The sequence below is a fragment of the Shewanella subflava genome (assembly GCF_025971955.1).
GTDB lineage: Bacteria > Pseudomonadota > Gammaproteobacteria > Enterobacterales > Shewanellaceae > Shewanella > Shewanella subflava.
The window spans coordinates 1-92,817 of sequence record NZ_JAPDMX010000018.1; the positions used below are offsets into that span (position 1 = coordinate 1).

Below are 92,817 nucleotides of genomic sequence, written 5' to 3' on the forward strand. Positions count from 1 at the left end.
TGTCTGATTTACTGCCGTGGAATGTTGATCTAGGTAAAGCAGAATAAGCTTCACCGGTTAATTGACCGCTTACCTTTTGTTAATAGGGCAGCTATGTGGCAACACTTGAATCAAATTTCAGAAGCAACGCACTCAGATAGATATGCTCTTGTGATTATGGATGGCGCAGCGTGGCATACGGATGATATAGCCAAAGACTTTAATAATTTATCAGTCCTCAAATTGCCACCTTATTCTCCAGAGCTAAACCCTATAGAGCAAGTATGGCAATGGTTAAGACAGCACTGTTTGGCAAATCGGTGTTTTGAAGGCTATAACGATATCGTTGAGCAGTGTTGTAAAGCCTGGAATATATTTATTCAGTGCAAGGATAGGGTAAAAAGTTTGTGTACACGAGACTGGGCTAATATGGGCAAAGTCTAATGCGGATTGGTATCACGTGTTGGGTGTGAAAAACAATAATTACTACAGCTATCAAAAGCGAAAGTCTCTGGCACCGGTTGATACAGAGCATCAAGAGATGTTGCAGTGGGTGAACAATATTGCCGAGTTTAGCGATAACACCTATGGACAAAGGCGGGTTCAAAAGGCATTGAATTTACTTGATTACCCTGTTGGGCGTAGAAAAACAGCGCAATTGATGAAAGAAGCAAACGTTTGGGTGCGCTATTTCAAGAAGATAAGCAGAAGATGTATGATGAAGATGGCGCCAGTATTCTGGCTATTTTAAGGCGTTGGGCATTAAATCTAGTTAAGTTACATCCCGCTAAAACAAGCCAGAATCAGAAATTCAATAGGGCTTGTTGGAGTGATAACTTCAGGGAAGAGATTATTTTTGGCGCTGGTCAAAAAGTGTAATCAGCACCCTGGTGTTTTACAAACTAACATTGGTACTTGATAAGCATCCAACAGAATACTCGTTTTAGATTCGTAGCCATCACCTGAACTAGGTTTTAATGAACTTAACAAATTAAAATTTTTGCAGAATGTTTCAAGTTCCCGATCAAGCTTTATGAGTTTGATATCAATTCTACTCAGCTCAACATCGACAAGTAAATTCTCAAATCTCTTGCAAGGAGTTTTTCATTATTCTGCATTAATAACTCACCATTCAAAGCTGAACCACTGCTAAATTAACAATTAGCGAATGTGCCTAAATTTACTTTACATCATGATTTGTACCAATTTATAAGAAATTTAGCTACATAAAAAGGTAAAATATCAATATAAATTCCCTAAGGTAGTGGTCATGGATTTTTGGCAGAGAAGTTGTTCGTGCCAACAAGTCAGGCACCAAATGGGCACACAACCGAAATATCAAGCTGTTGAAGTAAAGTTATACCTTAAAAGAATTAATCTGCGGACGATGAAATTTTGAAAAGAAATAAAAACATTTTAGGGTATAATTACGATTTGGCACCATAATTTATCTTTACGGCACAGAAAGATATTTTAGAAGATTGAAATTTTTAATGGTAAGTAATTGAGTTTTAACAAGAAATGGTACACCCGAGTGGACTCGAACCACCGACCCCTACCATGTCAAGGTAGTGCTCTAACCAGCTGAGCTACGGGTGTATTTTGGGATGCTTAAGGAAAGAAAGTTGGTACACCCGAGTGGACTCGAACCACCGACCCCTACCATGTCAAGGTAGTGCTCTAACCAACTGAGCTACGGGTGTACTGATATTGCTTTCCTAACAAAGCGGTCGCTATAGTAAGTGTGATAACCACGGCATGCAAGTAAAAATTAACTTGAAATGCTTAAATGGCGATTTGCTGTGCAACTTGTCAAATTAACACTAAAAAGTCTAAGTCGTTGCAGCATAACGACCCAGACTTTTGAAGATTGTGCTTATGACCACACTTAAAAACAGACTAAGCCTGACCTTTTAATAACTCGAAGAATCTTTAATACTGGTCAAGCAATTGAGCTAATTCTTTTTTAAAGACTTCACCCAGTTTGGGATCGTGCAAGCCATATTCAACAAATGCTTTCATATAACCTAATTTGTCACCACAATCGTGTGACTTACCTGTCATATTAAATGCTTCAACGGTATTGGATGCTATCAACATATCAATTGCATCCGTTAATTGGATTTCATCGCCTGCACCAGGTGGCGTTTTAGCAAGTAAAGCCCAAATTTTTTCTGATAATACATATCGCCCAATGACGGCCAGATTAGAAGGGGCTTCAGATTGATTAGGTTTTTCAACCATTCTGGCTATCTTAGCTGAATGCCCTGGGATAATTTTCTCACCATTACAATCCGCGATACCGTACTTATGCACATCCTTTTCGGGAACGGGTGCAACCATAATCTGACTTGCTTTCGTTTCTTTGAATCTTGCGATCATAGAAGCTAAATTTTCAGTACGTTGATCCGCTGAATAGTTGTCCAGAATAACATCTGGTAACACCACAGCAAATGGCTCATCACCTATACAAGGCTTAGCACACAACACTGCATGGCCCAAGCCTTTTGCCTCACCTTGACGTACATGCATTATGGTCACGTTTTTGGGGCAAATAGACTGTACTTCATGTAACAACTGGCGTTTAACACGCTTTTCAAGAGTCGATTCCAGCTCATAAGATTTATCGAAGTGGTTTTCGATAGCATTTTTACTGGCATGGGTCACTAATACAATTTCTGTAATACCTGCACTGACACACTCATCGACGATATATTGAATTAATGGCTTATCCACTAAAGGTAACATCTCTTTAGGTATAGCCTTAGTAGCAGGTAACATGCGAGTGCCGAGTCCTGCAACAGGAATGACTACTTTCATTTATTTTCCTTAAAGTATTCTATTAAGTTGTTACTTAATGCAGCATAGGTTGAGATAATAATCTTATGTGATGCTCAATATGTCTGTGCAAACGTTGTATCACATTGATATAAATACTTTTCAAATATAGCACATCTTCAGATAAACGGCTTTTATCGCTTCACGATAATCCCAATTTTTTTGATCATTTTTAGAGGCTATTATGAATTGAATCGATAGGTTTCATGTTATTTTTATATCTTATTTCATTATGTTGGTAAAAAAATGACAAAATTGCTTTATCCGCTATTGCAAACAAAGTCATAAGCGGTTAAGTTTTAAAGCACAAGAAGTTCACCAGCATTTTTAGTCGAACTTAATACGAATTTTAAAAACAGCTTGTTGCTGTTTTAACTAAGAGAAACAAAACATGAACATCCAAATGACTACCATTCATCATCACCACCATATGCGGTAGCCTTCGGATGCTTACTGCCGAGGGTTTATTTCCCTTCCGGCGGTGAAACTATCACAAACCCCTGGAAGGAATTTCAGGGGTTTTTTGTTTTCTAATTTTATCACTTTTTATTTTAACTAATTGTTTTTAAATTTTAATTTTACTTATAGGTGTTTACTCATGACTCAATCAAACCGTTTAAGAATTGCCATTCAAAAATCTGGTCGTTTATCTAAAGAATCACAGCAGCTATTAAAAAGCTGTGGTGTTAAATTCAATGTAAACGAACAGCGTCTTATTGCCCACGCCGATAATATGCCAATCGATTTACTTAGAGTACGTGATGATGACATCCCAGGCTTAGTGATGGATGGTGTTGTTGACTTAGGAATTATTGGTGAGAATGTTCTAGAAGAAGAACAACTAGAGCGTCAACTGGTCAATAAACCCGCTGATTGTACTAAATTACGTGAGCTTGATTTTGGTTCATGTCGTTTATCATTAGCGGTACCTAATGAGTTTAGTTATAACGATGCGCAATCATTAGAAGGGCTTCGTATTGCCACTTCTTACCCAAACATTTTACGTCGATTCATGCAAGAAAAAGGCATTAACTATCGTGATTGTATGCTTAAAGGATCGGTTGAAGTTGCTCCTCGAGCAGGACTTGCTGATGGAATTTGTGATTTAGTATCAACAGGCGCCACCCTAGAAGCAAATGGCTTATATGAAACCGAAGTCATTTACCGCTCGATGGCGTGTATCATTCAGTCTAACCAGCCACAAACGCCATCAAAACAAGCGTTAATTGATAAAATATTATCTCGTATTAATGGCGTCATCCGCGCCCGTGAAAGTAAGTACATTCTATTACACGCCCCTACTGAAACCCTTGATCAAATCGTTGCATTACTTCCTGGCGCAGAAAACCCAACGGTTTTACCGCTAAATGATGATACTAACCGTGTTGCCATTCACGCAGTGAGCTCAGAAGATTTATTTTGGGACACAATGGAGCAATTAACCGCGCTAGGTGCTACATCCATATTAGTGATGCCAATTGAAAAAATGATGGGGTAATGTCGATGCCAATGACACACACATCACAACTCACTACACCGATGCAAATTCTTGACTGGGAAAGCTTAACCGCTTCTGAGCAAGTTGCAGCATTACAACGCTCACCTTTAATTGGCGACAACAGCGTTGAACAAAAAGTAAAAAGCATTATTGAACAAGTCGTATTAGACGGTGATGCCGCCATTACTAAGTTTAATCAACAGTTTGATGGCATATTAGTTGATAATTTACTGTTATCCACAGAAGAAATCGACTCCGCATGCGCTAGAGTATCAACCAAGGTGAAACAAGCAATTGCCCTCGCGACGGCCAATATTGAGAAGTTTCATCAAGCTCAGGCTTTTCAACCCATCGATATTGAAACTCAAATCGGTGTTCGCTGTGAGTTACGTTCAGAAGCGGTTGAAAAAGTTGGCTTATATATTCCTGGCGGCACTGCACCACTAATATCAACCGTCATGATGCTGGCTTTACCGGCTAGAATTGCGGGCTGTGAAAAGCGGGTATTAGTGAGTCCACCACCGATCAATGATGCCATCATATACGCAGCACATGTGTGTGGTATCACTGACATTTACCAAGTCGGTGGTGCGCAAGCTATCGCCGCTTTGGCGTTTGGCACCGAGTCTATCCCCAAAGTAGATAAAATATTTGGCCCGGGTAATCGTTACGTAACCGAAGCTAAGCGTTTGGTCTCACAAGATAATCGCGTCAGTGTCACCATTGATATGCCCGCGGGTCCTTCTGAGGTATTAGTCATTGCCGATGCCAAGGCTAACCCTGCATTTATCGCAGCAGATTTACTGTCGCAAGCCGAACATGGCGTTGATTCACAAGTCATGCTCGTAACTGATAGCATGGTTCAAGCACAAGCTGTGAATCAGCAACTGTCTGTCCAGCTAGCTCAGTTACCCAGACAGGATATTGCTGCACAGGCATTAAAATGTAGCCGCACTTTGGTGGTTAAGGATATTGTTCAAGCTGTACAGGTTTCGAACCAATATGGACCTGAACATTTAATTGTACAAACAGACTCCCCCCGTGAACTACTGAGCACAATACGTGCCGCGGGTTCAGTGTTTTTAGGCGCTTATACGCCTGAATCTGTGGGTGATTATGCTAGCGGAACAAATCATGTACTGCCTACCTATGGTTATAGCCGTGCAGTTTCAAGTTTGTCTTTAGCCGATTTTAGCCGTCGTTTTACCGTGCAAGAACTCAGCGCCGATGGGTTACAAAATCTTGGCCAAGCGGTGATGACATTGGCGGAGAACGAACTATTGGATGCTCACAAAAATGCAGTGGCTATTCGTTTAGCTAGCCTAGAAAAGTAGCGGTAATAACAATGAATATATTCGACGCAAAACAACTCGCAAGACCTGAGTTACTTGAATTAACACCATATCAAAGTGCAAGACGTATTGGTGGCCGAGGTGATATCTGGATTAATGCTAATGAATCTCCATTTAATAACAGTGATTTAGACAAAATCAATCGTTACCCTGACTGTCAACCACCTGCATTAATGACTGCTTATGCTGCATACGCTGGCGTGAAAACGAGTCAATTAATTGCCAGTCGCGGCGCAGACGAAGCTATCGAATTACTTATTCGCACCTTTTGTGTGCCAGGTAAAGACAGCATTGCAATTTTTGGCCCGACCTATGGCATGTATGCCATCAGCGCCGCAACCTTCAATGTGGCCGTAACGGCATTAAGTTTAACAAGTGATTATCAATTACCCCAAAGCTGGCCAACACAAATAGGTAATGCCAAGTTGGTGTTTATTTGTAATCCCAATAACCCAACAGGAACCGTCATTAGTAAGGCAGATATAGAGCAAGCCATTATCAGTGCGCCGCAAGCAATTGTGGTAATTGATGAAGCTTATATCGAATTTTGCCCAGAATACTCAGTTGCGGATTTACTTGAAAAGTATCCTAATCTTGTGGTTTTGCGTACCTTATCTAAGGCGTTTGCATTAGCCGGTGCTAGATGCGGTTTTATGCTGGCCAATGAAGCCATTATTGATTTAGTCATGTTGGTGATAGCGCCTTACCCTGTGCCCTTGCCTGTTTCAGAGTTAGCCACAAATGCACTGAGTTCAGAGGGTATAGTGTTAATGCAGCAACAAGTGACCAGCCTTAATAAACAGGGTGAACGACTTATTCAGGTATTAACTCAAATTGGCGCAAATGTCCTCAATGCAAATGGCAATTTTGTCTTAGCTCAGTTTGAAGATGTCAGTAAAATCGCCAAGTTATTAACGGATAATGGCATTGTTGCCCGAGCCTACAAAGACCCAAGATTGGCCAATGCGATACGCTTTAGTTTTGCTTCTATCGCCCAAACAAACAAATTAGTTGACGTGCTATTAAGCAGCAAAAACTAAATAATATACCTACACATTTAAGGTTAGCAGCATGAAACAGAAAATCCTCTTTATCGACCGCGATGGCACATTAGTCGAAGAGCCTGCAATTGACAAACAACTCGACAGTCTAGCTAAACTGGTATTCGAACCACAGGTTATACCCGCATTGTTAAAACTGCAAAAAGCCGGTTTTAGACTAGTTATGATAAGTAACCAAGATGGTTTAGGCACACCGTCCTTTCCAAAGGATGACTTTGACGCCCCGCATAACATGATGATGCAAATTTTTGCAAGCCAAGGGGTAACCTTTGATGATGTCGTCATTTGTCCGCATTTTAACGATGAAAACTGTAGCTGTCGCAAACCCAAACTTGGCCTAGTTAAGCGTTATTTAACTGAAGGTAGAGTTGATTTTACAGAGTCGGCAGTGATTGGCGATCGCATTACAGATGTTGAACTCGCTAATGCTATGGGCATTAAAAGTTTTCAATATGATCGCAAAAACCTAGATTGGAACACCATTTGTGAGGCGCTATTAAGTAAAGGCCGCCAAGCGACTGTTGTGCGAACCACAAAAGAGACTGACATTAAAGTCACTATTGATTTAGACAATCAATCTAAAGGAAACATTGAAACAGGTATTGGATTTTTTGATCACATGCTTGATCAAATTCAAACCCATGGCAACTTTAAAATGGACGTGCACGTTGATGGAGACCTTGAAATTGATGATCACCACAGTGTAGAAGATACCGCTTTAGCTATTGGCGATGCGATTCGTCAAGCTTTAGGCGACAAACGTGGCATTGCCCGTTTTGGATTTAGTTTGCCAATGGATGAAGCCAATGGTGAATGCTTAATGGATATTTCTGGACGTCCGTTTATCAAATTTAACGCTGATTTTGAACGAGAAATGGTTGGCGAAATGGCCACAGAAATGGTGCCGCATTTTTTCCGCTCATTTGCCGATGGACTGCGCTGCACCTTACACATTAGCTCACAAGGCGATAACGACCATCATAAAGTTGAAGCCTTATTTAAAGTATTAGGCCGTACACTGCGTCAAGCAGTCAAAGTAGAAGGCGACATTTTACCTTCCAGTAAAGGTGTGTTGTAAGGAGTTAACGTGACAGATTTAGCGGTTTCCTCAAAAAACAACGGTGACGATCTTACCGTCATTATTGATACCGGATGTGCCAATTTAAACTCGGTGCGTTTTGCCTTTGAACGCCTCAATGCCAACATCAAAGTCACCGATGACTTTGATGTTATCCGCAGCGCTGCCAGAGTGGTTCTGCCAGGTGTTGGCACTGCTGGCGCTGCAATGGCAGGCTTACAACAAAAAGGCTTAGTCGATTTAATAAGCCGTTTAACCCAACCCGTCATGGGGGTATGCCTTGGTATGCAAATGTTAGCCTCTGTGTCTAACGAACATGGCGGCCGTGATAACAAAGCCATCAATTGTTTAGGGTTAGTTCCCACAGACATTGGTGATTTAGACAGCAAAGGACTGCCTCTACCGCATATGGGCTGGAACCAGATTAGTGTGACCGACCATCCTTTATTTGCGGGTATTGAAGACGGCAGCTACGTCTATTTTGTGCATGGTTACCGCGCACCAATTAGTGAATATACCTTAGCCAGTTGTACCTATGGTGAAAACTTCAGTGCAGCTATCGGTAAAGATAACTTTTTTGGGGTGCAATTCCACCCAGAAAAAAGTGCTGTGGTCGGTGCAAAAATTTTACAAAACTTTTTGAATATGGGGAAAGCACAATGATCATTCCAGCAATTGATTTAATTGATGGTCAAGTGGTGCGTTTATACCAAGGCGATTATCAACAAAAAACCACATTCGATTTAAGTCCCCTCGCCCAGTTGCAGTCATACCAAGCGCAAGGCGCAAAATTGCTGCATATAGTTGACCTAACAGGAGCTAAGGACCCCGCAAAACGCCAGATAAGCTTAATTGGTGAGTTGGTAGCAGGGTTAAACACTGATATTCAAGTGGGTGGCGGCATTCGCAGCGAAGAACAGGTAAAAGAGCTGTTAGCATTAGGTGTAAAACGAGTAGTGATTGGTTCTTTAGCGGTAAAAGAGCCTGAACTGGTTAAAAGTTGGTTTGTTAAATATGGCAGTGATGCGATTTGTTTAGCATTGGATGTCAACATTAATGACGCTGGTGAAAAAATTGTTGCGGTGTCGGGATGGCAAACTGGCGGTGGTAAGTCGTTAGAGTCATTAGTTGCTGAATATCAAACGGTTGGGTTGCAACATGCCCTAGTGACCGATATTAGCCGCGACGGGACTTTACAAGGCGCTAATACTGATTTATATCAGGAACTAAGCAGTAAATACCCCAACATTAGTTGGCAAGCCTCAGGCGGCATTGCCAGCCTAGATGATGTGGCGGCGGTGCGTGATAGTAAAGCCAATGGCATCATTATTGGCAAAGCGTTATTGATTAACAACTTTACCGTCAAGGAGGCTATCTCATGCTGGCCAAACGCATAGTTCCGTGTCTTGATGTTCGTGAAGGTAAAGTGGTAAAAGGCGTCCAATTTCGTGACCATGAAATTGTCGGTGACATCGTCCCGCTTGCTGCACGTTATGCTGCTGAAGGTGCCGATGAGCTAGTCTTTTACGATATCACCGCCAGCGCCCATGACAGAGTCATCGACAAATCTTGGGTCAGCCGCGTAGCTGAGCAAATTGATATTCCATTTTGCGTTGCCGGTGGGATTAAAACCATTGAACAAGCCCGTGAAAAGCTTGCATTCGGTGCCGACAAGATTTCAATCAATTCACCTGCATTGTCAGATCCAAGTCTTATTTCGCGTTTACAGGATGAGTTTGGCCGCCAATGTATTGTGATAGGTATCGACTCTTTCTATGATGCCGCTTCACACAGCTACAAAGTCAAACAATTTACGGGGGATGAAGCTGCCACCAAAGACACCCAATGGTTTACCCAAGATTGGGTTGAAGAAGTCCAAAAGCGCGGCTGTGGAGAAATAGTATTAAATGTGATGAATCAAGATGGCGTGCGCGGCGGCTATGATATCAAGCAATTAAGCATGGTTCGTGCGATATGTGATGTGCCTTTGATTGCATCCGGTGGTGCTGGCACCATGGCACACTTTAAAGAGGTATTTGAACTCGCTCAGGTCGATGCAGCGTTAGCTGCAAGTGTTTTTCATAAAGGCATTATCGATATTGGTGAATTAAAGCAGTATCTTCGCATCCAAAATATTGCAATTCGACTGTAATAAGCCTCAAACATAAGAGAGTCAAGATGACACAAATAACATTTGATAGTGCAAGCTTAGCTTGGGACAAACAGGACGGATTAATCCCCGCAGTTGTGCAAAACCACTTAACTGGCAAAGTGCTCATGCTAGGTTATATGGATAAAGCCGCGCTTGAAAAAACCTTAACCAGTCAAAATGTGACGTTTTTCAGTCGTTCTAAACAACGTTTATGGACTAAAGGCGAAACTTCAGGCAATACATTGCAGCTCATTGCTATTGATAAAGACTGCGACAATGACAGCTTGTTGGTTCAAGTTATCCCTAACGGCCCGACATGTCATACAGGTACAGAAAGTTGCTGGCCTGATGGCAATGCTCATTCTTTTATCGATAATCTCACCAAGGTGATTGTTTCGCGCAAAGGTCAAAGTGCCGATTCAAGCTATACGGCGTCCTTGTTTGAGCGTGGGACTAAACGTATTGCGCAAAAAGTGGGTGAAGAAGGTTTAGAAACAGCCCTAGCCGCGGCAACGAACGATAAAGAAGAACTGATTAACGAGGCCTCTGATCTGATGTATCACTTAATCGTGTTACTGGAAGATCAAGGGTTGTCGATGGCAGATATTAATCAAAATCTACTGGATAGACATACAAAAGCCAAAAAGTAACCACAATTCAAATACAGTAACTTAAAAGTAAAGAATCCACCTTCTGAAGAAGGTGGCTTTGATATCACTGCCTAAAAGGGCGCTTTCCTACCGTGCGTTACAAGACGCTATCCCTATAGGCTCTACTAAATCATCCCTGATTTAGAAGCTTGTATCACACTATTAGCAAAGCTCACGTACCACTTGAGTTAATCAGCTATTGAACGTACTTCAGGCAGAGCCTAATTGATGATAAGGGCCTAATGAAGTAGGTGGTTTAGGGATGAAAACAAAAACATTCCAGACGTTAAGTTCGGCTGGAATGTTTTTTTATGTAAATCGAAGAACAGCCTGTTATAAATTCAGTTAACACATACGTTATCAAGTCGATGCTAAGGATTTATTAACTTAATTTAAGCACATTTGTAATGACTTAACGACGCTACCATTTCAATTTATATATTTTTATCACCATGATTGATCGTCAAATTACCATCAAGGTGAATATCTCTTTGCGGGTATGCAATACAAATATCATTTTGATTAAATAACTCATAAATTCTAAAACGAATTTCACTGCGTCGACGGCGAATGTCGGTTTCAGATACCGCATTTACCCAAAATACCATGTCAAAAATGAGGGCGTTATCACCAAAATCTTCAAATAAAACAATAGGTTTAGGGCTCGGCAAAATATCATCTCGCTCTTCTAAAACCTGAAATAACAATGATTGCACCTTTAGCACATCGGAGCCATACGATACACCAACACGCACAAAAGTACGGGCATTTTTATCAATCAGTGTCCAGTTAGTCACGGTATTTTCCAGCAACTGGCTGTTGGGCACTAACATGTGAACACCGTCATTACGTCGGATCAAAGTGGAGCGAGTATTGATACACTCAACCACACCGCGGGCATCACCTACTTCTAAGAAGTCACCTATGCGAATTGGACGCTCCCACATTAAAATCCAACCCGAAATAAAGTTGTTAATAATGTTCTGCGCACCAAAACCAACACCAATGGCTATCGCACCGGAAACAAACGCAAAAGCCGTTAAAGGGATATTGAGAATATCCATGCTCGTAATGGTTAAAATTGCAATCATCAATACCAAATACATGCGTGAAAATAAATGTATTGCATCCGCACTAACATTGCGTTTTTTCAGGGCTTGAACGATGATTTTGCCAACACGAGTGACAATAAACCAAGTTAAGAAAATATAAATAGGGACTTGGATTATCTGTAATAACGTTATCGGACGATTATCATAGGTAAATACAACAAAGGATAATACTGACAATAAATCATTAAATTCCATTAAAGTGATCTCTTAGTGTAATGATGATCATATAAGAATAAGTTTAGTAGAATTGAGCCTCTCCGGGAGGACGGGTTTTTAATATCTTCAAAAACCACATGTATTGTTCCGGATAGGCTTTTATGACTTGCTCTACGATTTGGTTTAATACTAGTGCCTCATTCTCTTTAGTGTCCATAGTAGCGGTTTCAACTTCAGGCAGTACCGTTAAATTAAACACTTTATCAATTTGATCGTATCCAATCGTCACAGGCATCACTTTTGCGTTACCAGCCTTAGCCAAACGGCCAACAACAGGTAACGTTGCTTTGGTTGTACCTAAAAATGGCGAAAAAACACTTTGCTCTGGTCCCAAATCTTCATCTGGCAGATAGAAAAAACTGTGATCATTTTTTAATTCAGAGAGCAAAGCGCGAATGCCTGCTTCTCGCATATAAATTCTGCCCCCCATACGGCTGCGTAAACGGTTACTAAACCAATTAAATAAGTTGTTACGGTGAGCTTTAGCCATAGATACCATGGGTATTTCAAGATTTAACCTTAATCCTGCATAATCAATTGGCCAAACATGGGGCATGATAAAAATAATGGGGCGACCTTCTGCCCTTACTTTTTCAACATGTTCAAATCCATGTAATTTAACACGTCTTTTAATATGGGCTTTAGAGCGGCAAAGTAATTCAGCCTGAGATAACAGACAAAGTACAAATGCATCGACATTCTGTTTAATCAGCTGATTAACTTCATTGTCGTGCATTTCAGGAAAGCAGTGGCGAATATTAATACGCGCAATATCAATTGGCTTACGAGCGATTCGCATAACCAGCTTGGCCAACACATTTGTAATTGGATCACGGATGACTGCTGGCAAAATACCAAATAGAAACAATATAAAAATTGCCAGCCACGTAGCCCAATTGCGTGGGTGTAATAATGCTAAAGTAAAGCGGGTATCAAAATACTTTTGTTGTCGAGCCAAAAGATAAACCTCATCAAAAAATTGCGACCGAATAATAGCATGCTAATTTAGATCAGCAAATTTCAAAAAAAAAGCCACTCTACCTGAGTGGCTCTTTCATTGTTTTACATAAAGCAGATAAGCTTAATTCAACTTGTGAATTTATTTCTTGCCAGCGTTAGCGGCTTCTACTCGTGCTTTTAACTTTTGTCCAGGACGGAAAGTCACAACACGGCGCGCAGAAATTGGAATATCTTCACCAGTTTTCGGGTTCCTTCCCGGTCTTTGATTCTTATCCCTAAGGTCGAAGTTGCCAAAACCAGATAACTTGACCTGCTCACCATTTTCGAGTGCTTCACGAATTTCTTCAAAGAAAGACTCCACCATCTCTTTAGCCACACGCTTATTAATACCAAGTGTTTCAAATAGATGTTCTGCCATTTCGGCTTTGGTAAGTGCCATACTTTAATCCCTCAACGATGCGTTGAACTCGGTCTTCAGAGCAGATATTACAGCGTCCATGGTCGCAGTAATGTCTTTTTCTTCAAGCGTACGAGTAGTGTCTTGTAACGTAAGTGCGATTGCCAAGCTCTTTTTGCCGGGCTCTACACCTTTACCTAGGTATACATCGAACAAGTTTAAGCCAACCAACTGATTTTCGCCAACTTTTCTTATCAAATTAATAACATCAATTGCAGATACTTGATCATCTACAACTACGGCGATATCACGTCGATTAGCTGGAAACTTAGATACAGCTTGGGCTAGCGGCAAACTGGCATGTAATAAAGCATCCAGTTCTAACTCAAAAACGATTGTTTTGCCATTAAGTCCAAAAGGTTTCTCCAAATTCGGGTGGATAGCACCGATATGACCAATGACTCGATTATTTCTTAATATTTCAGCACATTGTCCTGGATGCAGCGCAGGATGTGTTGCTGCTTTAAAACTAAATTCAGAAGCGGCAACTGTCAAGCCGATTATTGCTTCTAAATCACCTTTTAAATCAAAGAAGTCGACAGTTTTCGATTCCATCGACCAATGTTCGTCGTTTTGAACACCTGAAATCACTGCACCTATCATGGCTTGCTGACGAACGCCTGCATCTGCATTTTCGTCAGGAACAAAGCGTAAACCTGTCTCAAATAAGCGAACACGGCCTTGCTGGCGACTTTGGTTGTAACCGACAGCGGTCAATAAACCGGTAAACATAGACAAACGCATTGACGACATCTCTGTCGAAATTGGATTTGGCAAAATCATGGTTTGTTGTTCCGGATGAACAAGGGCTTGCATTTTAGGGTCAACAAAACTGTAAGTAATTGCTTCTTGGAACCCTCGAGCCACGAGCATGTTACGAACACGCTTAAGTGGAATGTTGGATTCTTTATGATCTGACATATTTAATGCAGCTTGCGGCGCTGTATTAGGAATATTGTCATAACCATAAATTCGAGCCACTTCTTCAATCAAATCTTCTTCGATTGCCATATCAAAACGATATGTTGCCGTTGTCACAAGCCAATCATGATTTTCTGTTACAACGCTAAACCCTAAACATGTCAGAATTTCTACAACATCAGAGTCAGGAATAACATGACCTAATGTTTTATCTAATTTGCTGCGACGTAATAAGATTTTTGCAGGTTGAGGCAAATGTTCGCTAGCTAGCGCTTCAATGACTTGCCCCGCTTCACCACCGCAAATATCTAATACAAGACGGGTAGCGCGATCCATTACCTTATGTTGCAGCTGTGGGTCAACGCCACGCTCAAAACGGTGTGAAGCATCGGTATGTAAGCCTAAGCGACGAGATTTACCCATAATCGCTAAAGGAGCGAAGAAAGCACATTCTAAAAGAATATCTTTTGTTGTGTCACTCACTCCCGTTGCTTCGCCGCCAAAAACCCCCGCTAATGCGATAGCTTGTTTGTCATCCGCAATCACTAAGGTGTCACTTGGAACCGTAATTTCATTACCATCAAGCAACGTGAGTTTTTCAACACCGTCAGCTAGGCGCACATTGATGCCGCCATTGAGGGTATTTAAGTCAAACGCATGCATTGGTTGACCAAATTCAATTAACACAAAATTGGTGATATCGACGATTGGATCAATTGAGCGAATACCACTACGGCGCAATTTCTCCTGCATCCATAATGGCGTTGGCGCGTTAACATTGATATTTTTAACCACACGACCTAAATAACGAGGACATGCAGCTTTAGCTTCAACATGAATGGCAATCGGAGCATCAATACTTGCTTCAACAGCTTGCCAAGATGGTTCAACAACCGCTTGACGATTTAATACACCCACTTCACGCGCAAGACCTGCCATGCCTAAACAATCTGCACGGTTTGCGGTTAGATCGACATCAATGACGGCATCATCTAAATCTAAAAACTCACGAACACTTTGGCCAATTGGCGCATCAAGTGGTAATTCAATAATACCGTCACTTTCGATATCGATGCCCAGTTCAGAGTATGAACACAGCATTCCGAAAGACGGCTGACCACGTAACTTGGCTTTTTTGATTTTAAAGTCGCCAGGTAATACTGCGCCAACCATAGCAACAGCCACTTTTAAACCTAAACGACAATTGGGTGCTCCGCAGACAATATCAATCAGTTCTGCTTCGCCAACATTGATTTTTGTGACCCGTAATTTGTCTGCATCTGGATGCTGACCACACTCAACCACCTCACCCACAATCACGCCACTAAAATCAGCAGCAACAGGGTCAACACCGTCGACTTCAAGACCTGCCATGGTAATTTGGTGTGATAATTCGTCACGGCTTACGGTTGGGTTAACCCACTCACGAAGCCAAGATTCACTGAATTTCATCTAATATTGCTCCGTTATTTGAATTGCTTGAGGAAACGTAAATCGTTTTCAAAGAAGGCACGTAAATCATTTACGCCGTAGCGCAACATGGTCAAACGTTCAACGCCCATACCAAAAGCAAATCCAGAGTACTTCTCAGGATCAATACCTACGCTGCGAAGCACATTAGGATGCACCATACCGCAACCTAATACTTCTAACCATTTGCCGTTTTTACCCATCACATCAACTTCTGCTGAGGGTTCGGTGAATGGGAAATACGATGGGCGAAAGCGAACTTGTAGGTCTTCTTCGAAAAAGTTACGTAAGAAGTCATGTAAAATACCTTTTAATTCAGCAAAGTTTACATTCTCAGCAACCATTAACCCTTCTACTTGATGGAACATAGGTGTGTGGGTTTGATCGTAGTCATTACGATAAACACGACCGGGTGAAATTATGCGCAATGGCGGCTGTTCATGCTCCATGGTTCGAATTTGAACACCCGATGTTTGAGTACGCAGCATAACTTTTGGATTAAAGTAAAACGTATCATGATCTGCCCGAGCCGGATGATGTTCTGAAATGTTTAATGCATCAAAGTTATGGAAATCATCTTCAATTTCAGGACCATCTTTAACCGTAAAACCAAGCTCACCAAAAAAGGTTTCGATACGCTCGATAGTACGGGTGACAGGATGTAATCCGCCATTATCTATAGTGCGGCCAGGTAAAGTAACATCGATTTGCTCGGCTGCTAATTTAGCTTCAAGCTCAGATGCTTTTAAGCCATCTATACGGTCAGATAACTTCTGCTGTACAGCCTGCTTGGCTTGGTTGACGGCTTGTCCAAAGGCAGGTTTTTCTTCTGCACTTAATTGGCCCATCATTTTCATCATGTCAGTGATTTTACCTTTTTTACCTAGGTAATCGACACGGATATCATCCAATGCCTTTAGATCACTGGCCTGCTCTATCACCGCTAAGGCTTGTTCTACGATCTCTGTTAACTGCTGCATTTATTCATCCACTGCATCTGGGCATTACTTATGCGATATTTACCATCATGTTTGACGGTAAGATGTCAAAATATCCCTTAAGCTGACTTAAATGATATTTTTCGATCAATTAAAATAAAAGAGACAAATTTTACGTTAGCAGCCAACAGATTACTAGACCTTTTTAGCCACTTATGTGCTGTTTTAGTTCACTCGCACCAATAATCATTAGGCTATTTTTGAATTACAAAATAAATTACCTCGATTGAGATTTAAATTCGGTGGAGCAAGCTCATCACTGCGAGTACACTTGCTTTATGGCGCATTCGTTATTTGCATCGCCTTTATTTGGTTTATAAATTAATCAACCAACCTTAACCCTGAGTTTTAAACTAAAGTTAACCAAACCAATACCGATAGATGTTTATCGTATTTGGCTAAATACCAAGCCCATGACAACAAGAGGCACTAATGAAAGAAGTAAAATTTAGATGGATAGACCAATATCTTATCCACATGACTTTAAAAACCAAATTTAGCATTTTAGCCATCGTTCCCATGTTGATGATTATTGGTTTAACCGTATTCCTCAATCATCAACATGCTAATAATTTAATGTCTAATACCATTAATAATCAGCTGCAGTTCATTACACAAGCCAATAATTATTTAGATGATGCTTATAACTTAATCGATGAAACTAAGCATAATGACTTGAATAGCCAACTATCTAACACTAGCCAATTAATAGCAGTGGATAACCTAGATAGCCAACTACGAAATTTGGCTCAACAAGGCGGCGGTGTTGATATACAAGGCAATAGAATTCGTGTTGTCAGTAGCGTGAACAGTCATGACCGGGTCATTGTCAGTGAGCTGTCAGCCAATCAGTTAATAAAAGACGATACTAATACAAATGCGGCTTACGGTGTTATGGTGGTGTTATTAATCGTACTTTTTGCCTTTGCTTATTATATTTCTACCTTTGTCGGTGGCGCGCTATACACCACAGTTATGGCATTAAAACGTGCTGCTAACGGCGACTTAACCGGCCGATTAAACTTTTTCGAAGTCAAAGATGAGTTTAGTATTTTAGCAATCAGCATTGATGCGTTAGTTGAGCGGCAGCACACATTAGTTAAGCAAATAACTCACGCAACCGATCAAATTCGTACTGTTGTTTCAGGTTTTAGAACAACCGCTCAACAAGGCCAATCGATGGCGGTTAATCAGCGCCAGCATTTGGATTCACTCGCCACTGCAATGGAAGAAATGACCGCTGCGGTAAAAGAGGTTGCACGCAATGCTGAGCAATCATCCAGTGAAACAGAAGAAACCAACAGCCAGGTTTCTGCTGGTTCAAAAGACATTGAAACAACCGTGCACGCCATTGACGTATTATCTAATGAGATTGAACAGGCATCGAACGCCGTTGGCATATTGAATGATAATGCCAGTAAAATTGATGCCGTTGTCACAACCATTAATGCAATTTCGGAACAAACTAACCTATTAGCATTGAACGCAGCGATTGAAGCGGCTCGTGCTGGTGAACAAGGTCGTGGTTTTGCTGTTGTTGCTGATGAAGTTCGTACGCTTGCTGGCAGAACACAATCTGCTACAGTTGAAATAAAAACCATGATTGAAGCATTACAATCAGGGACGCGCAATCTGACCCAGTTAATGTCGCGTACGGTTGAACAAGCTTCTGAAGGCAAAAAACATGTGCTACAAACGGGTGAAGACTTAGTCAATATTGCCCATCATAGTCATCGGGTATTGGAGATGAGTGTACTAATTGCGACCTCTGCTGATGAACAATCTGCCGTGGCGAATGAGATTGCGACCAATTTGATGGAAATTCGTAATCAATCTCATCATGTCGAGCAATCGGCAAATCAATCGGTATCCGGCTGTGATGAGTTACACGCAACAGCTGAGCAATTAGACCAGTTATTGGTTGGCTTAAAGCTTTAATTATTTTGGTGTAGTGCGCATTAAAAAAGGTGCTTCGGCACCTTTTTTAGTGTTTAAAATAAGCCTTGTGATCCTGCATGCTCCTTCGCTATTTCTGATTGCATATTAACTTCAACTAGGGTTTATCGATGGGCTCATTAAGCTCAATTAAACAGGTTGAGCTTTTATTGTCACAAACTTGTCATTTGTTTTCGAAGCAAGGCGCATTAACATGTCGAAGCAGGCCTATTGCACGTTAATGAAACGCAGTTATCAAGAAAAATGGCTGTTTAGCAAGCGTTTATCCGCCCGATCTGAGGTGTAGTAACCGTGATAAGTACCATGTTGTGTCACCACTTAGCAACACATGCATTATCGACTGCCAAGATAGATTGCTAAGGTATGTATTTCACATTCAGAAATTAAAAAGCCTTAACGTTTCCATTAAGGCTTCAACAATCTTATTGATTAATCATTATTTTTTTGAAACATCAACCATGTAATGGCCTTGTAACCAGTTACGCCCGATTAATAATTTATGGCTCATTTTGCTGCGATCTTTCAAATTAACATCAACCAGAAACTCTTGGCCAGGTTCTCCAACACTTAAGCGAACCATATAACGAATTTCAGTCCCTTGCGCATTTCGAATAAGTGAAGTACCACGAATTTTAGTGCGAATATCCACTTTTTTACCTTTATCATTTTCAGTGGTAAAGGTGATCATTTTACCGATATTATTTTCCATATCGGTTTTGTCTTCTTTTTCAATTCGAAGATTGACAGCATGCAATGAGTTTTCAACCGCGCCTGTATCAATACGTGTGTTGTAGATCAGGTTTGCTTGTTTGATATTTAATTTAGCAATTGGGCCGATTGTCTTCTTTTCAGACACATCGACAATGTAGTCTTTTTTCAGAAAGTTTCTACCAATTAATAATTTAAAATCCATATGACTGCGGTCACGTAAGTTAACGTGTATTTTCTTTAACGCATCTGGAAAGCCGACTTCTAAATTCACCATGTAACGGGTTTCAGTACCCTGTGAATTTTTAACCGTTGAAGTACTGACAATTTCAGCACTCATGCGTTTTTTTTCACCTTTTTCATTTTCGGTTGTAAATTCAACTGTTTTACCAATATTCTGTTTCATCTTCTTTGCTGCGCCGCCAATGATCGTTAAATCAACTGCGTGCAATGAGGAGTTAACAGCCCCAGTATCCATACGAGCATGAAACATCAAACCAGACTTTTCGACTGTCATCATTTCAGTTTGCTTTAAAATCTGCTTATCTGCGGCATGAGCAACCGTTAAACTTAAACACAAAACAATGGATAAAATAATGCTTTTCAACATGTTTGTTCCTAAAAATGGATATTGAGGGTAAAAATAACTAACGCAATAAATGATCAATTTCTTGATCAAATAAATTTTTGATTAAACCAGAAAACTCAGCAATAAAAATACTTTGTTCTGGGGTAGCTTTATGGTTAGCGACTTGAGCTAGAATTTCTTCTAAGTCATAGACAATCGCGTCAATTTCACGGATAACCATATTGCGCTGTGCAAATGATAATTGTGGGTTTTGACCACACACCATAATAATTTGGGCGGATAATTGCTCTTCAAACAATTCTAAAACGGTTTCTGACACTAAAGCATCATTTGAAGGCGTTTCAAATAAGCCTAAATGTTCAGTTAAGTACTGAATCAAATGCATATAACCGTCTTTATCTGTAACCATTTTAACTCCAAGGATTAAGTTGATAATGTCATTTTATGCACGGAGATTCTTATTATGTTTAATCCCCAAACATAAATTGACATTACCGATACAATACGCCTGCTCTATTGCGATAAGGTTATCACAAATGACACAGGAACAGCTAAGCTGATACTGGTCAATCCGGCAATATCACGTAACTTTTCAACACCTCTAGCAAGGTCAAAATCCCCCGCTTGAACAACCACGGGAGTTAAGCTGGTCACAACCATCTTCTTTGCTGATAATTTAGCCACTAATACATTAAAGGATTTTATTTGCTTCTTACCATGCAGCGCAATTTCTCCATCAACCTGTAAAGTCATTACCTCACCGATATGTAAATCAGCAAGTAATTTAGGGTTTACTGCAGCATTAAGGGTTAATTTAGGAAACTGAGCCACTTCAAACAGTAGGCCTTGCATTCTTTCATCCCTAATGGCGATGCCGGTATCTACACTCGTTAAATCAATTGCTAATGAAAAATTGCCTGCTTCGGTCAAGGTTCCTTCTACCTGCTTAAAACGATGAACTTCAGCAATATCACTTTTCTTAATAGAAATAAAACTGACTGTAGATTGATTATTATTCACCGACCAATCGCCAGCAAGAGCAACATTGGATAACAATCCGAGGGCAATAACTGATAACCATTTTTTCATCTTAAAATCCTTTTGCAAGTATAAAAGTGTTTTGATTATAGATCAGCGATGTTTAACTAACCATTTATCTAATGATTGTGCAAAGGCATGTTTGTCCGCTTGGGAAAAACTATTTGGCCCTTGAGTATGAACACCACTGCTACGCATTTCTTCCATAAAGTCACGCATTGTTAATGTTTGTTTAATATTTTCAGGTGTATATACCGTACCACGGGGATTAATAGCCAGCGCCCCCTTCTCAATGGCATCTGACGCTAAAGGGATATCGGCGGTAATGACTAAATCACCTTGTGTAAGTTGCTCAACGATATAATTATCTGCTTCATCAAAACCTGAGTTAACGCGGATCATGTTAATAAAAGGCGATAAAGGAACTTTTATCATCTGATTTGCCACGAAGACGATATTGATTGATTTACGCTCTGCCGCACGAAACAACATCTCTTTAACCGGATTAGGACAGGCATCTGCATCAACCCAAATTTTAGCTTGCATCATTACCCCTTAATTATGGCGCCAATCGATCAATTTGCCACGCTGCATCTGGCGATTTGCTATACAGAAATCTGTCATGCAAACGGTGTTCACCACCTTGCCAAAATTCGATACTGTGCGGACGTATTAGATATCCGCCCCAAAACTTAGGTAATGGCACATCACCCTGTGCAAATTTTGCTTTCATTTCCGCAAACTTGCCTTCTAAAGCCTGGCGAGCAGAAATTTTACTCGACTGTTTTGATACCCAAGCCGCAATTTGGCTATCCTTGGGTCTGCTCATAAAATATTTTGCCACTTCAATCATAGACAAGGGCTCTGCTTCACCTAACACAGACACTTGGCGGTCTAGAGGATGCCAAGGAAAATGTAAACTCACCTTGTTATTCGTTTCGATATGACACGCTTTGCGACTTTCTAGGTTGGTAAAAAAAACGAAACCATTATCATCAAACTTTTTAAGTAACACTATGCGTTGAAATGGTTGACCATCTTTATCAACCGTAGCAACACACATTGCCGTCGGGTCTGATAAATTCGCATCTTTGGCTTGCACTAACCAAGTTTCAAATAAGTCCATTGGATTACTGGGTAAATCTGCTCTTCGTAATCCACCTTGGGTATATTCGCGGCGGATATCACTTAAATCGCTCATATATTTCCTTTAGTTAGCTAAGTAACCTCAACTGGGGATAATAAACGCTTACCAAACAGCGCTTTGTCTTGCTAACTGCGTTTCATTAACGTGCAATAGGCCAACTATTGCAGTGCTAATGCAACTTAGTTTCAAAACAAATAACAAGTTTGCTACAAAATAAGCTAAATCGTTTTATTTCAGCTTATTGAGCCAATCTATTAACCCAAATGAGGTTAATTAGCTTGGTGACAAACAGTATTAAAATTACTGAGTTTATTGTAAACACTTATCACGTTTATGCATTACAAATACTCAGGGATTAGCACTTCAGGGCAAAGCTGCTGATAGTGACTAAAGTGTATATTATAACCTTGCTTAACGGGGTATGAGCAATGGCCTAAACATATATTTTCAGGAGTGTTTGGCGATGATATCTGTATATTAAAGCCGATAAAATCCCAACTTCGAGGTTGTAAAATGGCTAATAACTTTGCAGCAATATCGATTGGATAATGATTAAGATCCACATTGGTTTCAATACTGACATATGAGCTTTTTTCTTGTGGCGTAATATGAATGGTGTAATAAAAATTATCTTTAATTCCATTAATAGAGAAGCCTAAAGGCGTAAATAAATGTGCGTCATATGTAAACCCAGCAAATAATTCATCTAATTGTAAAAGAGAATATATCTTAGCGATAGATTGCTGTTGGGTGCGTAAATAGTCAGCAACGATACCGCTGATGTGGTACATCAATACTTCACAGGTTTTGTCTTGGGGGGCTATCTGATTAAAGGCGCCACTGGTAAAAATAAAATGATGATGATGATCTAAATGCCCCACTCGGCAAGCAGAACCTGCAAGTCGCTGCCTTAACATGGCAATATCTTCTATAAAAGTCGACGATTGTAGATGCGCTACATATTCATTTTTGCGTTGATAAGTTAACAATTTGATATTGTTAACGCCTATGGCATCAATAAAACCATTAATACAATCAATTAATGTCGATAAACCACAAGTAAGAATGACAATTTTATGATCCCAAACGAATAAGCTCGATTCACTCAATAAATAGGCATCACATTTATCATTACCCATCTGTGACAAAATATCAGCTTTGGCTAAGCTGACTATCTGTTTCCAAAAAGAGTAAGGCAAAGCTCGAAGTGAACCCGATGTGGGTTCAATCCATATTTCTGCTTTTTTTTCAGAACCTTCAAAAAACATATAATGACTAAATGACTCAACAGATTAAAATAAATAAAGGCTTAGTCATTATTCATAACTAAGCCTTACTATCAATGAATTATTCAAATATTAAATCTGTAATATTTAAAAGTCTTCGAGGTATGTATAGCCGTCCAGACCCGCTTGTAACTCTTCTAAGATACTTGCTCTTTCATCTTCAGTAATATGTTGCTCAACTAATTCTTCAAATGTACGCATAAATGCATTGGCATCTAAATTCACATACTTAAGCACATCAGCAACGGTATCACCTTGTAATACTGAATCAATATTGGTTAAACCATCTTCATCAATACGCACCACTGCAGAGTTAGTGTCACCAAATAGGTTATGCATATCACCAAGAATTTCTTGATAAGCACCCACCATGAAGAAACCAATTAAGTACGGACTTTCAGCACTCCACGCAGGAACAGGCAATGTGGTTTCAATACCTTGTCCATCAACGTACTGATCAACAATACCGTCAGAATCGCAGGTAATATCAAGCATCACCGCACGACGCTCTGGCGCTTTATCTAAGCCAGACAAAGGCAACACAGGGAATACTTGATCAATACCCCAAGCATCGGGTAAAGACTGGAATAAAGAGAAATTAACAAAGAATTTATCAGCTAATTTTTCGTTTAACTCATCGATGATCGGACGGTGGTAACGGTTATTATTGCTTAATAAACCTTTCACTTCGTGACAAACACGTAAATGTGTTTGTTCAGCCCAAGCTCTGTGAGCCAAGGTAAATTGACCTACGGCAAATAACGAATGCGCTTCTGCGATATCACTTTGGGTATCGTGATAAATTTCAATCATCGCGCGCTGATCTTGCCCGCCGCTGATCTCTAACCAAGATTGCCACATGTTGTGCAATAATTGTGGCGCATCGTCTGATGGCGCTTCAATCACTTCAGGCATGTAGGCCTCTGTACCGATAACGTCAGTGATCAATACCGCATGATGCGCTGTTAAATGACGACCAGACTCAGAAATAATACGTGGCATAGGTTGCTCGTATTCATTACATAAATCAGTTAGCACATTAACGATGTTATTAGCATACTCATTTAACCCGTAGTTCATTGAGTTGTTACTTTGGCTTCTGGTGCCATCGTAATCAACGGCTAAACCACCGCCCACATCGAAACATTCAATTTTGGCACCAAGTTCACGTAACTCACAATAGAAACGTCCTGCTTCACCTACACCTTGACGGATATCTCGAATATTAGCGATTTGCGAACCTAAGTGGAAATGCAGCAACTGCAGAGAATCAAGCATATTAGTGTCTTTTAATTCTTGTAACACTTTTAATACTTGCGCTGCAGATAAACCAAACTTTGATTTTTCACCACCACTGGCCTGCCATTTACCCTTGCCTTGGAACGCTAAACGCACGCGTAAACCAAGACGAGGAGTCACACCTAACTCTTTAGCTTGTTCTAATACCATTTTAAGTTCAGACATCTTTTCAAGCACGATGTAAACTTTATGGCCTAATTTTTCACCAATTAGTGCTAGGCGAATGTATTCTTTATCTTTGTAACCATTACAAACAATGACAGAGCTGGCTTTTTGCGCCATGGCTAATACCGCCATTAACTCTGGCTTACTCCCCGCTTCTAAACCTAATTGCGGTACCTCTTTAGAAGTTTGACTAGCAAGAATTTCTTCAACAACTGTTTGCTGCTGGTTAACCTTGATAGGATAAACCAATAAATAATCATTTTTGTATTCGTACTTTTGAATGGCATCATTAAATGCTTCACATAAACTTTCTACACGATGATGTAAAATTTGTGGAAAACGAACTAAAACAGGGAGTGATACACCCGCATTAACCATATCTTTCGCCAATGCGTTCAGTGCGATTTTATGATTTGGTTGATATGGATTAGGTGACACTGTCACTTCACCATCTTCGCGAATACCATAAAAACCCTGACTCCAATGAGTAACGTTATAACCCGCACGAGCATCTTCAATAGACCAATCAGACATAATTCTTTTCCGTATTTACCTTATCAAATCGTGTTGTTAAAAATTCAACAAGGCTTGTGAATAAAATCAACATAACGCTGTCGCATTATGCGATGTATAGTAGATGAAAAATGGCAATTTTTCTCACCAGATTGCGATAATTAAATCTAGTCGATTTTTCATCTATACGTACTTTATTTGCGACTCCGGCCACTAGGTTTTTAACAATTATAGCGGGACATTGCAAATGGTTGTCTAAGTTTGCTTACTGCATAAATGAATACTTATAAATCATTTGTGCATAAATACTTAGGTTGATTTTTTGAGGTCATAAAGACTCATTCGTCAGTGTGTTAAACCTTAAAAGTCGACCGTAAAAAACGGCGCAATTAAACCGCGCATTGTGTTTCATTGCAAGTAGAATTCCCCCTCAGCCAAAGATAAAAAAGCTAATACGGCAAGTTTAGGTTCTCTGCTCACAATTATGGTAAATTCTCTCATCAATTGAAAAAGCGTGTATACTAAGCAGCAGAAAATTTTAGCCCAATTCCCAGTAAACGTTTGCATTTTAGATGCAGCTAAAGATAGAGATACACATGATACAAATCGGTAAAAGCTATTCACTCGAAATCGTTAAAGAAGTCAGTTTTGGTATTTATGTTAATGCCCATGAACTTGGTCAAGTGTTAGTCCCGAAAAAGTTTGTACCTAAACAATATGAAGTGGGACAAGCTATTGACGTATTTCTATACCTTGATTCAGATGATAAAGTCATTGCAACCACTCAAAAACCGTTTGCTCAAGTAGGTGAGTTCGCCTATTTAAAGGTCGCGGCGATAAGTGAATATGGTGCCTTTTTAGATTGGGGTCTTGATAAGGATTTGTTTTTACCGTTTGGTGAACAACATAAAACTATTGAAGATGGCAGATCTTACTTGGTGTATATCCATGCTAATAAAGCAGATGAGCGCATTGTTGCATCTTCAAAGGTCGATAAGTTTTTAGATAAAACGCCCGCTGACTATGAAGTTGGCCAACAGGTAAACTTGATTATTGGTGGCACTACGGATTTAGGTTATAAAGCCATTATCAATAATCAGCATTGGGGCGTAATTTATGAAAACGAAGTGTTTCAACCATTACGTTTCGGCCAAAAACTCACAGGCTTTATTAAAACCTTACGTAGCGATGGAAAAATTGACCTGGTACTACAACAAGGCTCTAAACAAGAACTCGATAAACAAGCCATGTTTATCATGAATAAACTAACCAAAGCTAATGGCTTTTTACCATTACATGACAAAACAGATGCTGACATTATTTATGCCCAACTTGGGATGAGCAAAAAAGCCTTTAAAAAATCTATTGGAGGTTTGTTTAAAGGGGGGCAAATTAAAATCGACAAGGACGGTATTAGACTCGTTTAGCCATTCAACAAGCGCATTTTGCTCACGAGATAACCGATTACATTGATATCATTGTTAAAACTAGCATGAGGATGATATAACATCTTCATGCTTTTTTATTTGAGGATCATCGTCAATGGAATTAAATGCATTGGAAGCCAGAGTGATTGGCTGTTTGATGGAAAAAGAAATCACTACACCTGAACAATACCCGCTCTCGCTCAATTCCCTTACCTTAGCTTGTAATCAAAAAAGTAGCCGTGATCCCGTGATGTCACTCAGTGAATCTGAAGTGCAAATCATTATTGATGGTTTAGCGAAGAAAAGGTTAATCAGCGAGCAATCGGGATTTGGCAGTAGAGTCATCAAATATAAACACCGTTTTTGTAATACCGAGTTCAGTGATTTAACCCTCACAGCCGCTCAATATGCTCTTTGCTGCGTATTATTACTTAGAGGCGCGCAAACCCCAGGGGAATTAAAAACCCGTACAACCCGTTTATTTGAATTTTCAGATGTCACTCAAGTTGAAACGTTATTACTCGAGCTAGCTAAGCAGGATAAGCCTTTTGTTGCGCAACTCGCTAGAGAGGCTGGCAAGCGCGATTGTCGTTATATTGAGTTATTTAGTCGTTCAATTGAGGACCATCAAGCTAACTCTGTAAGTAACTTAGATGTGTCGGTGCAATCGCAACAATCATTAGCGGCCAATGAAAAAGTGACCGCGTTAGAGCACCGAATAGAATCGCTTGAGCAAAGGTTAGCCACACTTGAGGCGTTAATATCTTAAGACGTTAATCTTTTTACGGCTTAATCACAAAAGGGAATGTTATGAATAGCCTTACAGCTTCATCGCCATCTGGACTTAGCCATATTTGGCAATTGGCTAAATTTGAATTGAGTAAAAGATTCAGTAGCCGCAGCGGTATTATTGCGTTGATTGCTTTTATTTTAGTCTGGAGTGTCATTTTAATTTACCCCATTAAAGAAGCCGCAAATATCATCATGGAGCCAAGCTTCAAAGAGTTTATCGCCGCCGTATTTGGCCCAACCACCTTAGATAAACTGTTTAATTGGCAAGTTTCTGAATTTGCAATGTTTTGGGTTGCTGCGCTGTATTTATTCCCCATGTTCAGTATTTTCATTTCTGCCGACCAATTTAGTTCAGACAAGCAACGTGGCACGCTCCGTTTTATCAGCTTACGTGTAAGCCGCAATAGTTTATTTTTCGGCCGATTTGTCGGGCAGATCTTTATCCAAGGATGTTTAATATTAATCACCTTAATTGCGACGACATTGTTAGTAATGAACAGAGACACCGGATTATTGATGCCAGCAGTCAACACAGCGTTAATCATTTTTGCAAACTTGCTGATTGTTGTACTCCCTTATATTGCGACAATGGCACTGTTATCACTGATAGCAAATAGTGCTCGTCAAGCCAGTATTTTCGCCATTATTCTATGGATTATCGTTTCAATTATTATCACTCTGGTAAATGTTAAGTTTTCAGGGTTTGAGATACTAAGATACCTATTACCAGGGTCGCAATTATCAAGCATGGTTAACACTCAGGGGTTAGCAGCCTTCGCTTACGCCCCCATTCCATTAATACAAACCGCTGTGATATTAATTATTGGCCGCATAGTTATGCAAAGGAGTGCATTATGAGTTTAATTCAATGTCAGCAATTGAGTAAAAGTTATAGCGGTAAAGCGGTGTTATCTAAAATCGACTTTACTATGGAATCTGGCGCGCCAATTGCTGTAGTGGGTCCTAACGGTGCGGGTAAAACAACACTGTTCAGTATTTTATGTGGCTATATAAAGCCAAGTAGCGGTAATGTGACAATAATGGGTGAGCCTGTTGGCAGCGACAAATTACATGGCGTTTTATCCGCGTTACCGCAGGATGCACAGCTTGACCCTGATAGCAGTATACTCAGTCAACTTCGCCTATTTGCTGAGCTTCAAGGTATAAAAGGCAAAGCAGCTAAAATCGAAGCCATGCGAGTATTGGCGCTAGTTGATTTAACGAAGGAAGCAAAAGCCAAACCTAAAAGTTTAAGTCATGGAATGAGCAAACGGGTATCTATCGCGCAAGCACTTATTGGCTCGCCTAAATTAGTGTTATTAGATGAACCAACGGCAGGCTTAGACCCCGCCAATGCAAGACGAATTAGACAAATTGTCAGTGAACTGTCTGAGCATACTACCTTTGTGATTAGCTCCCACAATCTTAATGAGCTTGAAAAATTATGCGATCAAGTAATTTATCTTGAAGAAGGAAAGCTAAAACAATCGCTTTCAATTCAATCAGCACAGGAGATTGATTATTTAACCTTGGTAATGAAAAAAGTTGATATGGCCGCTGTGCATCAAGCATTGCTTGGTTTACCTAATGTAACCAAAGTCACTCAAAGCACAGATCATCAATTTATCATTGAATATCCTAGCCAAGTAGACTTTTCATTAGAGCTGCAAATTTTCAATTTGCTGGCTGAAAACCAATGGCATTATAAGTCGATTTTAAAAGGTAGAACCCTAGAAGACACCCTTTTCTTATCTTAACTCACGAGGGCGTGTTTATCTTTGCTGATAAATTATGCAGTAGGCTTTTTTTTCTGTCAGGCAATCGCAAATGAACGCCGTTTAGCCCGCTAAACAAGTGAATTTGTGAGTAGAATGAATAAAAAATAGCCACCACCTGCGGGTTGAGGCTAAAATGACTTTATACTGCATTGGATAATCTTGACGTAGGTCAACTATGCCCGCACTTATCCGCCTTGCCTAAAGTCATTTTATCTCTCAACATAAAAATAAACAAAGATAAACACGCCCTAGACATTCATTAGATTAATACTACGCATAAACACATATTATTCATTAGCAATGTGGGTAACAGCTTTTACTGTTGCCTAATTGGGTGAATTTATCTCACTATTATCGTAGCCACCACAATAAAAACGCACTTAGAAATGGTGTAAGGCAAGCCGCCGAAAAAAACAAAATTCACCATAAGCCGCTGTTCTACCATCGAAAAATCTAAAAAAGTTATCGAGTATTTTAACAAGCTAGAATGAACAGTGAAGTATTGCAATTGGTATAACAAAATAAAAAGCCGCCAAACAAAAAGTGTGGCAGCTTTAAAAATTTGCAGTAAATTGAATGACACTTTACAGAATGTACTGAAAAAAAGACAAAAAAAAACTGCGGCAAATGCCACAGCTTTAAGTCCATTTCACCGAAGTGAAACAATAGCTTAAACGATAGTTACGTTTTCAGCTTGTGGACCTTTTTGACCTTGAGTCACGGTGAAAGAAACTTTTTGACCTTCGTCTAAAGTTTTGAAACCGTCAGAGTTGATAGCACGGAAGTGAACGAATACGTCTGGACCAGACTCTTGCTCGATAAATCCGAAACCTTTGTCAGAGTTGAACCACTTAACAACACCAGTAACTTGAGACATGATATAAATCCTGTAAATATAAAATAAAGCCTAAACGGCGGTAAAGCTGGAAAATGCCGGTATTACTTATGTTCACAGGACGAAACTGATCGTATTGAAACACAAAAAATAAGCCCAACCTTCAAGCTATAAAGACTATAAACCATTCTCAGAATAAGTCAACAAACATCATATCAAGGTTCATAATTAATTCATATTTGAACGGCGTGTTTATCTAAACTCATCAATACCTTATTGGTGTAAATACTCAAATTTTGCTTCAGCCATGACGTCTATGTATTTCAATTTTAAAATCTAATTCGCAATTTAATCCTTCATCGGCCATTTTTTGCTTTTGCGACTGAGTTAACTTCCATGCATATGGCGTCATATTAAGCAGATGTTCAATATCATTCACATCAGCTAGTTCAAGATGATATTCAAGACTATGCTGTTTTACGTATTCAAATCCCTCAAGCGTTAGCGGCTCATGGGGGTGCAGACGCGGCTCTGCATAAATCACCTGTTTGATAGCGAAATGGTGTTTAGGACCAGGTGAAACAGTAATTAGCACACCACCAGGTTTTATAACCCGTTGGAGTTCTTCTACTTTTGAAGGTGCATAAATGCGAATAGCCAAATCAAAACTGTTATCAGCAAACGGCATTTCAAATACACTTGCCACACAAAAATGCATTTGAGGATATTTTTTAGCAGCATATTTGATTGCTGTTTTAGAGATATCTAATCCCCACAGCTGACAATCAATTTGAGTTTTTTTTATTTGCTCAATCAATCTGTTACTGTAATAACCTTCACCACAGCCTATGTCTAAAATATGTTTAGCATGCGGCTGGTGAAAGGCCGCCAGTTGATTGACTTGATCACTTAATGGCTGATAATAGCCTTTATTCAAGAACTCTCGTCTGGCTAACATCATCTCTTTATTGTCGCCGGGATCTTTTGATTTCTTCTTTTGAACGGGCAATAAATTAACATAGCCTTCTTTGGCTGTATCAAATTGATGATTGTTGGCACAGGACCATGTCTTAGTGAGACTTTGATTAAGATCAAGCTGGCAAATTGGACAAATATAGGACATCAAAAATTCTTTATAAGTAGATTAGTTATCATCATCTGAAAGCTGATTAACCAGTTCAGTGACATCTGAAGGCGCGAGTAGATTGTAACATTCAAGTTTTTGCTGCAGCTTTTCAACATCAAGAGTGGCTTGATTAGAGGCTCTAGACAAACTAGGGCGCTCTAACGATTGATGATAAGTTCGCATTAACCATTGACGCTTATTTTGCAATAAATGATCAAGTTTTAACAGTTCCGTGGACACCCCTGGATGTATTTTACCTGACTCACCTCGCATGTAATCAGCAATATCCCGTCTGACTTGTTCAACCTCGCTAATATGGACTGCTAATGCAGCAGAAGACTCACTATGTAAAGGCTTCTGCCCTAAAATAGTTTTTGCGCTGACTAACACTTGCGGTTCACACAATAATCTCAAATCTTGCTCTAGCGGGATTAATTCAAAGGGCATATTTTCATAAACAGTAAAATAGACCTCACCATCCGCTTGTATATTGATGTCGATACCTTGTTTTAATTGTTCAATACAAATCCTTGGTGCGACAGCCATTCTTGAATACAGCCGAACTCCTTGGCCCACCAATCGAGTCACATCATACCTATCAGCTATGTGCTGTACTTTTTCAAAATCAATGCTGACAAATGCTTGCTGACGAGAGATCAATGTTGCAGCTACTCCATCAACTTGACTAACAATCATTTCAAACAATGGGTTACTCAGTGAAGCAAGCACAAGTAAATCATCAATATCATTCAGTAAGCGCACCTTTACCAATGTAGGATGGCTTATTTGAATTACAGTTGGATGGCTAAAAATGTGCTGGTGCATGCAAAAATCCTTTTACAACTAATTGAAAATTATATATCGCATAAATTATAAGTATGATGATAAATCATTTTGCGATGTTAGTTTTTATCATTATCAATGTCTAACATCCCCCTCATGAAAGCGGATTGATAATTTCTAGATATTAAGTTTTATTTATTGTTATACATGGCTGCAATTGATGGCTGATAATTGCAGCATTATTGCTACTTAGCATAGAAATCAGCCTCTGCAGCCAAATACGAAGGTCTTATCGGCTCATTTAAGCATATCTGCACATTAAACTAGCAATCATTATATGAGAAATACACAAGGACTTAATCCTGCAGTAATTAATGCTAAGATAATACAATCATTAAAAGAGAATCTTCATTATGGCAGATGCAACCCAACCCACACTTTTCTGGCACGATTATGAAACATTCGGCGCCAATCCCGCTAAAGATCGTCCTTGCCAATTTGCGGGTATTCGAACCGATCTTGACCTTAACTTCATAGGCGAACCAGAAACGTTTTATTGTCAATTGGCTCCAGACTACCTGCCTTCCCCTGAAGCAATATTAATCACAGGAATAACACCTCAATTAGCGAATACTAAAGGCATGCCTGAAGCTGAATTTATGAAACGAATTAATGATTTATTCAGTCAGCCAAATACCTGTGTGGTAGGTTATAACTCATTACGCTTTGACGATGAAGTCAGTCGCTATGGTTTTTATCGTAACTTTATTGACCCGTATGCAAGAGAATGGCAGCAGGGTAACTCACGTTGGGATTTAATTGATTTAGTGCGTGCTTGCTATGCATTTAGACCAGAGGGCATCATATGGCCGCTAAAAGAAGACGGCACTCCTAGCTTTAAACTAGAACAACTATCGGCTGCAAATGGTTTAAGTCATGAAAAAGCACATGACGCGATGTCGGATGTGTATGCCACTATCGCAATGGCCAAGCTTATCAAAGAAAAACAACCTAAGTTATATGAATACTATTTCAAACTTAGACGAAAACAAGCGGCAAACGACCAAATTGATGTGCTCAAAATGCAACCTTTAGTGCATGTAAGCTCAAAAATCAGTGCGTTAAATGGCTGTACAACTTTAATCGCGCCAGTGGCTTATCACCCCACCAACAAAAATGCCGTTATTTGTGTTAATTTAGCAATGGATATCTCACCATTACTCACCTTAAGTGCGGCTGAGATTTCTGCGCGTATGTATACTTCTCGGGCTAATTTAGCCCCAGATGAACTGCCTATTCCGATTAAACAAATCCATATTAATAAATGCCCATTTATCGGCTCGGCCAAATTACTCGACGACGAGGTTGCTTCTCGATTACAAATTGATAAAGATTTTGCAAGAGAGCAGTATAAACGACTGAAAAATACGCCTGATATTAGAGAAAAATTAAATGCGGTTTTCGAAATCGAATCCGATATGCCAGACATTACCGACCCGGATTTAATGCTATACAGTGGCGGTTTCTTCAGTCATGCTGACAAGGCTAAAATCGATATCGTTCGCAATACTCAAGCCCAAAATTTAGCCGCTTTGGAATTACAATTCGATGATCCACGCATCAATAGCATGTTGTTTCGCTATCGCGCACGCAATTATCCACATACATTAAGCCACCAAGAAAGCCTGCAATGGCGAGAGTTTTGTCAACAACGCCTAATGGATGCAGATTATGTGATACGTCTCGAAAACTTGGTTGAAGAAACCAGCGACAATGAACACAAACAAAAGCTATTAAAAGCCCTATACCAATATTTACAATCACTCTAGTATATTGATATTAGCCATACACTTAAGTTCAATTATGAAGAGTTTCATCTAAGGACAAGGGAAATGCAAAACAGATTTATAGACTGTATTAGCCAACTTTCAAAACCGTTATCATCAGCATTAGTTCCATTGTTACATGATGATTTTTGTGGTCATATCGATGCAAATCAATTATCAGAACTTATGGATAAAACGAAACTGACTGAACAGGAGTTATTACTTGCTTTGTTGCCAATTGCCGCAGCATTAGCCAGCCCGAGCCTTAGTCAGTTTTTTGTAGGCGCGATAGCTAAAGGTGGCAGTGGCGATATTTATATGGGAGCCAATCTCGAGCTACCTGGCGAAGCTTTATTTCATACCGTTCATGCCGAACAAAGCGCTATTAGCCATGCATGGTTAAGCGGTGAAACACACATTGTCGATATCGTGGTCAATTTCAGTCCTTGTGGACATTGTCGTCAATTTATTAATGAGCTTGTTGATGGTAGTAAAGTCAACATCCATCTACCAGGGCAAGCTACAGCGCCATTAAGTCATTATTTACCCTATGCATTTGGACCAACTGACTTAAACGTAACGCGTCCATTACTCTCAAAAAGCAATATCGAATTCAATTTAGAATCTAGCGACCCACTGATTATTGAAGCATTAGATCAAGCTGGATTGAGTTATGCTCCTTACACTCATTGCCATGCTGCAGTAGTACTTGAAACACATGATGGCGCAACATATTGTGGCAGATATGCTGAAAATGCAGCCTTCAATCCATCAATGCAACCTATGCAAATGGCATTATCGAATTTAATTAGACATAACCGCGATTATAGTGACATTAAACGCGCTGTATTAATTGAGTCGTCTAAAGGTCAAATTAGCCTTGTGGGTGCGGCTATGGATGCTTTACACACTATTGCTGCGGTAGAGTTAGAACATATTGTAGTTGACCCAACTTAAAGCTAACTTATCACCTAAACAGAATTTTGGATAAGAGATTAGCAAATACCGTGCGTTAACAAGACGCCGTAAATATATCCTATAGGCCCTACTAAATCATCCCTGATTTAGAAGCTTGTACTGCATCATTAGCAAAGCTCACGTATCACTTGAGTTAATCAGCTATTGAACATACTTCAGGCAAAGCCTAATTGATGATAACCACCTACTGAAGTAGGTGCTTTAAGGCTGAAAATCAAAAGGGACTGCATTGCAGTCCCTTTAATAACATGTCATCAAATCTAGCGGTTTTTCTCTAAACGCGCCAATAAACTTGAAGTATCCCATCGATTGCCTTTCATCGCTTGAACATCAGCATAAAATTGATCAACTAATGAGGTGACAGGTAAAGTCGAACCATTTCGACGAGCTTCGTCTAAAGCAATACCTAAATCTTTACGCATCCAATCAATTGCAAAACCAAAGTTATATTCACCTTGCCACATGGTGTTATATCGATTTTCCATTTGCCAGCTTTGGGCTGCACCTTTGCTAATTACCTCGATAACCTTCAAACCATCAAGACCTGCACTTTTGGCAAAGTGTAACCCTTCGGCCAAACCTTGAACGACACCCGCGATACAGATTTGATTTACCATTTTGGTTAATTGGCCTGAGCCAACTGGCCCAAGTAGCTCTGCACATCGACTATAAGCGGCAATAATCGGTTTAACTCTATCAAACGAAGCTTGATCACCGCCCATCATCACAGTAAGAACCCCATTAACAGCGCCAGCTTGACCACCAGAAATTGGCGCATCCAAAAAGGCAATATTCTTGGCAGCTAACACAGCATATACTTCACGGGCAACATCGGCAGAAGCAGTAGTATGGTCAACCAAAATACTGCCTGGTTGCATGCCATGAATTGCACCATCATCACCTAATACCACTTGTCGTAAATCATCATCGTTGCCCACACATGTGAACACAATATCTTGACCAATAGCGGCTTCTTTAGGTGTTAGCGCCGTCTTACCTTGATACTCCTTAGCCCACAAATCTGCCTTAGCTTGAGTACGGTTATACACTGTCACTTCATGGCCTTTGCTGACTAGATGCCCCGCCATTGGAAAGCCCATCACCCCTAAACCCAAAAATGCTACCTTAGCCATAACGCCCCCATAAAAATTGGTTATTATTGATTATTCTACAATCGGTTTTACGTGTGCTTCCATTTCTGCGCCAATGCGTTTACGCATGTCCATTAGGCGTAATGCAGAATCACGCAAACGAATATCATCTTCTGTTTGCGGTATCCATTCAGGCACGCTGGTAGGTTTACCCTCATCATCCACCGCCACCATGATTACAATACAGTGAGTCGTTAAATGACGTTCAGAGTATTTGGGATCGCCCGCTTTCACATCAATAGCAACATGCATAGACGAAGTGCCTGTGTAAATAATTTTACCTGTCACTTCAACAATACTGCCAACATGAATAGGCTTAACAAAACGGATCCCGCCGGCATATACCGTAATACAATATTTACCACTCCAGCCAGCAGCTGAGGCATAAGCGGCTAAATCAATCCATTTCATTACTGCACCACCGTGCACCTTACCACCAAAATTGACATCAGCAGGCTCAGCTAAAAACCTGAGAGTAAGTTGTCTGTCTACACCAGCCATAATGTTTATCCTCGAAAATATATTAGTCGCAGTTTACGCCAAATAGGCGATGCTGCGAAATGTTAAGTTGTGCTAAATAGTTTTCGGCCTATAAAAAAGGGAAGATAATGATCTTCCCTTAATTCATCAAAGACACTCACGAATGCTTAGATTTTTTTGAACAATAATGAACCATTCGTGCCACCAAATCCGAATGAATTACATAAGGCATAATCAAAAGTATGCTTACGTGAAGTGTGTGCTACAAAGTCTAAATCACAGCCTTCATCTGGGTTATCTAAATTGATGGTCGGAGGAATATGTTGGTCTTGCAGTGCAAGCAAAGTAATAATGGCTTCAACTGAACCTGCAGCGCCCAATAAATGACCTGTCATTGATTTAGTTGAACTCACTAATAAATTATAAGCATGCGAACCAAAAACCGATTTAACCGCGGCGGCTTCGGCTTTATCTCCAGCGGGAGTAGATGTGCCATGGGCATTGATATAACCAACAGCTTCTCTGGTAATGCCAGCATCGTTGATAGCATTCACCATTGCAGCGGCAGCGCCGGCGCCATCAGCTGGCGGCGAAGTCATGTGGAATGCATCCCCACTCATACCAAAACCAACGAGCTCACCGTAAATTTTGGCGCCACGGGCAACTGCGTGCTCGTATTCTTCCATCACTAATACACCGGCACCATCGCCGATAACAAAACCATCACGGTCTTTATCCCAAGGGCGGCTTGCTTTAATAGGATCATCATTTCGCGTCGATAAGGCTTTTGCAGAGCCAAAACCAGCAATGGCTAAAGGACAAGTGACGTCCTCTGCGCCTCCAGCAATCATGACATCTGCATCACCGTATGCAATTGTTCTGGCTGCAAAACCAATATTGTGTACACCTGTAGTACAAGCGGTTGTCACCGCAAAATTTGGACCGGTCATGCCATACATGATAGACAAATGGCCTGAGATCATATTAATGATGGTACTTGGTACGAAAAATGGCGACACTTTACGAGGCCCACCATTCATTAATGCACTATGATTTTGCTCGATTAACGGCATACCGCCCATGCCCGCCCCCACTGCAGTTCCGACACGATCAGGGCGCTCCTGAGCCATATCTAATCCAGCATCTTTAATCGCTTGAATACCGGCAGCGACGCCATACTGGATAAACAAATCCATTTTTCGAGCATCTTTTTTTGTTAAATACTGTTCTATATCAAAATTTTTAACAGAACCACTGAAGCGAGTGCCATATTCAGCAGCATCAAATTTCGTAATGGGGGCTATACCGCTTTGGCCAGCAAGTAATGCTTTCCAAGATGATTCGACATCATTACCCACTGGTGTCACCAATCCAAGACCAGTAATAACAACACGACGTTTAGACATGATTTTCACCTTTTAAATACACTATGCCAAATAGTCTAGCAACGGCGATTAACCGAAAGGAGAAAGCGAAGACAGGTTAACCTACTAGAACAGGCGTTTTTATGATTTGTTAATGACGATTAAAATAAAAATGACAAAGCTAGAAACAAAAACAGGCGACAATAAATGCCGCCTGTCTCTGTGAATTCTGGATTACTGATTCTTAGAAACGTAATCGATCGCTGCTTGAACAGTAGTGATCTTTTCAGCTTCTTCATCAGGGATCTCGGTATCAAACTCTTCTTCTAGAGCCATAACCAATTCAACGGTGTCCAGAGAATCGGCACCTAAATCGTCCACGAAAGAAGCAGCTGGTTTAACGTCTTCTTCTTTAACGCCTAGTTGCTCAATGATGATTTTCTTTACACGTTCTTCGATGTTGCTCATTAGTTCTCTTTCCTATTCAAATTACGCACTTGCGTAAGATTGCGAGTAGTTTATTCGATTTAGATAACATTGCAAGCTTAGATTTTGTGGTCTAACCACAAAGATTTAAATCTACACTGTTTCTAACTCTGACTCAAATGAAGGTAGTTTCCTACCAATCGCTTTAAACCATGTACATTCCGCCATTCACATGCAATGTTTCGCCTGTGATGTAAGCGGCTGAATCTGAGGCCAAAAACAATACTGCATTGGCAATTTCTTGCGCCTGCCCTAAACGTTCCATCGGAACTTGCGACATAATAGCTTGTTGTTGCTCTGGTGTCAGCTCATCAGTCATATCTGTTTGGATAAAACCGGGAGCAATAGCATTCACTGTTATTTGACGAGATGCAACCTCTCTTGCAAGAGATTTAGTAAAACCTATTAAACCCGCTTTAGCAGCTGAATAATTTACTTGACCTGCATTTCCCATCGTGCCTACGACTGAACCGATACTGATGATACGTCCAAAACGCTTTTTCATCATAGATCGCATTACTGGCTTAGACAATTTAAATAATGAAGTCAGGTTAGTGTCAATAATATCTTGCCACTCATCATCTTTCATTCGCATTAATAAATTATCACGTGTGATACCTGCATTATTCACGAGAATATCAACATCGCCAGCTTTTTCTTTGATCTGGCTATATAAATTGGCAACTGATTCGCTATCTGTGACGTTCAGCACAAGTCCGAAACCTTTATCACCTAGGTAATCCTGAATCGCTGCAGCACCTTTTTCACTGGTTGCTGTACCTACAACAACCGCACCGGCTTGGACTAAAGTTTCCGCAATTGCGCGGCCAATGCCACGGCTAGCGCCGGTAACAAGGGCAACTTTGCCCTCTAAATTAAAACTAATGCTCATTATTCTTCCTTACTCAGTTAATGCTGCCAATGACGCAACATCATTGACGGCTTGGGCTGAAACGGCTTTATTGATACGTTTTGTTAAACCAGTTAACACTTTTCCTGGTCCCATCTCAACGAGTTGGTTAATTCCCTGTTCAGCCATAAACGAGACCGTTTCACTCCAGCGAACAGGACAATACAACTGGCGCACTAGCGCATCTTTAATTTCTTGACTATCGGTTGGCATAGCCACATCAACGTTATTTATGACCTTGATTACAGGCGCTGAAAAGGTGATATTGGCTAATGCTTGGGCGAGTTTATCTGCAGCAGGTTTCATTAACGCACAATGCGAAGGGACACTAACAGGTAAGGCTACTGCCATTTTGGCACCCGCAGCTTTACACGCCGCAGCTGCACGTTCAACAGCATTTTTCTCGCCGGCTATGACCACTTGTCCAGGGCTATTGTAGTTAACTGGACTGACAACATCGCCCTGAGCAGATTCTTCACATGCTTTAGCAATACCGTCATTGTCTAAACCAATAATGGCATACATAGCACCAGTGCCTGCTGGCACAGCTTGTTGCATTAATTGACCTCTAAGTTCAACTAATTTAACCGCATCTTTAAAATCAATAACACCTGCGCACACAAGTGCTGAATACTCACCCAAGCTATGGCCTGCTAACAACGCTGGTGCAGGCTTACCACTAGCTTGATATGCGCGCCAAATAGCGACACTAGCAGATAATAAAGCGGGTTGGGTTTTATCTGTTTCATTTAACGATTCAACTGGCCCATCTTGTATAAGGGTCCATAAATCATAGCCAAGCACTTCTGAGGCTTCGGCGAACGTTTGTGAAACCACAGTATGCTCTTGTGCTAAATCAGCTAACATGCCAATCGCTTGAGAACCTTGACCGGGAAAAACAAAAGCCACATTTTCCATGTTTAATTACCTGTTATTAAATAAAATGAATTAGAAACGCACTAACGCACTGCCCCAAGCAAATCCTGCTCCGAAGGCTTCTAAAAGTAACAATTGACCACGCTGAATTCGGCCATCACGAACCGCCTCATCTAAAGCAATTGGAACAGAGGCTGCTGAAGTATTGCCGTGTCTTGCTAAAGTTAATACCACCTTATCTAAACTCATATCGAGCTTTTTAGCCGTGGCATTTATAATTCTATAGTTGGCTTGATGCGGCACTAACCAATCAATTTCAGATTTATCAACATTATTGATTCTAAGCGTTTCTGTAACGACGTTCGATAATTGCGTCACCGCAACCTTAAATACATCATTGCCTTTCATGGTCATATAACCCACAGCTTCTGAAGATTCATTAGCCCTTGGTGGAAATGAACATTTTAGTAAATCACCTTGGCTACCGTCCGCATAGATGTGGGTGTTAATAATGCCAGGTGTTTCACTTTCGCCGATCACCACTGCACCTGCACCGTCACCAAATAGAATCACTGTAGAACGATCATCAGGTTCACAAAGTCGAGATAACACATCGGCGCCGACAACCAATACTTTTTTGGCTGCACCTGTTTTAACAAATTGATCCGCTACCGATAACGCATAAACAAAACCTGAACATGCTGCTGCAATATCAAAAGCAGGTATTTGTTTAATGCCTAACATGGCTTGAATTTCACATGCCGCAGCAGGAAAAGCATTCGGTGCACTGGTGGTACCACACACAATCATATCCAATTCAGAGGGGTCAATGCCGGCCATTTCGATAGCTTTCAACGCGGCTTGATAGCCCATGGTGGATACTGATTCATCTGTGGCGGCAATGCGACGCTCTGAAATACCAGTACGGTCTTTAATCCATTGGTCAGTGGTTTCGACCATTTTTTCTAAATCTTGATTGCTGCGCACTTGCACAGGCAGATAACTGCCTGTTCCGAGAATTTTTGTATGCATATAATGAGATCAGCTATTGATGTCTAAAAGAATCGACTCTAAACGATCATTGATCATTTCAGGGAGACGACGTTTCGCTTCAGTTGCTGCTAAATTAATGGCTTGTAAATAGGCAGCTTCATCAGCGTTTCCATGACTCTTTACTACTATTCCGCGCAATCCTATCAGACTTGCACCGTTATAGTGGTCGGGGTTCATCTTACTGAGTACAGCTTGAATGCGTGGCGCGATGAGTTTGGACATTAAACGGACGAATAGGCCACTATTTAAACCCCGTTTCAATTGGTGAACCAAAAGCTTAGCAATGCCTTCTGAGGTTTTTAAGGTAATATTACCCACAAAACCATCACATACGATGACATCTAAATTACCCGTGTAGATTTCGTCACCTTCAACAAAACCGACATAATTAACCTGCTCGGTGTGCTGCAAGATTTGACCCGCTTGCTGCACTTGATCATTGCCTTTTATTTCTTCAATACCTACATTGAGCAATGCTACTTTTGGACGGGCTTTTTTATGTACGGCTTCACATAACACTGAACCCATAACCGCAAATTGGAATAAGGTTTCCGAATCGCAAGCCACGTTAGCACCCAAATCTAATAAATAAACAGGTTTTCCCGTAACCGTCGGTAAACACGTGACTAATGCAGGACGGTCAATACCCGGTAAGGTTTTGAGCAACACCTTAGCCATGGCCATTAACGCACCTGTATTGCCAGCACTGATACACGCAGCGGCTTTTCCATCTCGAACTTGTTCTAACGCAATACGCATTGAACTATTTTTTCGCGTACGCAAAGCATGCACAGGCCTATCGCCCATGGTCACCACTTCAGTGGTATGGATCCGCTCAATGCGTTTTAAAATGGAAGGTTCAGCTAATGAAAGTAAAGGTTCAATATCAGCTTGGTTGCCAATAAGGATTATTTGAATTGAAGGATTAGACTTCAGTGCCTGCAAGGCTGCAGGCACTGTGACGTGGGGACCATGATCACCCCCCATCGCATCTAACGCAAGCGTCAGATTCGTCATCAGGTTGTCAACAAATTACTTGTTGATAACCTTTTTACCGCGGTAGAAACCATCAGCAGTCACGTTGTGACGTAGATGTAATTCACCGCTAGTAGCGTCTACTGATAATTGAGCAGTGCTCAAAGAATCATGTGAACGGCGCATTCCGCGCTTTGAACGAGATTTTTTATTCTGTTGTACAGCCATTTGACTTGTCTCCTACGATTACTTGCTCTTCAGTTTTTCTAACACTGCAAACGGATTTGGACGCTCCTCATGAGCGGGGTCGATCTCGCCTACAACTATGTCTTTTGATCCCGAACTGCAATCAGTATCTTCATGCATAGGGATAATCGGCATAGCGACTATCAATTCATCTTCAATCAATTGATGCAGACGTACTTCACCAATTTCATTACACTCAATTGGATCATACGCATCCGGGAGCTCATCGATTTCTGTTTCATTCTTACAAGGACTGAAACAAAAGTCGACCGTAACCTCAGTAGCATATTGTGTCATGCAACGTTGACATAGCAGAGTGAGCTCCGTCACAGCCTTCCCGCGAAGGTAGACTATCCCCTGTAAGTCGACACCACATTCCAACGACACAACTACGTCGGAACAGTCGCCGGCACATAACTCATTTAATCGCTTATTGTTACTGCTAGGAACAATGCCTTCATAACGAAGGCCGCTACTCGCAGCACGAAAAGGATCAATTGAAACCGGTATCTTTACTGTTTGCATAAGGCGCGCATATTATAGTTTGAAAACGCTGGAGTCAAAGAAAATTTCTGCAAAAAGCAGTTAAACCAACCCGAAGGTACGTTTAAGTTCTCAATTACTGCCAACATTGAATTTGAATGATGGCAAATTTTACCGAACAGTCCCAATAGACACAAGCATTTACAGTGCTAATTTCGCCCATTTAAACGATTAATGTTAAACTTTGCGCCACCAAAGACTTGTTAGATAAGAATTCATGTCAAAATCCTTAGTACTTGCCTCAACATCTATCTATCGCCAACAATTATTAGCAAAATTAAACCGCCCTTTTATATCGGTTAATCCCAATATAGATGAATCGCCGATACAGGGCGAAACAGCAATACAACTTGTTGAACGCCTTGCCCAGCTAAAGGCATTAGCGGGAAGTCAGTTAATTGAAGACAATAGCGATAAAGAAAGCCAATGTGTTGTTATTGGCTCCGATCAAGTTGCCATGATTAACGGTGAAATTATTGGCAAACCCCATACAGAGGCTAATGCCATTAAGCAATTGCAGTTAGCCTCGGGACAGGCTATCACCTTTTACACAGGCCTTGCTGTTTATTGTCCAACAACAAAATCGATGCACAGTTGTGTCGAACCTTTTACAGTGCATTTTAGGCAGTTAACTGACAAACAAATTCATTACTACGTCAAAACAGAACAACCGCTTTACTGCGCAGGAAGTTTTAAAAGTGAAGGTTTAGGTATTGCGTTATTTGACAAACTTGAAGGCGATGACCCCAATACACTGATTGGCCTGCCATTGATTAAGTTGATTAATCTGTTGGCTTTGCATCAGGTAGAGGTATTAGCGCAAGAGTAGTTTATTAGCTATTGCATGCGCCTTGATATGAAGGCGCAATTTAAAGATGAAAAGCGAGTTTATTAACATTATCAACAATAGCTAATGGATTCGCGGTTTGTAACTGCTCAACTAAATTCGCACCGTAGCTCACTCCGATGGCGGCTACACCTGCATTATTAGCCATATTTAAATCGTGTACTGAATCACCAATCATCACCGCGCGATGTGCCGGTACATTAAACTCAGATAACAAAGAATGAATCATTAAAGGATCGGGTTTACTTCTTGTTTCATCAGCGCAACGGCTTGCCGCAAAATAATGCCCAACACCGCTTTCTACTAGCACTCGGTCTAACCCTTGACGTCCTTTACCTGTGGCTATCGCTAACATGTAGCCGCTATTTGAAAGCTGCTGCAAAAGTGACTCGCTACCATCAAATAAAGGACTCTTCGACTTTGACGACAAAAAGTGCTGCCGATACCGCTCAACAATCTCATCGTGGCGATGGGAAATATCGCCAAACAAAAGATGCAAAATGTTGGGCAATGACAAACCAATCAAATCTCTGATCGCACGTTCACTTGGAATATTAATTGCCAAATCATCCGCAGCGGCCTGCATGCAACTGACAATGGCACCAATGGAATCCATTAAAGTACCATCCCAATCAAAAATGACTAAATCATATTTGTTTTGTAATGCCATAGGGTGACTTAAAAATGACCAGTTCAATTATTGTGAAAACCATTACACTTTTTTAAGTCTATTTAAAGTGTTAACAAGCACATCATCAAGTGGTGCAGTAACTTGCATCGTGGTGTTTGTTTCTGGATGAGTAAACTTCAACTCAGCTGCATGCAAAAATAAACGGTCTAAACCAATTGCGCGCATACTGTCATCAAACTTTTGTTCACTGTATTTATCATCACAGGCAATAGCATGCCCTGCAAATTGACAGTGAACACGGATTTGATGAGTACGGCCTGTCACGGGGCTCGCTTTCACTAAAGTCGCACCGTCAAAACGCTGTATAATCTTGTAACGAGTTTCTGACTCTTTGCCTTCCGCGTTAACTCTAACAATACGCTCACCCGATTTTAAGGTGATTTTTAATAACGGTGCTTTGATGACTTTATCTTTAGCCTGCCAATCGCCTCTGACTAACGCCATATAATCTTTTTGCATTGTTTTACTGCGGAGCTGCTCATGCAAATGTTTCAAGGCACTTCTTTTTTTAGCTACGAGTAACACACCAGAGGTATCTTTATCTAGGCGATGAACTAACTCTAAAAACTTCTGTTGTGGCCGTAAGGATCTGAGCCCTTCAATCACCCCATAATCGACACCACTACCGCCATGTACCGCAATACCAGCAGGCTTATTTAAGACAATAAGATGCTTGTCTTCGTGGATAATGCGGTCCTCTAACTGCGACACCCGCGATAAATTTGCAGAAGGTGCTGTGCGATAATCCTTTTCTGCCACTCTGACAGGAGGAATGCGAACAACGTCATCAATTTGCAGCTTATATTCTGGCTTGATGCGTTTTTTATTCACTCGAACCTCTCCTTTGCGCACAATTCTATAAATCATGCTTTTAGGAACGCCTTTGAGTTTAGTTAATAAAAAATTATCGATACGTTGTTCAACATTATCTTCGTCAATAGTAACGAGTTGAACTTGGGGAGTAGTTTCAGTATTCATGATGCGCCAATTTGTGAGAACGTGGCTATTGTAACTTATTTCAATAAAAATTGGCTATTAAAGCTGTCATTGAAAAAAGCAATTTTTGCCGGCGTTGTTCTAAGATCAAAAACAACCCCAATTTAAAAGATTAATGGCTTTTTATTGCTGAACTTAGCTAATGTTGCTATATTTGCGCATTGGATGAGGACAAACAGTGGATAAAGTGTTCACAACCTCATGCATTAATGAAATTCTGCGCAATTTACACATGAACTTTATCGGTAGCAAATCATTGATTTGCAAATTATAAACTTTTGAAAACGTCAAAAGCACGTGTTTATAATTAAACCGTAAGTTTCATCTTAAAAAAATGTAAAAACTGCCTGATTTCATCGCCAAATTCGAACAATATTTTAGCTTGTTATCAAACAACCGATTCGATAAGGCATTACTGGAAAAAGACTGATATTTATGGGGTTGGTTGCTCTGCAACGGATTCCTTGTTTTTGTAAACACTAGAAAATAAGCCATAAATTAGGCCGCGACACGCAGAGAATGCGTCTTACAGTCGTACTGCGCGCCTAAATTGCCTGTAACAAGCCGTGAGGCTGCTAATTCTTCGCAGGCCCGTAATGCAAATAATTGTTGTTTGATGACCTTTATAGAAGAATGATGTCATCATGAAACGTATGTTAATTAATGCAACTCAATCAGAAGAGTTGCGTGTCGCCCTAGTCGATGGACAACAACTGTATGATCTGGATATTGAAAGCCCAGGCCATGAACAAAAAAAATCAAATATTTACAAAGGTAAAATCACCCGCGTAGAACCCTCTTTAGAAGCTGCTTTTGTTGATTATGGTGCAGATCGCCATGGTTTCCTTCCTTTAAAAGAAATTGCCCGTGAGTACTTCCCAAAAGGTTACTCCTTTCAAGGTCGCCCAAATATCAAAGAAGTGGTATCTGAAGGCCAGGAAGTTATCGTTCAAATCGATAAAGAAGAGCGTGGTAATAAAGGCGCTGCATTAACAACGTTTATCAGTCTTGCTGGATCTTATTTGGTGTTAATGCCAAATAATCCTCGTGCTGGCGGTATTTCTCGTCGAATCGAAGGTGATGAGCGCACAGAATTAAAAGAAGCGATTTCAGAACTGGAAGTCCCACACGGAATGGGCTTAATCGTTCGTACCGCTGGTGTTGGTAAAGAAGCAACTGAATTAAAGTGGGACTTAAAAGTACTACAGCATCATTGGGATGCGATTCAAGAAGCGGCTCAAAGTAAACCGGCTCCGTTCTTAATTCATCAGGAAAGTAACGTCATCGTGCGTGCTATTCGTGATTATTTACGCCGTGATGTAGGTGAAATCCTCATCGACCACCCTCGCATTTACGAAGATGCCAAGCTGCATATTGGCCTAGTTCGTCCAGATTTTGTTGAACGCGTTAAAATGTATCAATCTGAAGTGCCTTTATTCACACACTTCCAAATTGAATCTCAAATTGAATCTGCTTTCCAACGTGAAGTCCGCCTTCCTTCAGGTGGTTCAATCGTGATTGATCCAACAGAAGCATTAACCTCTATCGATATCAACTCGGCTCGCGCCACTAAAGGCGGCGATATTGAAGAGACAGCATTGAACACTAACCTTGAAGCGGCTGACGAAATTGCCCGCCAATTACGTTTACGTGATTTAGGTGGTTTAGTGGTTATCGATTTCATCGATATGACCCCTGTACGCCATCAGCGTGAAGTTGAAAACCGCATGCGTGATGCAGTGCATCATGACAGAGCTCGCGTGCAATTAGGCCGCATTTCACGCTTTGGTTTGATGGAAATGTCACGTCAACGCTTACGTCCTTCATTAGAAGAATCAGCGGCGCATATATGTCCGCGTTGCCAAGGCCAAGGCACTATCCGTAGTACCGAATCTTTAGCGCTGTCAATTTTGCGTTTAATGGAAGAAGAAGCCATTAAAGAGCATACCACTCAAATTGAAGCAATTGTGCCTGTTGATGTCGCAGCGTTTTTATTAAACGAAAAACGCAAAGCCATTCGCATTACAGAAGAACGTCACGAAGTTGAAGTGTACATTATTCCTGATGCACACATGCAAACGCCTGAGTACCGTGTTATCCGTCGTAAAAACGATGATGAAATCACCGAATCAAGCTTTAAGCGTGTTGAAGCCCCTAAGTCAGAATTGTATGAGCCTCGCAAACTAGAACGCACAGCCGTTACCGAGCCCGCGTTAAAAGGTTTTGCAGCGCCACAAAAAACAGTTGAAGCGCCACAAGCCGTAAACAGTACACCTGCAGCAACGGCACCAGGATTCTTCAGCCGTATCGTTTCAGCTATCAGCGCATTCTTTAGTAGCGAAGCGACTGAAACAAAAGAAAAGCCGGTTGAGAAAAAAGCGCCACAGGATAGAAACAATGCACGTCGTAATAACCGTCGTAATGACAGTAGCGACAATCGCAATGAAGGCCGTAACGATAACCGCCGTAAACGCACGGATAAAGATGCATCTAGTACTGAGAGCAAAAACCCACGCAGCCGTAATAAACGCAATCGTGATCAGGATGATGCTAAGCAAAGTAACAAAACTGAACAACCAGTAAAGGTCGATAATAACGATAAACGCAATGCGCCAGCAACTGCAGAGAAAACACCAAAGCAGGAAGCCGCTCGTGAGCGTCGTCAACGTCGTAACATGCGCAGAAAAGTGCGTATCGAAAACGAACAGACCCAAGATGCGGCAGCGTTAGATGTAACTCAAAATAACGATGCTAAGGTTGCCAAATCAACAACACCGGCAAAAGACACTCGTACAGAGGTTAAAGCCAAAGAAGTTGAAACTAACGCTATCGTTGAAGCAAAAACAACTGATAAAAATGATGTTGAAACAAAAGAGGCTAAACCAGCACGCAAACGTCAGCCACGTAAAGAAAAAGTGTCTGAAACTAAAACGACTGATAATGCCGAGCCAACTGATGAAAGTAATGCAGTAGAAACGACGGAACAAGCTGTTAAGGCTGACGTCGATGCGTCAACGACGGTTGCATCTACTACAGAAACTCCCAATCAGGTATCTGTAGAAGATAGCGTTAATACCACTGATACAGCTGCGGATCCAAATGAATCTGATGATGATAAACGTGAAGGTCAACGTCGTAGCCGCCGAAGTCCTCGTCACCTACGTGCTGCTGGTCAGCGCCGTCGCCGCGATGAAGATGGCACTGCATCTGATGCAGCTCCAGTGTTCACCCCAGTTGATGAGCTCGATAGACAGTTAACAGAAGAGCTAGCTCAATCCGCACCAGAAACTAAAGCCGCGATAGCGACTGAAAGCGATGTTGCATCTGCGCCTGTAGCAGAAACGGTTAAACCTCAAGCAGAAGTTGTTGCCGCTGACGTTGAAACTAAAGCTGTTGCAGTTGAAGCCAAAGTTGAAACTGTTTCTGCAGCTGTTGTTGAAGTTCAAACAGAGGCTAAAGTCGCAGTAGAAACCACTCCTGTTGCAGCTGAAATCATTGAAAGTGCACCCGTTGTCGATAAAGTGGAAACTAAGCCATCGACAGTAACGGCTGAGGTTGAATTACCCGTTGCAGAGCCTGCGCCGATGAAAGCAGTGGTTGAAGTTAAGGCTGAAGTTAAACCCGCTAAAACTGTCGTTAATGCCCCTATGGCCAAACCGGCAGCAATTGCTCGTAAAGTTGTTGAAAAAACATCTGACCCGAAAGTTGAAGCGTCAGTTGAGCCTAAAGTAGAACAAGCTGCGCCTGTAAAACCTTCTGGTAACAGTCGTTTCGGTTCTATGGTGAGTTCTACAACCACTAAACCAACAGTTGAAGTACGTGAACAGCAAGCTGTACCGCAGGGTAAAAGCTATGCCGACGCAGAAAAATCCGTTGCGGTAAAATCAAGCTTTACCAATAGTGCAAGTGCTGAAATGACTAAACCTCAGTAATCAGCTCTCTCGCTAGAATCAAAAAGCCATGCTGATGCATGGCTTTTTTGTTTTTAATCGTCTTTAAACGGCTCAACATGCAAACGCTTTGTTATTAATTGCCACACATGTCAGTTTTTTGGTTTAGAACTGGTATGATTTTTGTTAAGATCGCGCCCCTAATTATCATTAAAATAAACTTAATAGAGGCTAAATGTTCGATATCATTCGTCATAAAACTGCCAGTAGTAAGGCAGATATTTTATCCGGCTTAACTGTTGCACTCGCACTGATCCCAGAAGCTGTTGCATTCGCATTTGTTGCACATGTTGAACCAATGGTCGGGCTATATGCTGCGTTTATCATGGGCTTAATTACCGCTGTGATTGGCGGACGCCCGGGGATGATTTCTGGCGCAACAGGAGCTATGGCGGTTGTCATGGTATCGCTTGTGGTTGAGCACGGAGTGCAATATTTGTTCGCTGCCGTCGTGCTTGCCGGTATTATTCAAATATTAGCAGGTGTATTTAAACTCGGTAAATTTATCCGTATTGTTCCCTACCCTGTGATGATTGGGTTTGTTAACGGTTTAGCTATTGTGATCTTTTTAGCCCAATTAGGGCAGTTCAAAGTCAAAGATGCTGCTGGGAATATGGTGTGGATGGCGCAGGAACCCTTGATGATCATGCTTGGTTTAATTCTTCTGACCATGGCAATTATTCATTTTTTACCGAAAATCACCACAGCCATCCCTTCCTCTTTGGTCGCCATTTTAACAGTAACAGCCATTGTTGTTGGATTTGAGATGGATACTCGGAATGTATTGGACTTCTTAAAGACCATGAGTGGCAACGATGCAGCAACAATTGCAGGCTCTTTGCCCAGCTTTGCGATTCCAAGCGTGCCATTTAACTTTGATACTTTATACATTATTTTGCCCTATGCCTGTATTTTAGCTGCAGTGGGTTTAATTGAATCATTGCTGACATTAACTGTCATTGATGAAATGACCAATACTCGAGGCCGTGGCAATAAAGAATGTGTCGGCCAAGGGGTGGGTAACATTACCAGTGGCTTCTTCGGTGCTATGGGTGGTTGTGCCATGATTGGTCAATCAATGATTAACATTAACTCAGGTGGTCGTGGCCGTTTATCCGGTATTACTGCAGCGCTTGCGCTTTTAGCCTTTATCTTATTTGGCTCGGCATTTATTGAAATCATTCCGCTTGCGGCATTAGTTGGGGTAATGTTCATTGTGGTTCTAGGCACATTTGAATGGGCCAGTTTTAAAGTGATGCGCAAAGTGCCTAAACATGATGCTTTTGTGATTGTACTGGTGACAACGATTACCGTGTTTACCGACCTTGCCTTTGCAGTATTTGTGGGCGTTATTGTGTCGGCGTTAGTCTTTGCATGGGAACATGCTAAACACATTAATGTTGATATCAGTGAAGACGAAAACGGCTGGAAAGTGTATCGCTTAAACGGCCCATTATTTTTTGGTTCCGTTGCCCATTTTCTTGAGTTGTTTGATGCACAAAATGATACCCAAGATGTGATTGTTGATTTCCAAAACTCTCGCGTTGCAGATCACTCGGCTTTAGATGCAATTGATACCTTAGCTGAGCGTTACGTAAATGCAGGGAAACGATTACATCTTCGCCATTTAAGTCAAGATTGTGTGGCCTTATTGCATAAGGCTGGTGACTTAGTTGAAGTGAACTTAATTGAAGATCCTCACTACAAAGTCGCTGATGACAAACTGGATTAACATTTGTATGTGTTTATCATATTTAGCTTGCATGAAGTATTAATAGAAAGGGCGGCAGTATTGAAACTGCTGCCCTTTCTTATATCTTACAAACGCGGCTATTTAGCGTTTTAATTTATCTGCAAACAGCATTTTGAACTTGTCAAATTTAGGTTTGACTACCATCTGGCAATAGGGCTGTTCACCATGCTTTGCAAAGTAATCATCATGATAACTTTCAGCCGGATAAAAAGTCTCAAATGCGCAGACTTCTGTTACGATAGGATCTTGCCATATTTTGGCATCTTGCAGGGCTGAAATCATACTGTTTGTTTGGTCAACTTGCTCTGCCGTATGGGCAAAAACAACCGAGCGATACTGCGGGCCTTTGTCATTACCTTGCTGGTTCAGTGTAGTCGGATTATGACTTTTAAATAACACTTCTAACAATTCATTAAATGTAATCACAGTCGGATTAAATGTGATGTGAACCACCTCAGCATGACCTGTTCGGCCAGAACAAACTGCATCATAGTTTGCATCTTTTTGCTCCCCACCAGCATAACCCGATTGTACTTTTTCAACCCCATTTAATGCGGCAAATATTGCTTCAACACACCAAAAACAGCCGGCACCAAATGTGGCTTGTGCTGAAGGTGTGTTTTGATGTTCATCTGGCGTATTTAGCTCACTTTTTCTTGCTTCAAACACCATAGAAACAGAGTTAACACAATGGCGTATATTATTGGGTGTGAGCCTTTCGCCCTCAAAAACATGCCCTAAGTGGCCACCACATTGATGACAGGTAATTTCCACTCTTTGTCCATCTGTATCAAGTGTTCTATCTACCGCACCAGGTATTTCATCGTCAAATGCCGGCCAGCCACAATGCGCATTAAATTTGTGTTCACTCTTATATAAGGGCGCTAAACATTTCTTACAACGATATAAACCGACAGCATCGTGATCGACATATTCACCAGAAAAAGGTCTTTCTGTGCCTTTTTGTTCAATAACAAACTTTTCGAATTCAGTTAATGTTTTCATTTTTCAATTTACTCTTTCAATCCTGTTTTGGCTTAATCCATTCTACGTTAGTTAAAATCAATTCGTTCACATTAAAGACCGTTAAAACATGCAAAAAATTGCAGCATTTGATAGCACGCGTTACCATTACAATGGGTCAAAACAAATAACAAACCAATAAGAAACTAAGATGAAACTAGAAACCATTGATTATCGTGCTGCTGACAGCGCACAACAATTTGTAACATCATTACACGAAACAGGTTTTGGGGTGTTATCAAATCATCCTATTGAACAGGCATTGGTCGAAAGTATATACCAGCAATGGTATGCTTTTTTTAACAGCGACGAAAAACAAGCCTACCTCTTCAAGCCAGAAACTCAGGATGGTTTTTTTCCTGCCTCGATTTCAGAAACAGCAAAAGGCCATAGCGTAAAAGATATCAAAGAATATTTTCACGTCTATCCTTGGGGCCGTATTCCTGATTCACTTCGCGACAACATATTGGCTTACTACCAACAAGCTAATGCTTTTGCGGCCGAGCTACTTGGTTGGATAGAACAATACTCGCCTCAAGAGGTTGCACAGAATTATTCGATTCAATTGTCTGAAATGATTAAAAACAGCCAAAAAACATTACTGCGTATTCTGCATTACCCACCAATGAATGGTAATGAAGAGCTAGGCGCCATTCGCGCTGCTGCACATGAAGATATTAATCTTATCACGATTTTGCCAGCGGCTAATGAGCCAGGTTTACAGGTGAAAAACAAATCCGGTGAATGGATGGATGTGCCAAGTGACTTTGGCAATATCATTATTAATATTGGCGATATGTTACAGGAAGCCTCTGGCGGTTACTTCCCATCAACGTCGCACCGAGTCATCAACCCAGAAGGTACAGATAAAACCAAATCACGTATTTCACTGCCTTTGTTCCTGCACCCAAACCCTGAAGTGGTATTGTCAGCGCGCCATACTGCGGACAGTTACTTGATGGAACGCCTGCGTGAGCTTGGGGTTATTTAACCGATCAAGCCAATCAAAGCGCCTTAGGGCGCTTTTTTTATGCTTTTCATTAAGGTTCAAGGTACAATATTGCCATTGTTAACCGTAGTAAAGGCAAGATCATGGCAATTCAGTGGTACCCAGGACACATGCACAAGGCGCGCAAAGAGATTGAAGAGGTTATGCCTCAAGTCGATTTGGTGATAGAAGTGCTAGATGCACGTATTCCTTACAGCAGTGAAAACCCCATGGTTGCCCAATTACGTGGTGACAGACCTTGTATTAAACTGCTGAATAAGTCTGATTTAGCAGACCCTAAAGTCACCGAGCAGTGGATTGAGTATTTAGAACGCGAACAAGGTGTAAAAGCTTCTGCAATTACCACACTACAACCAGCAATGGTTAGAATGATCCCTGATTTATGCCGTAAGTTGGTTCCCCATCGAGATGTGATTGAAAAAGATATCCGTACCATGATCATGGGTATCCCAAATGTGGGGAAGTCAACCATCATCAATACCTTAGCGGGCCGTGTGATTGCCAAAACAGGTAACGAGCCTGCGGTGACCAAAACCCAGCAACGTATCAACTTGCGCAATGGTATTGTGTTATCGGATACCCCAGGTATTTTATGGCCCAAAGTAGACAACGAAGCAAGTAGCTATCGATTAGCGGTAACGGGGGCAATTAAAGATACTGCGATGGAATACGAAGATGTGGCCATGTTTGCCGCTGAGTATTTTTTAAAAGCCTACCCAGAAATGATCTGTGAGCGATATAAAATTGACAATTTACCTCACTCTGATTTTGAGCTACTGGAAGAAATTGGCCGTAAACGCGGAGCGTTAAGACCGGGTGGGCGTATTGATTTACATAAGGCTTCTGAACTATTACTGCACGAATTCCGCTCGGGCAAGATAGGACAACTTAGCTTAGAAACCCCTGCAATGGCTGAAATAGAAAAGATTGAAGTTGAACGCATCATGGCTGAAAAAGAACAGGCAAGATTGAAAAAACTTGAATTAAGTAAACTAAAACAATCTGGTAAACGTCATCAAGGCTAATTTTTGATAAGTTATCAATAATCCACTTGCTATGCATGCTGCCGAAGATGCAAGCAAGTGAGGTTTGTTTATCCATGTTGACTCACATTTCGCTAATCGAGTATTTAACCCGCTGCTATCTGTTAATCCCATTAACTAAAACTGTCCATCAACAATTATTTCCAAGCTAAGGATTTAAAAACTTTTACTCGCAATCACGCTTACCCTTTCACATATCAAATCACGTCATTTTGATGACATTTTTGAGCTAATGCCGTCAAACTATTTTCGAGTAAATCAATAACCGTCTCAAACCCGCGTTCACCACCATAATAGGGATCGGGGACCTCCTCAGTACCTGTATTGCCAAATGCTAAAATCATCTTCAGCTTATGTTGATGCTCAGCAGGACAACGTGCAGTCAGATCGTTCAAATTCGAATAATCAGCGGCCAGAATAAGGTCGAACGTGCTAAAATCAGCATCTACTACCTGCCTTGCACTGAACCCAGCAAAACTCAAGCCACGCGCTTCACCGGCTTTCACACTTCGAGGATCCGGTGCATTCCCCTGGTGATAAGCTATGGTGCCTGCTGAATCAATGAAAATATCTAACTTGTATTGTTGGGCCTTTTGTTTAAAAACGGCCTCAGCCGTTGGTGAACGGCAAATATTGCCCATACAGACGAATAACACGGATTTAATACTCTTCATTTTTAATAATCCACTTCAGTTTGCGATAATAAACGCTTACCAAACAACCCTTTTACTTGCTAACTGCGTTGCATTAACGTGCAATACGCCAGCTATTGACGTGTTAATGCGCCTTGTTTTCAAAAATGACAAGTTTGCGACAAAATAAGCTTAATCTGTCGAAATCAGCTTATTGAGCCCATCCCCTAACCCAAGGTGAGCTTAATCATCTCTGAAATGATATTGCAATATCTATTGCGCGGGCTCGTCATCTCTGATCCGCCAAAAGCTTGCAAACCTCGGCACGCCATTATGAGTAAGACCAATATAATAAAAGCTAATTACTGCACCTAATTCTGGTGGGTGTTGGCGCTGGATATCAGTAAAACCAGTGCCAATCTCAAATATCACACCATTGGCCATTTTGACTTTTAAGGCTCCCATAACACCTTTGTATTTACCTTTTCCTTCACTGTAACCAATAACAATGGCATCGGCATCGCTTTTCAATTTTAATTTCAGAATATTATCTGTTCTACCCACAGTATAAATTGCCTGCTTTCGATGAAGCATCAGGCCTTCTGCGCCCTCAGACACTATCCTGTTCAAATATTGATATAATTCAGTTTCTGACGACAAGCTAATTTGAGGAACCACTTCCAAAAAGGGAGAATGCTTAACCAGTTGTTGCAAAGCCGAATATCGTTGTTCAAATGGTAAAGGAGATTGAGGTAAATCAAACAACATAAAACGCACTTTACGCCACAGGTGATCATCAGCCACTTTACGCCTAACTAGGCCGGAAACTTTTTCAAACTGGCCACGACCAATCCATAACTCACCTTCAAATACCACAGCAGGAAAATCAGCTGTAAACCATGATGGTGCACTTATTCGCTTGCCACTTTTTGTCAATAAACGATGCCCATCCCAATAACCTCTTACGCCATCGAGTTTTTCACTGACTAAATAGTCATTGATATTTAATTTCCCGTCGACAGTTTTTGCTAATTGAATGGCAGGCTTTGAAGGGGCTTGCGAACTTGAAGTTTGGGCAAAAGTAAAATTTGGTATTGCCAACAAGATCGCACCGAGTATGGCCAGATTTAACCATTGAAATTGACTAAGCGGGATTTTAATACATAGCAGTCGATTGATTAATAAAATATACATCAGCATTCCTTTGCTTTTTCGCAGTTTTTAACAAAGTGTAACAAGGGTAAATCCCTAGTTAACAATTTTGGGTAACAATGGCATAATCACCCTCAATTTAGTGTAGTACATAATGTAGGCTTGAATGAAACCTGAAAATAATCATGGAATTAAACGTATAATTAGAGCCACTGGGTTTTCAATGCAAGGTCTAAAAGCAGCATTTAAATCTGAAGCCGCATTTAGACAAGAGTTGGCATTAGCCTTTTTAATGCTGCCTGTAGCAATGTTAGTTGATGTCAGTACCGTTGAACGTTTAATGCTTATCCTAGGGCTTTTTTTAGTGTTAATTGTTGAATTACTCAACTCTGCAGTAGAAGCCGTAGTTGACAGATTTGGGGGGGAAATTCATCCATTAAGTGGCCAAGCTAAGGACATTGCCTCTGCTGCTGTTTTCTTAAGTTTAGTTTTTTGCGGGATTTGCTGGATAGCGATTCTAGGACCATTGTTTTTATAAACCGATATACGAATGAAACAAAAATGCGGCTTTAACAATTTTTTGTTTCATTCGGTTCAATAATTTAAAGGTGTTGAACCAATCACGGCAAATAACTGCTCAGTAATAGCCAAGAAAAATGCATGATAACAAGGTAAATTTTTACGATAGTCGTGATTCGACAATCTAAAATTTAACGCCGTTATTGAGTCTTTTCACGAGCTAGAATGAGCCGTAATTGATTACTATTAAATCTTATCGATTTACGCAGCCCCTTTAAGTATTACCTTTAAGTATTAATAGTGCCTTTTCAATCTCAACACGACGTTCATTTCCAGTCCAATATGCGCCATACACATTACGTTCTATACTGATAGCATCCGCCACTTCAAACAACTGTTTAGACTGCAAATAAGGCGCAATAAAGTTACTTGGCAAAAACGCACTGCCACCATTATTCAATAAAAAATCCAGTGCGATTCTCGCTGAGGAGGTATGCAGTGCAGGAACGGGTAACATCGAAAAATTCTGCGCATGGGCAATGTTGAATGCGGTTCCCCAATCCACCTTAATATAATTAAGTCTTTCAATATCATTAAGTGACATATTCGGCTGATGACAAACAAGGCACAAACTCACATCCATTAACTTTATTATTTCAACCTCTTCTAATTTGGGAGGGTCGAAACTAATTGCAATATCCACACTTCTTTCGAGTAACTGGCGGGTCATAGTTTGAGCGTTGATGACTTCAGTACGCAGGGATACACCTGGAAGACCTTGATGTAACGGCTGAAAAAAATGTTGTAAATAACTGTCCCAAATATTATGCCCTGCACTTAACGACAATTGCGAAGAATGACTTTGATGCAAACTAACATCTTGCTTTGCTCTTTCCCAAGCGGTGAGCACTGCTTCGGCATGGCCTAGCATTCTTTCCCCAGCTGGCGTGGGTTGAATATTATTACGCAAACGTTCAAACAGCTCGACACCTAGAATACTTTCTAATTGCTTCACCCTAAAACTCACGGCGCTTCGGGTAAGAAATAAATTCTCGGCGGCCTTACCAAAATGGCGGGTCCTTGATACCTCAAGAAAGGTCTTTAATAAATCCGTATCCATAAAAATTCTTCACCGAAATGGTTAAAATATTTTGATTTAAAAAAATTCCAACCTGACCAATAATCCAATTGAAATCCTTGTTCACTCAATCTTATAGGTAAATGCCATGTCACAGCAATCATATACCAATGTCGCTGCCAGTATTGACGCTATAGCCAATGGCAGTGCTAGCTTCACCAGCAACAAACGTTTTTACGATGATGCGAATTTCCCAAAAGGGTTTAAGCGTTGTGGAGACTTTACCAATAAAGAGGCTGAATTGCTTGAGCAACATGGACAAGCATTGAAGAACTTAATGGATGGCTCTCAACTCCCTTGTACACCTGACGAAGATCAGTTTGTCAAAGTTGCTCAAGGTCAGTTATTACCAACAACCCCTTTAGAGTTATTGTGGGCAAAATACACTAAATTGGCAAAAGGGAAACCATTTTATGCGGTTGTCGGTACAATTCATGCCCCAGCCCAGTCTTCCAAAGTAGAAATTGATATTGATTTTGATGATATTTCTGATGATGCTGCTGACGATGAAGAAGTGACTGATAGTGACGATTAATCGCTTCTGATTGCATTTAAACATTCACAATGTAAAAGAGCCTTAGTGCTCTTTTTTATTATCCTGTCCATCATTGAACCTTAAAGCTTTGCTCCCTACAAAAAGTCTGCTGTCTAAAAATGCGTCACCAATCACTATTTAATGATTAAACGCTCAAAAACATTGATTTAAAGCAATCTTATTACAACAAATTATTTACACTTTCTTACATGATGCTAATATTGATACCACTGTTCTAGTGGTGCTTTTATCACTGCTCGCATTAACAATTGCTTCGTTACGGTGACATTTTAAGTGTTTTGCATTATTGAGTGCATTTTCGACTAATTTCGAAACACGCTGCAAGCTAACAAAGCATTATTGCCATAAGAGCAATAACCATAAAAATAAAAAATGCGGAGTTTTATTTATGTTCAAACCTTTAATACCTTGTGTCTTACTCATCTTGCCTTCATCGGTATGGGCAAGTGCAGATAACAGTGCAGAACTCGCCCAAGTCGAGCCTGTTAAGGCACCGGATCAATATACCTTTAATATTGGAGGTTTTTACGCCAACTCTGACTCTTACATGGTCGTCACAAATCCTAAAAATGGTGGTAATTTCCCTTTAGATTTTGAAACTGATTTAAATCTGAAAGAAAAACAATTCTTACCGTTTTTTGAATTCACCTATTCATTTAATCAAAAACATAATATCTATGTTGATTGGAAATCACTGCACCGTACAGCCCAATCCCCCTCTATCGAAAAAGATTTCCAAGTCACCATAGATGACACTGTTTATGATGTAGAAGCCGGTATCAGTTTACGCACAACATTAGACCTTGATATTTTACGTTTAGGTTATGGTTATGATTTTCTTCAGGGCAGTAATTATATTGTAGGTGCAAGCATTGGCTTACATACCATGTTTGTGAAAACAGCATTTGAAGGCAACATAGGAATTTGTGTACCTAATAGCGATTTAGCTAAGTATTGTGATGAAGTCATTACCACCCCTAGCGTAGTAGATAACAACGTTACAGCACCTTTACCCGATATTGGTTTGTACGCTATTTATGAGTTTTCCCCCGGGTGGGTTTTCAGGGCGCATGCACAATATTTCGCATTAAAATATAATAAAGTGGATGGATCACTTATTGATGTGCGCGCCATTATTGAAGCAAAAATATCTGATGGATGGTCATTAACTGCAGGTTTTAATTACTATGAAGTGGATGTTGATTATGAACAAACATTATCTGTATTAGAGCAAGATGTGAGAATTGCTGATTATAATATTAATTACAGCTTCACAGGCCCAATGATTTCAGTGCAATACACATTCTAATGCACCACATTTTATAAAAAGCATCGTTTGATGCTTTTTTTTTGCCGTTACAACTGGCTGTTTTACTGCTATATTTTCATTATGTTTTATATTAGTTCTTAGAGGATCCATATGTCGACTTCGCTTTTACAGATTGCTGCAGCGAACTTAAAAAAAGCCGTTCCTTTAATGCTGAAATATCAAATTCCTACAACACCCACTAACTATGCCCTTTGGTATGCTTATGTCAGTGAGCAAAATCCACAATTAAATGCTGAACTTGATGCAACCATTAAACAGAACCAAAGCTGCTCACCTGTAACCAGTGAATTATTGTTCCGTAAGCATGTTGCCGATCCTGTCGAGCTTGATGTGCGTGATATGCGTAAAAATCTTGATGCTATGGTATGTGATTTATCTCAATCACTTAAAGATACCAATTCAGATACAGCCACATTCCAAGCACAAATTGATAAGGACTTTACACGTTTAGCCGATCTTGAAAATAAAGGTTTTTCATTAGAACAAGTCATTGGTGTTGTTCGTAATATTGTCAAAGAGTCGGCAAACATTCGCTCCAGTACCGTGAGTTTTACTCAGCAGTTACAAAAAGCACAATCAGAAATTGACTCACTTAAAACCCGCTTAGCTGAGTCTGAAAAAGATGTATTATATGATGCACTTACTAATATCCTTAATCGACGTGCGTTTGATGAAGATATTAATGCACAGATAGATTTAGCGCCTGATGGCTGTTGTCTTATTTTACTCGATATAGACCATTTCAAAAAATTTAATGATAATTTTGGCCACCAGCTGGGCGATCTAGTTTTAAAAACCGTGGCTAAACGTGTTCAAGAAGCTTGTCGAGACGGTATTAAGTTATATCGATTTGGTGGTGAAGAGTTTGCAATTATCATCCCCAAAAGCCAATTAAGAGTGGCCCGACACCTTGCTGAAGCCATTCGAAGGGCACTTGAAAAACTCAGTGTTAAAGACAGACGCAGCGATAAAGTCATCGATTCTATCACTGCCTCTTTTGGCGTAGCTCAGTGGCTGCCAAAACAAGATGCTAGCCAACTAATTGAAAGCGCAGATAAACTGTTATATGAAGCAAAACGTCTTGGCCGTAATCGTGTGATGCCCATTTCAAGTTAAGTCAAAACGTTCAATCACACTGTCTCGTTAACCCTAAATGGATTTTGCTTCAACAATATAACGAAGGTCGGCCTCAGCCAATAATGAATCAAATGGATAGCAAGTGATTAATGTTAATCGGCTATCCTCAGTTGTTGCCATCTCCTCGACTTGCGATTCATGCACCACCCGTAAATCGGTCACTTTATACTGGCTTAAATGGCCCTGGGTATTTTGCAGCTCAATAACATCACCCAATTGTATGTATTTAAGTCTTAAAAAATGACTGTCTCTATGTCCTGCAATAATGGTATTGCCTTGCTCCCCCACATCTGCGCCACCTAAAAATAAACCTGGTCCAAATGCCAGAGTCCGCCCAGACATTCCCGCCAATATATACAGATCATGTTTAGCAGACTGGAGCTTAGCACTCATAAAACGCATTTTAGCCACAGGGTATGTATCAGCCCAAGACCATGGTTTATGGGGTTTGTTATCCGCTAATGTTTGGTTAAATGCGCGCTCAATCAAATATTGCGCAAAGTGTGCTTTAGCCTGCATGTAACCCCCTTTTATCATCATCATCGAAGCCAGCAATAGCAACATAACAAAAGCGAGCCATTGCAACGCTTTGCCTCGTCTCCCCTTTGCGATAAACCGCTGTTCTGAATGCAAATTAAGCATTATCGGGCTCCGGAGGCTGAATAATAAGTAACTGCCCGGGTAACATGCGCTTTAACCACAAACCAAACAGCAAAGTTAAAGCGAATAAGCTTAAGCCTGCCAGCAACCATAATCGGCTAGCCGTTGCTGTTTGCGGTAAAAATCCTTGCTGGATAGTGTTAATCTGCCAACCCGCTGGCACTAATTGTCCAAGCTGATACTCACCTTTATCTCCATAGTGAGCATTTACCGGTGTAACATCCACAGCCAATAAACTGGTAGCACTACTCACTAAATGATACCGCAATGCTAATGCTGCAATTTGTTGTTCGACACGATGACGATTAGCCGAATCTTGACTCAATTCTAACGCACTTATTTTTGCATTAGCCCATACCAAATCAAGCCCCGTGGCGGCATCAGCAGTAGTCAAATCCAATTGAGTTTGCCAATATTGGCCATTAATTTTGCCTGAGATAATCACCGGCTGTAATTGCTCTGCAGGGACTTTAAAACTTATCGCTATTGGAGAGCGTTGATAAACATCCTCAATATTAGCTGGCCAATACTCAGGGATACTGCCGTCGAGATGATATAACTCAACATCGGTTAGTACTGGCTGGCTTATTTTGTCAATTAACTGAGTCATTTGCTGTTCAACTTCAGCTGATTTGCCAATGTAAGTAAAAGTACCTCTGCCGATGCTTGCTGCCCTTTTCATAAAGTGTGAATTAGGAGCCGAACCAATCCCCACAGTGAACAAGCGTGAGTGTTGTAATTGATGGGCAATTTGTTCGAATAATTGCGCTTCGTTCGACACTGCGCCATCCGTCAAAAAAATCACCTGCCTTAATTTGGATTGTTGCTGAACATGATTGATTGTGGATCCCAATGCTTTATCTAAGGCAGGAGCCATTTCAGTGCCACCATCTGCATCTAAAGCCGCTACATACCGCCTTGCTTTTACTAAGTTAGCCGCATTTGCTGCTTGTGCCTGAATAAACAAGGATTGCACACTCGAATTAAAATCAATGATGTTGAAACTATCCATGGGCTTTAATGTGGTTAACGCTAAGTCTAAAGCCCGCTTTGCTTGCTTAATTGACTCGCCTGCCATTGAGCCAGAGGTATCAATGACGAATATTAATTCTCGATTGATATGATGCTGCGATTTATGCTCAAGACTCGGCGGCAATAGCAATGCCATAGCATAAATATCATCAGAAACTTCCGCGTTATCTTCCACGCTAAGCAGATGGGTTTGGCCTGTTTGATAGAAAATTGCACCTGCCACCTCATCCCCAACATCAGTTTGCCATTGCAACACAAAATCACGATCAAGCGGTACTTTGCCTTGTAGCACAACATGAGTGAGCCGGCCTTGATTATGTTGTTGAATATCATGATAAAGACTCGATAACTGAGTCAAACCAAAGCCGCTGTCTATGTGAATGTTTAACGACACTTTATGGCTGGGTAACTGGTGCTGAGTTTGATTCAGCATAGGCACAACAATCTGCTGCGCTTGAGCAAACTCACCACGCTGAAAGTCAGGTCGATACCGAGGCGCTACCACCAAAGGAAAACGTAAACTGAAAATACCATCTTGATAACTCACCGTTTCTAAATAGGTAATTTCAACCACGATTTGCTGTTGTGGACCAATATTGGCCAATTGGGTAGTGAAAATATTACTGCGCTGTTGACTTACAAGGCTTGCTTGTTTTCCTTGCTGCTTAGCACGCTCAAACGCCTGTTTAGCTTGCTGTTTAGGCTTGATAACGCCTTTAAATACCCGCTCGCCAATTACGAGTTCCATACCGTCTACCCCAGCATTGTCGGGTAATGGAAAGACATACTTAGCGTTTATCCACTCCTGTTCAATATTGTTGAAAATTTGCTTCACTGTAACGCGATTGATCAAGCCAGAAACGGCCATTTCAACTTGAGTGTCTAATGCCAACATCTGTTTTTGTTGGCCATTAATGTGATAGTTCACTACGCCTTGAGTCACCTCATCAGATACTCTACTAGCATCTGCATAAGAATGCGGTGAGGACTCACTCATGTTGGTCACAACCAACAACCACACCCCCATTAAACCCAGCCCTAATGGCCCTTTAGCAAACATAACTGCTCCTTAAGGCATGCTGGCATGCCTTTGGTCTATTCCATGAATTAAATGCGTTTTCGAAGGTATTAATTGGCAGCAAGTTGTGCTGTTTCAGCAATCAGTTTTAAGGTCACTCGGCGGTCAAAAAAGTCATTCTCAAAATTTTGTTCCGCATGCATGGGCGAAGTGGCGCCATAGGCTTGACCTTGTAATCTTGTTTTATCGACTCCTCGGGCAATCAAGTAATTAGTCACCTCCAACAAACGTTGTTCTGATAGGGCTTGGTTAAATGCATCATTGCCGCGACGATCTGCATAGCCCATTAAATTGACATGTAAATCAGGCATGGATGTCATCATGTCAGCGACATTATCAAGTTGCTGCTGAAATAAAGGCGCAATTTGCGTTGAGCCCGTTTTAAACTGCACATTCATGCCGATACTCAGCTCTGTTAAGGTTTGCTCTTGATGTGCTTGAATACGGGCTAATTCGGTTTGTACCGCGAATAACGTTTGCTGCTGTTTGTCCATGTCGGCTAATTTGACATTCTGTTCATTAAGCGCAAATTCTTGTTGCGCTAGTAATGATTTTTGAGCAGTAATTTCTGACTCATCGCCAACGGACTTACCAATTATTGTTCCGGTTAATGCCCCAATAAATGCCCCTACTGGTCCAGCTATCACAGCGCCGAGTATGGCTCCTGAACTCAGCCCGACTAACTCTTCAGTATGTTCGCGATCATTTGACGTTTCAGGGGCTTGGCTCGACGCGGCATAACTGACATTGCTCATCAGTAAAGATGAAATGATTGTGACGGTGATAATGTGCTTCTTCATAATGGTGTCCTGTTAATTGATGTGAAAAAATCGATGACGGTAAGCCGCTAGCGATTCGATGAAATCATTAAACAACAAATAAATGGCTTTTTATGGGAGCAAATATGGCAATTTGAAGGTCAATTGTGGCAACAATATGGCAATTGCTTTGGCGCACTTTAACCGCCAATAAATTGCTGTATAGTCACAACAATAATCTGCTTATAGGAACTAATTAATTGATGAAACGCATTGCCATTGTGGAAGATGAAGCGGCTATTCGTGACAACTATAAAGAGGTATTACAGCAACAAGGTTACTGCGTACAAGCCTATCCTAATCGCCCTGCGGCGATGCAGGCCTTTCAGACTCGCCTTCCCGACTTAGCCATTATTGATATTGGCCTTGAAGGTGAAATTGATGGCGGATTTACCCTATGTCAATCTCTCAGAGCCATGTCGAGTAGCATACCGATTATTTTTTTAACCGCGCGAAGTAGTGACTTTGATACCGTTTGTGGTTTGCGTTTGGGCGCCGATGACTACCTTTCTAAAGAGGTAAGTTTCCCCCATTTGTTAGCCCGTATCGCCGCGCTATTTCGCCGTTCAGAATTAATTGGCTCAAGCCCAATTGAAGACAATTTGATGATAAGAAACCATTTACAAATTGACTCAAACCGTATTCAGGTGACTTGGAAACAGCACCCCATTGAATTAACCGTAACCGAATTCTGGATGGTGCATGCCATGGCAAAACACCCTGGACATGTCCGCAGTCGTCAGGATTTAATGCAGGAAGCTAAAATTTTTGTCGACGACAGCACCATCACGTCACATGTAAAACGGATCCGAAAAAAGTTTATTGCCATTGACAGCGAATTTAATTGTATCGATACCGTTTATGGTATGGGTTACCGCTGGGACAGTTTGTAAGGAATGCAATTCACTATGTATTTGCCGTTAGGGCTTAGAGCCAAAGTCATTGTCTTGTCATTATTTTTACTCTGCCTGCCCTGGCTTGGGTATGAATATGTATGGGAAATGGAAAAATATTTACGCCATGGCCAAGAAAAAACCCTTGAAGGTACCACCCAGGCCTTAGCGACGGCATTGCATGAACGCCCAAAACTATTCGATAACCAGGCAAGCTTTTTAACGCAAGTACAAAAAGGCAGAGATCTTTACGCCTATCCATTGTCAGGCCCTATTCGCCTAGATGGCAAATTAGACGATTGGCAACTTTATCGTCATCGCATGTTGCAATATGGCAATGAACATGTGGTTTATCAACAAAATGCGGAACAAGCGGTTAAGCTTAATTTTACCCATATGGTGGGTAAATATGCTGGTTATTTATATGGTTTTTTTGAGGTCAATGACGACAAGGTTGTTTATCGAGGAAAAAACAGCTTAAGAGTCGACAGAAACGATCACTTAGTCATCGCAACGTTAGCGCCTAATAGTCAGTTCACCCGCTACGTGATAGCAAATACTCAAGATGGTTGGTTAAGTGCATTTAAACTGCCTGATGACCCATCGCAGTCTATGCCCGTTACCCCAGAAAATCGTATTCAAGGGCAATGGCAAAAAACACCCAATGGTTACATCATCGAATTTCGGGTGCCGTTAGAGATGATCGGCAGCAAGCTCGGTTTTGCCATTCATAATGTCGATGACATCGAAACACGAAATTTAGTTAATATTGTTGGTACTTCTGCAACCAATTCAGTGGCGGAATTAGGCACGGTGTTAGTTCCCTCCCCTGAGATAGAAAGCATTGTTAAGGGCATGGGCCACAATAGTTCGCGTATTTGGGTGGTTGATAACCATGGTAGAGTATTAGCCCGCTCCGGGGATATTCGCACAGCAAGTCATGCCTGGGACTCAGATTTAGATGATAAGCAAACCGAAAACATCTTGACTCATTTTCATAAAAAATACTTATTGCCATTATATTATAAAATTCTCACTCGACCGCCACAGGACTTTATTGACTCACTACAGGACTCAACTGAATTAAGTGGTAGCCATATTGAAAATGCTCTGGCAGGAAAACCGGCCTCAACATGGCGATTAACCCCAGATAACAAAGCGGTGGTATTAGCCGCTGCAAGTCCGATATGGATTGATGACAAAGTGATGGGCGTAGTTATCGCAGAAGAAACAACTCACGGTATTCGAAGCTTACGTAATCGTGCGTTAGAAAAGCTGTTTAACGTGATTCTCACCATTATGAGTATGGGCACTTTAGCTTTGTTTATTTTCGCATCAAGTATTTCCAGTCGTATTAGACGTCTACGTGATCAAGCTGAATTGGCGATTGATAGCCAAGGGCGCGTTAGACAACAAATTACCCCATCAAGAAACCGCGATGAAATCGGCGATTTGTCTCGAAGCTTTGCCAACATTGTCGGTAGATTAGGACAATATACACACTACTTAGAAAACATGTCTTCCCGCCTGTCGCACGAATTACGCACGCCAGTGGCTGTTGTACGCAGTTCTTTAGAACACCTAGGCAACCAATCTTTAGATGAATCGAGTAAAAAATATGTTCATAGGGCTCAAGATGGTGTCAATCAACTGCACCTTATTTTGAATAACTTAACGGAGGCTACTAACCTTGAAGCAAGCTTAGGCCATGCTGAGCGCAGTGTGTTTCCACTTAAAAAAGTCATCAGTGGATGTATGCAAGGTTATCAAATGACCTACCCAGAACAGCTATTTAGCGTTGCCATTGAAGATAAAAACATGCTTTGTAACGGCGTTCCAGAATATATCGCACAATTAATGGACAAGTTAATTAGCAATGCGATTGAGTTTAGCTTACCCGACAGTCCAATACTGGTGAGTTTGAAGCAACATAATAAACAGGCAATCATTAAAGTCACTAATTGGGGAGCGAGTTTACCACAGGATATGGGCGAGCAAATTTTTGAATCCATGGTGTCTATCAGACCTCAATCGGCGTCAAATAAACCCCACCTTGGCTTAGGCTTGTATATCGCTCGATTAATTACTGACTTTCACCAAGGTAAGATAACAGCGAAGAATGTGTCTTATGTGGCAGAAAATTATAATCAAATTAAAGGGGTCAATTCAGCCCAGCAAGGGGTTGAGTTGTGTTTAATTTTGCCTGTAATCGAAACCACCTAAATAGATGTAGTAATAGTATTAAAAGCCAACTTCCCTCTTTTATTTAGCCGTATAGATGGTAGGATGGCTAAATCAAGTTTAACGGATTAATTCATAATGACAAAACACGACAAGCAAGCGACTCAAATTGTAAGTTTAGGCAGAGACAAAAAATACACCAAGGGCATCATTAACCCGCCAGTGTTTAGAGCATCAACAGTGGTGTTTGACACTATGGATGACATGCGTTTTGCCATTAAAAACAAAACCAATGGTGAGCTGTTTTATGGTCGCCGTGGCACACCAACGCATTTTTCATTTCAAGAGGCGATTGCCGAGCTTGAAGGCGGTGCTGGAACCGCTTTATATCCCTCAGGAGCTGGCGCCATCAGTGCGGCTTTGTTGTCGTTTTTAAAGTCGGGAGACCATTTATTGATGGTCGATACCGCCTACGAGCCCACCCGTGATTTGTGTGACAAAATGCTGGCAGGTTTTGGGATTGAAACGACTTATTATGATCCAATGATAGGCGCCGATATCCGCGATCTCATTCGCCCAAATACAAAAGTGCTGTTTCTTGAGTCCCCTGGATCAATTACCATGGAAGTTCAAGATGTCCCCACACTTTGTCGCGTAGCACACGAAAACAATATTATTGTCATGTTAGATAATACCTGGGCATCCCCTATCAACTCACGCCCTTTCGAAATGGGGGTAGACATTTCAATTCAAGCGGCAACAAAATACATCGTTGGTCACTCTGATGTGATGATGGGTACAGCGACTGCGAATGAAACTTACTGGCCACAACTGCGTGAAAACAGTTACCTAATGGGTCAAACAACCTCTCCTGACGACGTATTTTTAGCGGCTAGAGGTTTGCGCACCTTAGGTGTGCGAATGGCACAACACCATAAAAATGGTTTAGAAGTGGCTAATTGGTTAGCGCAACGATCTGAGGTTGATCATGTTCGGCATCCGGCATTTGACACCTGCCCTGGACATGCATTTTTTAAACGTGATTTCACATCCGCGAATGGCTTATTTTCGTTTGTGTTAAAGCAAGGAGATTTACGCAGCGTCACAGCCTTTGTTGAAAACATGCAACACTTCAAAATGGGCTTCTCTTGGGGTGGATATGAAAGTTTAATTCTGGGCGTGTTTGGCATTGATAAAATTCGCAGTGCAACCCACTGGGACAGTTCCAAGCCACTGATCAGGTTGCATATTGGGTTAGAAGATCCCCAAGACTTGATTGCCGATCTTGAACGCGCATTTGAACGCTATCATCAGGCTTTAAAATAACGCAATCACACAACTGACTCCAAAAACTCAAAAGGCTACGTTAATCGTAGCCTTTTTGATATGCCAAATCTGATGATTTGTTTACGATTAAGCTCAATAACAACCGTGCACGGTTAGACCACAAACGTCATAAACAACTCAAAATGACATTGAAAAATATTCACATTCCACAATGTTCGACATTTCACTTGTTAAATAATTTTAACCTGTTGATAAAATTAATTTTTATTCTCGGGGTTTAACGCATTCCAGGCTTGGGTACCATATAACGGAACCGTTGAAAGAGCATGCTTATGGCTGCCATTGGTTTCTTTGGTTGAATATGACAAATATAATAAGGTTTGATTTTCTTTGTCTAAAATACGCCTTACTTTCAAGCTTTTGAACAAAATACTTAACGATTCTTTAAAGACAATTTCGCCACCTTTACTCATATCAATGTCAGCAAGATCATTGGCACTAATGGGCCCTGTTTGACGGCAACTGATCCCCATATCGGATGGGTCGGCAAAATCTAAATCGGCTTTAATTCGACTAATATGGCAAGTTACACCAGGAATTTTAGGGTCATGTTTCGCATCGATAATCACATCTTTAGTAGTAAACAACCCTAAACTGACTTTGCCTACATCGTCACTGCAACCCAGTAACATGCTGCCCAGTGTAACAACGGATAATAACGTTAATTTCATGTTCATTGAGTTACCTTAAAATATTGTTGTGCCCAACGGGTTAATCCCGCAGTGACTGAACCAAAATGATCACCCACTACCACTTTTGCATCGGGATAAACTTTAGCAATTTGATTATAAATAGCCGGACTGCGTGCCGTTCCTCCAGTAATATACACAATATCAGGGCTATTTAAACGTTTACCATCAACATCAAGACTGGTCATTGCCTGTTGCATTAATTGGCTCACTTTATCTAACGAAGGTGTTATAGCTTGCTCAAACTGCTCAACACTGACCTCAACCGAAAAATCATCTTCTATAAAAGCCAAAAATGCCTGATGGACGGGGGCTTGAGTTAAGGCTATTTTAGCTAATTCAGCCTGACGCACTAATTGAAAACTCATTTGGTTTTGTTGCAATATACGCAGTCGATTAAGTAAATGGGGGGATTGGGCCTCTTTCACCAACATTTCAATTAACTTTTTGCTCGCTAATTGGTAAAAATCACGCTGGGCGCTAATGTCATTCACTGCCACGGCATTCCAAAATAGATTTGATGGCATCGGCTTACCATCAAGCATTTTGCTGTCACTACCAAAGCTTGGCATAAATCCTTGCATGGCTAAGGCGATATCTAAATCGTTACCACCAATACGTTGACCGCTATGGCCTAAACAATCTTTATCTCGTTGGCCAGTGCTCATTCGCTCTGGACCCATTTTGACTAATGAGCAATCTGTTGTTCCCCCGCCGACATCCACAACTAATACATTAGCGGCATCAACTAAGGTTGATTCAAAATCCATACCGGCGGCTAATGGTTCAAACAAAAAACCAACCTCAATAAACCCTGCCCGTTTCGCGGCTAAGGTCAATATGGCTTCAGCTTGCTGATTACTCTGCTCTCCACCAATGCCTTGAAAGTTAACTGGACGGCCTATCATCGCATGGGAGGCACTCGGCAGGCCCTTAGCATTCAGTTGTTGGTCAAGCAACTGCTTAACGTGCATCATCATCAGAGTCACAATATCTTCAAATAAGGCGACTTGTTCAGGGCGTAAACCTGTTGCCCCTAAAAATGATTTGGGTGATCGAACATAAAAGCCCTCTTCGGGCATTTCCAAATAGGCATCTATGGCTGATTGACCGACAAACACAACTTGTTCATCAGCGAGTAAATCGAGTTCATGGCGAACTTGCTTAGCTCGTATTAATTGCGCACTGCGTAAATGAGAATATTCAGCTTTTAACTCATCAGCTAATCCAAGGTAAACAGCTTCAGCTATAAGCTCTCGGTCCATTGCATAGAGTGTTGATGGTAGATAGTTAGAATCAATACTCAAAGGGAGTAGTTTGACTTGTCCACTTTCCCACATTCCCACCGAGCAGTTAGCACTTCCGTAATCAAAACCAACAATCATCAAATCTACCGTTTTAAAAAATCAAACGAACAAATTACCACATTAGGGGATTAAAAAAATAATTTATGCGGATTAATCAAGGTGACTGGTGATTTTTACAACATGATTATGGGGTAGAAAGCAATGGCCGATAAATTTCTAAACAGTTATTATTGATATAAACACCCACATTTGTTTCTAATATCGACGTCTTAGAAAACTGAAACAGTTCACGTTCGGACTCAGGTAGTTGCTTAAAAAAATCAGGAAATTGGTTTGAAAAAACCAAATCAATTCTGTTGTACTGTAACATTTTAAAGCCTTGTGCTAACGACTCCACTTGTATTATTTCAATGCCGGCATCAATAAACTGTTTCTGGAATGGGCCTTCATGCTTGTAACGCATGAGCGCGAGCTTCTTCCCTTTAAGTTCAGACAGATGTTGCCAATCAAAGTTTGAAGATTCAGTACGGCGAAATAATCCCAGAATGACTTTTTGATCGCTTAACGGCAAAAAAGTACTGAGTAAGTATTTCGGTGGAGGGAAAAAACTTAAGCACCATTTACCTGACTGCACTTGAAGTTGTGCTCGAGCGGGAGGTAAAAATAAGGGGATCGGTTTATGAATATCATACTTTGTCATTAACTTATCAAGTAACACAAAATTAATACCGTGTTCGGGTTCCCCCATAGTGGTAAAGGGGGGATATTCGACCGCAATCACCTCAAAGTCTCCAACGGCTTGCACGGTATTCACCTTGTCATTAGTAAAAGTGTCTTGCCCAACAGCAAACTCCGTTAATAGCCACAAAGTAAGCAAAACAACAATACGAAAGATCACATTAAACGACCCGCTTTAATTAACTCATACACATATTTTAGTTCACTCCCTAGTCGCTGTTAAATTTATTTACCGAATAAAAAAAGCCATCAAAAATGATGGCTTTTACTCATTCATACAGCAGTTAACTTATTTTTTAGCTTTCTTCTTTGGGGTTTTAGTCGATTCACTCACCCACTTTCCACCCACATATCTGGCAGACCAGCCGGTCGCTTTACCATCAACCTCTGTCGCAACGTATTGCTCTTTGGTTTTACGGCTAAATTTAACCGCGGTTTTATTTCCGTCATCATCTTCAACGGGCGCATCGGCTAAAAATGCATACTTATCCCAAAGCAGATCACGGTATTTTACTAACTCTTCCACTAAGGGTGCACGGGTTTCGCGCGACTTAGGAAAGGTACTGGCCGCTAAAAATATTCCAGCAGCACCATCACGTAACACAAAGTGCGCATCTGACTTGGAGCACTTCAGTTCAGGTAGGAAGATAGGATCTTCTTTTGGTGGCGCTGCTTCTCCATTTTTAAGGAGTTTACGGGTATTTTTACATTCGCTGTTGGTACAACCAAAATATTTACCAAAGCGGCCGTTTTTCAATTCCATATCATGGCCACAACGGTCACACTCAATCAGCGGTCCTTCGTAACCTTTTATTTTAAATTGACCTTTTTCAATCTCATAACCGTCGCAGCTTGGATTATTACCACAGACATGCAATTTACGCGATTCGTCAATCAGGTAACAATCCATCGCAGTGCCACATTTACCACAACGATGTTTAGCACGAAGTGCATCGGTTTCCGCATCTTCATTGTCACTGATGGCTTCATCACCAGAGGTTAAATTTACCGTGGTTTTACAACGTTCCTTAGGGGGTAATGCGTAACCACTGCACCCAAGGAATACCCCGGTAGAACCGGTACGAATACCCATTTTACGTTGGCATGTCGGACATTCAATATCAGTCAATACCGGATCGTTTAGGCGCATACCACCTTCACTTGGATCCAATTCAGCCAGTAATAATTGCTTGGTAAAATCACCATAGAAACCATCAAGCACTTTTTTCCAATCCAGCTTACCCTGGGCAACATCGTCTAATGTTTGCTCCATGCTGGCAGTAAAATCATAGCTCATTAAGTCTTTAAAGCTTTCAACTAAACGCTCGCTAACGATTTCACCCATTTTCTCAGCAAAGAAACGTCGATTATCAACCCGCACATAACCTCGGTCTTGAATGGTTGAAATAATGGTTGCATAGGTCGAAGGGCGGCCAATACCACGCTTTTCTAACTCTTTGACTAATGATGCTTCACCATAACGCGCAGGTGGCTTAGTAAAATGCTGTTTAGGCAGTATTTGTTCAAGCGTTAAACTATCGCCAACCTCTACAACAGGTAAGGTGCTAGTATCTTCATTTTTCTTACTCATTGGCGGCTGAACACGCGTCCAACCATCAAAGCGTAATGTGCGTCCGCTGGCTTTTAATTCGTAATCACCGGCAACGACAGTTAATCGCGTTGCATCATATTGTGCTGGTGTCATTTGACACGCCACAAATTGACGCCAAATTAACTCGTAAAGACGTTGCGCATCACGCTCCATATCCGATAGTGTAGCCGATTGAATGGCCACATTTGATGGACGAATCGCTTCATGCGCTTCTTGTGCGCCTTCTTTACTACCATAACGAATAGGATCAGCAGGCAAATACTTATCGCCAAACTCTTTGCTGATCATCTCACGTACATTATCAAGCGCTTCTTGACTCAAGTTTGTCGAGTCAGTACGCATATAAGTAATATGCCCTGCTTCATATAAACGTTGCGCCATCATCATGGTTTTCTTTACGCCAAAACCTAAACGCGTACTTGCAGCTTGTTGTAATGTAGATGTAATAAAAGGTGCTGAAGGTTTGCTTGATGTTGCTTTATCTTCACGATTTGTAACCTTGAAAGATGCACCCTTTAGGGCATCGACAGCAATTTTAGCTTGGGCTTCATTAATCGGTTCAAAAGCGGCTGACTGGTATTTCATCACCTGCATTTTAAGCTGTTCAGCTTTACTGGTAATTAAATCCGCATGGATGTCCCAAAATTCTTCAGGCACAAATGCCTTAATTTCACTTTCACGCTCAACAACTAATCTAACCGCAACCGATTGTACACGACCGGCCGATAATCCCCTTGCCACTTTTTTCCAAAGCAATGGAGAAACCATAAAGCCAACAACGCGGTCGAGAAAACGACGAGCTTGTTGCGCGTTAACCATATTGGTGTCTAATGTTGCCGGTTTACTAAACGCATCTTGAATGGCTGTTTTAGTAATTTCATTGAATACCACTCGTTGATACCGTGAAGCATCACCACCGATAATTTCCTGTAAATGCCAGGCGATAGCTTCTCCTTCACGGTCCAAATCGGTTGCGAGATAGATTTGGTCAGCGGATTCTGCAAGGGTCTTTAACTCTTTGACCACTTTTTCTTTACCCGGCAATACGGCATATTTCGCTACCCAGCCGTTTTCAGGGTCAATCCCCATACGACTAACTAGCGCTTGTTTATCTCTTGCCTGCTTATATTTAGCTTTAGCTTCAGGTGACATCTTACGAACTTCAGCAGCCGTTTTAGCTGGTGGAGTTCCATCAGAAGTGGACGAAGTCGGTAAATCACGGATGTGACCTACGCTCGACTTAACGATGAATTCTTTACCAAGATATTTATTAATAGTCTTGGCTTTGGCCGGCGATTCGACAATAACTAACGATTTACCCATAGTTTGATTTGCGCCAAATAGTCTCAGAAAGTAACAAAATTGATTCCATATATAGAGTGTTAGGACAAGAGTTTCAAGTAAATCTGCTTTTTATGTGCATTTGTGAGTGATTTTTCTACCAAAATAAAAAAATGGAAAAAATAATATGCGATTTTTAAAACTAATTTCTCAATAAATCAGTTTTGAAAGGCAATTGAGTGCATTTTTAGTCAAAAATGGCTCTAAGCACAAAAAACCAACAGTTTGTTAACCTGCTTAGCTTGCGTATACTTGCGGTAATTTCGTCATTTCTTACATGCAAATTTAACGTTATTTCCATGTCGAAATCACAATAACTATAATCAAGAAGGATTAGCCATGAAGCAATTTGAAGCAAACTTTGACGGCTTAGTTGGGCCCACACACAATTATGCTGGTTTATCTTTTGGCAATGTGGCGTCTTATTCTAATGCTGCCCAAGCCTCTAACCCTAAAGGTGCCGCCAAACAAGGATTACAAAAAGCCAAAGCCCTTGCCGATTTAGGTATGGTGCAAGGTGTACTTGCCCCTCAAGAGCGCCCAGACCTTTATACACTGCGCAGAATTGGATTTAACGGAACTGACGCCGAAGTAGTGCAAAAAGCAGCTAAGCAGGCTCCTACTTTACTTAACGCTTGTTGTAGCGCATCAAGCATGTGGACCGCCAATGCCGCAACAGTGTCTCCTTCTGCTGACACCCGAGATGGCAAAGTGCATTTCACGCCAGCCAACCTTGTGGATAAATTGCACAGAAGTATTGAACCTTTAACAACGGGTAATATTTTAAAAGCCACATTTAATAATGATCGTCACTTCAAACATCATCTGCATTTACCTGAGCATGCCAACTTTGGTGATGAGGGTGCCGCTAACCACACGCGTTTATGCAGTGATTATGGTAAAGCGGGTGTAGAGTTATTTGTATATGGTCAAAGTGCCACCAATCCTAATGCACCAAAACCTGCTAAGTACCCTGCCCGTCAAACATTAGAAGCTTCTCAAGCGGTCGCTCGATTACATCAATTAGAAGATGAAAGTTGTGTTTTTATGCAACAAAACCCAGCGGTCATTGACCAAGGCGTGTTTCATAACGATGTGATTTCTGTTGGTAACCAAAATGTGTTGTTTTATCACGAGCAAGCATTTTTAGATACCGAAGCCAAATTTGCAGAGATCCGTAGAAAAATGAACGCTGAAGTACATTTTGTAAAAGTGTCGACAGAACAAGTATCGATTGATGATGCCGTAAAAAGTTACTTATTTAATACTCAAATTATCACCTTGCCAAATGGTGAAATGGCCATCATTGCCCCCACTGATTGCCAGGAAAATCCAGCCGTGTTTGCATATTTAAATGAGCTAACCACATTAGGCACGCCAATTAAGCAAGTCAAATATTTTGATGTAAAACAAAGCATGCAAAATGGTGGCGGTCCCGCTTGCTTACGTCTGCGGGTGGCAATGAATGAACAAGAAGTTGCCGCCGTTAATCAGCACACGTTGATGAATGACGTGTTATTTGGCCGATTAAATACCTGGGTAGATAAACATTACCGTGACACATTAACGGTAGCAGACTTAGCCGACCCACAATTGATTATTGAGTCTCGCACAGCGTTAGATGAATTAACGCAGATATTGAAACTAGGTAGTGTTTATCAGTTCCAAAAGTAATTGATATTTGCTACTCAAGTAGATGAACATGCCGCCGTTTATTACCGCGGCATTTTTATGGGTATTAAGGCGTGTTTCTAGACACAAATGAGACCCATAGTGATAATTAACAACTTAACCTAACCTATTGAAATATAAGATAACTATGTTAACTTGTCAGATTATATAATGAAGACTTAGCATAAAAACCTTCCTTGTTATTATGCTTGTTTTCTTCGCTATTTCTGAATACCTATTGACTCTGATGGGTATATAAAAAGGCGCAAAATGCGCCTTTTTATATCGTTTGGAAACAACAGATGTGCTACAGAATTGTCACGCCAATCGCTACAACTTCTGTCACTGTCCCGCCTGGTGTTTCTACTTCAACTAAAAACACCCCAGTGTTTGGCTCATCTTCACCTTTAATGGTCACCCCAAAATCTCGACCGCCATTATAGTTAGTGCTTGGCCATACATATTCACTGGCACTGACAACCGAACCCGCTGAGGTTTTGAACCTGACGATTGTGCCCGCTGGCATTTGCTGATTGTGTAAATCTGAAATAGTGAAGAACACAGAAGCAGACCCTTTACCCACAATAGTAATATTGCCGCCTAAATGCTGACCATCTCTATCATCGATTAATATCTGGCTTGACTCTGTTGCATAGGCCGTACTGCCTGACATCACCATCACTAAACTACGACGAACATATAATGATTTAGAATTATTGGTGCCATCGGCACAACCCGCATGTGCAGGAGATGAACATAACACACCATTATATAAACCATCTTTAACATCGAAGATGCCATTTGAATTAAAATCAATCAGCTCTTCTAATGTGCCACCGGTCTGGCCCCCCACTTGTTGTGGGTTAAATAGTTTGTCTTCGTTATAGTCATTAAAGGCATCATTTAAATCAAACGCTTGACCCGTCACATCAACGCCATTTTTAAACTCATTCAACTCATTGGCATCAAATCGACCATTACCATTTAAATCAGGGAAAGATTCTTCACCGATTGCTGTCGCGGTAATCGTTGCACGGCCGCCGTATTTTTGGCCATAAAAATTACCATACAAACCTAATGCTGCATCATAAGATAATGCCGACATTGGGTTACGCACCATAGCGCCAGTGCCATCAATCAGCACCGCACCTTCAGGGCGAGGTAGTTGGCTAGTCCAATTGACTGAACAGGCACCTTTTACTGTTTGACACGCATCTTCAATAGAACCGCCTTCAGTAGTAAATGATACTGTTGTTCCATCAGGAACAGGGTTATTGAAGGCATCAGCTAAACGCGCAGTCACAACAACTTTAGTGCCGTCAATATCCCAGCCTTCCGCATTTAATACTTCAGCTGATAATGAGAAACTATCTTGATCTGGAATACCTGTTGAAATAATTAACTGCTTCGACTGACTAGTAATCGCAGGAACGGCACCATTTTCAACCGTTGCCGTAACACGAAGTGAACTTGCTACTGTGCCTGAGGTAACAACCGTTTGCACAATACCTTGGTTGTTGGTTGTGGCTATTGTTGGGGTTATCGCAACACCGCCAACAGCGGTATTCAATTTAAACGACACGGATTGATTACTTACAGGGTTACCGTTTTTATCCAGAACTTTAAATTTAACCGTAGATGATTCAATACCACCCGTGCCTAAAATACCAATATTTTCAGGAGCAGCTGACTCAAATGAAATACTGCCCACATCCGCTTGTAAAACATTAATCGTACCAACAGCGGACAAACTAATCCCACCTGCATTTGCGGTTACATTGATTTGGTCTTCACCGACACAGCCTTGGGCAAGATAGGTTGACGTTGCCACACCATTACTTGATGAAACAGGAGAGCTTAACTCGGCCTGTGGCGGATTTTTAGTTGCACAAGTTGATGAAAAATTTACATCAACAGGTTGATTGAACGGTTGCCCTTGTTCATCCTGAATACGAACTGTAATTGTTGCAGTGCCACCAGCTGATAAATTTGCAGTACTAACTTCCGCTTTACCCGCTACAAAAGAAGTATCCGAGCCACTGCCCATCACGACATTGGTTGCACCAACAACAACTATGGTTTTACCCACTTCATTTGTAGGTAACGTTGCTCTAACTTCTCCGGCGCCTAACGCGCTGCCAGCATAAATATCTACAACGGCTTTACCTGCTGAGTTAGTCACCGCAGTTTTAATGGGTAAGTCACCAATATCTGATTCAAAAGTCACAATAGTAGGCTTACTGATACCTGTTACGGTAGCGGTTAACTTACCCGGAGATAATGTACTGATAGTCTGTACAGGCGTGCCTGAGGTATCGGTTAATACTAAAGAAACTTGAGCACCACCGCCAGCTTCACCACCGTCACCCACCATGGTGATATTTAATGATGCTGTTTCACCTGAGCTGATTGTCGCGGTGACCGTTGCGCCCGTATTGACTGATGCTGTATTCAAAATAACCGTTGCAACACCATCAGCATTGGTAGATACCTGACCCGTGCCAGGAGAAAACGTACCATAACTGTCATCATTTAATTCAAAGCTGACAAGAGTGCTGACCGGACTACCTGTCGAATCGACAACTGTAGCGGTAATTGTTGCGGGCTCAGCAACAGAGACTTGCGTGTTATCGATAGATAGAGCAATAGAAATTGTTACTGGCGTTGGTGTCCCACCATTACCGTCATCGGTAATGCTGCCACCGCCACCACAGGCGAAGAGTAAAAATGAACAAATTAGTGCTAAATAAACTTTAATTGCTGACCTCATTGTCAGGCTCCCTGTTACATTAGAATAATACTTATGATTTATAATAGTTACCAATTAAACAATAATACACAAATATCTGATAACTATGCCACAACCTAACCACTTTAATCGGCACATTTAGACATAAACTTTAACCTTTATACCATTTCATAAGTCCCCCTTTCCTGCTAGGCTTTAACGGGTTAGCCCCCAAATACTTAGAAAAATAATTGGAAGGATCGATTGTGAGCAATAAAAAACAGCTCGGACTTACGAGTAAAATTTTAATTGGCATGGCTTCAGGTATTTTACTTGGCTTGCTGCTACGAAACCTTTTGCCTGATAGTTTATTTGTTAAAGATTACATCACAGAAGGATTATTGCACGTTATCGGCGCAATATTTATTTCCAGTTTAAAGATGTTAGTCGTACCGTTAGTGTTTGTTTCTTTAGTCTGTGGTACCTGTTCATTAAGCGACCCTTCAAAACTGGGCCGACTAGGCGGTAAAACCATTTCGTTTTACTTGTTCACTACGGCTATTGCATTAACGATATCGATTATTGCCGCCATTTTGATTCACCCTGGCAATGCCAGTTTAGTGAGTTCAACGATGGAGTTCACTGCTAAAGAAGCCCCAAGCTTATCTGAAGTGATCATCAATATTGTTCCTGACAATCCAATTCAAGCAATGACACAAGGTAACATGCTGCAAATTATCTTATTTGCGGTGATTTTTGGTTTTGCTATTTCCCATATCGGTGAACGTGGTGAGCGAGTTGCTCTGTTCTTCAACGATTTAAACGAAATCATCATGCGCGTTGTTACCTTAGTCATGCAGTTAGCACCTTATGGTGTATTTGCGTTAATGGCGAAATTGAGTTTAACGTTGGGAATGGAAACCTTCGGCAGTGTTGTAAAGTACTTTTTCCTAGTGGTCGCAGTGCTGTTAATTCAAGCGCTAGTGGTTTATCCAGCACTGTTAAAAGTGTTTTCTGGATTAAACCCATTAATGTTTTTACGTAAAATGCGCGACGTACAATTATTCGCATTTAGCACAGCAAGTTCAAATGCCACGTTACCGGTAACGATTGAGGCCTCTGAGCATCGTATGGGTGTCGATAACAAAATTGCTTCGTTTACATTACCACTTGGTGCAACCATCAATATGGATGGTACTGCGATTATGCAAGGTGTGGCGACCGTATTTATCGCTCAAGTGTTTGGTATCGAACTGAGTTTAACTGATTATGCTATGGTTGTTGTGACAGCAACCTTAGCCTCAATTGGTACCGCGGGTGTTCCTGGTGTGGGCTTGATCATGCTTGCGATGGTATTAAACCAAGTCGGGCTGCCTGTAGAAGGTATTGCCTTGATCATTGGTGTAGACCGTTTATTGGATATGTTAAGAACCGCTGTCAACGTTACTGGCGATACCGTTGCAACGGTTATTATTGCCAAATCCGAAGGGGCATTCAGCGAGGAAGTTTTCAACGACTCACAAGCAGGTAAAGCTGCAACCAGCTTTGAAGAACAAGTGTTGAATCTGAAAGCAAATTCAAAAATCTAACGATGTTAGGCATTCTTTCAAAGGCGCACTGGTTGCGCCTTTTTTATTTTTACTTTATAAATATCAAAACAATTATATTACAATCAGGAACATAAATGGACTTTACCCTATTAGCTAGCTTAGCTGTTATCCATTGCATCGCATTAATAAGTCCAGGGCCTGATTTCGCTATTATTGTAAAAATGGCCACCCAACAACATCGACAAACCGCTATAGCATGCGCGTTGGGCATTTCAATAGCCATTTTAATCCACACACTATTATCACTGCTGGGGATCAGTTTAATGATCCGTCAATCTCCGCTTGCCTACACCTTAGTTCAATGTGTCGGAGTGAGTTATTTAGCCTGGATGGGCATTCAAGCACTGAAATCAGCCATAGGGCGCTTTCAAGCTATTGCAGCTTCAACGGATGCGCCCTCTCAAACTGTTGCCTCGGTGATTGCTGACGCTCCACAAAAGTCAGTGTTTAACGGTTTTAAAGTCGGTTTGTTAACTAATTTACTTAACCCTAAAGCATTAATTTTCTTTATCACATTATTTACCGTACTGATCACCCCTGAGGTTAACTTCGCGACCAAAACCACAGCAACATTGCTGTTGTTCTGCTTATCGTTGATATGGTTTACTCTATTAGCCATGGTATTATCCAAACCCAATATTCAACTAAAATTACTCGGTATTAGCCATATTATTGATGGGCTAGTGGGCATCATTTTTATCGGAGTGTCTTTTACCATTGCCATCAGCTTAATAAGCAGCTTTTAACTCACGAGTTCGTTTATTTACAGTAACCATATTTGCAGTAAAAGGAGTTGCACATGCGGATTTTAGTGATCGAAGACGATGCCATTTTATCTCATCATTTAGACGTGCAACTCACTGAGCTTGGCAATCAGGTACAGGTTGCCGCTACCGCCAAAGAGGGCTTCTTTCAGGCAACGAACTATCCGATTGATATCGCAATAATCGATTTAGGGTTACCAGATCAAGACGGGATCAGCCTTATTAAGTCATTACGAGAAGCCAAAGTGACAGCCCCAATGTTGATTTTAACGGCAAGAATCAACTGGCAAGATAAAGTAGAAGGCTTAAATGCAGGCGCGGATGACTATTTAGTAAAACCGTTTCAAAAAGAAGAGTTGATTGCCAGACTAGATGCCTTGGTAAGGCGAAGCGCGGGGTTTGTTAAACCCATGATCAGCTGTGGCACCTTATCTGTTGACTTAGCCAGCAAACAGGTAAACCTGAATGAAGCACATTTGGACATTACAGCCTTCGAATACAACATATTGGAATACTTAATGCGCCACTGTAATGAAGTCGTGGCTAAACAACGCTTATTAGATGTCGTATACGGTGACAAAGAGGGCGACCCCAACACGATTGAAGTGATGATCAGTCGGTTACGCAAAAAGCTCGCCAATGGTGGCATTGAAGATGCCATTATGACCATTCGCGGCCAAGGGTATAAATTTAACTTACCATGCAATTAATATACAAACCGAAAAAACGTTTATTAACAAGAATGTTTGTAACGTCTTTGAGCATCATCGCTCTAGTGGGCTTTGGCTTTGCTTGGCTGGTTACAGTATTACATGCCCAAAATCGTTACGCCCAAATTACCGCTGAATATATTGCAGAGCTACCGGTTATTGCGGCTGAGTTTCGTGAAAACAACTTAATCCCCATCACTCAAGCCGAAGATAATGACAACATAGAAACCAGTTACATTATGGCGACCTGTAATGATCATTTTACCAGCCTATGGCGCTCACAACTGGCAAAAGATTTACAGCTTACGGATATTTGCGAAAAATATTTAGACATCAAAGATGATTATCAAGCCTACTATCTTGATTTTGATGGATTACCCTCATATCTGGTGTTTAAACTCAGCACGGTTATTGATGGTAAAGCATTCCATTTATTAATCCTAAAAGATGCAGCAAACATCATTGCTGAATTAAAAAAGTTCAATCGCTTAACCTATTTTCGTTTAGCCATTGTCCTTGGTGCCGCCATCTTTTTGTTAATCAGTGCCGCTTACTGGGGAATGCTACCGCTAAAGCAATTAAAGCAAGAGTTATTGAAGCTAAAGCAAGGCAAGCAACAAAGTTTGTCCGATGATTACCCGGTTGAGTTGCAAGAAATCACTCAGGCATTAAACCAATTAATTATTCAAAGTCAGCAGCGCCAAAGTCGTTATCAAGATGCCATGAATGATCTTGCCCACAGCTTAAAAACCCGCTTGGCGGCAAGTATCGCATTGATTGATGATTCATCGCTGACACAGCAAGACAAGGACCAGCAAATACAGCAGCAAATCCAAGACATGGACCACCTTGTTAAGTATCAACTAAAACGCGCCATGATGGGTAGACAGGGATTATTAAAAGAACACACTGACATTAAACCGATTCTTGATCAGCTTATTCAAATGTTATCTAAGCTGTATCAAAGTAAAAATATCAACTTCATATTACATTGCCCTAATGATTTAGCGTTTCCGGTCAGTAAGGGCGATTTAATGGAACTGTGTGGCAATTTGATTGAAAATGCCGCCAAGTTTTGCATCAGTACCATTGAAATCACGGCACAACAACAAACCAATGGATTACTGAAGTTACAGGTAGACGATGATGGTCCGGGTGTTGATGAAACCTACCGTCAAAAAGTGACTCAAAGGGGGGGACGCGCTGATACGCAGTACGCAGGGCAAGGTATCGGTTTAGCCGTGTGTGTGGAACTCGTCAGCAGCTATGGTGGCTCATTCGAAATTAAAACCAGCCATCTGCAAGGAGCAGCTTTTATTATTGAGCTGCCTTACACGAGTTAATGGTTTTTGCCTTACTGACTCGGTGAAATCGAAGCATACAATTGCTCGGCTCGATTAAACATAATCCAAGATGTCGCAATAAACTTATCGCCACTAATAGGCACATTACCACGATGGCTATGGGTAAAGCCGGCTGGCGCTATCACCATAGTGCCCTTCTTAGGGCTTATTTTACGTTGCTGATAATAAAATTCCGTTTCTCCGCCCTCTTCCACATCATTTAAATAAAACATATACAGTACAACGCGGTGTAATGCTTCATTGTGACCTTGCTGAGGAAATTGTTCCGAATGCCAATGTGGATAGCCACCTTTACCCTGCTGATAATGTTGCACATTAATTGTGCCGCTGCGAAATAAATAACGCACAATAGCATTAACTTTATCTGCGCCCAATGTATCGAAATTGTCAGGTTGCAACGCTACTGCATGGCCATGTTCATCCTTCACCGACACAGAAACCGCCCCCATTAAGGCTAAGGCATACTTTTTAAAATATTCCACACTGTTCGCAAGTGTCAATTGCAGCAATTCATTCCTTAGATCGGCTAAATCAGGGTGGGGATCTAACATTAAATCTCGGCTTAACTTTTTTGAGACATCAACACCATTGCCCGTAATGCCCTGGATCACACTTGGATGATTTTTTACCGCCTCAATCAATTTATCGCATAGCTCATCGCTAATTGCATTGGGATATACTTCAATAAAGTCCATATTTCACTGCTTAATTTATAAAGTTAATGTTAATATGCTGCATGTAAGTGATCAATTTGTAAAGTCAGACAAAGTTTTATACTACGCTGAAGTGAAACCCTTTTTTTGAATGCATTTGACCTGAGCCTAATCACCCATCTTTATGAAAAAAAATGTAAAAATTGCCGTCTCAGAACTGAAAGTAGGAGTTTATGTCAGCCTGCCAGTCTCCTGGAAAGATCACCCTTTTCTGTTTAGCAAGTTCAAAATTACCTCACAAACGCAAATTGAATTAATCAAATCCTTAGGCGTAAAAGAAGTACTGTACGACCCACAACGAAGTGAGATTACGCCAACAACGACTGAGAACCAAAACGCTACAGCCCCTGTTGATACGGCATCCTTAGAGGGGATCCGACAAGAAATGCTTGATTACAAATCCGAGCGAATTGAAAAACAACAACAACTGAAGCGCAACATTAAGAAAACCGAAAAACAATTTGAACGCTCTATTTCAATGATGCGGTCAATGGTCAGTAAAGTGTCTAGTCGTCCACTCAATGCCATTAATGATGCCAAAGACTTGATCAGTAACCTAACGAACATGTTACTAGATGAAGATAATCTTGCTCTGCACTTAATGAGTGATGCCAAAGCATCTGATGTTATTCATCACCACTCTTTAAATGTGTCGATGATGTGCATGTTAATGGCTAAAGAATTAAATTGGACCCGAGAAGAAATTGAATTAATCGGCATTGGTTGCTTATTTCATGACATCGGTAAACTTAAAATTCCATCGAGTATTTTGAATAAAGTGGTGCCATTGTCCACACCAGAAGAAAATCTGGTTAAACAGCATCCTTTAATGAGCCTGAATTTTTTAAAATTAGCCGATACTTTCCCTGAGGAAGCGAAACCTATGATCGCCAACCACCACGAGTTTCTCGATGGAAGTGGCACGCCTCAAGGATTAAAAGCCGAACAATTGGATAAGTTCTCTCAACTACTGGCCGTAGTGAATGAATATGACAACCTATGTAATGGCAGTTTGCTTGTTAAAGCGAAAACACCTAGCGTGGCGCTTGGGTTACTGTATAAAAACTATCAAAAGAAACTCAATTTAGAATATGTACAAAAGCTGATCAAGTTATTAGGGATCTACCCGCCAGGCAGTGTCGTTGAATTATCTAATGGTCATTTTGGGATGGTAATGTCAGTCAATCTTAACAATATTCTCTACCCTGCCATCATCGCTTATGACCCAATTGTCCCCGTTGCGCAAGCACCGATTGTTGAATTAGAAAAGGAAGGCATGAGCATTGTTCGCAGCTTGCCCGCAGCTGCACTGCCTGAAAAAATACACAAATATTTAAGTCCACGCGACAATATCAGCTATGCCTTTGGCAAAGGTTAACCAACAAAAAACGGACACTGATGAGTGTCCGTTTTTTGTTTAATCTGTCGCTGAACGTTAACGCTAAAGCATGAGAATCAACCTACAGCCATCCCTTTTGGCGGAAGAATAAATACGTTCCCGCCGCACTGGCAAACATTAATCCTACCGCGAGTGGGTAGCCATATTGCCAAGCAAGTTCAGGCATAAACGCGAAGTTCATCCCGTAGCTACTTGCAATTAATGTTGGCGGTAAAAACACCACGGCAGATACCGAGAAAATTTTAATAATCTTGTTCTGTTGCAGGCCACTGAAACCCATTGCCGCATCCAATAAGAACTTTAACTTATCGAAAATAAACTGGCTATGGGGCATAAGTGATTCAATGTCTGACAACATTTCACGAATGTCTTTTAAGTTTTCATCTGACAAATGTTTGCGATAATAACGCTGTAAATGCCTTAACGAGCGCTGGGTATCCAATAAACTTAGGCGAATTTTACCGTTTGAATCTTCCTGCAAAGTAATTTGTTTAAACACAGCATCAAGCTCTTCGTCGCTAAATACCTGTTCGCTTAAATTATCCAGCACTGTGTAAACATCTTCAATTAAGTCAGATAAATAATCTACCTTAAGGGTAAACAGTTCAAGTAATAACCCTTCCGGCGTTTCGGTTTCAAGACGGCCTAAACGCATATAGTTACGTAGCAAGCGGATGAGGCCTATGTCTTCTTCACGCATGGTCAATAAAAAATGCTCACGCAAGTTAAACGACACGTTGACTGCCCGGACATCCGAACCCGCTCGTTGAGGAAATAACGAGTTGATATGTAAGCCATCTTCGTTTTGAAAAAAACGCGCAGAGGCTTCGATTTCTTTAATATCTTCTTCGTCGGGCACTTCCTCAGCTGAAAATCGACGTAACCAATTACGCTCCTCATCATTGGGCTTAAATAAGTCTAGCCACAGAGTATTATCTGGTAAAATGTCTTGAACTGACAGCTCAGTGATAATGAGTTTACGGTCTTGATATGCGTAAGCGGTGATCATAGAAGTTCCCCATATACATGCGGTGCACACAAATGTTTAACACAAAGGTGTGAGTATAAACTGGCGCTAGTTTACTAATTTTAAATTCAATGAAAAGCAAAAAGCGTGAAATAAATCGATTTATACCTAAATTTTACCTCAAAGCAGTATTTTTCCACTTTATCGGTGATAAAAAAGCACCTTTAGTCGGTGCTTAATTTAAAATAGATGTTTTTTTGTTCACGGCTTTAGTCACTGTACAAATACTAAAGTCTTATTCACCTTTTAAACGACGATCTAATTGGTCTTTAAGGTTAGCCGGTACACCCTTGATTAAAATGGTGTCAGAGATAGGGTCGTAAATCACTCGTTCACCTAAATGGCCACCATCAAAACTGAGTGTGACTCCGCCCCCTGTGCCTGAAAACTTCTTCAAACTTCTAAGGCTGGCTTTATCAGCAGGAAACTCATCATCTAATTCATAATTACCACCACAGGCAAAATCATAAAATGACTCCATGCCTTGGTCTGCTAGTGTGTCACCTAAATCTTTTACTTCAATATCGGCGCCAACTTCAGCACGTTCAGCGCAATATTCAAATACTCTGTCCCGGCATTGCTGCCTTTCATCTTTGGTTAATTCGCTACCCGCAACAAAATCCTCAACGGCATGAATCAGGGTTTTATTTTGCGCTTTGGTGTTAACCCCTTCAACACAGCCCATAAAGTCTAAAAAGAAGTCTGCAACTTTACGCCCTGCTCTACCACGAATAAACGAAATGTATTTTTTTGAAGCTTTATCCGCTTGTAACTCAGTTAAATCAATACGTGCCGCTAGCTGAATATTATTCAAATCAAGGTGATTATTTTGCGATAACTCCATATCATCCAATACAGTCATCGATGATTTCGCACTTAACAAAGCCACAAATAAGTAATCACTTGCCATCGCAGAATAACAAGACATCAATAAAAAACCGCCTTGTGAAAAATCATATTTAGCTAATTCGGCTTGCAATAATTGACTCGCGACAACAGTAAAATCAACAAAACCTGATCTACCATCACGATATGCCTGTAACGCATTAGCAAAAGCATCGTTAGCGTCACCATCTTCATTCGGTACGCCAAAATAGCCAAAACCTTTACCCGCTTTGCCTGAGTAGGTTTGATGTAACTCTTCAAGCATCGCCTCCACGGCCTGACTATTCAGTAAGGGTTGTGGACGTAATCTGCAGGCCATTTGCCCCTGACTGTCGAGTGAAATTTCATGAATAATGGCTTGTTCGATACTAATCGTCATAAATCCGCTAACCTTCAGTGACCAAGATATTGTTAAGGAAGTGGGCTATGATATAACGATTTTAGCCACGACGGTACAGAAAACATGAGGCGAGCTTGATTGAAATCCGTTATCATAGGCATTAATTGATAACTCATTCACTCTAGTAAAAATTATGGCCATTCAATCAAAATACAGTAACACTCAAGTAGAAGCCCTAATCACCGAAATGTTAGAGCTGCTTAACAAGCATCAAGCCCCTACCGATCTCAGTTTAATGGTGTTAGGCAATTGCGTAACGCACTTATTAGAAAAAAAAGTACCAGCAGAGTCGCGCAAAATGGTGGCAGAACAATTTGCTAAAGCGTTAACTCAATCAGTTAAGTAGTTAATTGATTGTGAATTTAGTTTGCCTTATTCCACTGTTGATAATTTAGGGATGATTTAACGCATGATCGAGCGCAGAAAACAGATGACGCGAGACAAAGTCTCGCGCCTGATTAATTGGGGGCACTGGTTTGCCTTCTTTAATGGTTTACTTGCCATGATTATCGGCTCCCGTTACATCAGTAGCGTAGGTCAACCTGAATCGCTAATTAGCTGGGGGTACCTTGCCCTCAGCACAATTGGCCACTTCACCTTTTTAGCATTTATTGTTTATGTGCTGTTTGTTTTCCCAATCAGCCTGCTTTTGCCCTATTCAAAAATTTTGCGCGGTTATGCGGCATTCATCGCCTCTATGGGGTTGTATATTTTATTATACGACACCATCATTTACGACGATTACGGTATCCACCTAAGCCCATTTGCATTTGACCTTGCATGGCAAGATTTAAACGCGTTATTGCACAGTACGTCCTATATTATTACCCCTCTTGCGATTATCGCTATTGAACTCACAGCGGCCAACTTTATCTGGAAGCGAATTGATAAAATTCAAAAGAAACAATGGGGCAATAAAGTGGTACTGTTTGTCGGCATGTGTTTTGTAAGCAGCCACTTGGTACACATTTGGGCCGATGCAGCAAACGTTACAGACATAACCCGTTATGATGATGCCTATCCGGTTTCTTACCCTGCCACCGCAAGAAGCTTTATGGAAAACCATGGTGTAGAAAGCCAGGTTATCATTAATGAAACCGAGCCTCACACAACATCAAACTTACACTACCCAATGGTGCCATTGCAGTGTAAAGGAGAAAAAACCCAGCCGAATATTCTTGTAATGACCATTGATAGTTTGCGTGCCGACATGGTTGATGACGTCACTATGCCGTTTTTGAGCCGTTATGCCGATGAGTCACTGACATTTACGCAGCATCACAGTGGCGGCCCCCAATTTAACAGCAGTATGTTTACGTTAATGTATGGTCTACAAGGTAACTATAATGATAAAAGAGATTTTGATGTCATCGCCCCAGTCATGAATCAAGAACTCACCCGTCAGGGTTACCAATTAGGGTTATTTACCGGACGCACAACCACTGAATTAGCCTCTATGGGAGCCATGTTTGCTGGCTTTACCGCTATTATTAGTGAAAGCGACGACGGCACAGCAACAAGCGATATTCAAAGTATGACGGCATTTAACCAATGGCAACAAACTCAAACCACGCCTTGGTTTAGTGTTGTTAATTTAAGTGCTCCACAGGATTACGATACACCAGTGGGTTTTTTAGGTATTGAAACCGTTAAATCGCCAGTGCCCCTAAAACCTGCGCAAAAAGTGTTGTTTAATCAGTATCGCCAATCGTTAAAATTTATTGATAACCAACTCAGTGAGCTTTTACCGACCCTACCTGAAAATACCATAGTATTAATAACGGGTACTCACGGACAAGTGTTCACCAGTGATATTGAAGATGCTCGACGTGACTTGTCACCAAGTAATGTCAAAGTACCGCTAATCATTCATTGGTCAAAAATGCCTAAAGGCAAAATCAACTACCGTACAAGTCACTACGGTATCGCCCCTACCATTTTAAGCAAAATATTAGGCTGTACTACTCCCAGTGAAGAATACAGTGCAGGCCGAAGTCTTCTAGAGCCCAACAGTGAATCTTGGATATACATAGGTAACAGCCGTGAGTTTGCCATTTACCAAGAAAACGAGATCACAGTGCTGAGTCGTTACGGCAAATATCGCATCTACGATCTCGATTTTAATAAGCGTTTAAATAAAAAAATGAGCGCACCAGAACTGATTCAAGTGATGCGTGAAGGCAGAAGGTTGTACCAAAACTAATGGCTTTCAAAGGCGGTTTAGGTTGTGATTTATCATCAATCACTCATCAGTTGCATAGATAATAATCAGTCAATAATTGCTGATTAACGAAGTACTTGCGTCTAGCTCTGGCAATTGCTAAAGTGCTGTCTCGCTAAGTTACCCCATTAATTTGAAACTTCGCGAGTAACACAATCGGTATGTAGCGCAGCCCGGTAGCGCACTGTCATGGGGTGTCAGGGGTCGGAGGTTCGAATCCTCTCATACCGACCAAATTAAAGAAGCCAGCTAATAAGCTGGCTTTTTGCTTTTCTGACATGACAGAACGGGGCAAGCCCCTGTTACGCAAGGTAAAAAACACCTTGCTTGGCTAGCGGGCTGCGCTACATATCACCGAAACAAAGCTAATCACTGATTCAAAATTACTGCTTCACCACTGTCACTTTGCATGAACCAAAAGGAACAGTGTTTTGAACGTACAATTATTAACCCATTCTGCACCACATTTACATAGCTCAATTTCACAGGCTATCGACTATTACATTCGTAATGTCGCTCAATATCAAAAAGCTTATGTAAACTCTGAGCAATACCGCTTTAAACGTTTAAAAAAAGAACTAGGGCAATATCGTATGATTGACTTAAACCCTGAAATTATCAGAAGCTTCATAGACAAGCGATTAGCAAAGGTTAAGCCTGCATCAGCCAAACGTGATGTTTGTGCATTACAACGCTGCTGGAACTGGTATAGACGTGATTTAAGTATGCGATTTGATGATCACTTTAAACACATTCGCCTACCCACAGATAACACTGTACGAGAGTTTATTCCTACAGACAGTCAACTAAATCAGATGATTATGTTGCTACCACCTAACGTTAAACCTGTCATCGAATTGCTAGCTGAAACAGCATGTAGACGAAGTGAGGTACTTAAGCTCACTGTACAAGATGTCAACCTTTCCCAAAGAACAATTTACTTACGCAATACAAAAAATGGTCGAGACAGAGTTGTACCACTGAGTAAAAAGGCTTGTGCCATCCTCAGCGAGGCTATAAACAGTGGTAAACACAAGTTATTTGATGCGGCACCTGATTATGTCACTCGCCAATTTAGGGTGGCTGCAGACGCTGTAGGGTGCCCTCATTGCGTTGTTCATAGCTTAAGGCACTACAAGCTAAGTAAACTTATTTCACAAGGCATAGACCACGTCATAGTAGCTAAAATATCAGGTCATCAAGATGTTAGAATGTTGCAGCGATATGTGAAACTTGATGTTAGCGGATTAGCGCATTTAATGGATTAGATACCAAAAATGAGGTTAGTTGATCTAAATTCAGCTAACCTTCGCCACGTAAACTTATTATGAGGGCTTGGCGTTGAACTGCACAACAAATAATAAAAAAGTAATTCATCTAATCAATGGCCGTTGTGGTGGCAACAAGACAGGTTATATCGTATCTCAAATTCAAGCTAGACTAGCTGAAAACCCTCAGCAATGTATTATCTATTCAGCTCCCACCAAAAAAGTGCTGAACGAGGTTTATAGTAATCGCTTAACTGAACTCGATGAAACACAAAAGTTAATGATTGTTTCTGAAGATGTAGAAACTGTTCAATGGACACCGACAGTCAAAGAACGGGCTATGGCAGAGTTAAAGCAAAATTATTGCGGTTGTCTAATGATCACTCACATGACTCTGTTTAATATCGTACCTGAATTACTTCAAGATAAATTAGTTATCATTGATGAGTCACCTGAGCAAACAGTCAAGTTTTCACACAAAGATTTTGATACAGATAATCCACCAGCAGAACTTAGTAAACTCATCGAGTTAACCCAAGCCATTTCATCCAAGGCTAGCAACTCTGAAATATTAATCCCAAACGACAAAGAAGCCGAGAAAGCTCTATTCAATCAAGGTAAACAGTTTATTGGTAAAGCTATGGACATACAGAGGTCAGGATGGATCGACAGCAATAACCAGCACTACAATAATATAGCAAGCCTATACTTGGCAGCGGCTTCTAAACATGGTTTTGTTTATCATTCACGTGTTGCAACTGACAATGGTACTAAATCTGTTTATCGCTCTATTGAACTCGGTGATATGCTTGGAGTGGTTTCTAACGCTTCAGCTGTATGGATTGCAAGTGCTGATTTTGAACATGGCTTGCTGTGTTTTCTTCTTCAGCAGTATCATCAAATCTCAATTGAGAAGATAGAAGGCACAGGTATACCAATTGTTCACGAAAAGGAAAATGTGACCATTTTATCATTGTTGGGTGATGATAAATTATGGTCTAAAACGTTTTCAGATGCTGATAGAAATAAACTAGACGGTTTTAATTTTGATCACTTAGAAAACTACACATACCAAAAATCTGTATTTGAAGAACTATATGATTTCGGTGTTCACTGCATATTAGATGAGATTTATACGAATGAATCAGACGAACATGAAAAAGCTCTTATGTTCCTCAACGTTGCTAAACAAAATTCATACGGACATGAAGATTTCATTCAAGTTTCAACTCAAAGCCATGGTCAAAATAGTTACCAAATGCACAATCATGCAATATGGATGGCGAGCCTAGTTCCTAACCCTGATCAATTCTACGTGCTGCGTTGGTTTTGTGAAGATCATAATATTGACCCGCAAGAAGCCCAAGATAGATTTCGGCACACCAGACAATACGCGCCACTGTACCAGGGCCTAGCAAGAACATCTTTACGGGTAGAAAGGTAAGCGGTCAATTAACCGGTGAAGCTTATTCTGCTTTACCTAGATCAACATTCCACGGCAGTAAATCAGACA

Annotated in this window: 81 protein-coding genes, 3 tRNA genes and 2 pseudogenes; 41 read left to right on the top strand and 45 right to left on the bottom strand. The window is 40.9% G+C overall.

Annotation, left to right across the window (positions count from 1 at the left end; genetic code table 11):
* Window positions 1-72: 72 nt before the first annotated feature.
* The 3 genes and pseudogenes from OHT75_RS07735 to OHT75_RS07745 form a co-directional block, all read left to right on the top strand.
* Window positions 73-423: pseudogene (locus tag OHT75_RS07735) on the top strand (transposase); the annotation flags it as partial.
* 97 nt (window positions 424-520) lie between these two features.
* Window positions 521-730, top strand: coding sequence for an IS3 family transposase (locus OHT75_RS07740; protein ID WP_264725993.1), 210 nt, complete (start codon window positions 521-523; stop codon window positions 728-730).
* Window positions 658-858, top strand: a pseudogene (locus OHT75_RS07745) (ISAs1-like element ISSpu13 family transposase); the annotation flags it as partial. The gene OHT75_RS07740 and the pseudogene OHT75_RS07745, both read left to right, overlap by 73 nt.
* Before the next feature lie 643 nt (window positions 859-1,501).
* Here OHT75_RS07745 and OHT75_RS07750 read toward each other — a convergent pair.
* The 3 genes from OHT75_RS07750 to galU form a co-directional block, all read right to left on the bottom strand.
* A tRNA-Val gene (locus tag OHT75_RS07750) sits at window positions 1,502-1,578 on the bottom strand.
* 27 nt (window positions 1,579-1,605) lie between these two features.
* A tRNA-Val gene (locus OHT75_RS07755) sits at window positions 1,606-1,682 on the bottom strand.
* A gap of 229 nt (window positions 1,683-1,911) precedes the next feature.
* Window positions 1,912-2,799, bottom strand: a complete 888-nt coding sequence (gene galU / locus OHT75_RS07760) for a UTP--glucose-1-phosphate uridylyltransferase GalU (protein WP_264725920.1) — start codon at window positions 2,797-2,799, stop codon at window positions 1,912-1,914.
* Between the two features lie 616 nt (window positions 2,800-3,415).
* Between galU and hisG the strand changes: the two genes are divergently transcribed.
* From hisG to hisIE, 8 genes are read left to right on the top strand one after another with little or no spacing between them, the layout of a single operon-like run.
* On the top strand, window positions 3,416-4,315 hold the full coding sequence (gene hisG / locus OHT75_RS07765) for an ATP phosphoribosyltransferase (RefSeq protein WP_264725921.1): 900 nt from the start codon (window positions 3,416-3,418) through the stop codon (window positions 4,313-4,315).
* A gap of 41 nt (window positions 4,316-4,356) precedes the next feature.
* The gene (hisD, locus tag OHT75_RS07770; protein WP_264725994.1) at window positions 4,357-5,649 is read left to right on the top strand and encodes a histidinol dehydrogenase; all 1,293 of its coding nucleotides are present in this window, start codon (window positions 4,357-4,359) and stop codon (window positions 5,647-5,649) included.
* Window positions 5,650-5,660: 11 nt separating this feature from the next.
* Window positions 5,661-6,707 carry a histidinol-phosphate transaminase gene (gene hisC, locus OHT75_RS07775; protein ID WP_264725922.1) on the top strand — a complete coding sequence of 349 codons (1,047 nt, stop codon included), beginning with the start codon at window positions 5,661-5,663 and terminating at the stop codon, window positions 6,705-6,707.
* A gap of 31 nt (window positions 6,708-6,738) precedes the next feature.
* Window positions 6,739-7,806 carry a bifunctional histidinol-phosphatase/imidazoleglycerol-phosphate dehydratase HisB gene (hisB, locus tag OHT75_RS07780; RefSeq protein WP_264725923.1) on the top strand — a complete coding sequence of 356 codons (1,068 nt, stop codon included), beginning with the start codon at window positions 6,739-6,741 and terminating at the stop codon, window positions 7,804-7,806.
* A gap of 9 nt (window positions 7,807-7,815) precedes the next feature.
* On the top strand, window positions 7,816-8,469 hold the full coding sequence (gene hisH, locus OHT75_RS07785) for an imidazole glycerol phosphate synthase subunit HisH (protein WP_264725924.1): 654 nt from the start codon (window positions 7,816-7,818) through the stop codon (window positions 8,467-8,469).
* On the top strand, window positions 8,466-9,203 hold the full coding sequence (gene hisA / locus OHT75_RS07790) for a 1-(5-phosphoribosyl)-5-[(5-phosphoribosylamino)methylideneamino]imidazole-4-carboxamide isomerase (protein WP_264725925.1): 738 nt from the start codon (window positions 8,466-8,468) through the stop codon (window positions 9,201-9,203). Before hisH ends, hisA begins: the two co-directional genes overlap by 4 nt.
* Window positions 9,185-9,958: an imidazole glycerol phosphate synthase subunit HisF gene (gene hisF, locus OHT75_RS07795; protein ID WP_264725926.1), complete on the top strand. Its 774-nt coding sequence runs from the start codon at window positions 9,185-9,187 to the stop codon at window positions 9,956-9,958. The genes hisA and hisF overlap by 19 nt, the downstream gene beginning before the upstream one ends.
* A gap of 26 nt (window positions 9,959-9,984) precedes the next feature.
* Window positions 9,985-10,608 carry a bifunctional phosphoribosyl-AMP cyclohydrolase/phosphoribosyl-ATP diphosphatase HisIE gene (gene hisIE / locus OHT75_RS07800; protein WP_264725927.1) on the top strand — a complete coding sequence of 208 codons (624 nt, stop codon included), beginning with the start codon at window positions 9,985-9,987 and terminating at the stop codon, window positions 10,606-10,608.
* 434 nt (window positions 10,609-11,042) lie between these two features.
* Here hisIE and OHT75_RS07805 read toward each other — a convergent pair whose 3' ends face one another.
* The 5 genes from OHT75_RS07805 to pheS form a co-directional block, all read right to left on the bottom strand.
* The gene (locus OHT75_RS07805; RefSeq protein WP_264725928.1) at window positions 11,043-11,915 is read right to left on the bottom strand and encodes a mechanosensitive ion channel family protein; all 873 of its coding nucleotides are present in this window, start codon (window positions 11,913-11,915) and stop codon (window positions 11,043-11,045) included.
* A 43-nt stretch (window positions 11,916-11,958) separates the two neighbouring features.
* Window positions 11,959-12,894: a lauroyl-Kdo(2)-lipid IV(A) myristoyltransferase gene (gene lpxM / locus OHT75_RS07810; RefSeq protein ID WP_264725929.1), complete on the bottom strand. Its 936-nt coding sequence runs from the start codon at window positions 12,892-12,894 to the stop codon at window positions 11,959-11,961.
* Between the two features lie 141 nt (window positions 12,895-13,035).
* Entirely contained in the window at window positions 13,036-13,335 is a 300-nt protein-coding gene (gene ihfA / locus OHT75_RS07815; protein ID WP_188839917.1) for an integration host factor subunit alpha, read from the bottom strand.
* Between the two features lie 3 nt (window positions 13,336-13,338).
* A complete protein-coding gene (pheT, locus tag OHT75_RS07820) occupies window positions 13,339-15,726 on the bottom strand; it encodes a phenylalanine--tRNA ligase subunit beta (RefSeq protein WP_264725930.1) in 2,388 nt (795 codons plus the stop codon).
* Window positions 15,727-15,740: 14 nt separating this feature from the next.
* On the bottom strand, window positions 15,741-16,724 hold the full coding sequence (pheS, locus tag OHT75_RS07825; protein WP_264725931.1) for a phenylalanine--tRNA ligase subunit alpha: 984 nt from the start codon (window positions 16,722-16,724) through the stop codon (window positions 15,741-15,743).
* A 450-nt stretch (window positions 16,725-17,174) separates the two neighbouring features.
* Between pheS and OHT75_RS07830 the strand changes: the two genes are divergently transcribed.
* Window positions 17,175-18,680 (top strand): methyl-accepting chemotaxis protein, encoded by a 1,506-nt coding sequence (locus tag OHT75_RS07830; RefSeq protein WP_264725932.1) that lies wholly within the window; start codon window positions 17,175-17,177, stop codon window positions 18,678-18,680.
* A 454-nt stretch (window positions 18,681-19,134) separates the two neighbouring features.
* Here OHT75_RS07830 and OHT75_RS07835 read toward each other — a convergent pair whose 3' ends face one another.
* The 7 genes from OHT75_RS07835 to speA form a co-directional block, all read right to left on the bottom strand.
* A complete protein-coding gene (locus tag OHT75_RS07835) occupies window positions 19,135-20,016 on the bottom strand; it encodes a putative ATP-dependent zinc protease (protein WP_264725933.1) in 882 nt (293 codons plus the stop codon).
* Between the two features lie 37 nt (window positions 20,017-20,053).
* On the bottom strand, window positions 20,054-20,404 hold the full coding sequence (locus OHT75_RS07840; protein ID WP_264725934.1) for a DUF3802 family protein: 351 nt from the start codon (window positions 20,402-20,404) through the stop codon (window positions 20,054-20,056).
* Between the two features lie 104 nt (window positions 20,405-20,508).
* Complete coding sequence (locus tag OHT75_RS07845) at window positions 20,509-21,084, bottom strand: YceI family protein (RefSeq protein WP_264725935.1); 576 nt, start codon at window positions 21,082-21,084, stop codon at window positions 20,509-20,511.
* Between the two features lie 42 nt (window positions 21,085-21,126).
* Window positions 21,127-21,582: a YaiI/YqxD family protein gene (locus OHT75_RS07850; RefSeq protein ID WP_264725936.1), complete on the bottom strand. Its 456-nt coding sequence runs from the start codon at window positions 21,580-21,582 to the stop codon at window positions 21,127-21,129.
* Between the two features lie 10 nt (window positions 21,583-21,592).
* Entirely contained in the window at window positions 21,593-22,234 is a 642-nt protein-coding gene (gene pdxH, locus OHT75_RS07855; RefSeq protein ID WP_264725937.1) for a pyridoxamine 5'-phosphate oxidase, read from the bottom strand.
* Between the two features lie 284 nt (window positions 22,235-22,518).
* Window positions 22,519-23,448 (bottom strand): S-adenosylmethionine decarboxylase proenzyme, encoded by a 930-nt coding sequence (locus tag OHT75_RS07860; protein ID WP_264725938.1) that lies wholly within the window; start codon window positions 23,446-23,448, stop codon window positions 22,519-22,521.
* Between the two features lie 105 nt (window positions 23,449-23,553).
* Entirely contained in the window at window positions 23,554-25,464 is a 1,911-nt protein-coding gene (gene speA, locus OHT75_RS07865) for a biosynthetic arginine decarboxylase (RefSeq protein WP_264725939.1), read from the bottom strand.
* A 575-nt stretch (window positions 25,465-26,039) separates the two neighbouring features.
* Here speA and OHT75_RS07870 point away from each other — a divergent pair.
* The 4 genes from OHT75_RS07870 to OHT75_RS07885 all read left to right on the top strand — a co-directional run bounded on the left by OHT75_RS07870 (window position 26,040) and on the right by OHT75_RS07885 (window position 29,419).
* Window positions 26,040-26,870 carry a CvfB family protein gene (locus OHT75_RS07870; RefSeq protein ID WP_264725940.1) on the top strand — a complete coding sequence of 277 codons (831 nt, stop codon included), beginning with the start codon at window positions 26,040-26,042 and terminating at the stop codon, window positions 26,868-26,870.
* Window positions 26,871-26,985: 115 nt separating this feature from the next.
* Window positions 26,986-27,639 (top strand): YceH family protein, encoded by a 654-nt coding sequence (locus OHT75_RS07875; protein ID WP_264725941.1) that lies wholly within the window; start codon window positions 26,986-26,988, stop codon window positions 27,637-27,639.
* Between the two features lie 41 nt (window positions 27,640-27,680).
* Window positions 27,681-28,520 (top strand): ABC transporter permease, encoded by an 840-nt coding sequence (locus OHT75_RS07880; protein WP_264725942.1) that lies wholly within the window; start codon window positions 27,681-27,683, stop codon window positions 28,518-28,520.
* Entirely contained in the window at window positions 28,517-29,419 is a 903-nt protein-coding gene (locus tag OHT75_RS07885) for an ABC transporter ATP-binding protein (RefSeq protein WP_264725943.1), read from the top strand. The genes OHT75_RS07880 and OHT75_RS07885 overlap by 4 nt, the downstream gene beginning before the upstream one ends.
* Window positions 29,420-30,110: 691 nt before the next feature.
* Here the strand turns inward: OHT75_RS07885 and OHT75_RS07890 are convergent.
* The 3 genes from OHT75_RS07890 to OHT75_RS07900 all read right to left on the bottom strand — a co-directional run bounded on the left by OHT75_RS07890 (window position 30,111) and on the right by OHT75_RS07900 (window position 32,226).
* Entirely contained in the window at window positions 30,111-30,317 is a 207-nt protein-coding gene (locus OHT75_RS07890) for a cold-shock protein (protein WP_188839931.1), read from the bottom strand.
* A 259-nt stretch (window positions 30,318-30,576) separates the two neighbouring features.
* Window positions 30,577-31,398 carry a 23S rRNA (guanine(745)-N(1))-methyltransferase gene (gene rlmA, locus OHT75_RS07895; protein ID WP_264725944.1) on the bottom strand — a complete coding sequence of 274 codons (822 nt, stop codon included), beginning with the start codon at window positions 31,396-31,398 and terminating at the stop codon, window positions 30,577-30,579.
* 21 nt (window positions 31,399-31,419) lie between these two features.
* The gene (locus tag OHT75_RS07900; protein ID WP_264725945.1) at window positions 31,420-32,226 is read right to left on the bottom strand and encodes a hypothetical protein; all 807 of its coding nucleotides are present in this window, start codon (window positions 32,224-32,226) and stop codon (window positions 31,420-31,422) included.
* 371 nt (window positions 32,227-32,597) lie between these two features.
* Between OHT75_RS07900 and sbcB the strand changes: the two genes are divergently transcribed.
* On the top strand, window positions 32,598-34,013 hold the full coding sequence (sbcB, locus tag OHT75_RS07905) for an exodeoxyribonuclease I (RefSeq protein WP_264725946.1): 1,416 nt from the start codon (window positions 32,598-32,600) through the stop codon (window positions 34,011-34,013).
* Window positions 34,014-34,076: 63 nt separating this feature from the next.
* Window positions 34,077-34,967, top strand: coding sequence for a cytidine deaminase (gene cdd, locus OHT75_RS07910; RefSeq protein ID WP_264725947.1), 891 nt, complete (start codon window positions 34,077-34,079; stop codon window positions 34,965-34,967).
* 281 nt (window positions 34,968-35,248) lie between these two features.
* Here cdd and OHT75_RS07915 read toward each other — a convergent pair whose 3' ends face one another.
* The 10 genes from OHT75_RS07915 to yceD form a co-directional block, all read right to left on the bottom strand.
* A complete protein-coding gene (locus OHT75_RS07915; RefSeq protein ID WP_264725948.1) occupies window positions 35,249-36,121 on the bottom strand; it encodes an NAD(P)-dependent oxidoreductase in 873 nt (290 codons plus the stop codon).
* Between the two features lie 30 nt (window positions 36,122-36,151).
* Window positions 36,152-36,640: an acyl-CoA thioesterase gene (locus tag OHT75_RS07920; protein ID WP_264725949.1), complete on the bottom strand. Its 489-nt coding sequence runs from the start codon at window positions 36,638-36,640 to the stop codon at window positions 36,152-36,154.
* Between the two features lie 146 nt (window positions 36,641-36,786).
* A complete protein-coding gene (gene fabF, locus OHT75_RS07925) occupies window positions 36,787-38,025 on the bottom strand; it encodes a beta-ketoacyl-ACP synthase II (RefSeq protein ID WP_264725950.1) in 1,239 nt (412 codons plus the stop codon).
* A 192-nt stretch (window positions 38,026-38,217) separates the two neighbouring features.
* A complete protein-coding gene (gene acpP, locus OHT75_RS07930; RefSeq protein ID WP_011865403.1) occupies window positions 38,218-38,451 on the bottom strand; it encodes an acyl carrier protein in 234 nt (77 codons plus the stop codon).
* 163 nt (window positions 38,452-38,614) lie between these two features.
* Window positions 38,615-39,361 (bottom strand): 3-oxoacyl-ACP reductase FabG, encoded by a 747-nt coding sequence (fabG, locus tag OHT75_RS07935; RefSeq protein WP_188839939.1) that lies wholly within the window; start codon window positions 39,359-39,361, stop codon window positions 38,615-38,617.
* Window positions 39,362-39,370: 9 nt separating this feature from the next.
* Window positions 39,371-40,297: an ACP S-malonyltransferase gene (gene fabD / locus OHT75_RS07940; protein WP_264725951.1), complete on the bottom strand. Its 927-nt coding sequence runs from the start codon at window positions 40,295-40,297 to the stop codon at window positions 39,371-39,373.
* 30 nt (window positions 40,298-40,327) lie between these two features.
* Window positions 40,328-41,287, bottom strand: a complete 960-nt coding sequence (locus OHT75_RS07945) for a beta-ketoacyl-ACP synthase III (protein WP_264725952.1) — start codon at window positions 41,285-41,287, stop codon at window positions 40,328-40,330.
* 9 nt (window positions 41,288-41,296) lie between these two features.
* The gene (plsX, locus tag OHT75_RS07950; protein WP_264725953.1) at window positions 41,297-42,325 is read right to left on the bottom strand and encodes a phosphate acyltransferase PlsX; all 1,029 of its coding nucleotides are present in this window, start codon (window positions 42,323-42,325) and stop codon (window positions 41,297-41,299) included.
* A gap of 15 nt (window positions 42,326-42,340) precedes the next feature.
* The gene (rpmF, locus tag OHT75_RS07955) at window positions 42,341-42,511 is read right to left on the bottom strand and encodes a 50S ribosomal protein L32 (RefSeq protein WP_011636967.1); all 171 of its coding nucleotides are present in this window, start codon (window positions 42,509-42,511) and stop codon (window positions 42,341-42,343) included.
* A gap of 18 nt (window positions 42,512-42,529) precedes the next feature.
* Window positions 42,530-43,054, bottom strand: a complete 525-nt coding sequence (gene yceD / locus OHT75_RS07960) for a 23S rRNA accumulation protein YceD (protein ID WP_188839943.1) — start codon at window positions 43,052-43,054, stop codon at window positions 42,530-42,532.
* A 235-nt stretch (window positions 43,055-43,289) separates the two neighbouring features.
* On the opposite strand from yceD, the gene OHT75_RS07965 reads away from it, so the two are divergent.
* Window positions 43,290-43,901, top strand: a complete 612-nt coding sequence (locus OHT75_RS07965; protein ID WP_264725954.1) for a Maf family protein — start codon at window positions 43,290-43,292, stop codon at window positions 43,899-43,901.
* Window positions 43,902-43,941: 40 nt separating this feature from the next.
* Here the strand turns inward: OHT75_RS07965 and OHT75_RS07970 are convergent, their stop codons facing one another.
* Entirely contained in the window at window positions 43,942-44,589 is a 648-nt protein-coding gene (locus OHT75_RS07970; RefSeq protein ID WP_264725955.1) for an HAD-IA family hydrolase, read from the bottom strand.
* A gap of 42 nt (window positions 44,590-44,631) precedes the next feature.
* Window positions 44,632-45,588 carry a 23S rRNA pseudouridine(955/2504/2580) synthase RluC gene (gene rluC, locus OHT75_RS07975; RefSeq protein WP_264725956.1) on the bottom strand — a complete coding sequence of 319 codons (957 nt, stop codon included), beginning with the start codon at window positions 45,586-45,588 and terminating at the stop codon, window positions 44,632-44,634.
* Between the two features lie 662 nt (window positions 45,589-46,250).
* Here rluC and rne point away from each other — a divergent pair.
* Window positions 46,251-49,538, top strand: a complete 3,288-nt coding sequence (gene rne, locus OHT75_RS07980) for a ribonuclease E (protein WP_264725957.1) — start codon at window positions 46,251-46,253, stop codon at window positions 49,536-49,538.
* Between the two features lie 193 nt (window positions 49,539-49,731).
* On the top strand, window positions 49,732-51,288 hold the full coding sequence (locus tag OHT75_RS07985) for a SulP family inorganic anion transporter (RefSeq protein ID WP_264725958.1): 1,557 nt from the start codon (window positions 49,732-49,734) through the stop codon (window positions 51,286-51,288).
* Between the two features lie 102 nt (window positions 51,289-51,390).
* On the opposite strand, the gene OHT75_RS07990 is transcribed toward OHT75_RS07985, so the two are convergent.
* Window positions 51,391-52,314 carry a bifunctional methionine sulfoxide reductase B/A protein gene (locus tag OHT75_RS07990; RefSeq protein WP_264725959.1) on the bottom strand — a complete coding sequence of 308 codons (924 nt, stop codon included), beginning with the start codon at window positions 52,312-52,314 and terminating at the stop codon, window positions 51,391-51,393.
* A gap of 169 nt (window positions 52,315-52,483) precedes the next feature.
* On the opposite strand from OHT75_RS07990, the gene OHT75_RS07995 reads away from it, so the two are divergent.
* Window positions 52,484-53,323 (top strand): isopenicillin N synthase family dioxygenase, encoded by an 840-nt coding sequence (locus tag OHT75_RS07995; RefSeq protein ID WP_264725960.1) that lies wholly within the window; start codon window positions 52,484-52,486, stop codon window positions 53,321-53,323.
* 101 nt (window positions 53,324-53,424) lie between these two features.
* Window positions 53,425-54,366 carry a ribosome biogenesis GTPase YlqF gene (gene ylqF, locus OHT75_RS08000; protein WP_264725961.1) on the top strand — a complete coding sequence of 314 codons (942 nt, stop codon included), beginning with the start codon at window positions 53,425-53,427 and terminating at the stop codon, window positions 54,364-54,366.
* A gap of 215 nt (window positions 54,367-54,581) precedes the next feature.
* Here ylqF and OHT75_RS08005 read toward each other — a convergent pair whose 3' ends face one another.
* On the bottom strand, window positions 54,582-55,058 hold the full coding sequence (locus tag OHT75_RS08005) for a low molecular weight protein-tyrosine-phosphatase (RefSeq protein WP_264725962.1): 477 nt from the start codon (window positions 55,056-55,058) through the stop codon (window positions 54,582-54,584).
* A 231-nt stretch (window positions 55,059-55,289) separates the two neighbouring features.
* A complete protein-coding gene (locus tag OHT75_RS08010) occupies window positions 55,290-56,210 on the bottom strand; it encodes a DNA ligase (RefSeq protein WP_264725963.1) in 921 nt (306 codons plus the stop codon).
* A 124-nt stretch (window positions 56,211-56,334) separates the two neighbouring features.
* Between OHT75_RS08010 and OHT75_RS08015 the strand changes: the two genes are divergently transcribed.
* Window positions 56,335-56,706, top strand: coding sequence for a diacylglycerol kinase (locus OHT75_RS08015; RefSeq protein WP_264725964.1), 372 nt, complete (start codon window positions 56,335-56,337; stop codon window positions 56,704-56,706).
* A gap of 255 nt (window positions 56,707-56,961) precedes the next feature.
* Here the strand turns inward: OHT75_RS08015 and OHT75_RS08020 are convergent, their stop codons facing one another.
* The gene (locus OHT75_RS08020; protein WP_264725965.1) at window positions 56,962-57,807 is read right to left on the bottom strand and encodes a LysR family transcriptional regulator; all 846 of its coding nucleotides are present in this window, start codon (window positions 57,805-57,807) and stop codon (window positions 56,962-56,964) included.
* Window positions 57,808-57,913: 106 nt separating this feature from the next.
* Here OHT75_RS08020 and OHT75_RS08025 point away from each other — a divergent pair, with 106 nt between their 5' ends.
* From OHT75_RS08025 to OHT75_RS08035, 3 genes are all read left to right on the top strand, one after another.
* Complete coding sequence (locus tag OHT75_RS08025; protein ID WP_264725966.1) at window positions 57,914-58,360, top strand: DUF413 domain-containing protein; 447 nt, start codon at window positions 57,914-57,916, stop codon at window positions 58,358-58,360.
* A 409-nt stretch (window positions 58,361-58,769) separates the two neighbouring features.
* Window positions 58,770-59,690, top strand: a complete 921-nt coding sequence (locus OHT75_RS08030) for a hypothetical protein (protein WP_264725967.1) — start codon at window positions 58,770-58,772, stop codon at window positions 59,688-59,690.
* Window positions 59,691-59,801: 111 nt separating this feature from the next.
* Window positions 59,802-60,827, top strand: coding sequence for a GGDEF domain-containing protein (locus OHT75_RS08035; RefSeq protein ID WP_264725968.1), 1,026 nt, complete (start codon window positions 59,802-59,804; stop codon window positions 60,825-60,827).
* A gap of 33 nt (window positions 60,828-60,860) precedes the next feature.
* Here the strand turns inward: OHT75_RS08035 and OHT75_RS08040 are convergent, their stop codons facing one another.
* The 3 genes from OHT75_RS08040 to pdsO all read right to left on the bottom strand — a co-directional run bounded on the left by OHT75_RS08040 (window position 60,861) and on the right by pdsO (window position 64,418).
* Entirely contained in the window at window positions 60,861-61,490 is a 630-nt protein-coding gene (locus OHT75_RS08040; RefSeq protein WP_264725969.1) for a class GN sortase, read from the bottom strand.
* Window positions 61,483-63,600, bottom strand: a complete 2,118-nt coding sequence (locus OHT75_RS08045) for a marine proteobacterial sortase target protein (RefSeq protein WP_264725970.1) — start codon at window positions 63,598-63,600, stop codon at window positions 61,483-61,485. Before OHT75_RS08045 ends, OHT75_RS08040 begins: the two co-directional genes overlap by 8 nt.
* Before the next feature lie 68 nt (window positions 63,601-63,668).
* Window positions 63,669-64,418: a sortase-associated OmpA-like protein PdsO gene (pdsO, locus tag OHT75_RS08050; RefSeq protein ID WP_264725971.1), complete on the bottom strand. Its 750-nt coding sequence runs from the start codon at window positions 64,416-64,418 to the stop codon at window positions 63,669-63,671.
* 221 nt (window positions 64,419-64,639) lie between these two features.
* On the opposite strand from pdsO, the gene pdsR reads away from it, so the two are divergent.
* The 3 genes from pdsR to OHT75_RS08065 all read left to right on the top strand — a co-directional run bounded on the left by pdsR (window position 64,640) and on the right by OHT75_RS08065 (window position 68,836).
* Window positions 64,640-65,329: a proteobacterial dedicated sortase system response regulator gene (gene pdsR, locus OHT75_RS08055; RefSeq protein WP_264725972.1), complete on the top strand. Its 690-nt coding sequence runs from the start codon at window positions 64,640-64,642 to the stop codon at window positions 65,327-65,329.
* Between the two features lie 15 nt (window positions 65,330-65,344).
* On the top strand, window positions 65,345-67,552 hold the full coding sequence (gene pdsS, locus OHT75_RS08060; protein ID WP_264725973.1) for a proteobacterial dedicated sortase system histidine kinase: 2,208 nt from the start codon (window positions 65,345-65,347) through the stop codon (window positions 67,550-67,552).
* 96 nt (window positions 67,553-67,648) lie between these two features.
* On the top strand, window positions 67,649-68,836 hold the full coding sequence (locus OHT75_RS08065; RefSeq protein WP_264725974.1) for a cystathionine beta-lyase: 1,188 nt from the start codon (window positions 67,649-67,651) through the stop codon (window positions 68,834-68,836).
* A gap of 218 nt (window positions 68,837-69,054) precedes the next feature.
* Here the strand turns inward: OHT75_RS08065 and OHT75_RS08070 are convergent, their stop codons facing one another.
* The 4 genes from OHT75_RS08070 to topA all read right to left on the bottom strand — a co-directional run bounded on the left by OHT75_RS08070 (window position 69,055) and on the right by topA (window position 74,526).
* Complete coding sequence (locus tag OHT75_RS08070; protein ID WP_264725995.1) at window positions 69,055-69,528, bottom strand: CreA family protein; 474 nt, start codon at window positions 69,526-69,528, stop codon at window positions 69,055-69,057.
* Window positions 69,529-69,530: 2 nt separating this feature from the next.
* Entirely contained in the window at window positions 69,531-70,931 is a 1,401-nt protein-coding gene (gene yegD, locus OHT75_RS08075; RefSeq protein WP_264725975.1) for a molecular chaperone, read from the bottom strand.
* 106 nt (window positions 70,932-71,037) lie between these two features.
* Complete coding sequence (locus tag OHT75_RS08080) at window positions 71,038-71,751, bottom strand: transporter substrate-binding domain-containing protein (RefSeq protein WP_264725976.1); 714 nt, start codon at window positions 71,749-71,751, stop codon at window positions 71,038-71,040.
* A 129-nt stretch (window positions 71,752-71,880) separates the two neighbouring features.
* Window positions 71,881-74,526 (bottom strand): type I DNA topoisomerase, encoded by a 2,646-nt coding sequence (gene topA, locus OHT75_RS08085; protein ID WP_264725977.1) that lies wholly within the window; start codon window positions 74,524-74,526, stop codon window positions 71,881-71,883.
* A 357-nt stretch (window positions 74,527-74,883) separates the two neighbouring features.
* On the opposite strand from topA, the gene astB reads away from it, so the two are divergent.
* A complete protein-coding gene (astB, locus tag OHT75_RS08090) occupies window positions 74,884-76,218 on the top strand; it encodes an N-succinylarginine dihydrolase (protein ID WP_264725978.1) in 1,335 nt (444 codons plus the stop codon).
* Between the two features lie 304 nt (window positions 76,219-76,522).
* Here the strand turns inward: astB and OHT75_RS08095 are convergent, their stop codons facing one another.
* Window positions 76,523-78,985, bottom strand: a complete 2,463-nt coding sequence (locus tag OHT75_RS08095) for an Ig-like domain-containing protein (RefSeq protein WP_264725979.1) — start codon at window positions 78,983-78,985, stop codon at window positions 76,523-76,525.
* 224 nt (window positions 78,986-79,209) lie between these two features.
* On the opposite strand from OHT75_RS08095, the gene OHT75_RS08100 reads away from it, so the two are divergent.
* From OHT75_RS08100 to OHT75_RS08115, 4 genes are all read left to right on the top strand, one after another.
* Entirely contained in the window at window positions 79,210-80,532 is a 1,323-nt protein-coding gene (locus OHT75_RS08100) for a dicarboxylate/amino acid:cation symporter (protein WP_264725980.1), read from the top strand.
* Window positions 80,533-80,627: 95 nt separating this feature from the next.
* A complete protein-coding gene (locus OHT75_RS08105; RefSeq protein WP_264725981.1) occupies window positions 80,628-81,299 on the top strand; it encodes a LysE family transporter in 672 nt (223 codons plus the stop codon).
* Between the two features lie 53 nt (window positions 81,300-81,352).
* Window positions 81,353-82,027 (top strand): response regulator, encoded by a 675-nt coding sequence (locus OHT75_RS08110; RefSeq protein WP_264725982.1) that lies wholly within the window; start codon window positions 81,353-81,355, stop codon window positions 82,025-82,027.
* A complete protein-coding gene (locus tag OHT75_RS08115; protein WP_264725983.1) occupies window positions 82,018-83,370 on the top strand; it encodes an ATP-binding protein in 1,353 nt (450 codons plus the stop codon). The genes OHT75_RS08110 and OHT75_RS08115 overlap by 10 nt, the downstream gene beginning before the upstream one ends.
* An 11-nt stretch (window positions 83,371-83,381) precedes the next feature.
* On the opposite strand, the gene OHT75_RS08120 is transcribed toward OHT75_RS08115, so the two are convergent.
* Window positions 83,382-84,086 carry a 2OG-Fe(II) oxygenase family protein gene (locus tag OHT75_RS08120; protein ID WP_264725984.1) on the bottom strand — a complete coding sequence of 235 codons (705 nt, stop codon included), beginning with the start codon at window positions 84,084-84,086 and terminating at the stop codon, window positions 83,382-83,384.
* Window positions 84,087-84,228: 142 nt separating this feature from the next.
* Here OHT75_RS08120 and OHT75_RS08125 point away from each other — a divergent pair, with 142 nt between their 5' ends.
* Window positions 84,229-85,482, top strand: coding sequence for an HD-GYP domain-containing protein (locus tag OHT75_RS08125; RefSeq protein WP_264725985.1), 1,254 nt, complete (start codon window positions 84,229-84,231; stop codon window positions 85,480-85,482).
* A gap of 82 nt (window positions 85,483-85,564) precedes the next feature.
* On the opposite strand, the gene corA is transcribed toward OHT75_RS08125, so the two are convergent.
* Together corA and yejK are read right to left on the bottom strand one after the other, a co-directional pair.
* A complete protein-coding gene (corA, locus tag OHT75_RS08130) occupies window positions 85,565-86,512 on the bottom strand; it encodes a magnesium/cobalt transporter CorA (RefSeq protein WP_264725986.1) in 948 nt (315 codons plus the stop codon).
* A gap of 253 nt (window positions 86,513-86,765) precedes the next feature.
* Window positions 86,766-87,794: a nucleoid-associated protein YejK gene (gene yejK / locus OHT75_RS08135; protein WP_264725987.1), complete on the bottom strand. Its 1,029-nt coding sequence runs from the start codon at window positions 87,792-87,794 to the stop codon at window positions 86,766-86,768.
* A 154-nt stretch (window positions 87,795-87,948) separates the two neighbouring features.
* On the opposite strand from yejK, the gene OHT75_RS08140 reads away from it, so the two are divergent.
* The 5 genes from OHT75_RS08140 to OHT75_RS08160 all read left to right on the top strand — a co-directional run bounded on the left by OHT75_RS08140 (window position 87,949) and on the right by OHT75_RS08160 (window position 92,748).
* Window positions 87,949-88,161 (top strand): YejL family protein, encoded by a 213-nt coding sequence (locus OHT75_RS08140; protein WP_264725988.1) that lies wholly within the window; start codon window positions 87,949-87,951, stop codon window positions 88,159-88,161.
* A gap of 63 nt (window positions 88,162-88,224) precedes the next feature.
* The gene (locus OHT75_RS08145) at window positions 88,225-90,018 is read left to right on the top strand and encodes a DUF3413 domain-containing protein (RefSeq protein ID WP_264725989.1); all 1,794 of its coding nucleotides are present in this window, start codon (window positions 88,225-88,227) and stop codon (window positions 90,016-90,018) included.
* Window positions 90,019-90,193: 175 nt separating this feature from the next.
* Window positions 90,194-90,270 (top strand) — tRNA-Pro (locus OHT75_RS08150).
* Between the two features lie 197 nt (window positions 90,271-90,467).
* The gene (locus OHT75_RS08155) at window positions 90,468-91,304 is read left to right on the top strand and encodes a site-specific integrase (RefSeq protein WP_264725990.1); all 837 of its coding nucleotides are present in this window, start codon (window positions 90,468-90,470) and stop codon (window positions 91,302-91,304) included.
* A gap of 73 nt (window positions 91,305-91,377) precedes the next feature.
* Window positions 91,378-92,748: a hypothetical protein gene (locus OHT75_RS08160; RefSeq protein WP_264725991.1), complete on the top strand. Its 1,371-nt coding sequence runs from the start codon at window positions 91,378-91,380 to the stop codon at window positions 92,746-92,748.
* Window positions 92,749-92,817 lie beyond the last annotated feature (69 nt).

Bases quoted from the DNA above. Each gene is read 5' to 3' on its own strand.
- hisD (WP_264725994.1), top strand. From the start codon at position 4,357: ATGCAAATTCTTGACTGGGAAAGCTTAACCGCTTCTGAGCAAGTTGCA.
- yejK (WP_264725987.1), bottom strand. From the start codon at position 87,794: ATGACGATTAGTATCGAACAAGCCATTATTCATGAAATTTCACTCGAC.
- yegD (WP_264725975.1), bottom strand. From the start codon at position 70,931: ATGATTGTTGGTTTTGATTACGGAAGTGCTAACTGCTCGGTGGGAATG.
- ihfA (WP_188839917.1), bottom strand. From the start codon at position 13,335: ATGGCACTTACCAAAGCCGAAATGGCAGAACATCTATTTGAAACACTT.
- pheT (WP_264725930.1), bottom strand. From the start codon at position 15,726: ATGAAATTCAGTGAATCTTGGCTTCGTGAGTGGGTTAACCCAACCGTA.
- OHT75_RS07885 (WP_264725943.1), top strand. From the start codon at position 28,517: ATGAGTTTAATTCAATGTCAGCAATTGAGTAAAAGTTATAGCGGTAAA.
- acpP (WP_011865403.1), bottom strand. From the start codon at position 38,451: ATGAGCAACATCGAAGAACGTGTAAAGAAAATCATCATTGAGCAACTA.
- OHT75_RS08140 (WP_264725988.1), top strand. From the start codon at position 87,949: ATGGCCATTCAATCAAAATACAGTAACACTCAAGTAGAAGCCCTAATC.
- OHT75_RS07985 (WP_264725958.1), top strand. From the start codon at position 49,732: ATGTTCGATATCATTCGTCATAAAACTGCCAGTAGTAAGGCAGATATT.
- OHT75_RS07845 (WP_264725935.1), bottom strand. From the start codon at position 21,084: ATGAAAAAATGGTTATCAGTTATTGCCCTCGGATTGTTATCCAATGTT.
- speA (WP_264725939.1), bottom strand. From the start codon at position 25,464: ATGTCTGATTGGTCTATTGAAGATGCTCGTGCGGGTTATAACGTTACT.
- pdxH (WP_264725937.1), bottom strand. From the start codon at position 22,234: ATGAGCGATTTAAGTGATATCCGCCGCGAATATACCCAAGGTGGATTA.
- OHT75_RS07830 (WP_264725932.1), top strand. From the start codon at position 17,175: ATGAAAGAAGTAAAATTTAGATGGATAGACCAATATCTTATCCACATG.
- OHT75_RS07740 (WP_264725993.1), top strand. From the start codon at position 521: ATGTTGCAGTGGGTGAACAATATTGCCGAGTTTAGCGATAACACCTAT.
- OHT75_RS07890 (WP_188839931.1), bottom strand. From the start codon at position 30,317: ATGTCTCAAGTTACTGGTGTTGTTAAGTGGTTCAACTCTGACAAAGGT.
- hisA (WP_264725925.1), top strand. From the start codon at position 8,466: ATGATCATTCCAGCAATTGATTTAATTGATGGTCAAGTGGTGCGTTTA.
- OHT75_RS08045 (WP_264725970.1), bottom strand. From the start codon at position 63,600: ATGTTTGCTAAAGGGCCATTAGGGCTGGGTTTAATGGGGGTGTGGTTG.
- OHT75_RS07860 (WP_264725938.1), bottom strand. From the start codon at position 23,448: ATGTTTTTTGAAGGTTCTGAAAAAAAAGCAGAAATATGGATTGAACCC.
- OHT75_RS07880 (WP_264725942.1), top strand. From the start codon at position 27,681: ATGAATAGCCTTACAGCTTCATCGCCATCTGGACTTAGCCATATTTGG.
- OHT75_RS08065 (WP_264725974.1), top strand. From the start codon at position 67,649: ATGACAAAACACGACAAGCAAGCGACTCAAATTGTAAGTTTAGGCAGA.
- cdd (WP_264725947.1), top strand. From the start codon at position 34,077: ATGCAAAACAGATTTATAGACTGTATTAGCCAACTTTCAAAACCGTTA.
- OHT75_RS08105 (WP_264725981.1), top strand. From the start codon at position 80,628: ATGGACTTTACCCTATTAGCTAGCTTAGCTGTTATCCATTGCATCGCA.
- OHT75_RS08125 (WP_264725985.1), top strand. From the start codon at position 84,229: ATGAAAAAAAATGTAAAAATTGCCGTCTCAGAACTGAAAGTAGGAGTT.
- fabD (WP_264725951.1), bottom strand. From the start codon at position 40,297: ATGGAAAATGTGGCTTTTGTTTTTCCCGGTCAAGGTTCTCAAGCGATT.
- OHT75_RS08115 (WP_264725983.1), top strand. From the start codon at position 82,018: ATGCAATTAATATACAAACCGAAAAAACGTTTATTAACAAGAATGTTT.
- OHT75_RS08030 (WP_264725967.1), top strand. From the start codon at position 58,770: ATGTTCAAACCTTTAATACCTTGTGTCTTACTCATCTTGCCTTCATCG.
- OHT75_RS08010 (WP_264725963.1), bottom strand. From the start codon at position 56,210: ATGTATATTTTATTAATCAATCGACTGCTATGTATTAAAATCCCGCTT.
- OHT75_RS07970 (WP_264725955.1), bottom strand. From the start codon at position 44,589: ATGGCATTACAAAACAAATATGATTTAGTCATTTTTGATTGGGATGGT.
- OHT75_RS07835 (WP_264725933.1), bottom strand. From the start codon at position 20,016: ATGTTGAAAAGCATTATTTTATCCATTGTTTTGTGTTTAAGTTTAACG.
- pdsO (WP_264725971.1), bottom strand. From the start codon at position 64,418: ATGAAGAAGCACATTATCACCGTCACAATCATTTCATCTTTACTGATG.
- OHT75_RS07850 (WP_264725936.1), bottom strand. From the start codon at position 21,582: ATGATGCAAGCTAAAATTTGGGTTGATGCAGATGCCTGTCCTAATCCG.
- OHT75_RS08025 (WP_264725966.1), top strand. From the start codon at position 57,914: ATGTCACAGCAATCATATACCAATGTCGCTGCCAGTATTGACGCTATA.
- OHT75_RS07990 (WP_264725959.1), bottom strand. From the start codon at position 52,314: ATGAAAACATTAACTGAATTCGAAAAGTTTGTTATTGAACAAAAAGGC.
- OHT75_RS07840 (WP_264725934.1), bottom strand. From the start codon at position 20,404: ATGGTTACAGATAAAGACGGTTATATGCATTTGATTCAGTACTTAACT.
- astB (WP_264725978.1), top strand. From the start codon at position 74,884: ATGAAGCAATTTGAAGCAAACTTTGACGGCTTAGTTGGGCCCACACAC.
- OHT75_RS07805 (WP_264725928.1), bottom strand. From the start codon at position 11,915: ATGGAATTTAATGATTTATTGTCAGTATTATCCTTTGTTGTATTTACC.
- OHT75_RS08110 (WP_264725982.1), top strand. From the start codon at position 81,353: ATGCGGATTTTAGTGATCGAAGACGATGCCATTTTATCTCATCATTTA.
- rluC (WP_264725956.1), bottom strand. From the start codon at position 45,588: ATGAATACTGAAACTACTCCCCAAGTTCAACTCGTTACTATTGACGAA.
- pdsS (WP_264725973.1), top strand. From the start codon at position 65,345: ATGTATTTGCCGTTAGGGCTTAGAGCCAAAGTCATTGTCTTGTCATTA.
- OHT75_RS07870 (WP_264725940.1), top strand. From the start codon at position 26,040: ATGATACAAATCGGTAAAAGCTATTCACTCGAAATCGTTAAAGAAGTC.
- rlmA (WP_264725944.1), bottom strand. From the start codon at position 31,398: ATGTCCTATATTTGTCCAATTTGCCAGCTTGATCTTAATCAAAGTCTC.
- OHT75_RS08120 (WP_264725984.1), bottom strand. From the start codon at position 84,086: ATGGACTTTATTGAAGTATATCCCAATGCAATTAGCGATGAGCTATGC.
- OHT75_RS08005 (WP_264725962.1), bottom strand. From the start codon at position 55,058: ATGAAGAGTATTAAATCCGTGTTATTCGTCTGTATGGGCAATATTTGC.
- OHT75_RS08015 (WP_264725964.1), top strand. From the start codon at position 56,335: ATGAAACCTGAAAATAATCATGGAATTAAACGTATAATTAGAGCCACT.
- hisB (WP_264725923.1), top strand. From the start codon at position 6,739: ATGAAACAGAAAATCCTCTTTATCGACCGCGATGGCACATTAGTCGAA.
- rpmF (WP_011636967.1), bottom strand. From the start codon at position 42,511: ATGGCTGTACAACAGAATAAAAAATCTCGTTCAAAGCGCGGAATGCGC.
- OHT75_RS08145 (WP_264725989.1), top strand. From the start codon at position 88,225: ATGATCGAGCGCAGAAAACAGATGACGCGAGACAAAGTCTCGCGCCTG.
- hisG (WP_264725921.1), top strand. From the start codon at position 3,416: ATGACTCAATCAAACCGTTTAAGAATTGCCATTCAAAAATCTGGTCGT.
- yceD (WP_188839943.1), bottom strand. From the start codon at position 43,054: ATGCAAACAGTAAAGATACCGGTTTCAATTGATCCTTTTCGTGCTGCG.
- fabG (WP_188839939.1), bottom strand. From the start codon at position 39,361: ATGAGCATTAGTTTTAATTTAGAGGGCAAAGTTGCCCTTGTTACCGGC.
- hisIE (WP_264725927.1), top strand. From the start codon at position 9,985: ATGACACAAATAACATTTGATAGTGCAAGCTTAGCTTGGGACAAACAG.
- sbcB (WP_264725946.1), top strand. From the start codon at position 32,598: ATGGCAGATGCAACCCAACCCACACTTTTCTGGCACGATTATGAAACA.
- ylqF (WP_264725961.1), top strand. From the start codon at position 53,425: ATGGCAATTCAGTGGTACCCAGGACACATGCACAAGGCGCGCAAAGAG.
- galU (WP_264725920.1), bottom strand. From the start codon at position 2,799: ATGAAAGTAGTCATTCCTGTTGCAGGACTCGGCACTCGCATGTTACCT.
- pdsR (WP_264725972.1), top strand. From the start codon at position 64,640: ATGAAACGCATTGCCATTGTGGAAGATGAAGCGGCTATTCGTGACAAC.
- hisC (WP_264725922.1), top strand. From the start codon at position 5,661: ATGAATATATTCGACGCAAAACAACTCGCAAGACCTGAGTTACTTGAA.
- OHT75_RS08020 (WP_264725965.1), bottom strand. From the start codon at position 57,807: ATGGATACGGATTTATTAAAGACCTTTCTTGAGGTATCAAGGACCCGC.
- OHT75_RS07915 (WP_264725948.1), bottom strand. From the start codon at position 36,121: ATGGCTAAGGTAGCATTTTTGGGTTTAGGGGTGATGGGCTTTCCAATG.
- OHT75_RS08070 (WP_264725995.1), bottom strand. From the start codon at position 69,528: ATGAAATTAACGTTATTATCCGTTGTTACACTGGGCAGCATGTTACTG.
- OHT75_RS07945 (WP_264725952.1), bottom strand. From the start codon at position 41,287: ATGCATACAAAAATTCTCGGAACAGGCAGTTATCTGCCTGTGCAAGTG.
- OHT75_RS07995 (WP_264725960.1), top strand. From the start codon at position 52,484: ATGAAACTAGAAACCATTGATTATCGTGCTGCTGACAGCGCACAACAA.
- OHT75_RS08040 (WP_264725969.1), bottom strand. From the start codon at position 61,490: ATGCTTAATTTGCATTCAGAACAGCGGTTTATCGCAAAGGGGAGACGA.
- OHT75_RS07900 (WP_264725945.1), bottom strand. From the start codon at position 32,226: ATGCACCAGCACATTTTTAGCCATCCAACTGTAATTCAAATAAGCCAT.
- rne (WP_264725957.1), top strand. From the start codon at position 46,251: ATGAAACGTATGTTAATTAATGCAACTCAATCAGAAGAGTTGCGTGTC.
- OHT75_RS07965 (WP_264725954.1), top strand. From the start codon at position 43,290: ATGTCAAAATCCTTAGTACTTGCCTCAACATCTATCTATCGCCAACAA.
- OHT75_RS07875 (WP_264725941.1), top strand. From the start codon at position 26,986: ATGGAATTAAATGCATTGGAAGCCAGAGTGATTGGCTGTTTGATGGAA.
- OHT75_RS07920 (WP_264725949.1), bottom strand. From the start codon at position 36,640: ATGGCTGGTGTAGACAGACAACTTACTCTCAGGTTTTTAGCTGAGCCT.
- plsX (WP_264725953.1), bottom strand. From the start codon at position 42,325: ATGACGAATCTGACGCTTGCGTTAGATGCGATGGGGGGTGATCATGGT.
- corA (WP_264725986.1), bottom strand. From the start codon at position 86,512: ATGATCACCGCTTACGCATATCAAGACCGTAAACTCATTATCACTGAG.
- OHT75_RS08035 (WP_264725968.1), top strand. From the start codon at position 59,802: ATGTCGACTTCGCTTTTACAGATTGCTGCAGCGAACTTAAAAAAAGCC.
- fabF (WP_264725950.1), bottom strand. From the start codon at position 38,025: ATGTCTAAACGTCGTGTTGTTATTACTGGTCTTGGATTGGTGACACCA.
- OHT75_RS08095 (WP_264725979.1), bottom strand. From the start codon at position 78,985: ATGAGGTCAGCAATTAAAGTTTATTTAGCACTAATTTGTTCATTTTTA.
- hisF (WP_264725926.1), top strand. From the start codon at position 9,185: ATGCTGGCCAAACGCATAGTTCCGTGTCTTGATGTTCGTGAAGGTAAA.
- topA (WP_264725977.1), bottom strand. From the start codon at position 74,526: ATGGGTAAATCGTTAGTTATTGTCGAATCGCCGGCCAAAGCCAAGACT.
- pheS (WP_264725931.1), bottom strand. From the start codon at position 16,724: ATGCAGCAGTTAACAGAGATCGTAGAACAAGCCTTAGCGGTGATAGAG.